This is a genomic window from Lacinutrix cladophorae (genome assembly GCF_053604645.1).
On record NZ_JBSHNR010000119.1, the window covers coordinates 1 to 115,343 of the forward strand.

107 protein-coding genes and 1 pseudogene (1 of these 108 running past the window's edge) are annotated in these 115,343 nt (G+C 30.2%); 28 read left to right on the forward strand and 80 right to left on the reverse strand.

Annotation, left to right across the window (positions count from 1 at the left end; all coding sequences use genetic code 11):
- Positions 1-368 precede the first annotated feature (368 nt).
- The 16 genes from ACVC3Y_RS10255 to ACVC3Y_RS10330 form a co-directional block, all read right to left on the reverse strand.
- The gene (locus ACVC3Y_RS10255) at positions 369-1,217 is read right to left on the reverse strand and encodes a hypothetical protein (RefSeq protein WP_452226819.1); all 849 of its coding nucleotides are present in this window, start codon (positions 1,215-1,217) and stop codon (positions 369-371) included.
- Between the two features lie 5 nt (positions 1,218-1,222).
- Positions 1,223-1,888, reverse strand: a complete 666-nt coding sequence (locus tag ACVC3Y_RS10260; protein ID WP_452226820.1) for a hypothetical protein — start codon at positions 1,886-1,888, stop codon at positions 1,223-1,225.
- Positions 1,889-1,912: 24 nt separating this feature from the next.
- A complete protein-coding gene (locus ACVC3Y_RS10265; RefSeq protein ID WP_452226821.1) occupies positions 1,913-2,182 on the reverse strand; it encodes a hypothetical protein in 270 nt (89 codons plus the stop codon).
- Positions 2,183-2,205: 23 nt separating this feature from the next.
- Positions 2,206-2,766: a hypothetical protein gene (locus ACVC3Y_RS10270; protein WP_452226822.1), complete on the reverse strand. Its 561-nt coding sequence runs from the start codon at positions 2,764-2,766 to the stop codon at positions 2,206-2,208.
- Between the two features lie 597 nt (positions 2,767-3,363).
- Positions 3,364-3,924, reverse strand: a complete 561-nt coding sequence (locus tag ACVC3Y_RS10275; RefSeq protein ID WP_452226823.1) for a helix-turn-helix domain-containing protein — start codon at positions 3,922-3,924, stop codon at positions 3,364-3,366.
- A 520-nt stretch (positions 3,925-4,444) separates the two neighbouring features.
- Positions 4,445-5,554, reverse strand: coding sequence for a type 1 glutamine amidotransferase domain-containing protein (locus tag ACVC3Y_RS10280; RefSeq protein WP_452226824.1), 1,110 nt, complete (start codon positions 5,552-5,554; stop codon positions 4,445-4,447).
- A 186-nt stretch (positions 5,555-5,740) separates the two neighbouring features.
- Complete coding sequence (locus tag ACVC3Y_RS10285) at positions 5,741-7,957, reverse strand: CocE/NonD family hydrolase (protein ID WP_452226825.1); 2,217 nt, start codon at positions 7,955-7,957, stop codon at positions 5,741-5,743.
- Between the two features lie 32 nt (positions 7,958-7,989).
- Positions 7,990-8,724 carry a CPBP family intramembrane glutamic endopeptidase gene (locus ACVC3Y_RS10290; RefSeq protein WP_303423236.1) on the reverse strand — a complete coding sequence of 245 codons (735 nt, stop codon included), beginning with the start codon at positions 8,722-8,724 and terminating at the stop codon, positions 7,990-7,992.
- A gap of 37 nt (positions 8,725-8,761) precedes the next feature.
- Complete coding sequence (locus ACVC3Y_RS10295) at positions 8,762-9,382, reverse strand: hypothetical protein (RefSeq protein ID WP_452226826.1); 621 nt, start codon at positions 9,380-9,382, stop codon at positions 8,762-8,764.
- A gap of 325 nt (positions 9,383-9,707) precedes the next feature.
- Complete coding sequence (locus tag ACVC3Y_RS10300; protein ID WP_452226827.1) at positions 9,708-10,682, reverse strand: NAD(P)-dependent alcohol dehydrogenase; 975 nt, start codon at positions 10,680-10,682, stop codon at positions 9,708-9,710.
- 84 nt (positions 10,683-10,766) lie between these two features.
- Positions 10,767-11,279 (reverse strand): DUF6624 domain-containing protein, encoded by a 513-nt coding sequence (locus tag ACVC3Y_RS10305; protein ID WP_452226828.1) that lies wholly within the window; start codon positions 11,277-11,279, stop codon positions 10,767-10,769.
- A 237-nt stretch (positions 11,280-11,516) separates the two neighbouring features.
- Positions 11,517-12,119, reverse strand: coding sequence for a hypothetical protein (locus ACVC3Y_RS10310; RefSeq protein WP_452226829.1), 603 nt, complete (start codon positions 12,117-12,119; stop codon positions 11,517-11,519).
- 173 nt (positions 12,120-12,292) lie between these two features.
- On the reverse strand, positions 12,293-12,760 hold the full coding sequence (locus ACVC3Y_RS10315; protein ID WP_452226830.1) for a thioredoxin family protein: 468 nt from the start codon (positions 12,758-12,760) through the stop codon (positions 12,293-12,295).
- A gap of 21 nt (positions 12,761-12,781) precedes the next feature.
- A complete protein-coding gene (locus ACVC3Y_RS10320) occupies positions 12,782-13,510 on the reverse strand; it encodes a hypothetical protein (RefSeq protein WP_452226831.1) in 729 nt (242 codons plus the stop codon).
- 46 nt (positions 13,511-13,556) lie between these two features.
- Positions 13,557-14,642 carry an acyltransferase family protein gene (locus tag ACVC3Y_RS10325; protein WP_452226832.1) on the reverse strand — a complete coding sequence of 362 codons (1,086 nt, stop codon included), beginning with the start codon at positions 14,640-14,642 and terminating at the stop codon, positions 13,557-13,559.
- 12 nt (positions 14,643-14,654) lie between these two features.
- A complete protein-coding gene (locus ACVC3Y_RS10330; RefSeq protein WP_452226833.1) occupies positions 14,655-15,239 on the reverse strand; it encodes an ankyrin repeat domain-containing protein in 585 nt (194 codons plus the stop codon).
- Positions 15,240-15,464: 225 nt separating this feature from the next.
- On the opposite strand from ACVC3Y_RS10330, the gene ACVC3Y_RS10335 reads away from it, so the two are divergent.
- Positions 15,465-17,534, forward strand: coding sequence for a helix-turn-helix domain-containing protein (locus ACVC3Y_RS10335; RefSeq protein ID WP_452226834.1), 2,070 nt, complete (start codon positions 15,465-15,467; stop codon positions 17,532-17,534).
- Positions 17,535-17,607: 73 nt separating this feature from the next.
- Here the strand turns inward: ACVC3Y_RS10335 and ACVC3Y_RS10340 are convergent, their stop codons facing one another.
- From ACVC3Y_RS10340 to ACVC3Y_RS10350, 3 genes are all read right to left on the reverse strand, one after another.
- Entirely contained in the window at positions 17,608-18,168 is a 561-nt protein-coding gene (locus tag ACVC3Y_RS10340; protein WP_452226835.1) for a hypothetical protein, read from the reverse strand.
- 915 nt (positions 18,169-19,083) lie between these two features.
- A complete protein-coding gene (locus tag ACVC3Y_RS10345; RefSeq protein WP_452226836.1) occupies positions 19,084-19,773 on the reverse strand; it encodes a CPBP family intramembrane glutamic endopeptidase in 690 nt (229 codons plus the stop codon).
- Between the two features lie 11 nt (positions 19,774-19,784).
- Positions 19,785-20,957 (reverse strand): metallophosphoesterase, encoded by a 1,173-nt coding sequence (locus tag ACVC3Y_RS10350; RefSeq protein ID WP_452226837.1) that lies wholly within the window; start codon positions 20,955-20,957, stop codon positions 19,785-19,787.
- A 222-nt stretch (positions 20,958-21,179) separates the two neighbouring features.
- Between ACVC3Y_RS10350 and ACVC3Y_RS10355 the strand changes: the two genes are divergently transcribed.
- Both ACVC3Y_RS10355 and ACVC3Y_RS10360 read left to right on the forward strand, forming a co-directional pair.
- On the forward strand, positions 21,180-22,007 hold the full coding sequence (locus ACVC3Y_RS10355; protein WP_452226838.1) for a sensor histidine kinase: 828 nt from the start codon (positions 21,180-21,182) through the stop codon (positions 22,005-22,007).
- Positions 22,004-22,702, forward strand: coding sequence for a LytR/AlgR family response regulator transcription factor (locus ACVC3Y_RS10360; protein ID WP_303423259.1), 699 nt, complete (start codon positions 22,004-22,006; stop codon positions 22,700-22,702). The genes ACVC3Y_RS10355 and ACVC3Y_RS10360 overlap by 4 nt, the downstream gene beginning before the upstream one ends.
- Before the next feature lie 110 nt (positions 22,703-22,812).
- Here the strand turns inward: ACVC3Y_RS10360 and ACVC3Y_RS10365 are convergent, their stop codons facing one another.
- From ACVC3Y_RS10365 to ACVC3Y_RS10420, 12 genes are all read right to left on the reverse strand, one after another.
- Positions 22,813-23,670, reverse strand: a complete 858-nt coding sequence (locus ACVC3Y_RS10365; protein WP_452226839.1) for an alpha/beta fold hydrolase — start codon at positions 23,668-23,670, stop codon at positions 22,813-22,815.
- Positions 23,671-23,957: 287 nt separating this feature from the next.
- Positions 23,958-24,410 carry a hypothetical protein gene (locus tag ACVC3Y_RS10370; protein ID WP_452226840.1) on the reverse strand — a complete coding sequence of 151 codons (453 nt, stop codon included), beginning with the start codon at positions 24,408-24,410 and terminating at the stop codon, positions 23,958-23,960.
- A gap of 103 nt (positions 24,411-24,513) precedes the next feature.
- On the reverse strand, positions 24,514-25,170 hold the full coding sequence (locus ACVC3Y_RS10375) for a hypothetical protein (protein WP_452226841.1): 657 nt from the start codon (positions 25,168-25,170) through the stop codon (positions 24,514-24,516).
- Positions 25,154-25,645 carry an RNA polymerase sigma factor gene (locus ACVC3Y_RS10380; RefSeq protein WP_303423267.1) on the reverse strand — a complete coding sequence of 164 codons (492 nt, stop codon included), beginning with the start codon at positions 25,643-25,645 and terminating at the stop codon, positions 25,154-25,156. The genes ACVC3Y_RS10375 and ACVC3Y_RS10380 overlap by 17 nt, the downstream gene beginning before the upstream one ends.
- A 405-nt stretch (positions 25,646-26,050) precedes the next feature.
- A complete protein-coding gene (locus tag ACVC3Y_RS10385; protein ID WP_452226842.1) occupies positions 26,051-27,301 on the reverse strand; it encodes a S41 family peptidase in 1,251 nt (416 codons plus the stop codon).
- Position 27,302: 1 nt separating this feature from the next.
- A complete protein-coding gene (locus tag ACVC3Y_RS10390; RefSeq protein WP_452226843.1) occupies positions 27,303-28,415 on the reverse strand; it encodes a serine hydrolase domain-containing protein in 1,113 nt (370 codons plus the stop codon).
- A 29-nt stretch (positions 28,416-28,444) separates the two neighbouring features.
- Entirely contained in the window at positions 28,445-29,317 is an 873-nt protein-coding gene (locus tag ACVC3Y_RS10395; protein ID WP_452226844.1) for an SDR family oxidoreductase, read from the reverse strand.
- Positions 29,318-29,336: 19 nt separating this feature from the next.
- The gene (locus tag ACVC3Y_RS10400; protein ID WP_452226845.1) at positions 29,337-29,939 is read right to left on the reverse strand and encodes a hypothetical protein; all 603 of its coding nucleotides are present in this window, start codon (positions 29,937-29,939) and stop codon (positions 29,337-29,339) included.
- Positions 29,940-29,997: 58 nt separating this feature from the next.
- Positions 29,998-30,642, reverse strand: coding sequence for a hypothetical protein (locus ACVC3Y_RS10405; protein WP_303423277.1), 645 nt, complete (start codon positions 30,640-30,642; stop codon positions 29,998-30,000).
- A gap of 88 nt (positions 30,643-30,730) precedes the next feature.
- Positions 30,731-31,987 carry a serine hydrolase domain-containing protein gene (locus ACVC3Y_RS10410; protein ID WP_452226846.1) on the reverse strand — a complete coding sequence of 419 codons (1,257 nt, stop codon included), beginning with the start codon at positions 31,985-31,987 and terminating at the stop codon, positions 30,731-30,733.
- Between the two features lie 471 nt (positions 31,988-32,458).
- Positions 32,459-34,210: a helix-turn-helix domain-containing protein gene (locus tag ACVC3Y_RS10415; RefSeq protein WP_452226847.1), complete on the reverse strand. Its 1,752-nt coding sequence runs from the start codon at positions 34,208-34,210 to the stop codon at positions 32,459-32,461.
- Between the two features lie 255 nt (positions 34,211-34,465).
- A complete protein-coding gene (locus tag ACVC3Y_RS10420) occupies positions 34,466-35,515 on the reverse strand; it encodes a serine hydrolase domain-containing protein (protein WP_452226848.1) in 1,050 nt (349 codons plus the stop codon).
- A 356-nt stretch (positions 35,516-35,871) separates the two neighbouring features.
- Between ACVC3Y_RS10420 and ACVC3Y_RS10425 the strand changes: the two genes are divergently transcribed.
- Positions 35,872-38,325, forward strand: a complete 2,454-nt coding sequence (locus tag ACVC3Y_RS10425) for a Plug domain-containing protein (RefSeq protein ID WP_452226849.1) — start codon at positions 35,872-35,874, stop codon at positions 38,323-38,325.
- 151 nt (positions 38,326-38,476) lie between these two features.
- Positions 38,477-40,852, forward strand: coding sequence for a TonB-dependent receptor domain-containing protein (locus tag ACVC3Y_RS10430; protein WP_303423289.1), 2,376 nt, complete (start codon positions 38,477-38,479; stop codon positions 40,850-40,852).
- A gap of 6 nt (positions 40,853-40,858) precedes the next feature.
- On the opposite strand, the gene ACVC3Y_RS10435 is transcribed toward ACVC3Y_RS10430, so the two are convergent.
- Together ACVC3Y_RS10435 and ACVC3Y_RS10440 are read right to left on the reverse strand one after the other, a co-directional pair.
- Positions 40,859-42,094: a hypothetical protein gene (locus ACVC3Y_RS10435; RefSeq protein ID WP_452226850.1), complete on the reverse strand. Its 1,236-nt coding sequence runs from the start codon at positions 42,092-42,094 to the stop codon at positions 40,859-40,861.
- Positions 42,087-43,394 (reverse strand): DUF4270 family protein, encoded by a 1,308-nt coding sequence (locus ACVC3Y_RS10440; RefSeq protein ID WP_452226851.1) that lies wholly within the window; start codon positions 43,392-43,394, stop codon positions 42,087-42,089. The genes ACVC3Y_RS10435 and ACVC3Y_RS10440 overlap by 8 nt, the downstream gene beginning before the upstream one ends.
- A 237-nt stretch (positions 43,395-43,631) precedes the next feature.
- On the opposite strand from ACVC3Y_RS10440, the gene ACVC3Y_RS10445 reads away from it, so the two are divergent.
- The 5 genes from ACVC3Y_RS10445 (at position 43,632) to ACVC3Y_RS10465 (ending at position 47,747) form a co-directional block, all read left to right on the forward strand.
- Complete coding sequence (locus ACVC3Y_RS10445; protein ID WP_452226852.1) at positions 43,632-44,531, forward strand: hypothetical protein; 900 nt, start codon at positions 43,632-43,634, stop codon at positions 44,529-44,531.
- 1 nt (position 44,532) lies between these two features.
- Entirely contained in the window at positions 44,533-45,537 is a 1,005-nt protein-coding gene (locus ACVC3Y_RS10450; protein ID WP_303423297.1) for a Kelch repeat-containing protein, read from the forward strand.
- A gap of 88 nt (positions 45,538-45,625) precedes the next feature.
- Positions 45,626-45,976: a DUF4907 domain-containing protein gene (locus ACVC3Y_RS10455; protein WP_452226853.1), complete on the forward strand. Its 351-nt coding sequence runs from the start codon at positions 45,626-45,628 to the stop codon at positions 45,974-45,976.
- 21 nt (positions 45,977-45,997) lie between these two features.
- Positions 45,998-47,038: a sensor histidine kinase gene (locus ACVC3Y_RS10460; protein WP_303423300.1), complete on the forward strand. Its 1,041-nt coding sequence runs from the start codon at positions 45,998-46,000 to the stop codon at positions 47,036-47,038.
- Entirely contained in the window at positions 47,019-47,747 is a 729-nt protein-coding gene (locus ACVC3Y_RS10465) for a LytR/AlgR family response regulator transcription factor (protein WP_303423302.1), read from the forward strand. The genes ACVC3Y_RS10460 and ACVC3Y_RS10465 overlap by 20 nt, the downstream gene beginning before the upstream one ends.
- Before the next feature lie 86 nt (positions 47,748-47,833).
- Here the strand turns inward: ACVC3Y_RS10465 and ACVC3Y_RS10470 are convergent, their stop codons facing one another.
- From ACVC3Y_RS10470 to ACVC3Y_RS10515, 10 genes are all read right to left on the reverse strand, one after another.
- Complete coding sequence (locus tag ACVC3Y_RS10470; protein ID WP_452226854.1) at positions 47,834-48,448, reverse strand: DUF6515 family protein; 615 nt, start codon at positions 48,446-48,448, stop codon at positions 47,834-47,836.
- A gap of 229 nt (positions 48,449-48,677) precedes the next feature.
- Positions 48,678-48,977, reverse strand: coding sequence for a hypothetical protein (locus tag ACVC3Y_RS10475; RefSeq protein WP_303423306.1), 300 nt, complete (start codon positions 48,975-48,977; stop codon positions 48,678-48,680).
- Between the two features lie 133 nt (positions 48,978-49,110).
- Positions 49,111-49,839: a LytR/AlgR family response regulator transcription factor gene (locus tag ACVC3Y_RS10480; protein ID WP_452226855.1), complete on the reverse strand. Its 729-nt coding sequence runs from the start codon at positions 49,837-49,839 to the stop codon at positions 49,111-49,113.
- Between the two features lie 3 nt (positions 49,840-49,842).
- Positions 49,843-50,877, reverse strand: coding sequence for a sensor histidine kinase (locus ACVC3Y_RS10485; RefSeq protein WP_303423310.1), 1,035 nt, complete (start codon positions 50,875-50,877; stop codon positions 49,843-49,845).
- A gap of 16 nt (positions 50,878-50,893) precedes the next feature.
- A complete protein-coding gene (locus tag ACVC3Y_RS10490; protein ID WP_452226856.1) occupies positions 50,894-51,292 on the reverse strand; it encodes a DoxX family protein in 399 nt (132 codons plus the stop codon).
- Between the two features lie 294 nt (positions 51,293-51,586).
- Positions 51,587-52,780, reverse strand: coding sequence for an Lcl C-terminal domain-containing protein (locus ACVC3Y_RS10495; protein WP_452226857.1), 1,194 nt, complete (start codon positions 52,778-52,780; stop codon positions 51,587-51,589).
- Positions 52,781-52,804: 24 nt separating this feature from the next.
- On the reverse strand, positions 52,805-54,025 hold the full coding sequence (locus tag ACVC3Y_RS10500; RefSeq protein WP_303423316.1) for an ABC transporter permease: 1,221 nt from the start codon (positions 54,023-54,025) through the stop codon (positions 52,805-52,807).
- Positions 54,026-54,027: 2 nt separating this feature from the next.
- Entirely contained in the window at positions 54,028-54,771 is a 744-nt protein-coding gene (locus tag ACVC3Y_RS10505; protein ID WP_452226858.1) for an ABC transporter ATP-binding protein, read from the reverse strand.
- A gap of 5 nt (positions 54,772-54,776) precedes the next feature.
- Positions 54,777-55,988 (reverse strand): efflux RND transporter periplasmic adaptor subunit, encoded by a 1,212-nt coding sequence (locus ACVC3Y_RS10510; RefSeq protein ID WP_452226859.1) that lies wholly within the window; start codon positions 55,986-55,988, stop codon positions 54,777-54,779.
- Positions 55,989-55,999: 11 nt separating this feature from the next.
- A complete protein-coding gene (locus tag ACVC3Y_RS10515) occupies positions 56,000-57,331 on the reverse strand; it encodes a TolC family protein (protein ID WP_452226860.1) in 1,332 nt (443 codons plus the stop codon).
- Between the two features lie 424 nt (positions 57,332-57,755).
- On the opposite strand from ACVC3Y_RS10515, the gene ACVC3Y_RS10520 reads away from it, so the two are divergent.
- Entirely contained in the window at positions 57,756-58,724 is a 969-nt protein-coding gene (locus ACVC3Y_RS10520) for a sugar phosphate isomerase/epimerase family protein (protein ID WP_303423324.1), read from the forward strand.
- A 30-nt stretch (positions 58,725-58,754) separates the two neighbouring features.
- Here ACVC3Y_RS10520 and ACVC3Y_RS10525 read toward each other — a convergent pair whose 3' ends face one another.
- Positions 58,755-60,080, reverse strand: coding sequence for a GAF domain-containing sensor histidine kinase (locus ACVC3Y_RS10525; protein ID WP_303423326.1), 1,326 nt, complete (start codon positions 60,078-60,080; stop codon positions 58,755-58,757).
- A 113-nt stretch (positions 60,081-60,193) separates the two neighbouring features.
- Positions 60,194-61,006 (reverse strand): RDD family protein, encoded by an 813-nt coding sequence (locus ACVC3Y_RS10530; protein ID WP_303423328.1) that lies wholly within the window; start codon positions 61,004-61,006, stop codon positions 60,194-60,196.
- Positions 61,007-61,027: 21 nt separating this feature from the next.
- Here ACVC3Y_RS10530 and ACVC3Y_RS10535 point away from each other — a divergent pair, with 21 nt between their 5' ends.
- Genes ACVC3Y_RS10535 through ACVC3Y_RS10565 form a run of 7 tightly spaced genes read left to right on the forward strand, consistent with a single transcriptional unit; the run spans position 61,028 to position 67,429 of the window.
- Complete coding sequence (locus ACVC3Y_RS10535; protein ID WP_452227131.1) at positions 61,028-61,993, forward strand: stage II sporulation protein M; 966 nt, start codon at positions 61,028-61,030, stop codon at positions 61,991-61,993.
- The gene (locus tag ACVC3Y_RS10540) at positions 61,993-62,718 is read left to right on the forward strand and encodes a DUF4129 domain-containing protein (protein ID WP_452226861.1); all 726 of its coding nucleotides are present in this window, start codon (positions 61,993-61,995) and stop codon (positions 62,716-62,718) included. The genes ACVC3Y_RS10535 and ACVC3Y_RS10540 overlap by 1 nt, the downstream gene beginning before the upstream one ends.
- Positions 62,715-63,923 carry a hypothetical protein gene (locus ACVC3Y_RS10545; protein ID WP_303423334.1) on the forward strand — a complete coding sequence of 403 codons (1,209 nt, stop codon included), beginning with the start codon at positions 62,715-62,717 and terminating at the stop codon, positions 63,921-63,923. Before ACVC3Y_RS10540 ends, ACVC3Y_RS10545 begins: the two co-directional genes overlap by 4 nt.
- A gap of 4 nt (positions 63,924-63,927) precedes the next feature.
- A complete protein-coding gene (locus tag ACVC3Y_RS10550; RefSeq protein ID WP_303423336.1) occupies positions 63,928-64,932 on the forward strand; it encodes an AAA family ATPase in 1,005 nt (334 codons plus the stop codon).
- A gap of 4 nt (positions 64,933-64,936) precedes the next feature.
- A complete protein-coding gene (locus ACVC3Y_RS10555; protein ID WP_303423338.1) occupies positions 64,937-66,271 on the forward strand; it encodes a DUF58 domain-containing protein in 1,335 nt (444 codons plus the stop codon).
- Positions 66,272-66,313: 42 nt separating this feature from the next.
- Complete coding sequence (locus ACVC3Y_RS10560; RefSeq protein WP_303423340.1) at positions 66,314-66,745, forward strand: TlpA family protein disulfide reductase; 432 nt, start codon at positions 66,314-66,316, stop codon at positions 66,743-66,745.
- A gap of 39 nt (positions 66,746-66,784) precedes the next feature.
- Positions 66,785-67,429 carry a thiamine phosphate synthase gene (locus tag ACVC3Y_RS10565; protein ID WP_452226862.1) on the forward strand — a complete coding sequence of 215 codons (645 nt, stop codon included), beginning with the start codon at positions 66,785-66,787 and terminating at the stop codon, positions 67,427-67,429.
- Between the two features lie 92 nt (positions 67,430-67,521).
- On the opposite strand, the gene ACVC3Y_RS10570 is transcribed toward ACVC3Y_RS10565, so the two are convergent.
- Together ACVC3Y_RS10570 and ACVC3Y_RS10575 are read right to left on the reverse strand one after the other, a co-directional pair.
- Entirely contained in the window at positions 67,522-67,713 is a 192-nt protein-coding gene (locus tag ACVC3Y_RS10570; protein ID WP_303423344.1) for a cold-shock protein, read from the reverse strand.
- A gap of 105 nt (positions 67,714-67,818) precedes the next feature.
- Positions 67,819-69,081, reverse strand: coding sequence for a DUF2130 domain-containing protein (locus ACVC3Y_RS10575; protein ID WP_452226863.1), 1,263 nt, complete (start codon positions 69,079-69,081; stop codon positions 67,819-67,821).
- Positions 69,082-69,380: 299 nt separating this feature from the next.
- Between ACVC3Y_RS10575 and ACVC3Y_RS10580 the strand changes: the two genes are divergently transcribed.
- On the forward strand, positions 69,381-70,286 hold the full coding sequence (locus ACVC3Y_RS10580) for an EamA family transporter (RefSeq protein WP_452226864.1): 906 nt from the start codon (positions 69,381-69,383) through the stop codon (positions 70,284-70,286).
- A gap of 9 nt (positions 70,287-70,295) precedes the next feature.
- Here the strand turns inward: ACVC3Y_RS10580 and ACVC3Y_RS10585 are convergent, their stop codons facing one another.
- Positions 70,296-71,999 (reverse strand): patatin-like phospholipase family protein, encoded by a 1,704-nt coding sequence (locus ACVC3Y_RS10585; RefSeq protein WP_452226865.1) that lies wholly within the window; start codon positions 71,997-71,999, stop codon positions 70,296-70,298.
- 741 nt (positions 72,000-72,740) lie between these two features.
- Here ACVC3Y_RS10585 and ACVC3Y_RS10590 point away from each other — a divergent pair.
- The 8 genes from ACVC3Y_RS10590 to ACVC3Y_RS10625 all read left to right on the forward strand — a co-directional run bounded on the left by ACVC3Y_RS10590 (position 72,741) and on the right by ACVC3Y_RS10625 (position 83,609).
- On the forward strand, positions 72,741-72,959 hold the full coding sequence (locus tag ACVC3Y_RS10590) for a hypothetical protein (protein ID WP_452226866.1): 219 nt from the start codon (positions 72,741-72,743) through the stop codon (positions 72,957-72,959).
- Between the two features lie 131 nt (positions 72,960-73,090).
- Positions 73,091-73,675, forward strand: a complete 585-nt coding sequence (locus ACVC3Y_RS10595; RefSeq protein WP_303423353.1) for a TetR/AcrR family transcriptional regulator — start codon at positions 73,091-73,093, stop codon at positions 73,673-73,675.
- 72 nt (positions 73,676-73,747) lie between these two features.
- On the forward strand, positions 73,748-74,380 hold the full coding sequence (locus ACVC3Y_RS10600) for a nitroreductase family protein (RefSeq protein WP_452226867.1): 633 nt from the start codon (positions 73,748-73,750) through the stop codon (positions 74,378-74,380).
- A gap of 44 nt (positions 74,381-74,424) precedes the next feature.
- Entirely contained in the window at positions 74,425-75,585 is a 1,161-nt protein-coding gene (locus ACVC3Y_RS10605) for an iron-containing alcohol dehydrogenase (RefSeq protein ID WP_303423357.1), read from the forward strand.
- A gap of 6 nt (positions 75,586-75,591) precedes the next feature.
- Complete coding sequence (locus tag ACVC3Y_RS10610) at positions 75,592-76,398, forward strand: type 1 glutamine amidotransferase domain-containing protein (protein ID WP_303423359.1); 807 nt, start codon at positions 75,592-75,594, stop codon at positions 76,396-76,398.
- A gap of 356 nt (positions 76,399-76,754) precedes the next feature.
- The gene (locus tag ACVC3Y_RS10615) at positions 76,755-80,087 is read left to right on the forward strand and encodes a transglutaminase family protein (protein WP_452226868.1); all 3,333 of its coding nucleotides are present in this window, start codon (positions 76,755-76,757) and stop codon (positions 80,085-80,087) included.
- A 20-nt stretch (positions 80,088-80,107) separates the two neighbouring features.
- On the forward strand, positions 80,108-82,663 hold the full coding sequence (locus ACVC3Y_RS10620; protein WP_452226869.1) for a circularly permuted type 2 ATP-grasp protein: 2,556 nt from the start codon (positions 80,108-80,110) through the stop codon (positions 82,661-82,663).
- Between the two features lies 1 nt (position 82,664).
- Positions 82,665-83,609 carry a transglutaminase family protein gene (locus ACVC3Y_RS10625; protein ID WP_303423365.1) on the forward strand — a complete coding sequence of 315 codons (945 nt, stop codon included), beginning with the start codon at positions 82,665-82,667 and terminating at the stop codon, positions 83,607-83,609.
- A 7-nt stretch (positions 83,610-83,616) separates the two neighbouring features.
- On the opposite strand, the gene ACVC3Y_RS10630 is transcribed toward ACVC3Y_RS10625, so the two are convergent.
- The 8 genes from ACVC3Y_RS10630 to ACVC3Y_RS10665 all read right to left on the reverse strand — a co-directional run bounded on the left by ACVC3Y_RS10630 (position 83,617) and on the right by ACVC3Y_RS10665 (position 93,347).
- Complete coding sequence (locus ACVC3Y_RS10630) at positions 83,617-84,660, reverse strand: alpha-E domain-containing protein (RefSeq protein WP_452226870.1); 1,044 nt, start codon at positions 84,658-84,660, stop codon at positions 83,617-83,619.
- Between the two features lie 7 nt (positions 84,661-84,667).
- A complete protein-coding gene (locus tag ACVC3Y_RS10635) occupies positions 84,668-86,134 on the reverse strand; it encodes a circularly permuted type 2 ATP-grasp protein (RefSeq protein WP_303423369.1) in 1,467 nt (488 codons plus the stop codon).
- A gap of 285 nt (positions 86,135-86,419) precedes the next feature.
- Complete coding sequence (locus ACVC3Y_RS10640) at positions 86,420-87,322, reverse strand: carbohydrate kinase family protein (protein ID WP_452226871.1); 903 nt, start codon at positions 87,320-87,322, stop codon at positions 86,420-86,422.
- 12 nt (positions 87,323-87,334) lie between these two features.
- The gene (locus ACVC3Y_RS10645; RefSeq protein WP_452226872.1) at positions 87,335-88,819 is read right to left on the reverse strand and encodes a mannitol dehydrogenase family protein; all 1,485 of its coding nucleotides are present in this window, start codon (positions 88,817-88,819) and stop codon (positions 87,335-87,337) included.
- 12 nt (positions 88,820-88,831) lie between these two features.
- On the reverse strand, positions 88,832-89,800 hold the full coding sequence (locus ACVC3Y_RS10650; protein WP_452226873.1) for an ABC transporter permease: 969 nt from the start codon (positions 89,798-89,800) through the stop codon (positions 88,832-88,834).
- Positions 89,801-89,820: 20 nt separating this feature from the next.
- Positions 89,821-91,344 (reverse strand): sugar ABC transporter ATP-binding protein, encoded by a 1,524-nt coding sequence (locus ACVC3Y_RS10655; protein ID WP_452226874.1) that lies wholly within the window; start codon positions 91,342-91,344, stop codon positions 89,821-89,823.
- A gap of 15 nt (positions 91,345-91,359) precedes the next feature.
- On the reverse strand, positions 91,360-92,424 hold the full coding sequence (locus ACVC3Y_RS10660; RefSeq protein ID WP_303423379.1) for a substrate-binding domain-containing protein: 1,065 nt from the start codon (positions 92,422-92,424) through the stop codon (positions 91,360-91,362).
- Positions 92,425-92,474: 50 nt separating this feature from the next.
- Positions 92,475-93,347: a hypothetical protein gene (locus ACVC3Y_RS10665; protein WP_452226875.1), complete on the reverse strand. Its 873-nt coding sequence runs from the start codon at positions 93,345-93,347 to the stop codon at positions 92,475-92,477.
- Positions 93,348-93,610: 263 nt separating this feature from the next.
- Between ACVC3Y_RS10665 and ACVC3Y_RS10670 the strand changes: the two genes are divergently transcribed.
- On the forward strand, positions 93,611-94,342 hold the full coding sequence (locus ACVC3Y_RS10670) for an NUDIX hydrolase (protein WP_303423383.1): 732 nt from the start codon (positions 93,611-93,613) through the stop codon (positions 94,340-94,342).
- A gap of 1 nt (position 94,343) precedes the next feature.
- On the opposite strand, the gene ACVC3Y_RS10675 is transcribed toward ACVC3Y_RS10670, so the two are convergent.
- The 24 genes and pseudogenes from ACVC3Y_RS10675 to ACVC3Y_RS10790 all read right to left on the reverse strand — a co-directional run.
- Positions 94,344-95,654, reverse strand: a complete 1,311-nt coding sequence (locus tag ACVC3Y_RS10675) for a DEAD/DEAH box helicase (RefSeq protein ID WP_452226876.1) — start codon at positions 95,652-95,654, stop codon at positions 94,344-94,346.
- 3 nt (positions 95,655-95,657) lie between these two features.
- Positions 95,658-96,998 (reverse strand): DEAD/DEAH box helicase, encoded by a 1,341-nt coding sequence (locus ACVC3Y_RS10680; RefSeq protein WP_452226877.1) that lies wholly within the window; start codon positions 96,996-96,998, stop codon positions 95,658-95,660.
- Positions 96,999-97,118: 120 nt separating this feature from the next.
- Positions 97,119-97,604 (reverse strand): Mpo1 family 2-hydroxy fatty acid dioxygenase, encoded by a 486-nt coding sequence (locus ACVC3Y_RS10685; protein ID WP_303423388.1) that lies wholly within the window; start codon positions 97,602-97,604, stop codon positions 97,119-97,121.
- Between the two features lie 3 nt (positions 97,605-97,607).
- Positions 97,608-98,234 carry a TetR/AcrR family transcriptional regulator gene (locus tag ACVC3Y_RS10690; protein WP_303423390.1) on the reverse strand — a complete coding sequence of 209 codons (627 nt, stop codon included), beginning with the start codon at positions 98,232-98,234 and terminating at the stop codon, positions 97,608-97,610.
- Positions 98,235-98,854: 620 nt separating this feature from the next.
- Positions 98,855-99,556 (reverse strand): annotated as a pseudogene (locus tag ACVC3Y_RS10695) (NAD(P)H-binding protein); the annotation flags it as partial.
- Between the two features lie 12 nt (positions 99,557-99,568).
- Positions 99,569-99,715 (reverse strand): hypothetical protein, encoded by a 147-nt coding sequence (locus ACVC3Y_RS10700; protein ID WP_452226878.1) that lies wholly within the window; start codon positions 99,713-99,715, stop codon positions 99,569-99,571.
- 103 nt (positions 99,716-99,818) lie between these two features.
- Positions 99,819-100,487 (reverse strand): aspartate/glutamate racemase family protein, encoded by a 669-nt coding sequence (locus ACVC3Y_RS10705; protein ID WP_303423394.1) that lies wholly within the window; start codon positions 100,485-100,487, stop codon positions 99,819-99,821.
- A gap of 3 nt (positions 100,488-100,490) precedes the next feature.
- On the reverse strand, positions 100,491-101,486 hold the full coding sequence (locus tag ACVC3Y_RS10710; protein ID WP_452226879.1) for an L-histidine N(alpha)-methyltransferase: 996 nt from the start codon (positions 101,484-101,486) through the stop codon (positions 100,491-100,493).
- Entirely contained in the window at positions 101,487-102,641 is a 1,155-nt protein-coding gene (gene egtB, locus ACVC3Y_RS10715) for an ergothioneine biosynthesis protein EgtB (protein WP_452226880.1), read from the reverse strand.
- Between the two features lie 9 nt (positions 102,642-102,650).
- Positions 102,651-103,391 carry a hypothetical protein gene (locus ACVC3Y_RS10720; protein WP_452226881.1) on the reverse strand — a complete coding sequence of 247 codons (741 nt, stop codon included), beginning with the start codon at positions 103,389-103,391 and terminating at the stop codon, positions 102,651-102,653.
- Positions 103,392-103,397: 6 nt separating this feature from the next.
- On the reverse strand, positions 103,398-105,008 hold the full coding sequence (locus tag ACVC3Y_RS10725; RefSeq protein ID WP_452226882.1) for a glutamate synthase-related protein: 1,611 nt from the start codon (positions 105,006-105,008) through the stop codon (positions 103,398-103,400).
- 105 nt (positions 105,009-105,113) lie between these two features.
- The gene (locus tag ACVC3Y_RS10730) at positions 105,114-105,743 is read right to left on the reverse strand and encodes a ferric reductase-like transmembrane domain-containing protein (RefSeq protein ID WP_452226883.1); all 630 of its coding nucleotides are present in this window, start codon (positions 105,741-105,743) and stop codon (positions 105,114-105,116) included.
- A gap of 8 nt (positions 105,744-105,751) precedes the next feature.
- The gene (locus ACVC3Y_RS10735) at positions 105,752-106,129 is read right to left on the reverse strand and encodes a nuclear transport factor 2 family protein (protein ID WP_452226884.1); all 378 of its coding nucleotides are present in this window, start codon (positions 106,127-106,129) and stop codon (positions 105,752-105,754) included.
- Positions 106,130-106,131: 2 nt separating this feature from the next.
- Positions 106,132-106,329, reverse strand: a complete 198-nt coding sequence (locus ACVC3Y_RS10740) for a hypothetical protein (RefSeq protein WP_303423410.1) — start codon at positions 106,327-106,329, stop codon at positions 106,132-106,134.
- Positions 106,330-106,433: 104 nt separating this feature from the next.
- Positions 106,434-106,799, reverse strand: coding sequence for a hypothetical protein (locus ACVC3Y_RS10745; protein ID WP_452226885.1), 366 nt, complete (start codon positions 106,797-106,799; stop codon positions 106,434-106,436).
- A 120-nt stretch (positions 106,800-106,919) separates the two neighbouring features.
- Positions 106,920-107,801, reverse strand: a complete 882-nt coding sequence (locus ACVC3Y_RS10750) for a helix-turn-helix domain-containing protein (RefSeq protein WP_303423414.1) — start codon at positions 107,799-107,801, stop codon at positions 106,920-106,922.
- Positions 107,801-109,693, reverse strand: a complete 1,893-nt coding sequence (locus tag ACVC3Y_RS10755) for a monovalent cation:proton antiporter-2 (CPA2) family protein (RefSeq protein WP_303423416.1) — start codon at positions 109,691-109,693, stop codon at positions 107,801-107,803. Before ACVC3Y_RS10755 ends, ACVC3Y_RS10750 begins: the two co-directional genes overlap by 1 nt.
- A gap of 4 nt (positions 109,694-109,697) precedes the next feature.
- Positions 109,698-110,294, reverse strand: a complete 597-nt coding sequence (locus tag ACVC3Y_RS10760; RefSeq protein ID WP_303423418.1) for an NAD(P)H-dependent oxidoreductase — start codon at positions 110,292-110,294, stop codon at positions 109,698-109,700.
- Positions 110,295-110,338: 44 nt separating this feature from the next.
- Complete coding sequence (locus tag ACVC3Y_RS10765; RefSeq protein WP_303423420.1) at positions 110,339-110,959, reverse strand: MarC family protein; 621 nt, start codon at positions 110,957-110,959, stop codon at positions 110,339-110,341.
- Between the two features lie 219 nt (positions 110,960-111,178).
- Complete coding sequence (locus ACVC3Y_RS10770; RefSeq protein ID WP_452226886.1) at positions 111,179-111,379, reverse strand: CsbD family protein; 201 nt, start codon at positions 111,377-111,379, stop codon at positions 111,179-111,181.
- 130 nt (positions 111,380-111,509) lie between these two features.
- Positions 111,510-112,301, reverse strand: a complete 792-nt coding sequence (locus ACVC3Y_RS10775) for an SDR family NAD(P)-dependent oxidoreductase (protein WP_452226887.1) — start codon at positions 112,299-112,301, stop codon at positions 111,510-111,512.
- A 134-nt stretch (positions 112,302-112,435) separates the two neighbouring features.
- Positions 112,436-113,398 carry a 2OG-Fe(II) oxygenase gene (locus ACVC3Y_RS10780; RefSeq protein ID WP_452226888.1) on the reverse strand — a complete coding sequence of 321 codons (963 nt, stop codon included), beginning with the start codon at positions 113,396-113,398 and terminating at the stop codon, positions 112,436-112,438.
- Between the two features lie 204 nt (positions 113,399-113,602).
- On the reverse strand, positions 113,603-114,586 hold the full coding sequence (locus ACVC3Y_RS10785; RefSeq protein ID WP_452226889.1) for a zinc-dependent alcohol dehydrogenase family protein: 984 nt from the start codon (positions 114,584-114,586) through the stop codon (positions 113,603-113,605).
- A 38-nt stretch (positions 114,587-114,624) separates the two neighbouring features.
- Positions 114,625-115,343: the 3' portion of an enoyl-CoA hydratase/isomerase family protein gene (locus ACVC3Y_RS10790; RefSeq protein WP_452226890.1), read on the reverse strand. Its footprint extends 127 nt past the window's final position; 719 of the gene's 846 nt are visible here — the last part of the coding sequence; the start codon falls outside the window, past its right edge; it ends in the stop codon at positions 114,625-114,627.

The following is a 115,343-nucleotide window of genomic DNA, read 5'->3' on the forward strand; positions in this document are numbered from 1 at the left end:
TAGAACTTCTCGTAAATTTCAATACCTGCCTGCCGTCAGGTAGGTTCTATACAAGGATCAAGAAATTATTTTTTAAGAGATTCTCAGCGATTAATAAATAGCCACTGCCAAACGCTCGTCCCGAAAGCTTTCGGGATATCCGACGCTTGCCAACGCCAAAATAAAAGCTAACTTTTTTGGGCTGTATTAAAAATCGCGTATTCGATAAAATGTACGTTATTAAAAACTTTACGAGATTCTCGTGGATTGTTACAAGAGCATAAAATTTTCCCAAGCTATTTGTAGGTAATGTTCTATTAACACTGTAGAAGAAACTTTTTAAAGAAACTGTAGTTTCAACTTTCGCTTTTAATCAAAACACAAGTTACTTAAAGTTTGAATGCCTTTAATTTTTTTCCAATAAGGTTGAACTGATTATTTATTGTATTATCTGTAGCTAATAAAAGAGTATCATTATTTAATTCTATCGTATTAGGATATATTTTATCAAAAGTTTGTGAGAAAATTGTCCAAGTTTTTATGTCGATTTCTGAATTTTGCTTAATAATATCTGGAAAATCATCTTTTGGTGAATTTAAATTATTATAATTTCCAGCTTTTAATATTGAATTAAAGAACCCATTAATATAGGCGGCCTTTCTTTTATTACCAATTTCTGTTAAGTCTATTTCATTTGAAATTTCAATATAGTCTTTTATAGCATCTTTGTATGACTTCATTTGAAATTGCAAGTCAGCCTTACTCCTTACAGTTTCAAACTTTTGGTTTTCGGTTGAATATAAATTATTGTCTAATATATAGTCATAGGTTTCTAAAGCTATGGAGTCTGAGTTAGCTTCCTTACTTTTCTCGGCTTTCTGTTTAAGCTTAAAATAAGCATCATTTAATTTTCTTAGTTTTATGGTCCGATTAAAAGTATTATACTTTATTGGATTTTCTACAACTGCCCAGCCATCTGGACTCAATATATTTACCTCGAAAAAAATCTCTTGATTATTCGGGTTTGGAATTGACTGTATTATTGATGAGGCATTTGATAATATATTCGCTTCAGAAATCTTTTGACTGTCCACTAAAATATTAATTATAATATCAATATTTTCTGCCTCAGATTGCTCAATACCAGGGTGAAAGATTACCCTTACATTTAAATTCGTTTCTTGGCAGTATCCTATAATAGAAGTTAATAATAGAATGTGTATAAATAAATTCCTCATAATTATCAATTTAAATCGATTAGAATTATTTTTTTAGTTAACGATTTGAGTGCAGATATGTTTCCAAACTGTTCGCTATAATTTTTATATCCATTTTTAATTACTTCAAGCTTATTAAAATCATTAGCAATCTCTTTTGGAATGACAAGTGAATATTTCCCATCTAGATTAGTCATTGTTCTAACATCATATTGGCTGTCATTTTTATACAGTAATGTTATTATCGACTTCTCTATTAATTCTTCTTTATTGTTAACTACAATGCCTTTAACAACATAATGGTCTTTATAAGTTTTAAGTAAACCAAATCCCGTAGTTAGACAAGAAAATATCAATATATATGTTATAAAGTTTAGAATTATTGGCCATTTTGATTTATTCGAATTAACATCACTCATTCTATAAATTAGGACAACAAAATAGGAAATCATTAAGATGAATCCTATACCTATAAATAACTTCCAATCTGGCCAATAAATAAAGTCGTAAACATCTAATCTATTCATATAAAGGAATATGGAAAGGCTGAATAAACTGGCAAAAAAATTAAAAATTGATTTCAAATTAAAACTGGGTATTTTAAAATGAATATCTAAACCTCTTAATTGTGAGATCCAAGGAAATGCACCAACTAAAAAGGATTCTATTATTGTTGTGAAATCTTCAAACATATTAAACTATTATTGTGTAAAAAATCATACAAAACCAATAAACTTCTTTCCAATCTTTAAGATTGCACCGCTTATTTTATTAATGTTTTCTACTAATTTTTGTTTCTTAATCTTATCCTCAATATCAGCATTTATAATTTCCAAAAGTTCTTCAAGTTCATCTCTATCAGCCTTTTCTGGAAAAAGTGTTTGAATCTCTTCAGAGGTTAAGATTGTTAGGCTTGATATTTTATCTGCAAAAATTTCATTGGCTTTTTTACTTGCAGCTTTGCCTATAGTACTCAGTTTTGCCATAATCTTAGTATTAAATTTAATTATTAATTCCCAATCTGTATTTTATCTTTTACTTTGTCAATTGCACCTACAATTGCCTTGTCTATTGAGTTAATTGAGAACCCTGGCTTAATATTATCTAACAAAGAATCAATTGTTTTACGCTGGGAATCATTTAAATCTTCTAAGTTATTAATCCAATTCCCAGTAGTTTTATGTAATTCTTTTACATTTGAATATTCTGTGATTATTGATGTTTTTAATTGAAATCTTATATTTTCAATTGGTAAAATCTGTTCTTGGTACACTGCTACTAAATCATTGTATAATTTTGGGAAATCATTTTCTTGCTGATAATCTCTTCCATTTATTTCTTTGAATGAGTCAATCCAATTACTTCGAAAGACAGGACCGTACTCATTAAAAAAGAAGTTTTCAAAAGCTAAAATTTTTTGTTCAACATAAGAATCTACCATAGCTAAGTGAGAAACTTTTAGAGCTTCAATTATTTCCAATTCCTTTGAATGTGACTTTGTTATTTCTGGAGGAATTGTTACACAACTAATTATAGTTATGATTAAAAATAGGAACAATAGCTTTTTCATGATCGTTTTTATTAAAAATTTTTATACGTGAATCATTACTAATTAAAAACATAGAATATACCATATACTGGTATTCATAAAATATGTGCTATTGTAATTCTTAAACAGGGAAAGTTTAATCGCTATATATTAAGCGGTTACGTAAATATAGAAAAAAATATTTTAATATAAACCATTCCACACACATTCCACTTCTCTCCTATCGTCGCTTCGTAAAAAGCGTGTTTATTCGTAAGGTTTTTATTGTTTTAGAAGAACGCATGCATCTCGTACCTCGATGTCATTAACATTGTAGAGAAACATTTTAGAATAAATTTTTAAAGAAACTGTAGTTTGCCAAGGCGCACCTGGCTCATTCGCTAAAAAGGTCTACTAGACCTTTTCTTAATGCTCTGCCCTGCTTTTGCCAAAGCAAAGTTATCCCGTTTCAAGAACGGGACAGGCGCCATGCAGCACCTTATAATACACTTTTAATATTGGATTATCCAGTGGATGATTCCATATTAAAACAATATTTAGTTATAAATTCGATGCGTCAATTTGAAACGAGCTTTTACCAAAATTTTATGAGGCCAAATAAAATGCCGAAATTATATTTTACATAATATTTATCTTTTTATACGCAGAAGGTGTTATTCCAACAAACTTTTTAAAAGCTCCATTAAATGATGATAAACTGCTAAAACCAGCATCAAAAGCTATGGAAGAAATAGTAAGGTTTCTATTGTTTTCATTTAATAAAAGTTTTTTTGATTCTTCAATTCTGAAATAATTAATAAAATCGTTAAAATTATTCTTTCCATATTGATTAATTATTTCAGAAGTTTTTTGAGTGGTTTCTCCAACCAATTTACTTATACAAGAAAGTGAAATACTGGAATCAAGATACAATTTTCTTTCAGTAACTATTGAGTATATTTGATTAAATAGTAAGGCATTATTGTTTGTTTTAAATACTTTTCCATCAATATCTAAAACTTTTAAATTATATGCTTTATAACTTAAAAAATAAATAACTATAGAATACATTATTGGTCCTACTATATATGGTACTGTATCTTCAATGATATTTAAAAAGAACGATATCCATATTATAACAAAACCAATAATTAATATGCGTAACCAGTCGAATATTGTTTTTTGAAATTTAGTCTTCAAAGTGTTTTTATACTCTTTTTTTATTTTTTGTAATGATATCGCTGAAACACAAATATAAAATGCCAAGTGTAAGTATATAAAGATAAGAATACTTCCAAATAGAATAATCGCATTATTATTTTTATAAACAAACCAATCTTTATTTATAAAAAAACTCATAATAAACACTAATAAAAAAGGGATTAGTTCTAAAAAATAACGCTTTAATATTTTAAAGTTGGGATGTGTCATAGTAAACAAATAATACTTCAATAAAGGTCCTATTATTAATAAAAATGATAATCCAATAAAAATAAAAAGAGGTTCTAAATCAGTACTAAAATTTAACAGGATAGATTTCCCTATTCTAAAAGCCATAAAAACTAAAATAAGCCCAAGTAAATAGTTAGATACAGTCTTTTTCTTTTTGAAAAAACAAAGGTAGAATGCAAATAAAACGCCATGTAAGAGTCCTGCACTACTTATAATTACAAGAAATATATCTGAAATTTTCAATTGAATATTTTACTTACAAATTTAATTAAATTTTCTCTCTTATAGATTCCATTTTCTTTGTATAAGAGACCAAACCTAATATGTTAAAAAAACCACCAACTTCTCCTTTCATTACAGCGACCATGGTATGTTGTGCTAATAATACTCTATCAATAGGTTTGTTTTCATTTATCAACATTTTTTTAATCATATTTTTTGCTTTTTGTGTTCCTTGGGTTTTATATATTGACAAAATTTTTATGGCATTTTCTTCCGCAGTAATTGTCCTGTGTTTGGGTGTATATCCTAATTCTTTAATCATGTTTTCTGCTAAAACCCATGTTGACCATGGATTTTGACCTGTAATTAAATTTTTATCGTGACTAACTTTTTCTAAATACATTTCTCCTTCATTAAAGTTTGCACCTTGCTCTATTATTTTTTCCTGTAGGAGAAAAGGAAAAATTGATTTTGCATCAGGAATTAAAAGTAGTTCTTCTTCATTGGTAAATCCGCTAATCGTTTTATTTTCTATTAATGGACGTCCATTATCTAATGTAACATTAACTAAAGCTGATGGTCCATGACAAACTGCACCAATTACCTTATTTGATGCATGAAAACTTTTCACAATGGATTGAATGGTCTTATTGTTTGGAAAATCAAACATTGCTCCTTTACCTCCAACAAAATAAATAGCTTGATAGTTCTCTGAAATAACATCTTTTATAGGAATTGTATTTTTTGTTTTATTCTGTGCTATAGAGTCGTTTAGAAACGCAAAGTCAAAAGCTCCCATATCATCATCATCAATTACTACTGGTGATTTACCTCCTAACGGACTTGCTACATCTACCTCAAAACCATTCGCTTTAAATACATAATAAGCGCGAGATAATTCTGTTAATTCATAACCTGTATACTTACCACTATTCCCCATAGTTTGCGTACTTGTTACTACAGCTAATATTTTACCTTTTATAGGTGTTTTATTTATTGATAAATAGGATAAATCATTTACTTCAGTTTTCTCTAATTCTATGTTCTTTTCTGGTATTAAACTCATAAACCAGAATCCAAATAAAACAACGACAACTATCAAGGTTACCAAAGTAATTCCTGTCCATTTAAGAATTTTTCTATATTTTTTAAGCATAACATTTCATTTATAATTATTTGGCTAAATAACATACTATGAAACAGAAAGACTGTTTAAATGATAATTTCGTCAGAGTAAAAAGTTATTTTGGGATTAAAATATTTGATTTAAGAAGCCATTCTACACACATTATACTTCTCTCCTACGTCGTCGCATAAAAAGAGTGTTAAATCAGATTTAAAACTAATCTTTCCAAACTGGTAAAGAAATACTGCTTTTGCCTGTAAAAGTAATTTGTAAAGGAATTTCAGCATCATTAATATTTTCTATATTCACGTCTTTTCCTGTACCATAATTAATCTGTGCATTATTATTTTTATTGACGTTAACAACAACAACTATCCTACTCCCTTTTTCTAACTTTTTGCTGATTAGTTTTGAATTATCGAAAGACACTAGCGTTTTTCGATTTGGTATAAGTAAATTTCTTTGCTCTCTATCTTTGGCATAACTAGCTCTACCAATAAAATAACTTAAATGGAAATACGTTCCTTCAGGAGTCAGTTGATTTACAATTACTGAATAATCAACATCTTTTTTATTGATTGATAACTCAAGCTTTCCAAAAAAGGATCCGTTTATAATAACATCTTCTTTTAATTCTTCAGATATAAAGACCAGTCCATCGTTTAAATTGATATTTTCTTTTTCTAATGGCCAAGGATAATACGCTGTGTTAGTCATATTTTCCCTATCTCTAAAATCAATAGACATTTTTATCTCTGAATTATTTTCTTTCGATTTCAAAGCATAAAAATCATTGTATTTATTAGAACTTAAATGAAACTTTAACGTATCATTTGTCATTGCCTTTAAAGTTGGTTTGTGCATCCAAGAATTGGTGCCCATGACCTGAAAACTCACTTTATCTTTTAAAATGCCAGGTTTTTCTTTTCCGTTTAAAATGTAATCAAACCATTGATAAATTAAATCCTCTTCAATGTTTATCAAAGCAGCGTTATCTAATTTATAATTCCTTAGATTTTCTTGTGGTTTTGTTTGTGAAGTCCAATGATCATAAGGCCCAACTAACAAATAGTGATTCGGGTTTTTGGTGTATTTATAATGCTCATTAAAATAGTACATGGCTCCTCTTTGTGAGTCATCATAATAACCAGTAATGGTTAAAATTGGAATATCAATTTTAGCAAACTCTTGTTTGTATGGAATCATTTTTTTCCAATAATCATCATAACTAGGATGTTGCATATAAGTATTCCATAATGTATTTACCTGACCATCTAAACTATCTAATTTGTTAAATGCAACTCCTGTTTTGTACCATTTGTTTTTTAAAGAGTTCCATCGATTAAAATCATTTGAAGCTTCAAAATCTAAAAACTTGTTATTGGCCACATAGAAATTCCAAGAATACGAATAATTATGTAGTACATTATTTTCCATCGGATAATCAATTCCTGGAGCGACTGCTACCATAGGCACAATTGTTTTTAATGCAGGATGCACTTTGTGCTTCATAGATGCCCATTGTGTAAACCCATTGTAACTGCCTCCAAACATGGCTACTTTTTGATTAGACCATGGTTGTTTACTAATCCAATCAATCACTTCATAAACATCTGTGTGTTCATATTCAAGCGGTTTAATATCACTTTTACTTAATCGTTTTCCTCTTGTATTTGAAATAACTCCATTATAGCCTTTAGATGCTGCTAACATCGCACTGGTTTCATTGGTTCCTGCGTAAACAGAAGCTACTAATATGGTTGATTTTTTAGCTGTTGTATGTCCTTTTCGCTGTATTAAAACTATGGAAACTTCGGCACCATCTTTCATAGGAATTACAATACTATCATTTACGACATATCTACGATTATGATCTTGTTTAATTTCATCAAAGTATATTGCCCTAGTTTCTGAAAATACCCTTTTTAAAAAGTACTTTTTTACTAAATCTATTGCTACAGACTGTGAAATCTTTTCAGTTTTAATACTATTATAAGTGGTATTAAAATTATTAACGTAATAATCAGTAGGGTCTCTAACGATCAGGAATTTATCTAAATTAATAACTTGTAAGTCATTAGAATTCGCTACGTATTTGCTGTAAGCTTTTGTAAATGTCTCTTTGAAGTTCGTAGATAACTTTGCCTCTACATAATACTTGTAGACATCTAAATACTGACTTTGATCTATTGGTGTTTCTTCTATTCTTTTTTTTATTGAAATTAAAGCGTCTTCATAATAACCTCTTATTAACTGGAATTTAAACTGATCGATTGCTGATAAGTTTTGAGTGTCACATCGTGTTGCAAATTGCTGCATTTGATTTGCAAGTGCTACTGAATCAGATAATTTGATCTTCTTAAAGGGTAATTCTTGTGTAAAAGAAGTAAAACTAATTACGAATAAAAGTAGTAAGAGAAATGATTTTTTCATTGTTTATTTTTTAAAAGTGCAAATAGATTAATTTAAGCCAGAATATCCCAACCAGCAAAACCAATAACAGTATAAAATAAGTTGTTTAAGACATGTATTAGAATGGCCATTTTTAAAGATCCTGTTCTTAAATATATCCATCCCCAAGTTATGCTAAAGAGAAAATACATTGGCCATAAAATCATGGGGCTATGACCAGCAGTAAAAACAACAGAAGTTATTAATATTGCTGCCCAAGCAGGTATCCGCTTTGTTAATGACGATTGCAAATATCCTCTAAAAACAACCTCCTCCATTAAAGGCCCTACAATAAGTGCCAAAAGTAGAAAGCCACTCATTTCAAGTACTCCTCCGTTGGCCTGAATAAAACTAAACATTTTAGAGCCACCACCTATAATCCCTCCTTGGTCAAAGCTTGGCAAAATAACCGACCTATATATCCAGGCTAAAAAATGTGTCGATACTAATGCCGCTATCACTAACAAAACTGCTTTGTTATTTTTAATCTTACTAGCTTGCAGTCCTATTTGTGGATATAAGGATTTGCCAGACCTATTTAGATCCCACCAGAATAGAAACAATATCATAATACCACCTAACACGGCAGAAGATACTCCAATAATCTCCATAGGAACAACCTTTGACGGCACAAAGAATTTAAATGCATAAGAGGTTATTATTGCTGCTAAAAGCTGACATGCGTACATACCAACAATGGCAAGAATTCCCCTTTTTATTGTTAATTGTGTATTTTTTTCTTCACTCATATTGATGAATTTGAAAAGTTAGAAGTAATACTATATTTTAATTATTATTTGGGTTTGTGTACTGGATTAATTCTTCATTATATACAAAGCCGTCTTGATTTTGGGTCATTTTAATGAAGTTTTTTATTTCTGGAGCATACAACCAAACTTCATCCGTTTGTGCGTTGTAACCTCTAGAATTTGAAACGGTTCCCTTGTATTCGATGGTGTACGCCATAAATGTTCCTGCTTCTACTGTTTCTTCTTTATAAGATAATACTTTTACATCTTGGCTTTGTTTTCCAGTAGTACCATCTTGACTGGTCCAGTCTTTTTCATATTTCCACGTCTCACCAACTTTTAAAGGCCATTTGTATCTTGGGGTTTCGCTTTCTTCAGGCTTTGTAATGTCTGATAGTGGAATTGTATCGTTTCCTACTGTTATCCCTAAAACACCATCTGTATTAACGATTTCTCTTGTGTCTTCTCCTTCTGAGCGTATTTCACCTTCCGTGGTTACGCCTTTATATTTCCAAGTCCATTTTTCTCCAACTGCATAGTCGGTAATTATTGGTTGAGTTGCTTCTTCTGTGTTGTTTTCACTACAGGAAGCTAACAATGAAATCATAACTAAATATATGATTTTTACAATTTTAAATACTCTTTTTAAATAATTCATAATATTGCTTTTAAATTAATTATAGTACAAAGTAAAGATGTCTGTTTCTATCAAAAAAGTAAAGTACACGAGCGTAAATAAAGGCTAATGAACGTTAGAAAACCTAGCGATTTAAAATACATGATTCTCAGGAATTAGCTATTTTAAAAATGCGATATGCGATAATAATATTACACAATCTAGGTAATGCTACAAAGAGCTCCTTCGGATGTCCCCCGGATATGCGTCGGGTATACCTCGGATATGCTTCGGGTAACGAGTGGATTAAGTTTTCGATTATAAAGCTTTAATATCCTTTCTTTTCCTTCTTTTGATTTGAAATTAATTAACTGTTTGTTTTTGGATTGATGATAACGATATTGCCTATTTTACGGTCGGTTTCAAGATAATAATGCGCTTCTATAATTTCTGATAGCTTGTAACTTTTATCTATAACCGTTTTAAGTCTTTTTTGCTTAAAAAAATCGGCTATTTCTAAAAATAACCTTTTTAATTCCTCGGTTTTTTTTAGACCTGTAGCCGCAAACTTCACTCTTTTTGGTTTAAATATTGAATACCACAAGGCATTTAAACTTAAAACAGGTGTAATAAAAACTCCATTTAACTTTAAAGCATTTTTCGACTTACTAAAATTGTTTTTACCCACTGCATCATATATAACATCGTAAGTATTCGTTTTATGTGTAAAGTCTTCCTTTTTATAGTCGATCACAAAATCTGCTCCTAAGGATTTAACTAAATCCATATTCCTTGTACTACAAACACCTGTGACGGTAGCTCCCATAATTTTAGCCAATTGAACTGCAGCAGTTCCTAAACTGCCAGAAGCACCATTTATAAGAATGTGCTGTCCTTCTTTCAAGTCACCAATATCTTTTAAAAAATTATATGAAGTTAGAAAACCATCACAAACAGGTGCAGCTTCCTCGTGTGATAAGGTTGTTGGCTTTAACGCTATTATAGAGGTTTCTGAAATGCATAAATATTCTGCATTAGTTCCATTACGAAATAACTTCTCTCCAAAAATTTCATCTCCAATTTTAAATATAGAAACATCACTGCCAACTGCTTCAACCGTACCTGAAAAACCAGTACCTAATGAAGTGTTTTTGGGCTTAAACAGGCCTAAAAACAATCTGCCAAATTTTGGCATTCCAGCTCTCATCATTGTATCTGCGCGAGTAGCGGACGATGCTTTAATATTTACTAAAACCTCATTAGGCTTAGGTGAAGGGGTCTCTTTATTAACGACCTCTATAACTTCTGGGGAACCATAGGATGTATAAATTGCTGTTTTCATAAGTACTATAATTTATTAATAAAGTTGTGAATTGTTCGGTTTTTAAAATTTCGAGTTTGGAAATTAGAACCTATTAATGAAGCATCAGTTATTCTGTTTTCTTTTTGTAAACTCTTTTGTTCTTCTTATCTGCTCTTCGAGATTCCATTCAAAATCAAATCTATTCTTTAGGAATATAGCGATGGAATCAAGACCAATTTCTGTTCTTCTTTTATCAATATTTTCTGGATCAAATATTGGCCACACATTAAAACTCTTGGTTTCTGGGTAATATTTCATTTGCCCTCCATAAATCTGTAAATCTTCTCTCTCTGTTGCAATTCTGTCTTCTGCTCTTACCAAGAATCGAGGTTCTAATTTCTTGTCTTTTACAGCCTGTCGCATCATAGGAAGGTATTGTATCCTAACTTCATTATCTGAGTGTTGAATAACATTACAAATGGTCCAATTACCACGTTCACCAGACATTTCTTTTGTTGGCCAACCATATTTATCAAGAATAGCCGCTACTTTTTTTTCATTAATTACATGATTCGTATCAATAATTAATTGTTGCTCTTTTACCAACTTAGAATCGACTCCAAATTTAGAAATCAATGAATCTCTTAATCTAATTGGGGTTTGTTCCGTTGTCCAAATCGTATCAAGTACTTCAATTAGACTTTCTTCTTTTTCTAAAACTATCGATATAGCTTTCGAATTGGTCTTATTGGAACAATTGAGCAGAAATAGTAAACAGGATAAAAAAATATATTTCATCTTAGGCTGTTTTTAATTTGACAATAAATCATTTGACTTATAAATGCCAAATGATTTATTTCGTATTGTTGATACTTATAACCAGCTAAATCCTAATCCTACATTAAAGATTACTGCATCTCTATCCACATCTCCATCTAAAAACGCACGACCAAGAACTAATTTAGACTGCACATTAAGCGCGAATTTTTTCTTTTTGTAAATTTCATAACCTGTACTTGCCATAACAGCACAACCAAAGTTCCAATCGTCATTTACATCGTCTTTAATATCATATAGTGCTGGAGAGTCTATGGCTAAACCAATACCACCATGAATCCACCAACGATCTTTTGCCCAATATTGTACAGATGGAATAAAACCTCCAAAGTTTCTGTCATTATCTTGAAATTCGTATATACTTCCTGGCATAGAAACGGTAATGGCAAGCCTTTCATTTAACATATAGCCTAACTTTAAATCTGGAAAAACGAATGTTCCTTGCGATTTATCGAAAGTTTGAATACCTGCACTATCTTCTATACTAATAATGCCCCCACCAACTACGAATTCGACGATGAAGCCGTCTCTTTGTGTTGTTGATTCTTCTTTTGTGTTTTGTGCGTATGTTGTACTAGATACTAATGCAAAGGCTACACAAGCCATTTTTAATAAAAATTGTTTTTTGATAGTTTTCATTTTAATTGATTTCATAATTGTTCGTTTTTTGATGGATGATTGATGATTGATGTTCTGGATTAATTTTATGTCAATAGACAAAGTTATACGGTTTAATGTTTTGTAAATAATATAAAAGGCCGATAACCTATTTATTGCAGGATTTAACAAGTATATTTGGGTATACTGCTTTTTCACTTTTCTGAAACCCTTTTTTGCTTTTCAAGCATTTCAATGAATTTTATTTTCTCAACTTTTCCAACAGCGTAATCAATGACTTTTCCTTCAGGATCAATAAAAATTATTGTTGGTGTAACTTCAATATTATATTGTTTTACAAGCGCTTCAAAATTTGGGTCATCTACATTAATTTCTAGTGATACAACGCTAGCATCCATAGCTATCTTAACCTCATGACTAGCAAAAATTTTACGTTTCATAATTTGACAAGGTGAGCACCATTCAGCAGTAAAAAACACCATAATATTTTTGTTAGAAATGTTTGCAAGCTTTTGAGCAGATTCAAGGTTATTAGTCCAAGTAATATCATTTGAAGGCGCATAAAAAGAGTACCATGCATACCAAAGAGAAACGACTAGGAATGTTAGCCAAAAGAACTTCCAAAACGGATGCGTTTTCTTTTTTGATTTAAATTTATTCATGATCCTGTAGTTTTAGATTGTTTAATTTTTATTTTGAAGTTCTGTATAAGTGTTTTTTAGGTTTTTTAACGATTCAATTGCATCATCATAAGCCTCCCGATTTTGTGCAATCGTAGTCATTCTAGTTAGAACCATATTTTCAAAATAAATATCTTTTCCGTAAGTATCTGAAGACCTGCCCATTTCTCTGAATTTAACGTTTCGCATCAAAAAATTTTCATAATAAGCCTCGATTGCTTGTTGTTCTGAAGCTTCCAGTTTTTCTATGGGGTTGAATGTCTCGTATGTTTCTGAAATTGCGTTACGTAAGTTTAAATCGTTGAATAATTTTAAATCCCCAGAAAATTTTAAATTTTCATAGGTAATGCTTACTGGGTAAAACTTTTTAGACATGATTAGAAAAAATGATTTTGAGGATAATTTTGGGTTATCAAAATCCTTAAATAATAATATTTTGAATACGGTATCTAATTCTTGGAGCATTTGAGCTGCTTCATCATCAAGAAACGTTAACTTTTTAAGGTTACGATCTGCCTCATCATGTAACTGAATAAGGTATGAATTCCGCAACTTTAATTTCTTTAAACTATTTGAATGTTCATTAATAGCCAATGCGATAAGGATTCCTACAATCACTAGAATAATTTCTCCCGCTGCATAAACAAAATAGTTAGCAAACTTACCTGCACGTCCGGCTGGCGCGTTTTTAGCTAATATTTTTCGTCTTTTATTTCTAAAGATTTTTATCATGGCTTAATGGTTTTATTAATTAAAATACAACGTCTTGAATAATACTCTAAATCCTTTTTAATTGGTTCTTTACGACACTTTTAAATTTCCATTTCAACCCAAATAATGGTCTTAAAATTGTGACTCTTTTTAGGATGAATTCATAGATAAGAAAACAGACGATAAACGTAAATACTGTAATACCTATAAATTTTAGCATGGGATGAAGTTCTAAAGGCAGAATGAGTAATGCACCTGCATATAGGACAAACATGTGAATAATATAAACAGGGTAAACGGCTGCACTCAAATAGTTTAGCAATGCACTTGGTTTATTAAGGTAACTATATCCCATTCCGAATACGCCCAATATCCAAGCATTAGACTCTACAGTAGTGATATACATATTTGATATGGACTCAAACCCTGTGAAACGAATCACGAAGAGTATGGTTGCCAAAGCAATATATAACCATTTCCACTTTGAAACGGTTTTCCAGAATGTTGTACCGCTATACACAAAAAGAAAACCAAAAAAGAAAGCCAGAAAGCCTATAAAAAATCCATGCCAAGTTTTAGCGTACATTTCAAATAGTTGTGGTTTCACAACACTAATTTCTATGATAAAAAATGCTGAAATAGATAATGGTCCTATAGCATAGGCCATCACTTTTGAAATTACATTCTTGAATTTACCATTTTCATTTTTCTTCAAATAGAAAAAAACAGGCGACAACACTACGACATAGACAAAGATGTTTCCTAAAAACCATAAATGTCCCATATGTGGAAAATAACTCAATGGTATATTATAGTGCTCCTGAAAAAGTAAAAAATGTATTGGTGTTATTGCTAAAATCCCGAAGACAAAAGGTAATAGAATTCGCTTAGAGCGCTCGATTAATAATTGCTTCCAATTTCTTTTTTTCATTGCAAAATATAACCCCATACCAGACACAAAAAATAGTAAAGGTATTCGCCAAACATTGAGCATAATCATTGGTTTCCAAAGTCCTTCTAAAACATTTTCGCTTCTTATAAATCCAATAAACATTGCCCAAGGTTGAAATATAATAGCTATATGATAGATTAATAATAAACCTATAGCAATGACTCTTAGCCAATCAATATCGTATCTTCTTTCTGTTGTCATTTTATTATATGTTTATTGTAACATCATTGCTACAACAGGACGTGCTTTTTGTAATTCATTAAGGTCTAATTTAAAACCCATTGGTTGTAATTGCAGAATTAACATGTCGTAAATAGGTTTCATTTCTGCAAAATCACTAGTTACTATTTCTCTTGGTGTTGCACCATAATTATTGCGTACAGTTTTATCTGCTTGTGCATCAATAAGTAATTTTACAATTTCTATACGTCCAAAGAATGCTGCTGTGTGTAGGGCTGTTCCGCCATCATTATTTTTTACAGATAAATCTGCATTTGCATTGATCAATACTTCAGCTATTTCTGGTTTATTGAAAGTAGCTGCAGACATTAAAGGTGTAGACCCAGACATGGCTTCTTTTTGATCAATATCAGTCCCAGCTTCAATATGCTGCTTAACTGCTTCCATATCTCCAGTTAATACAGCACCATGAATATCTATACTTGGTTTAGCAATTTCCTTTTTTGAAATGGCTGTTGTATCTTTGGTTTTACTTTTTTTTGAACAAGATGTTAATGACATTGCCATTATACTTATTATAGCCAAGCACATTACTTGAATTTTAATTGATTTTTTCATGATTTAAAGTTTTAAGAATTATTGTTTCTATTTGTTGACACAAAGATGCGATGAACTTTGAAGCAACAGTAAACAGCTATGATTCAAGAATTATGAAGTTTAACGCAAGACTATAAATTATGAAGCAAGACTATAAATTATGGCGCATTTTATAATATTAAAAAAATACCCTTAGATAAAATCTGTTTTTAAATTTTACTTATATTCGTTTCAGTTAATAAAAAAATGACTTCAAATCACACTTCAAATTCATTCTTGGCAGAAGCTAAATCAGCGGTTTTAGATCATATTTCTAATGAGCAATTTGGCGTTTCTGAATTGGCAAATGAAATGAATATGAGCCGTTCTAGTTTGCTTAGAAAAATAAAAAAGCAAACTAATTTATCTGCTAGTCAGTTTATTCGAGAAATCCGTTTACAGAAAGCGTCGAAAATGCTACAAGACACTGCACTTACAGCTTCAGAAATTTCGTTTGAAGTTGGCTTTAGTAATCCCTCCTATTTCACAAAATGTTATCGTGAATATTATGGGTATCCTCCTGGAGAAACCAAAACCCAAATTGAACAAGAAGAACAAGAAACTGTTCAAGAAACCCAAGTACCCGTCACAAGAAACAGAACTAGCAATAGATATATTATAGCAATCGTAACCCTATCTATAGTTACTGTTATCTACTTTTTTAAAGACCAGTTCACTTCTAATAAATCGATAGCAAATACGGATAAGTCGGTTGCGTTTTTGCCTTTTAAAAATCTAAGTGAAGACAATTCTAATCTATATTTTATTAACGGTGTAATGGAATCTTCCCTCAATAATCTTCAAAAAATTAAGGATTTACGAGTGATTAGTAGAACTTCTACAGAAAAGTATAGAAATAATCCTAAAACCGTTTCAGAAATTGCAGAAGAATTACAAGTTAACTATTTGATTGAAGGAAGTGGGCAAAAAATAGGAAGCGAAGTACTTCTAAGCATTCAATTGATAGATGTTAATGCCGATAGTCCTATTTGGTCTGAACAATACAAATACCAACTTGATAATGTTTTTGAGCTTCAAAACACCATTGCAAAAAAGATTGCCTTTGCTATAGAAGCGAATGTGACACCGAAAGAATTAGCGCTTATTGAAAAAAAACCAACAGACAACATTATTGCCTATGATTATTATTTAAAGGGTCTAGAATATCAAAAAGGACATAATGCGAACTTAAATGAAGCTATTTCTTATTTTGAAAAAGCTATAGAACAAGATGTAAAATATGCTAACGCTTATGCTCAGATTGCCATTTGTTATTATTATTTAGATTTAAATAAAATTGAAAAAAAATATTTAGACAAATTAAATGCATATGCAGACAATGCCTTGTTGTATGATTCGACTTCTGAATTACCTCTAATTGCAAAAGCACTATATTATATTAATGCAAACGAATTTAAGTTAGCGATACCTTACTTGGAAAAAGCACTAGATTACAACCCTAATGCTTCTTCTGTAGTATTAATTTTATCTGATTTGTATGCTCGAGTAGTTCCAGATACACATAAATATCTCACTTATGCATTAAAAGGAATTAAATTGAATATAGAAGCTAACGATAGTATATCTAAAAGTTTTATTTACCTTAACTTGAGTAATGCTTTAGTACAAAATGGGTTTACTAAAGAAGCTTCACAATTCATTGAAGAATCTTTGAAATATAACCCTAGCAATCCTTACGCTCCCTACCTAAAAAACTTTATAGATTATGCAAATAACAAAGATTTAAAATCCTTAACAAGTAAAATGCTGATAGAATGGAAAAAAGATACTACACGTGCTGATATTACTCAAGAATTGGCCAAGTTGCATTATTTTCAAGAAGATTATGAGAATGCCTTATTTTATTATGAAAAATATATTAACATACTTGTTACCAATAAAATTGATTTGTATCCTGCAGAGAACATAAAAATTGCGCACACTTTCAATAAAATGGGGTTTTCTAAGAAAGCTGAACAATACCTAAGTAAATATAAAGACTACTTGGAAAAAGAGGAGTCAATTTACAAAGATGCGAGTTTAGCTATGCTTTATCTTTATGAAAATATGCCAGATAAAGCTATAGAAGCCTACAATAAATTTAGCTTGCAAGATGGTTTCCAATATTGGGTGCTTTTGTTTATAAAAGAAGACCCTCTATTTAAACAATTGGAAAATCATGTGAAATACGAAGAAACTATTGAGAAAGTAGAAATGCAATTTTGGGAAAAGCATAAAAAACTTAAAGAAACTTTAGAAAAAGAAAAGCTACTTTAAATCTTTGATGTATAAATATTAACTAAGTAAAATTTGGAAACAATTAACGGCTCATTCGCTGAATAATTTGATCTTAAACCCTATTAATTGATTTCTTAAAAAATTTAATACCAACTAGTATTAAGATTATAAACAAAGTAATAAAAAACACACTAGTAGAAATACTTTTTGTAACGGAAAAAATACTGGTTATCTTAACTGTAGTTTGTGTAAAATCAGGATAATTGTTCAACATTATTATAAACCCGATATTTTCTAAATAATCTGCAATTCCTGCTATAATGGGTAAAAGGCATAGATAAATTAATGATGTATTAAGTTTGTTTAATTTCTTAAGAAAATATGCCATTACTAAACAGTAAGAAACCCCAAAGAGTAATGGATACAGCATGTCTACAGGTATTTGACTGGTTAGATATGTTTCACGTCCATTGTTTCCAAGAGCACGGAACAATTTGTTTACATAATCGAAATCATATCCAGTTGGCATCATATCTAATAACTTCATTCCATTCGAAAACACCATTGTATTAGGAATTGTAACCATTAGCATAAAAGTATAGACTAGATTGGTTAGAATGAAAAGCACTAAAACTTTCTTTCCAGATAGGTGTTTCTCAATAATTTTATTCAAAGCTTCCGACTATAAGATTTACTATTCGTTTAATATCTCTATTATTTTGAACATGTTTAGATTGTTCTAATAATATATTCTGCTTTAATCAAATTTTATGATTATAGGTCTACGACATAATATTTAAGAAAAAATATAACACCGTAAAACAAAGTTAAATTAATTGTAACAAAAAGAAAACGAATTGATTTATTTAACTCAAATGTTCTTGAATTCCAAATCATAATTAGCAAATGAAATGGTATTAAAAAAAATTCTGCAATACTATTATAGTTTGTTACTAAACTCAATATTATTGATATAGGAACAAATATAATGGTCCATAAACTTACATTATAAATATTTAATATTAAATGCTCAAAAATGTTTTTCTTAAACTTTATGTATAGTAAAAAACTAAACATAGTGAGCAAGATTATATTCAATAATAAAACTGCAAAATGAGAAGAAACATTACTATTAACCGTTAGTCCCAAAAAATCATTGGTGAAAAAATGATTTATTATAAGAAATAAAGATGCAATAGTAAAGAATTGAAAAGGACTAAAATAATATTTCCTAAACCCATTCCAGTAGTTTGTGACTATTGTTTTGGGTTGACTTAATCTTATTTTCATATTCATAAAAAAAGATTTTTCTATTGAAAAAAAACTATCAAACAAACCCCAAAAAATGGTAAAACTAGTAACTCTATTCTCTTTAAAATATTGACCACAATTGGAGCAATATTTTTCTTTTATTTCATTAAAGCAAACTGAGCATTTCATATTAAATTACCTGTTTTAATTAATACTTTGTTTAAAGCAAACTCTTGTATTTACTCTTACAATTCTAAGGTTTCAATTTTCTCAAACAAGTCTGTTATAAGTTCCCTAGCAAAGCGAATAGAAAATTATATTGTTTTTTTCATTAGTACTACCCATTTAAAAATAGCAACTGTTGAAACCATTCATTTACTAAACTGTCTTTATTCAAATAAATTAAAGTAATCCAAATAGAATCATAAATACCATGTATTAAAACTAATAGTAATAAGTTCGTTTTGTTTTTATAATATAATGCAGCAAAAAATAAGCTACCAATCCCTACTCCTATTATTCCTGACAATCCTTGGTACCCATGAGAAATTCCAAAATAAATCGCAATTAATACTCCAGATAGTATCCATGCCTTGTTAGTATCTCCAAAGAGTTTTGCAAATTGTTTCATATAATACCCATGAAAAAGAAGTTCTTCACCAAACGCTGCAAAAACCCACATCATAGCCATCATTCCTAAATAGCTACCAAAGTTACCTCGAATATCATCTAATGAACTTAAATTATGGGCTCCTAAATAATATTGAATAATCGTATCGATTAAACCAGTAGCAAAAAAGAATATAACTGATATCCAAACACTATTTATTATGGTCTTCATATTTAATTTTTGCCCAATTCCTGCAAATGACCAATCCCATTTCTTTTGCCAAATAATAAATAGTGTAATACCTAATCCAAAAAAGTACCCCAAGTTTCTATCGACTAAAGATAAAAATGTTGCAAGTAGCATGACAATTACTACAGCATAAGGCTTTGCTAAATAATTAAATAATTTCGTTTTCATTTTTTATATTTTTATAATTGTTTTTTTTCTCCATTTGCGAATACCTGATAGTATTCTCCATTTTTTATTAGCAGGCCTTCCGATTTTTTAAAAGGCCAATTTTTATTATAATCTTTTGGGTGTTTAACATCGATAGCAAATACTTTTCCGTTGTATAATTTGGTGACGTTCCATTGCAATGTATGACCAACCACAACTGCTTTAGCATTAAATTGGTTAATTCCCTTTTCAACATCTTCTTGTGATAGATCATCTTTAAAATAACCTCTATACCAACATATTCCTTTTTTACTAGAGGTGATTAGTTGTTCAACGGTTTCTTCTGGTTTAGGAAAAAAAGCTTTGCGATAGTTGTTTCTATTAATACGATTGACCTCGTCTATACTAATATCATAATTTGCAAAATCTGGATGTATGCCTCCATGAGCAAAAAGATGCCCATTAATTAATTCTAAAGTATTTTTAGATGTCATCCATTTTCCTAAAAATGCGTTATCATCGTATAGGTTATGTTGCTGTTTTTCTAAAATTGACGCTACGCCATTATATTTATAAGCAGCAGATTTAAATTTCCCTTGTAAATTGTAGAGTTCATGATTTCCAATAATAAAATGGACATGTCCTCCTTGTTTTTTAGCGTCTTGCTCTAGTTTATAAATAAACCAAAGTACTTGAGTGGTAGAGAATCCTCTGTCCATAAAGTCACCAACCAATACAAGATGTCCTTTACCAAATGTCCAATTTAAATTGGTGTCAATTACTTTATTGCTCATAAGAAAGTCTCTAAATGCCTTATAACCACTCTCCATATCGGAAACAGCAAGAATAGGTTCCTCGTCAGAAAATGTAGCATTAGGGATTTCAAAATTAGAATTTAAGGTAAAATTGAAGGTGGAACCATCTAAAGGAAAATAACAGCTGGAAGGGATTTCTTGATTTATGGCAAATTCCTTTTGGTCGAGATAAAATCCATCTGTTTTATTTCCTTTAATGTAATTAACATGTAGAGTGCTGTCTGTTTCATAAAAAACATAAGGTCCTTCATTTTCTAAATGGATATTTAATGGATTGGTTCCATATTCGAAACTTCCGTTTAATGAAACTAAAGTAATAACTCCAATTATTAATAGAACAATTATGGTTCCTAAAATGTGTTTTAAATAACGTAAGATTCTTTTTTTCATTTTGATTAATTTTATGATGATGTTCGTTTTTTGATTGGAGCAAAAATATGTGCAAACCCTCCATGGCAAAAACATTTGGGATAGACACTGGCCGATGAGGGATATAAAACATTTCAAAATATATTAAAGTACTTTATCACTCTTAGAGGGCTTTATGTATTAAAAAAGAGGACGTTTATCCCTATTACTTAGTTATTTAATAGATTCTCCTAACTTTGCTGTATGATATATAGGATAGAAAAAAATAAAAATGCTCTAGTTATAATTGGTGTGATATCTATACTAATCCCACTATTATATGTAAGCTATAAAGTCTTTACTGCAGAAGGAAGCTCTGTAGCAATTTCATTAGATTTCAACCCAATTCTGGGATATACCTTGATTGCATATTATACGTTACTCATTGGAGTAATAATTGGATGTGTTATTTATTGGATTATAAGGAACATCAAATCCATTATTCGATTAAAGAATGAAAAATCAAAAACAGAATTGATGCATTTAAAAAGTCAGGTGAATCCACATTTCTTTTTTAATATGCTTAATAACCTTTATGGTTTAGTAGGTAAAGATTCTAAAAAAGCACAAAAACTTATTTTAAAACTATCAGATATGATGCGTTACAGTATCTATGATGGCGAAAAAGATACTGTTCTACTTTCTGAAGAAGTAACCTATTTAGAAAACTATATAGAACTTCATAAAATGCGTTATCATAAGGCAATTGATATACAATTCCATATTGAAATGAAGGATAGTAATTATGAAATCCACCCACTTCTTTTTATTATTCTTTTAGAAAATGCATTTAAACATGGTGTTGAAAATTTAAGAGAACATGCTTTTGTTCGAATACATTTAGAAGTCCATAACAATATCGTTAATTTTGAAATAGAAAATAATTTTGAAGCTAGTGAAGAAAATCATGAATCAGGAATAGGTTTAAATAATCTAAAACGAAGATTAGAGTTAGTATATCCCAAAAAGCATACGTTAACGATCTCTAAAGCAAATAATATTTATAATGCAAAATTGAATATAACACTATGATTAAATATTTAATAATAGATGACGAGCATATTGCTCACGACATTATAAAAGGATATTGTGATATGCTGCCAAATTTAGAATTTAAAGCAAATTGCTATGATGCTATTGAAGCTATTGACTATTTAAATAAACATGATGTAGATCTGATTTTTTTAGATTTAAACATGCCCAAACTAAAAGGTTTTGATTTTTTAAAGACACTATCGTCTCCACCTAAAGTAATTGTAACTACTGCATATAGTGAGTTTGCTATAGAAGGATATGAATTAAATGTTGTGGATTATTTATTGAAGCCTTTTAGTTTTGAACGTTTTTTAAGTGCTTTAAATAAAGTCACATCTTCTAATACAATAGTAAAAAAGGAAGCTAAAGGAAGCTTAAAACCGGAGGAAAAATATATTTTTTTGAAACAAAACAATAGTCATATTCAAGTAGATCTAGATACTATTTTGTTTATAGAAGCTTCTGGGAATTACACCAAAGTTTTTACTACTAAAGACGTTATAATTATCCGAGAAAAAATAACAGATACCATACAACTACTTTCAGATCATGATGTTATTCAAGTTCATAAATCATTTGCAGTTTCAAAAAAACACATTCAAAGAATTGAAGGAAATAGAATTTTTATTCAAGAGCACATGGTACCCATAGGAAAGCTTTATAAAGTAAATATCAATCAGCTTTTAAAATAAACTAGGTTAGTAACCAATAACCCCACTTCCCTACTACATCTGCAAATACCAAAGCTCCAGTTACCCGTAAATTGTGCTCTGCATCAACGCCAAGCTAGAACATCATTGGTCTATTGGATGCTTTTTAGAATGTAACTTTCAATCGCCTTGAAATCTTGTTGATTTGGCACATGCTTAGACTCATGCAGTAATACTGTTTCCTTGATGTTTGGAAATATAGCATTAGCTCTTTTTAGCAATTTCTTACCTGGAAACATGATGTCTTTTTCGGCTGCAAAAATGGTAATGGATGTTTTTATGTTTTGAGCACTTTGTTTAGGTATAGTTGGTAAAGGCGAAAAGTCCATGTTGCAATTCTGAAAAGTAGCAGACATAAATGTTAATGCAAAATCATCGTACTCCGTAAAAAGGACATCCAATACTTTTTTAATATAATCTTGATTATTGGTTCTTATGAACTTTTTTAACGGCATGAACATTTTAAAAAGACCTTTAAGAGGATTTCCATTAACGATATATACTGGTGCAATTAAGAAAATTTCTTTAATTAAGGTTTCACTAAACTCTAGCATTTTTAGACTAATGAAGCCACCAAACGAAAAACCAACTAGCGTGACTTGCTCTAGACCTAACTTTATAATGACTTCTGTAAGCCATTTGCCATATGCCATGGACTTCATGTCTGGTCTGTTTTCTGCACTTTTATTAGGTTGCGCAAGCACATCTATTGCATACACACAATACTTTAAAGAAAGGTTTGGAAAGGACTCTAAGAATTGAGGCGCGCAACCACCAGTACCATGAATGAGTACTAAAGGTGGAAGCTTGATATCTCCAGTAACAATGACATTTGTATTACCGAAAGCGGTTTCTATTAGCTTTTCAGTGTATGAAATATGGAGTTCTTTTAATTTTTGATTGTAGAGAGTTAAAATTTCCTCTTTTCCTTGTTGTGATTTGAAAAACATTTGCTGTTCTTTTTTTGATGGATTTCGTAAAGCCTATAGGCCTTGTTATTTTGTTACACTAAGCACTCAATTAGAGATTATTTTAAAGGTTGTAGACAACCTTATTTCAGAAACTCCAATCGCATGAAATATAAGGACCATATGCGCTTATTAGGCATACAACGATTGCAATGATAATTCCTATTATGGTTCTCATTTTTGACAGTTTTTTTGGTTGTCCGAAATTTATTCGGCATGGATTTTTTTTAAAAAAATACTTTAATTTTATGAATTGCTGTTGCAGTAAATTACAGGATATTTCCTGCTGCTTGTGCTTGAGCATCCTTTCGACGACCAATGAATGCGCCAATGAATAATCCCATACAAATTCCGAAGGAAATCCCTAACGACTTTTCGAAATGCTGACCTAAAAGAACGCCACCTACTACACCAAATAATAATCCGAAACTTACACTTAAATTAGTGTAATAGCCTTTGGTTATTAAGGAAAAATTTTCCTTTAAATACTTTTCAAATTTAGATAGTGCTTTGTTGAAAAACCTTTTCCTGTTCTTAGGATTTGATTTTATATTTAAATTCGCAAGTTCTGTTTCTATAGCATGCATTTCGTTTTCCGCGAGTGTTCTATCTTTCAATGCTTTTAGAATATGAAGGAACTTTTCATATACTTTCATTTCCGACTTCGTAGTTGCTTCTGTTTTTAAATTTTCAAAAGCGTTTTGTGCTTCTTGTAGTGTCATAATTTCTATTGTTTTCTTGGTTAGTGGCTAAAGACAAAAAATATTACATGTGACATCTGCTTTTTTTTTTAAATATTGTGAAAAACTCTATACATAAAGGCTTTTAGCTTCTTAAACTTTCAATATCTTTCATTAATTCTTCTAGTTTTTTGAATACTCGTCCGTAAACCATGTTTAAATCCCATTTATAAATCCGATCTCCAAAAAATGCTAGTAGCCCTAAAATTAGTACTACGATACTGATTCCTATTACTGGTATTCCAAATAATAAATAGGTGTCTGGAAATCCAAGAAGAATTTCATCGACAAGTCTTTCACCTAAAGGAACACCTTCTGCATCTTTAAACCAAAAGCCTAAAATCATAGATAGAAATATAATAGGATAGAAAACTCTTGATATTTTTATATTGACAGTTATCTGTTTATTTTTCCATTGATTAAATGCCTTTAAATATTGATAACTACTGGCTCCCAAATCTATTTTTTCTAAATCATTTAATAACCTCTTATTAATCACAACAAGTACTGAAAGTGTCACAAAAAAGATAATACCAGTAATTGGTATGCCTATAAAGAACGAGATTACTAAAAAGATAAATGAGAAGGCTACAATAGCAATCAAATTTATTTTAAACATGCGTTTAAACTTAGCAATGATATGAATGGATTTTTGGTTGTAAAGGTCATTTATTTTTGGTGCTACTAATGCATTACTTTTCAGAAACCCTTGTTTCCATATAGTTTCAATTGATCTTTCCATCTAATATTTTTTTAAGTCTCACTTTTATTCTTTTCACACGTACACCAATATTATTTGGGTTTGTTCCTATGATTTCGGCAATTTCCTTTTGCGATTTTTCTTCTAAATACAGCATGATAATGGCTCTATCTATTTCCGATAGTTTTCGAATGGCATCGTATAAAAGATTTAAAGATTCGTCTGAAAACGCGTAATTGTCTTCCGTTTCTTCAACGGTTATAGAATCTGACACAAAATGTTGTACGTTATTTTTCTTTTTCTTTAATAAAGTTAAACACACGTTTAATGAAATGCGATACACCCAAGTACTCCATTGTGATTCTTCCCGGAAGTTGTCTTTACTTCTCCAGATTTGCAAGCATACTTCTTGATAATAATCTTCAAAATCTTGTTGCGAGTTGGTATACGCGCGACATAACTTGATGATTATTCCTGCGAATGGCAAAATGGATGTTTTATAAAAATCGCTACTCAATAGTGCTGTTTTTATTGGTTAGTGGCTCGTTTTACTATTTATTACACTTTTATAAAAATAGTTATATTTTTTTGAAAAATTTCTAGGTGGTACCATATTACAATTGGATGGACATATTTCACTGCACTAGTAACTTCTAAGAACACTTCTTCTGCCTGTTTTAAAAGGCTTTCATTTTGTAAATGAAGCCCCTAAAGGTATCGCCTAAATTTTAAAAATTACCCAGCTTTTTATGTAGATTAAACGATTTCATTCCACATACTTTACTCCAGTAACTCTATTGTTGGAAGAAGTAGGGATTTATTTTTCGATTTACGCTTCTCTCCTATCGTTGTATATTCACTACTTTAATATTGTTAAGAGGAGTTCTAGCGTCTTGTTATATTATTGTATAATTTTAAAGAACTAATTTAAATTAGAAATATCTTTTACTACCCAATTTAAAATTTCATCCATTCCATTTTTATAGTTTTCCCATTTAGGAGTAATGTATATATCTGGTTGTACTCCATTACTTTTGGTATCTTGAAGTCGAAATAAGCGTTTAGAATATGTGATTAGCAACTTGGAATTTGGAAGATTAAATTGTCCCATATCCTGATATCCATTTGGGTTAGCTCCAGTTGGCTCACCTACTAATTTAGCATTTAATAATTGTTTAAATTGTATGGCATTTACCATCGCTGCCGAATATGTTTTTCTATTAATTAGCACATATACATTGGACTCCCAATTAATGGATTCACAAGCATTTAAATAGCTAGATAGAAGCAAGCCTTTAAAAAAATCGCCACCATAATTATCTCGTAAATCTATAATTAGATGTTCCGACTTATTTTCTTGAATAAATTGGTACACTTTCTTTGAAAAATTATTCATTTCCTCCTCCGAAGGATATGCTTTACACTTAATATAAACGGTTTTTGTGTTATTGAATGAAGAAAACCAAAGGTTTTTAAATTTTGAATCTTTTGGTTGCGTGATACTTGGATGCGTGTATTTTATTTTTTCATAATGGATACTATCTAATGCTTCAGATGTATATGCTTTCAATATAGTGGATTTGCTTACTCCTTTTGCATCTATAAATGTAAATTTTGTTTGTGCTGTATCTGTTGTAATGTTTAATGCATTTAATATTTCAGAAATAAGAATGTAGCTACACGTTCTATCTTTTAAAGAATATTGATTTTCAGTAAATGGGGTTAGTTTGGAAACTTTTTTATAAATGTATTCTACAGGAATATTATTAATGCTTTGCAATCTATTCCCTAGAAATTGTTCGTGCGATTTAGCAATATTCACTACTCTAAGATTGCCATTAAAATTAGAAAGAGTGATAGGATATTTAGTAAGGTTTTTATTCCATAATGGCACAGAAGTATGCCCATCTCCTTTACCACCACCAACTTTTTGCGTTATTCGCATGAGCGCGGTAATAATTTGAAAATCTGTTAAAAGCGGTAAGTTGTTCTTTAAGTTTTCAATTTCTGTTTCGAATTCCTTTTTTGAAATAGTATGGTATAAATTTATATGTTTTTCTTCTAATGTTTTATGATAAAAATCGATATCCGCTTTCCATTTATTGTTGTTTTGCGCATTACAAATGAATCCAAAAAGAAATATACACAATATTGATATCCAATTATTTTTCATTTTAGTTTGCTAATTTTAGTATTTGACTTAAAAATGCATAGGAGTTAAAACCTGGATTAGTTTGACTAATACTATATGAAAGCGTTGTTTTTGTTGTAGGGCAATATCCAACAAATGTGTTATAGAAGCCAAAATGGCCATAATATACGTTGTCATTCAAATGAAACTCATAAACACCTAATCCGTAACGGTTTTCATTCTTTTTTGTGAATTTAACATCGATCATCTTTGCTAAAGATTCTTTATTTATCAACTCGTAATTAAATAGTGATTTTATAAATATTGCTAAATCTGTATTTGTAGATACGAGCCCACCTCCAGCCCAATCGAATGAAGTATTACGTTTAGAAAAATTTGTGTTTTCAATATATTGATTGATTTGTCTAGACTGTGTTTTTGGCTCTTCATAAAATTCAAAAAAGGTGTTCTTCATCTCCATTGGTTCTAATATTCGATTTCTTATGGATTGTGCTAGTTTCGTTTTATCTAATTTTTCAATAATTAACCCTAACAAAACATAATTAATATCTGAATAATGCCAACCTGTATTAGGTGTAAAATGTGGTTCTTGATTTAGGTTAAATTGATTGTATAATGCTACAATAGATTTTGGTGTATATTGCTTATTTGGGTTTTGCATTATCATTTCAAAAAAAGCCTCTTCTTTATCGGTAAAAAGATCTGCTAAACCAGACCTATGCGATAATAAGTGTTCGATTGTAATGTCTTGTGCATATTTTATACCCTTTAGATTATGAAAGTTTTTAAAATTAAGGTATTCTATATCCTTTAAATAAGGAAACACTTTGTCATTTATACTGAGTTTCCCCTCTTCTTCCAGTTGAAGGATAATTGTTGACACAAAGAGTTTCGTACTACTTGCAATTTTAAAGGAACTATTCTTTGTTACCGGTTTTCCGTTATCCGTTTCTAATCCAAAACCCTCATTATATTTAAACCCTTTGCTTTCATTTTCTATATATAATAAAATACTATGTACAGGATTTTTGGAGTGATGGTTGATTCGATTTTTAATGCTTTCATTAATGGAATCCGTTTGTGCAAAAACCATATTTGATAAAAAGATTAAGCTTATTATTACAAGTGTTCTCATTATTCTCTATTTATTTTGTTCTATATTTTTTAAACATCATTTTCTATATTCTCTCTAAAGAAGTAGTATAATCGTTTTGTACCAAAACGTGGCGCAATATTATCTTCTGCCATTAGGGTTAAAAAGAACTCAATGGGTCCATAGGTTTTAGGCGATGTAAATGTGCGTAAAGTCCAAATTATAAATCGCCTTATCCAATCTGGTAAATGAATTATTTTTATAGGCTTTAGTAATGCATCTGAGGCCAACTCTGCGATTTCATTTAATGTGAAAATATCTGGGCCACCAACACTAATTTCATTACTATTGGTATGTATTGCTTGCAAACATATGGTTGCTAAATCCTCCCCATGAATGGGATTAAATTTCTGTTCTCCATTTCCAAAAAGATACACTTTTCCATTTTTAGCCATGTCTAAAAAATCTTTCATATCGGAAAAGAAACCATTTGGACGTATTACAGTAAAGTCTAGTCCTGAATTTTTTAACGCATCTACAAATTTTTCTTTAGCTTCAAAAATTTTAAGGTGCCTGTATTTATTTCCATTAATTGCTGAAACATAAATAAACTTTTTTACACCTGCCCTTTTTGCTTCATTTAATAAGTTCAAGTTCGCTTGATAATCAACATCCATATAGGTTAAACCATCTTTTTGTCGTGTAATACCTACTGCTGAAATTACTGTGGTTACACCTTTACAAACACCATGTAATGTATTTGGTTTTGTAACTTCAGCATTGATTATTTGAACGGTTTTATTTTCTAGTGCTTTTAGCTTATGAGGAGATCTTGCCACTAATTTAGTTGTCACTTGCTCTTGCGATAGCGACTTTGCTATATAACCACCTAAGTAGCCAGTAGCTCCTGCAAGTAAAACGGTATGTGAATTAGAACTATTCATTTTTTTACATTAAAAATTATTACCAACTAAATCCTAGCCCTACATTGAAGGTGACAGCGTCTCTTTCTACATCATTTTCTAAAAAGGCACGACCTAGTACTAATTTGGATTGCATATTCAGTGCGAAATTTTTCTTTTTATAAATTTCGTAACCCGAACTAGCCATTACTGCACATCCAAAATTCCAGTCATCATTAACATTGTCTTCTATATCGTAAAGCGCTGGTGCGTCTATGGCTAATCCAATCCCCCCATGAATCCACCAACGGTCTTTCACCCAATATTGTACTGATGGAATAAGCGCACCAAAGTGTCTGTCGTTGTCTTGAAATTCGTATATCATTCCTGGCATAGAGGCAGTAATGGCTAATTTATCATTTAGCATATATCCAAATTTAAATTCAGGGAAGCTTATGGCTCCTTGTGCTTTATCGAAAGTTTGCAAACCTTCACTATCTTCTATACTTATAATGCCTCCTCCGAGCGCAAATTCAAAAATAAAACCACTGCGTTGGAATAGCGTTTCATTATTGGAATTGTTTTGAGCAAATGCCATATTGGACATGAATAATAAGGTAAGAGCTATTCTTTTTAATAGCACTTGTTTTTTGATTGATCTCATAATTATTTATTTTTTGATTGTTTTATAATTTGATGCTGTACTAGTTATTGTGTTTTACTTAAAAAGTAAATCCTATATAAATGTTAGGTTCCAAGAGAAAATAGGTTTTCCACTGATTATCTATTCGTTTAAATTCTGCTGGTGTATTGGTGTCTATCATCCAATTTTGAAAATGAAATTGAGGTTCTATAAAGAATCGCTTTTTTTTACCAAAAGCAATGTGATACCCAACATGGTACGATGTGTAGAGCTTAAATCCATTTGCAATTTTTGTATTGTTTTCGTCTAGATACGTTTTGTATTGTGGTAAAACTTCGACTGTAGCAAATAACCCTTTCCAAAGCATTCGCTGATACGTAATTCCTATTCCAGTTTCTCTTACATATCCGGGATAAAATTCACTTTTAGAATCTATTTTGTCTTTTAATCCATCCCACCATTGTATTCCCATAGGTTGAAATAACCTCCAGGTAGCAAATTTTACACCAATACTATTTTTAGCATCTAATTTTCGCTTTACATGAAATTCAATGTGTTTCGTATTTGTTCTTTTTCCTCCTTTACCAATATTCCCTAGAATTATAGCAGGGAAGCTAAAGTTGTAATTATAATCGCTATGATCTGCTTTTGATAGTTCATTTTTACTTTGTGCGAAAATATTTATGGTACAAAAGCATAAAATAATTAATATACATTTTTTCATTTTTTGCTGTTATTTTATTGATTGAGATTTAATACATTAAAAAAGTTGATGCTAATTGTTGAATGGTATTAACACCAACTTATCGCTATTAATTATTTGAAATATATTGTTCAATAGCACTAGAAATAAGTGCTTTTACTTCTTCCCATTTGGATTCGTTGCCAGTAAACGTACCATCCATATTAGAGATAATAAAGTAACCTGAAGAACCATCTTTTTTTAATTGTATATGCGTGGAAACACCTAAACTATTACCACCGTGTACTAGGCTTCCATTTTTCATATACCAAAATAAGCCATGGTTTTCAGCAAAATCGGAAGGTACTAAGCCAGTTTCTAATTGCTCATGAAATAGCAAATCATAATATTCTTGAGAAAATAAAATAGAACCTTCTCCTCTAGCTCCTTTCATCATATCTAATAAATAGTTACTCATATCATCACTAGTACTATATAAGCCACCTTCCACATAGCCATGGTTTCCATATCTTGGAAATGGTGAGTTGGTGTTATAATATAGAGTTGCCATAGTTTGAAAATCAACAGCTTCAATATCAAAAGTTGTATTCGTCATTTGTAATGGATTGAGGATGTTATTTGCCACATAATCATCAAAAGATTCCCCGGATACATATTCAATAATATAACCTAACAATGAAGTAGCATCATTTGAGTAGGCCCAAACTTCACCTGGCATAGCATCTAAATAATTATCTAGATTATATAAATCGCCATCTGCATCAAAGATTTCTAATAAATAATCATCTAAATCGACTTGTTCCATTTGTTGCATACCTAGATTATTTACTAGAATGTTCCCAATATTAGTTGTTGTATCTTCTCCAAGGCGGATATAATAATTTGTTGCTATATATGTTTCGGGAACATCTACAATACCAGATGTATGCGTTACGAGATGCTTAATTTTAATCTTTCCAGTTGGTTGTTTTGGGTTATTAATGGTTATTGGTAGAAGATCATTTATATGCGTTTCTAATGTAAAAAGACCTTGTTCTATCGCTTTAGCAGCAGCAGCAGCAACAAAAGTTTTACTTACTGATGCCAAGTTATTTACGGTTTGATTGGTATAAGGAATTTGATTGGCTAGATTGGCATAACCAAAAGATTGATTAAAGGCTACACTATTACCTATATTTACATTTACTGAAAACCCAGGAACATCACTAGTAGTTGTTAAATTTTCTAAATATGTTGTTAACTGCTCAGAAGTTTCAATACCAGTTGGTGTTAGATCTTGAACAGTATCATCGTCATTAGTACATGAAGTAATAAAAGTGATAATTAATCCTATTATTATAATTGATACGTGATTTATTGTTTTCATAATTGCTTTTTTTTGATTGTTTTAGTTGATTAATAAGTTTTGTAGCATTATATTAAATTCAATGTTTTATTGATTTATAACATATTTACAGTGCAAATTTGAGGTATTACTAGTTTCTAATCGTCCTAGATTATAATTCAGGACGTTCGGAATCATGTTCTTAACTGTTTTATTTACATAGCAATACAGCTTGCATTTAAGGGGAAATGGTTTGGGCTTTACACTTAAAACGAAAAGTTTTGATGTCCTTATTTAGATCTTTTTTTGAAAATATTCAATAGTCTTCAGAATATGTTTTTTTCTTTTTTTTCTATACTATGAATTAGCTTGTTATTCTATTAATCGTTTTATGTGAAAAGCATCACATTTATCTATAAATTATTTCAAACTTAGAAATAATGAGTACGTAAATCATTCTGAGATATAATTCAGTAAGAAATAAGACGAAGAAAATAAATTATTAATAAACAGTTAGTTTCCTTTAGATTTAACCCAGTGACTAGGTGTAACTCCTTCTGTTTTTTTAAAAAAAGTATTAAAAACACTCTTGGAATTAAAACCACTATCATAAGCTAATCCTAAAATAGTAATGTGTTTAAATTTTGGATCTAGAGCAATCCTTTTAAAATGGTTAAGACGATATTGATTAATAAAATCGTTGAAGTTTTTTTTAAAACTAAAGTTAAGTAACCAAGACATTTGATTAGCATTAATATTTAATTTTTGAGCCATTATACGCAACGATAAATCTGAGTTTAAAAACAATTGATCCTCTTCCATTATCTTCAATAACAATGCTTTACATTGTTTTTCTTGCGTTTTAGAAAAGAGTTGTTTAACAATAACTTCTTCTTTTACTAATTGCTCGTTAGAAAGTGCAAAAATAGTTTGTAAATATGAATTATACCTATCCAATTTGTGTAATGGTAATAATAAAGGATCTACTTTTAGTAGTGTCATTAACGGCTCTTTATGCATAATCCCAATTTCCATCATATCTAGCGCTGCATCGTACTTACCAATTAATGTATAAATGTAAATTAAAAAAAATCGTACTCTTTCACGACTATCAGATTCCAACAAGAGTAATAAAGCTTTAATATTAGCTTTTTGTTTTTCCTTTTTATCTTGTAAACAAAATGCAATAGTAGTCATTATTAAACGCTCTACTTTAGCGCCTTCAATTTCTGGCAAACGATTCGCTACGTTAATTATTTCTTGAGGTTTATTTTGTAAGGCTAGAGCAAGTGCGTAAATACCATAACCAACAATAAATCGATTATTTATTTCAAAACAACGATTAAAATAGATGTTAACACCTTGAAAGTCTTTATTTACATAGGCATTATAAGCCATAAAATAATTGTTTAAATCATTTAATGGGTCCAAACTATATGCTTTGTTTATGTGGTAATTTGCATCCGTAAAATTACCTTCTAAAATTAAAGTAATAAAAAGTTTTTGATGCGCATCTGAATATCCTGGTTTTAATTTTAATGCTTTTTGTAAATGTAAGTTTGCGGTTTTAAAATCCCAATTTTTATTTAAAGCATTCCAACCAAAAGAATGATGTACTTCTGGCAGATTTACATTTAATTCGTGAGATTTTTTAAGGTAAACTTCACCTATATTAAATGCATCTTTTACGGGCATCAATCCACCAGCTGCCATACTATTATACGCATAATGTATGTATACATGCGCTAAAGCAAAATTAGGAAATTTTTCTATAATTCCTTTTAAAATAGAAATTCCTTTTAAAATTGCATGTTTATTAAATTGGCTTGTTAATTTTTTTGCTTTCAAAAAATTTTGATACGCATGTGTGGATATATTTGGGTGTTCTACTAATTGCTCATTAACTTCAAAATGCCCAAAATTCTCTCTTATTTTATCTGCAATTAAAAGACTAATTTCATCTTGAAGCTCAAAAATATCAGAAAGTTCTCTGTCAAAATTACTAGACCAAAAATGTCCGCCATCTATAGTATTAATTAATTGCGCAGTAATTCTAATTCTTTTTTGAAAAACTCGTATACTGCCTTCTAAGACTGTTGCCACTCCTAATTGATTACCAATATGTCGAACATCAATATTTTTATTTTTAAATGCAAATGAAGAGGTTCTTGCTATAACTTTTAGTCCATTTACAGTAGTTAATGCATTAATTATTTCTTCGGTAATACCATCACAGAAATAATCATTATCAATATTATTACTCATATTGACAAAAGGTAATACTGCTATGGATTTTTGGTTAATCAAAGTATTATTTTATTAAAGCAAATGTATAAAAGAATGAAAACATAAAAAAGCTAAAGAAAATTTTATTAAGTAACTATATAACAAACAATTACACACGAACAGTCTTTTTCAATTCTGCTTATTGTTAAAAAAAGTGATTCCACCTAAAGTTACTATTATTTTAAAGAGGAGTCCTTGATTCTTGCTCCTCAATGTCATTTTAAATAAACTTAATTACTTAGATTTTCGTAAGATTTTAACAACTCGCGAATGTGTTATTTGCAACAAATTCCATTGGTATCCATTAAAATCAGTGGTATTCATAAATTGAATAACAACCGCATCAATATCTTTATGATATTCAGCCATACTTTGGTAACCTGGTGCCAACCCTCCATGATTAAACTCATAAAGTGAGGTGTAGATTTCCATCTCTTTTTTATTAAGTAAAGTGCCATTATTTAAAGCTCTTAAAAAGATTCCAACATCTTCAGCTGTAGCTATCATCATTCCTTGATTCTCATTTTTAAAGTCCTTTTCAATTCCCACATAGTAACCGCTCATAACATCCTCTATATTTACATCATCAAGAGAACCAAAAGTATTTTTCAATCCTAATGGTATTAAAATTTCTTCTTCGAAATATTGCTGACGACTATAACCTACCACTTTCTCAAGGATTCGAGAAAGTAACAAATAATTGGTGTTGGAGTAACCATAATCTTTGTTAGGTTCAAAGTTTGCTGGCAAATCAAGTGCATATTCAAGTACATCTATATTTTTGTTAGGTTGATTTTTCCAAAAGGCAGCACTGTCTGTAAAATTTGGGATGCCACTTCTGTGTTGCACCATCATTCTAAGTGTGATTTTATCTGCATTTTCAATTCTCCCAATGAGTTCAGGAAAATACTCTGAGAGCGTTTTATCTAAATATATACGATTTTCGTTTGCCAATTTTGTGATAGCAACTGCTACATATAGCTTGCTGATACTAGCTATTTTGAATAAAGCCTTTGGGTTTGCAGGTATTTTAAGATCTCGATTATGATAACCAGCTGCATAAAACGCTGGTGACTTACCGCCTTCATCTACGTATACAATAACACCATCAAAACCATAACTTAAGGACTCATCTACTTGCTCCTGAATCGTATTTGGCAGTGGTAATATCCATGCCTTTACTAAAACCCAAGGTACAAACCATAAGGAAATTAAAGTACCAGTAAACAATATGATTCTAAATATTTGCTTGACTTTAGTTGGTTTTCGAGTTGACTTATTCATATTTATAAAATATAACTATTTTTTGTTGTTACTAATTTATGGTATAAATATATTTTAGATTATACTAGTAATAGTATTTAAACTACCGAATTGTAGTATACTATGGATGAACTGATAATTGCTTATTTTTTAAATACATTTGAATTGAAAAACTTTGTTTCTAAATATTTTCTTTTCTAGAATTTTATTCAAAATCTCCATGAATTAGGTTTATAATTTATTTGTTGTTTGAATCGACCCATTAAACCAAAATTCATTTTATAAGTCTAATAATAAATACTTTTTACAAAACCCTATAATATATTGATTTATATTACTTTTGAAAGAATAAACTTATAAAGAAACACACTAGAAGCATGTTAAAAAAAATCACCATTTTCGCTAGCATAATGCTACTTTTATCTTTTACCATACCTAATAATTTTAGTGCGCTAGTATTAAAAAAATTAGAAGCGTACTCTAGTGATTATCCTGAAAAAATTTATGTAAAAACAGACAAACCATATTATACTATTGGTGATGATATTTGGTATGCTGCATATCTAGTAAATGGTATTAATCATAAAGCATCTAGTAAAAGTAATGTTATTTATGTAGAATTAGTTAACGACAAAGATTCAATTGTGTCTCAAAAAAAACTATATACTAATGATTTGAGTGTTGCTGGTGATTTTGAAATCAATAAAGAATGGAAAGCTGGTACTTATGTTTTAAGAGCGTATACAAACTATATGCGAAATAGTGATGCTTCTTTTTTCTTTAAAAAAGAAATTCCTATTTGGGATGTCAAAGCTTTTAGCGAAAATGAAACACTAGAAATTGCTACAAATACAACAACTCCCAAAGAAGAAACTATTACCCAAAGACCAGACCTACATTTTTACCCAGAAGGTGGGTATTTAGTTCAAGGGCTTCCTTCAAAAGTTGGAATAAAAGTAAAAGACATAAAAAATAAAACAATACTTCTTGAAGGTGTAATTAAAGACCAAGAGAACAATACCATTACTCAATTTAAAACTTTTGAATTTGGTTTAGGCTTTTTTGCACTAACACCTGAACCTAATAAAACCTATTACGCAAGTATGCTTATTAATGGTAAGGAAGAAAAATACGAACTTCCAAAACCATTACCACAAGGATTTAATTTAAATTTATTAAATAATGGTCAAGAAATAATACTAAAAGTAAACGCTAATAATTCTATCGGATTATTAAATTCTTTTTTAGTAGTGCACCAACGTGGAAAAATCATTTTTCAAAAACTAGAAACAACAGGAACAAATTCGTATACCGTAAAACTAAATACTTCTAAATTAAACGCTGGTGTTACTAGCTTTACGTTATTTAATAATGAAGGAAAACCGGTATGCGAACGTTTAGCTTTTGTGGATAATCCAGATAAAAATGTTACGCTTTCTCTAAATGCAGATACTAAAACACCTCAAGTAAGAGAAAAAGTAACACTTCAATTAGACTTAAAAGATACCAATGGAAATCCAGTATCTGGAAATGTATCTTTAACTATCAATGATTTAGATGCTGTAGAAAAAAGTTCTAGAAGCGAAAATATTAAAACTTATTTATTATTAAATTCAGACCTAAGAGGTGCTATAGAAGACCCAGGCTATTTCTTTGAAAAAGAAAACGATTCTAAACGTCGATTTTTACTAGACTTGGTAATGTTTACACATGGTTGGAATAGATTTACTTGGAATGCGCTTTTATACCAACAAAAAAATAAAATGCAATATTCAATAGAAAATGGTATTTCTATTGCTGGACAAACACGAGCTTTAAAAGAAAAAAACACACGAATTTCGGCAGCTACTAGATTAACTTTTATGGGAGCTTTACCACATCAAGAGTTAACACAATCGAATGCAAACGGACAATTTAATTTTGGCCCTTTTGTATTTTACGATTCTATTCCTACACTTGTAGAAGCCCGTGTAAAGCAATTTAAAAGTGATTATAAAAAAAATAGAGATGTCGGTATTTTTTTGAACAATAGTACCTACCGTAGCCCCTTATTTTCGAATACTAATGTTATAAAACCAAATACTCTTAATACTTCTATAATTACCAACTTTATGAAGCAAGCACAGAATATTTCAGAAATCGATACTAAATATTTACAAGGTACCCAGCTATTAGATGAAGTGATTATTAATGCACAAAAGGAAACAGCTGAAGAACTTCGTGAAGAAGCACTAAATAATAGAGCTGGTAATAGTTTTCCAACACATCGAATAGACATGAATGATTATCCTAATTCGGAAACATTAAGTATCTATGATTTACTTAATAGATTGCCAGGTGTGACAGCTTATAATAATACTATATCTATACGAAATGGCGGGCAACCTGTTATATTATTAGATGGTATTCGTGTAGAAATAGAAGACATCACTTTTTTGAGAGGAATGGATATCGAATTTATTGATATTAATACAAGTACATCTATAATTAGTAATAGTTCTAATGGTGTAATTTCAATATTTACAAAACTTGGAAATGGTATTTTATTAAATGTTAAACGCGAACCAGGAATTATCGATTTTTACTATCCTGGTTTTTATACCGCTAGAGAATTTTACTCTCCAGATTATGCCGATAGCTTTTATGATAGTTCCAAACAAGACGTACGAACCACTTTATACTGGCAGCCTAAAATAGTAATAAACAAAAATGCTGAGGCAGAAATTTCTTTTTTTACCAGTGATTCTAATAGTAAATATGCTATAGAAATAGAAGGTATTAGTACGGAAGGTATTCCTGTGTACCATTTATCTACTTTCGAGGTAGAGTAAACAAACATTCTGTATAGTTGTATTAAACTTAGCACCTTTTTTAAGAAAAGGGTAAATGTTATGCAAACAATTGAAAATTTCAAAAAAATATATTTTCAATTCAAACCACGAAAAGGTATCTTCGCTAGTATATTTTACAACAGCTAATGTTATGATTTTCAATAGGCTTTATTTTTTATGTATTCTTTTATTCTGTCTTTGCTTCTCTCCTATTTATGCACAAAACACTGTAACCCTTGTTGGTGAAGTTTTAGAAGAACATACAAATACGCCTATAATTTTTGCAAACGTTACTTTACTCGATACCAATTCTAATGCTGCTATAACTGGCGCTATTACATTGGAAGATGGTTCGTTTGTATTAAAAACACAAGCTACCAATTTTTATATACAAATAAGTTATATTGGTTATGCAACTACTACCATTAGGAACTACAAAACTGTAAATAACCAAATTGATCTAAATACCATATATTTAGAACAAACTCTTGAAGGCTTAGATGAAGTTATAGTTCGTGCCGAAACCTCTCAAACCGAATTTAAACTAGACAAACGTATCTTTAATGTGGGTAAAGATTTAAGTGCTACAGGTGCTAGTGCTTTAGAAGTTTTAAATAATGTGCCTTCGGTAAATGTGAATATTGAAGGTGTAATTAGTTTACGTGGTGGTCAAGGAGTTCAAATACTGATTAATGGAAAACCTTCGGTTATTGCAGCAGATGATGGTAATGTACTGGGTACTATTACTGCAGATATGATTGAGAAAATTGAAGTTATTACTAATCCTTCTGCAAAATATGACGCACAAGGAACTTCCGGAATTATTAATATCATTATTAAAAAATCGGAAAAGAAAGGTTTAAACGGTTCTGCATCTTTAAATGTTGGTGTACCAAATAGCAATAGCTTTGGCTTAAGTGTTAATAAACGTACCGAAAAATTCAATTTGTTTAGTCAGCTGGGATTCGGGATTAGAACTTATCCAGATACACGCGAATCTATAAATAAAGATCTCGTTAACAACACTTCTATAACCAGTATTGGAGAAAGTGAGTTTGATGAAAAATTTACTAATATTCTTATTGGTACCGATTATCATTTAAACGATAGAAATGTAATTACGCTTTCTGGTTCGTATGCTTACGAAGTAGAAGACCAATGGGCCAAAACTGATTATGATGCATTAGATGCTTCTAATTCGATAACCGATCGATGGCTTCGAGATGAAAAAACAGAAGCCACAAACCCAAAAGTACGTTATGAATTGGTTTATAAGAGCGACTTTAAAAGACACGAAAATCAGAGTCTCTTGTTTAGTGCTTTAGGTCGATATTTTAGAAAAGACCAATCTTCTATATTTGAGGATAGTACTAGTTTTGGTGATTTAGAAGATGCGCAACAAGAATCGAGAACCGACTATAAATTAGAAGAATATACTTTCAAACTAGATTATACACATCCTTTTTTAGAAAAATACACTTTAGAAACTGGTGCACAATTTGCTATTAACAATGTGTCTAACGATTTTGCTGTAAGTGATTTAGTAGATGGGAATTGGGTAAATAACTTAGATGTAACTAATGTATTTGATTTAGATCAAAACGTTTTTGCTATGTACGCTACAGGAGCATATGAAGGCGAAAAATGGGGCATTAAATTAGGGCTTCGAATGGAAAACACACTTATTAATACGGTATTACAAACCACCAACGAATCGGATACTCAAAATTATACCAATGTATTTCCAAGTGCGCATACTTCATATAAAGTATCCGATAATTTTTCGTTACAAGCTGGATATTCTAAACGTATTAACAGACCTAATTTGCGACAGTTAAATCCGTTTTCTAACATTAGGAATAACTTTAGCATATCAGAAGGAAACCCAGATTTACAACCAGAATTTACAGATTCTTATGAGGTTACCAGTATTCATAAATTTGATAAAGCATCTTTAAACTTCAGCCTATATAATAGATACACAAAAGATGCTGTAGAATACATCACTGTTTTTGAAGATAATGTAAGTATTTCTCGTCCAGAAAATATTGGAACAGACAACACCACAGGTTTTGAAATGAATGGAAAATATAGTCCTTTAGACTGGTTAACCATAAATGGTGATTTTAATATTAATTATTATGATAGAAAAGGAGTTTATGCATCAGAATCCTTTGATTTTAAAGGAAGAATTTGGTCAACTAGTTTAACTTCTAAATTCAAACTTCCTGCAAAATTTGATTTTGAAATATCTGGAAATTATATCTCCAATTATGAAACCTTACAACAAGAAGTTTCCGAAAATAAATATGTAGATATCGGCTTAAGAAAAAAAATAGTGAAAGGCAAAATCATTCTTAACTTAAGTGTTCGCGATGTATTCGCATCTCGATTAGATGAAACGACTACATCGCAACCAGACTTTTATTTATATACTACGCGCCAACGAGGACGCTTTATAACTTTTGGTGTAAGTTATGGTTTTGGTAAAGGAGAAGCTATGGAATTCTCTGGACAACGAAGATAATACGGCTTATTCATACTTTGTTTTTTGAAACCATTTATCGGATAATGAGATATTAATATTTAATGTATTGATATATTCTTCTACCAAAATACTTTCTGTAGTTCCTTTTTTACTTAAGGAATATGAAATATTTAAAAGCGATCTTCTACCAATTGGTAATCCGATACCTAATGAAGCTGCATAGGTATCTATTTTTTTATCGTCGACTTTTAGATATCCAGAATTATAATTTAATCCCAATCTATAATCTACAAGGTCCCAATATTTATTTCCGTTAGGGTTTCTAGTGTAAGCAGCTCCTAAAGCAAAAATATTTTGATCGGTAAAAGTACCAATAGCATCCGATTGATTGGTAGAAGACCAAAAACTTCGATTATAATCTGCCGTTACTAAAATGTTTTTAAATGAAGTACTATAACCAATTCCTACTTTTAAAGGAAGGTTAAAATTATCAATGCCTTCTCCATCGGTATCTTCTAATAAGATATAAGTGTCATTAGAGTACTTACTAATTCTTACATCTTTACTTCCTTTTAAAATAGTTGGAAAATCTACAGTTAAACCAAAATTATGTGTATCTAAATATTTATATTGAAAACCTAATCCTAACTGTGCACCATTATAATAATTATTTTCGGTAATAGCCAAATAACTTTCGTCTGTAGCAATGGTTTCGGTTTCTTCAATTTTCCCAAATAAATATGATATTTTAGCACCTACATTTAGGTTTTTAAATAGGTATCTTCCATAGTCTAATCGTAATTCATTTAATCCACCAGAACCTTCCACATTAGTGGTAAAGGTTTCATTACTACCTTCAATATTACTTTGTAAACCTATTAAAGAGTAGCCAACAGAGGTAGCAGGTTTTAACGTTAATCCCATACCATACTTCCCTTTACTATTAAATCCTAAAGAAATATTTGTAAATTGACTAGTGATGCTTTGTTCTTTTATGTCATCGGCAAAAACATTGATAATTTCTGCTGAACCTCCAAAATCAAATACAAATTCATCCTCTGGTATGGTAGCAAAAGAAGCCGAGTTTGTTAAGTTAATTCCCTTACTAGCATCTAAAGAAATTCCTGTCTTACCTAAACCACTATTTCTTCCTGTATTCGAATTATTCTCTACTCCTAACCCAAAAAGTGAATACGGTGAACTGGTAAGATTATTGGTTTGCGAATAACCATGCATCGATAAGAGTATGATTAAAACAATGCTATAATTAGATTTATTCATATACTGCATAGGTTACAATTAATTTTGTTTGATAATCAGATTTCTGACTGTCATTAAATATTATTTTATTTATAGAAGAATTATAATCCTCTGGAATTACAATTAGTGCATCTTCTGTCTCTGGGCTTTCGCTTAATTTTTGATCTATAAAATCAATCACAGGAACCGAATAAACAAGTTGATTAAATTCTGAATTATCGGAACTTAATGTTGCAGTTACTTCAATTTCATTATTAGAAATTAGTGTTGCTAAATCGTTGTTTTGATCAATAGTATATAGTAGTAAGGATTCACTTAGTGGTTGAATTTCGGAATACGAATCTAGATTTGGTTCTATATAAAGTGTTGCTTCCAATATGGTGCCTTCGTTACCAATATCGTAGATGTTTTTTATAGTAGGGAATTCAATTTTTGTAACATAACCTGTACCCGCTTGATTGTAACTTATATTATTACTTGCAGAGGACGAAAGATTATATTCTTGGTCTGTTATCCATTCTAAAGGCAAACCACTAACATCACTTTCTATATGATTAAAATACGTGTTTAAAGTTATATCATAAGAATATGTGTCACTTTCAAACTCACCAGGAATGCTATAATAAAATCGAATATAGGTATCTTCGCTATTTGTTGAAAAGCCAATTACAGAACCATTATTATTTGGATCTGGATGTATGGTTAGTCCTTTTAATTGTTGGTAAAAAGTTTCTGCATCTGTAATAATATTGTCTCTAATACCGTCAAATATCGATGCTCCAAAATCGTAAGGAAGTGAAACAACCAAGGAATCTTTATTTGGAGTTGGATAATACTCTTTAGTTACCAAAGGAGAAGCTTCGTAACCAAATTCGGTGGTATTATAAAAGAAGGAATCCTCTGTAGTTAATTTATCGGTAAGTTTATGAATGTTTAATGTTGCAACTTGAGTAGTGTCGTTATAGTAATAGCTATCATAACCAAGTACTAAATCAACACTATCTAATACAGCATCATTATCTAAGTAATAATTATATGTATTTAGTTGAAAATAAGAAGATGCATTTATTGTTCCCATTTCTTCATCTCTATATTGCCCAACCAAGAGTCTATCATTTGCAGAACTAATAATAGAATCAAACTTAATAGTAGATAATGCCACAGTAAAAGTATCTATCGAATACACCTTTATATTTGTACTTGTAAAATCTTCGCCAGCTAAAAGACTAGCATCTTCTGTTTCTGATGAACAAGAAATTATAGATAATAATATAGCTATAACAGTTATTAAGGGTATTAATTTTTGATGTGATGTAAACATATGATTTTTAGTATTTGTACAAATCAACCACCCTTTACATCTAATAAAAAGTCAAATATACAGACCGCTTTAATGTATCTACAAACGCCAAAATTTATACTACTAAACACGGCTACTGTGTTTGTAGATTAAAAAGCATTGCTTGTCTACAAAAAAAGAGGATAGGTATATTTTGTAATTAATCTAAAGGTATAGGTAGTATGTTAGCACTCGATCTGTAAAAAAATATTACACTTAATGAGTAAAAGAGCGATACATTATATAACCTTTAGTTTGTTTTCTTTGGTGTCTTTTGGACAAGAAGTCTTAACGACTACTAATCCAGAAGATTTAATTAATGTAGATTATGAAATCTACCCAAACGTAAATGATGTTCAAATAAAAAATAAAACAGTTGCAATTAACTTCGCTTCCTTACTAGATACCTCAAAATTTAATTTTGGATTAAACTATACCTACAATACTATTGATTTTAATGATCATGATACGCATAATGATTTTAATGCTTTTGAAGAGTTACACACCATACAAGCCTTTGCGCAATATAAAAAAGCACTTATAAATACATGGGATGCAGAGTTCACCATTGCTCCTTATATCTATTCTACATTAAATGAAAAAATTACAAAAGAGGATTTTGTATTAAGCTACAAAGCAAATTTTATTAAAACTTGGGATAAAAACGGACTTAAATCCTATTTAAAATTAGGAGCTGGTTATGGTTCCTTATTTGGTAAGCCAAACTTTTATCCTATAATTTCATATGCTAGTACTATAAATGAAAAGTTTAAATACGAAATAGGAATTCCTGTAACCGGAGCTTATTATAAAATAAATAATCATAATACGCTTCAAATTACAGCAAAACCAGAATCTATATATGCTAATAATGCATCTAATTTTATGTTAGATACTAATGAAATGATTTCGGATTCGAAATTAGAATTCAAAGCCATAAAATTAGCACTTGGTTACTCCTATCGATTAGATAAAAATTGGACAACAAAATGTAATGTAGGCTATTTAACAAATAGTGAACTTACCATAAAAGAGAATGACAATAAAATATATGATTTTGATTCCACAGAATCACTATCTATAAACGTAGGTCTTAGTTTTAATTTAAATAAAAAGTGAAATGAAAAAAACGATTAACAAAACAACATTAAAATTTATTTATTTATGCACACTAAGTGTGCTATTTTTAAATTGTAGTAACGATGACGACAGTGATGATACTGTAGGAAACTGGGTGAAAAAATCCACATTTAATGAAGATGCAAGAAGTAGTTCAACCGCATTTACCATTGGTAATATTGGCTATATGGGAACAGGTTATGATGGTGATGATTATTATAGTGATTTTTGGAGCTATAATATGGATACCAACTCTTGGCAACAATTATCCGATTTTCCTGGTTTAGAAAGAAGTTCTGCGGTATCCTTTGTAATTAATGGTGAAGGGTATATAGGAACTGGTTATAATGGCGATTCTGCAGACGAATTATCCGATTTCTATAAGTATAATAGCAATACGAATAGCTGGACCCAAATAGCAGATTTTGCTGGATCGGCACGTTATGGTGCTGTTGGATTTGGATCTGACACCTATGGCTATATTGGTACCGGATATGATGGTAGTGATAAAAAAGACTTCTGGAAATACGACCCAATAGCAGATACTTGGGAAGAAACTTTTGGATTTGGTGGAGATAAAAGAAGAGATGCAGTAACATTTACCATTGGTGATGATGTATATATGACAACCGGAATTAGTAATGGTGTTTACGAAGAAGATTTTTGGGTATTTAATCTAAATACTGAAGAATGGACAGAACTAGAAGATATTGACGAAGACTACGATTATATTACTAGATCTAATGCTGTTGCTTTTACAATAAATGGTTTAGGCTATATCGCTTGTGGAGATTTTGGAACCAGTATTAGCTCGGTTTATGAATATGATCCTTCCGATCAAGAATGGGAAGAAAGAACAGAGTTTGAATTATACGCAAGAAGAGATGCTGTATCTTTTAGTAATGGCGAACGTGCTTTTGTAGCTCTTGGTAGAAATGGTACATTATATCTTGATGATAATATGGAATTTTTTCCAAATGAAGAACAAGATGATGATGATAATTAAACCATACAACTTTTAGATTAATAGCTAAATTTGAGTCAGAATAATATAGTAATTCTGTATGGTTCTGACTCTTTTTAAATTAAATACAATGAAAAAGATATATAACTATATTGCAGTTTTTTCAACAATTTCGGTGCTAACTATTTTGTTTTTCTATTTACAATCGGTAAATTCAGTATCGAATATAGTAGAAGAATCTCCATATACTTTAAAGGTTTTATCAAAAGAAGATTTTTGGATATATGAAGTATATAACAAGGATAATTTGTTTATTCGCCAAGAATATATTCCTGCAGCAAATGGGAAACAAGTTTTTCAATCGAAAGAAGATGCAGAAAAAATGGGGAAAGTTGTAATAGCAAAACTTGCTCATGATAGGTTTCCAGTAATTAATTTAAGAGATCTTCAAAACAATAATATTAATTTTAAGAAAATATAAAAGGTAATTAATTATTCCAATTTGAAAAAGAAAATATCCTATAAAGAAATTATAATACACACCATCGTTTGGATATGTATAAGTATTTTTCCGTTGCTAACGGCTTATATAGATTTGGGAGAAGTACCATCTGATATGTACTTAAGGCAAGCTATGCGCCCTATTCTTTTTTATGTTAATTACTCCATTTTTGTACCTTACTTATTACTAAGACGTAAACTCTTTTTATATATAATAATTTCTATTGTTTTTCTATTTCTATATAATTATATCTCTGAGGAAATAATTTTTAGTGAGTTTAGAAATAACATGCCAAAACCTCCTAATAATCGTGGTGGTCCTTTTGGTTTAAGACACGCTATACCTATAGTATTTTCATTATCTATCTTTTTATTAGGTGGGATTTTCAGCTTAGTAGTAGACTTTTATAAAAGAGATCGATTATCTAAAGAACTACAAAATGAACAAAAAGATATTAAGCTTCAGTTTTTAAGAAATCAATTAAATCCGCACTTTTTATTTAATTCCTTAAATAGTATTTATTCTTTAGTTAGAAGTAAATCGGATGATGCTCCAGAAGCAGTAATTACACTATCTGAATTAATGCGTTACATGCTTTATGAAGTTGGTGACAAACAAGTTCTGTTAGAAAAAGAAATCAATTATATTACAAATTATATCGCTTTACAACGATTGCGACTTAAAAATACGGAAGCTGTTAAAGTGAATATTAATGGCGAAACAAGAAATTTAAAAATATATCCTTTATTATTAATTTCTTTCATTGAAAATGCCTTTAAATATGGCACAGATTACAAAGGAAACACGCAAATTGATATAAAGATTAAAGTAACGAATAACAAACTAATTTTTAAAGTAGAAAATATAATTGGACTTTATAAACGGGATATAAAAAATTCTGGTGTTGGATTAAAGAATATTGAAAATCAGCTCAATTATTTGTATAAAAACAATCATGAATTGATTATAAATGAAGACAAAACACATTATAAAGTACATTTAACCTTAAACCTGAATGATGATGAAGTGTATAATAATTGATGACGAACCTTTAGCGATTGATATTATTGAATCGTATTGCCAAGCAATTGGTGGTATTGAAGTAATAAGTACATTTACGAATGCCATTGAAGCGCTAGACTTTATAAATAATAATACTATTGATCTGGTTTTTTCGGATATTGAAATGCCAAACATTTCTGGAATAGAGCTTATAAAATCTTTAGAAGGAAAAATACCTTATTTTATTTTTACTACTGCTTACCCGCAATACGCTTTAGAAGGTTTTGATTTAAATGCTGTAGATTATTTAGTGAAGCCTATCCCCTTTCCTCGCTTTATTAAAGCGGTGAATAGAGTTAAAGAAATGATTAAATTAAATGATAATAACACTTCAATAAATTTTTCATCTGCTGGTGGAGAAACTAAAACGCATGAAGACGATTTTATATTTGTTAAATCGGAATATGAAAATCTAAAAATCGATATTAATAGCATCAAACACATTCAAGGTTTAAAAGATTATTTAAAAATTCATTCAGAAGATGCTAGACCTATTTTAACATTAATGAGCTTTAAAGAAATTCAGTCTAAATTACCTGAAAATACCTTTATAAGAGTACACCGATCGTATATTGTTAATGTAAATAAAATCACATCCATTCAAAAAAATAGAATTGTAATAAAAGAAGAAAAAATCCCTATAGGAGAAAGCTATAAATCTATGGTATATAGCAGATTGAATATTTAATTCTAAAATAAACACATCAAAAAGGAGAATAGTAATACAACTATTCTCCTTTTTTGCTATTCATCAATTAATCACTATATTTTCATTTATTCTATATCAATAATACCAACAACTTCGTAAGCTCTAGTACCATCTATTTGTACTTTTTCGTATAAAATATTAGCATACTCATAATACGTTTGACCATCTATTATTACTTTTTCATAATCATTAGGTAATTCGTAAACTACTGTACCTACCATTGGTTCTACAACTTCATATTCATTATTTATATTGATGTAAAAAATACCATCTACATTATAATAATAATCGTTGTTAAAATGTACCCTTCTATAGTTTGTTGGTAGTGTTTTAATTCTAAATCCAACTTTTGGAGCAATAACTACATAATGGCCTCTAGATTGTGTATAGAATTTATTATTAGAATAATAATAATTTTGACCTTTATGGTTAACGACTGTTCTATTTGGTACATTTCTAACCGAAACCACTTTCTTTTTTGGTGTTTTATAGGTTACTTGATTGCTAGATACTCTTCTGCTTGTAGTCGTATTATTTTTAACAGGTGTTGTTCTAGTTGTTTTTTCTGTTTTATTTGTTGTAGTAGTAGTTGTGTTTCTACGTGTTTGCGCTGTAACTTGTGTGGTTATAGCTACCATAAATAAAGATGGTAATACGAATGTTTTTATAAAAGATTTCATAATTTTTAATTTTTAAGGTTATACATTTTCTGTTACTAGTAAGACTCTTTTTCTTAATCTTAGTTTAAAGATATTTACAATGTACCTACTAAAAAAGAGAAATAGATAGTTGCTTAAATTGTATCGACCAAAAAGGATTTTTTATAGATTTCATTGGTACGCTACGCTTTAAAATAGAAGAGGTATGCTATAAAGCATACCTCTTCTATTTTGTAATGCAAAGAAAATATTATTTCAATAAACTTAATAAACCTGTTAATTCTGTTAGGTTTAAGCTTGAATTACTATCTGTATCTAAAACATTAAAGTTATCTGCAACAGATCCAATTGCTTCTGTGGTGCTTATTGCCTCATCTTTATTAGTGTCTAATAAACTAAATAGACTTGTAATTTGTTGTACTGTAGAATTAGAACTCAATGAGCTTAATAATGTTGCAGCATTTGCAACTGAAGATGTGTCTACATTTTTTACAGTATTACAACTAAATACTGTAGATACTAGAGCCAATGACAATATAATTTTTTTCATAATATACATTTGATTTATTAATTATGATGCAAAAGTATTTTATGTGCATAACATAGAAAAAGACAATCTACAAACACTTGTTATTTCTATACCATTGAAGCGGAATTATAGACGAAACCCAAACAACTAGGTTTTAAAGGGAATTACTATTAATAAATTCTAAAAATTTAGATTTGTATTGTTCTGAAACAGTAATACGTTGTTGATTGATAATAATTTGACTACGCTCAATAACATCTATATTTTTTAAAGCCACAATAAACGAACGATGTACACGCATAAACTGCGTGTCTGGTAGTTCTGCTTCTAACGACTTTAAACTCAAGAGTGTTAAAATAGGTTTCGGATTATCTTTCAACCAAATCTTTATATAATCTTTTAATCCTTCAAAATACAATACATCAGCAAGCTTAATGCGAAGTTGTTTGTATTCCGATTTTACAAAAAGAAATTCTTTTTCTTCAGAGACTATACTTTTTTGTTTTCCTTTTACCAATTCAAACCAAGTATTTGCTTTGTTTGCTGCAGCTAGAAATTCGGCGTAATCAAAAGGTTTTAAAAGGTAATCTAATGCTTCTACTTTAAAACCTTCTAAGGCATATTGATCGAATGCTGTGGTAAAAATAACGCGTGTTTCTTTTGGTAACATTTTTGAAAACTCAATACCTGTTAAATCTGGCATTTGTATATCTAAAAACAGTACATCTACGGGTTCCGTTTTTATGAACTCCATAGCTTCAATAGCACTACTACACTTTTTTTTTAAAACTAAAAAAGGTGTTTTTTCCACATAGCTTTCTACTAAATTAAGTGCCATTGGTTCATCATCTACTACAACACAGGTAATTTTTATATTGCTCATAACTTAATTCGTATCAATTTCTAAATGTCCAATAAAACGATTGTCTTTAACAAAAGTTTTAAAATCGTTTTTATTTGGATAAAGTAATTCTATTCGTTTTTCAATATTTTGAATTCCAATTCCAGATCCGCTTTTATCGTCTGTCTTTTTAGGAAAATTATCATTTTCAATCGTAAATAAAACCGTCTTTTCATCACAAGTCATAGTAATATCTATGGTGCTTTCTTTAGAAGCAGAAACACCATGTTTAAAAGCATTTTCTATTAATGAGATGAATAATAAAGGAGCAATTTTAACTCCAGTTCCTTCTTTTGGAAAATTATAATTTACTACCGTTTTATCTGAAACTCTAAGTTTCATCAAATCGATATATCTTTTCATGAAATCAATTTCTTTTGATAATGGAATAGTCTCTACATTCGTTTCATACAGCATATAACGCATTAATTTACTTAAACTGTGAATTGATGTTTTCGCTTGATCTGGTGAAATATCGACCATCGCATAAATATTATTTAACGAATTAAAAAAGAAATGTGGTTGTAGCTGATAATGTAAATGTTGCAGCTCAGATTTAAGCTTAAAGTTAATTGCTTCCTTTCGTTCTGCTTCTGTTTTCACCCAACGTTTCGTAGTTTTTATGGCAATTGAAAACAGTAATGGCACCATGTAAAATAACATTTGTATGTAAACAAACATTTTAAATGGTGGCCCTTCACCATCCGTTTTATCTGATTTTTTAATAAGTTCTTCAAAAAAAGTGACTTCAATTTGCTCTTTAAAAAATATGAATAAAGCAATAAATACAACATTTATTAAAATGAATTGCGCTGTTTTTTTTACAAATAAAAAATGATCGATAAATAAAAAATAATTGATATAAAAAATGCAAGCATAAAATATTATTGGAATCCAGAAATGAGCAATAATTCTATTAATTTCCTGCTCTTGTCCGTAAGACAAAAGATAAGGTAAACTAAATAACACAAGCCAAACTAGAATGTGTGAAAGGATATTGATTTTTTTATTTTTATGCATTTTATAATATTAATTGTTAATCCCACTTATTAGTAGTAGATACTGCATAGCTTCCAGAACCTGTAAAATAGAATACTAAACTACCAAAGGCATACAGCAAAAGTAACTCAATTTCTAGACCTCCTGTTTTTGAAATGGCAAATATATGATCTGAATGAACTAAAACAAGTGCGGCAATCATTCCAAAGAAAAAAACCAACGATGCAATTCGTGTTCTAAATCCAATAATAATTAGTATTGGTGCAACCAATTCAGTAATATATACGCCGTAAGCCATAAAGGTTGGAAAACCAGCTTCAGTAAGCATATTTTCAATACCCGCTAAACTTTTCAATTTAGCAATGCCATGAAATAGCATTAATCCAGCAATTATTATTCTTAACAAGAATAACCCGAAGTTTATATCTTTTTTCATTTTTTATATTTTTTTCAATGTCTTTCAAAGATAAATTTTATCAATATACATTTTTAATGTAATAGATGGTTTGGGGTATTTAATATACCAAAACCTTTATTTTATAGATGAGATTTTAACGTAAATAATAAAAAAATGTCTTAATTGATTTTAAGACATTTTTTTATTCCTAGTTTTCCCATCCCTTCAATACTAGCTGGGAATTCTCTATAAAAATTCGCCATTTATGGGCTAACTGTTAGCAATAAGATGCTTAAAAAAGCTAATTCAAATAAATATTTTTTCTTAGAGAATTTAATTAATTTCTCTAACCAAGCGTATGTGATTTTTAATTCTAAGAGAATCTGCAGCATTTACAGACTCCATTAAATAGTCTTCTATATTTCCAGCTTTAGGATCTGAACGTTGTGCTCCTGCTCCATGCCAATCATAGTATTCAGTCGCACTACTATTATCTTTACTATATGCTTTCCCAAATGCTACATAACACGCTGTGTATTTAAAATCGCCTTGTGTTGTGCTTGACCAGAACCAACTATCATCAGTACATTCAAAAAAGTTTTCATCAATTGCAGGAAAAGTTTCTTTGTCGTAATCCACAATACTCTGTAATTCTTTGGTATTAGGTAACCTCCAGTCTATATAACCTGCTATTTTACTGTTTTTAGCTACTTGTAATGCTTCAGCCCAATTGTAAGTATTGCCATCGTCTGCTTTTTGCCACATTAATCCGGTTGCTTTATCGGTAACTGTTCCGTTTTTATTATCCACAAAATCATTTACACCATACACATTTTCTGTTCCTCTAACTGCTCTTACATAGTTTCCTGGATCATGAACACCTTCGCTACCATCAAAATACAAACCCGTTTCATAAGCTTTAATATGTCCATCAGCAAAATTAAATCCGAAGGCACCTTCCATTTTTATGTTCTGTAATGGTCCTTTTACATATTTTGTACTCGACCAATATTGTCCGGCATACGGCATGCGTTTATCGTATTCAAAATCGAAATAATCTGTGTTTAAGTAAGGCTGTGATTTTTCTAAATCTTGGGGGTATAATTCGCCATTAGAATTAAGAAGTGAATACAATTCTTTAATGGTAGGCATTCTCCAATCTGAATAACCACCAATTTCAAGACTATCCACATAATTGAAAGCATCGTAAAAATTATGATGTTTAAAATCTGGTGTTTTTTGCCACATTAAACCTGTGTTATTGTCGGTTATAGTACCATTTCCATTATCAGTATATGAAGATTGCATACCTGTAAACTGTGCATCTTGACCGTAAAATTTATTGTCTATACTAGGTTTATCTATTTGATTTCCTTCGTTATCATAAAATTTATTTTGTCCTGTATCTGTCAATACAAAATGAATGTCATTATCGGTGTATTTTACCGTTTTCTTTTCTTCATTTTTACAACTTAAAAAAAGCAGAATAGAACAAAGCATACTTGTTGCATTTGGATATGATTTCATAGGAAGTATGATTTTAAGAATTAATTATTCGTAACGTAATGCGGTAATAGGATCTAAAGCCGAAGCTTTCCTCGCAGGATACCATCCGAAGAAAATACCTGTTACAGCACAAACAGCAAATGAAATGACAATAGAATATAAAGCAACACTTGTAGGCCAATTTAAGAATTTTTCTATAAACACTGTGGCTCCAAGCCCTAATAAAACACCTAAAACACCACCTGTAATACTTATTAAAATAGCCTCGATAAGAAATTGCATTAATATATCGGAGCCCTTTCCTCCTACAGCCATACGAAGGCCAATTTCTTTGGTACGTTCTTTTACCGAAACATACATAATATTCATAATTCCGATTCCTCCAATTAACAAGGAAATACTTGCTACTGCGACCAAAAGAATAGTTAACATTTCACTGGTAGAACTGAAGGTCGATATTAATTCTTCCATAGAACGAACAGTAAAGTCATCGTCTTCATAATCCAGAAGCTTATGTTCTGTTCGTAAAATATCTGTTACTTGCGTTACAGCCTCAGGAGCATCGTCTTCACTAATTGCTGATGCCATAATTTGATTTAAGTAATCTATAGCCAGAATACGTTTTTGTACCGTAGTGTATGGTGCAATAACCACATCATCTTGATCTTGACCAAAAGTGTTTTCGCCTTTTTCTTCTAAAACTCCAATAACTTTAAATGGAATATTATTAAAACGAATCATTTGTCCAACAGGCTCTTGCCCATCAGGAAATACATTATCGACAACAGTTTGCCCAATTACAGCAACTTTTGAAGCCGATTGTACTTCTGCATCTGTAAACATACTTCCACTTTGTAAATCCACCACTTTTATATTAAGATATTCCGGGTTTACTCCATAAATAGTACTTGGCCAGTTGTTAGAACCGTTAATAACCTGTCCGCTTCCATTTACAACCGGTGTCATATAACTTAACAAAGTTGCTTGTTCTTTAATAGTTTCGAAATTTTTAAGCGTTAAAGTTTGTACCTCTCCACCACTTCCTCTAGCAGGACCTCTATCGTCTGCTCCAGGTCTAATAGTAATCATATTAGAACCCATTGCCGAGATTGTAGTACGAATACTTTCTTTAGAGCCTTCACCAATAGCTAACATAGCTATTACAGAAGCTACACCAATGATGATACCTAACATGGTAAGCAATGTTCTTGTTTTATTAAGAATGATAGCTTTTGTTGCGATTTTAAATAAATTGAATAGTCTCATAATTAATCCTCTTGTTTAGGTAATTTTGCTAATTCTGCGGATGCAGATTGCACATTATGATTTTGATAATCTTGCATGATTTCGCCATCTTTTAAAATCACTGTTCTACTACTAAAAGTTGCTATATCAGGTTCGTGCGTTACAAATGTGATTGTAATACCTTGTTTGTTTAATTCTTGAAACAGGGACATAATTTCGTAAGAAGTTCGTGTATCTAAATTTCCTGTAGCTTCATCTGCAAGAATCATTACTGGATTATTAACTAGCGATCTTGCAATAGCGACACGCTGTTGTTGTCCTCCCGAAAGCTGCGAAGGTGTATGCTGTAATCTTTCCCCTAAACCAACCATTTCTAAAGCTTTTATAGCGCGTTCTCTTCGTTCTTCTGTAGATACCTTACTGTTATATAATAATGGTAACTCTACATTTTCAATCGCAGATGTTCTAGCTAATAAATTATACGATTGAAATATGAATCCTATTTTTTCGTTTCTGATAGTTGCTAATTGATTTCTACTTAAATCTTTTACACTAACACCATCAATTTCATACACTCCAGATGTAGGCTGATCTAAACATCCCAAAATATTAAGCATGGTACTTTTACCAGATCCACTAGATCCCATGATGGTAACAAATTCCCCTTCTTTTATAGTGAACGAAATACCTCGTAATGCATGAACTGTTTCGGTTCCCATGGTAAACTCCCGTTTTAAATCTTCTATTTTTATGATTTCTTTACTCATGGTTTTTATTTTTTCTTGTTTTCTCCTGGACGTTGTGGCATAAAAGGGCTTTCGTTTGTTCCGGATGGTGGACCTACTGCTACCGATTTGGATACACTTTTTAGGCTATACACTAATTCATCTCCTTTAGAAATCCCACTTAAAACCTGTACGTTTACACCATCACTTGCTCCTAATGTTATTGTTTTTGGAGTAATACTTCGGTCGTTACCTAATACCCAAAGTGTCTTTTCATTTTCAGAAGTACTTATTGAAGTATTTGGTAAGTTATGATCTAAATTATAGCTTGCTAATATTGCAGCTTCTGGTTTAAAATTTATCGCTTTTGCTTCTGCTGTTAATACATCGTTTAATTCTAAAGTGTAAATCGAAATGGTTGCAGTTAAGCCTGGTTTCAATTTTAGATCTTCATTCTCTGCTTTAATTACCACGGTGTATGTTACTACATTTGAGGTTATTGTAGGATCTAAACGAACCTGTGTCACTATTCCATTAAAAGTTTCCCCTATATAGGCATCTACTGTAAACTCTACACGTTGTCCTTCAGTTACTTGTCCTATATCTGCTTCATCTACATCTGCTTCTACTTGCATTTCTTTTAAATCTTGCGCAATAGTAAATAAAGTTGGTGTGCTATAACTTGCAGCAACGGTTTGTCCTTCGTCTATATCTCTAGATAAAACAACACCATCAATTGGCGAATAAATATTAGCATATCCTAAATTAGTTCTTGCCGATTGTAAGTCGGAATAACGCTGTGTAACAGTACCTTTTGCTGTTTCGTAATTGTATGCAGCATCATCGAAATCGGATTTACTAATTACCTGACTATCGTATAACGTTTTTTGTCTGTCGTAAATCGTTTTGGTGTAATTTCTTTGACTTACTGCATTATCATAAGCAGCTTGTGCTTGTGTTTTAGATGCATTAAGATTCGTTTTATCTAATTCTGCTATTAGTTGCCCTTCTTTTACGATACTATTATAATCGACATAAACTTTCTCTACAACTCCAGAAACTTGTGTACCAACATCAACTTGATTTATTGGTTCTATAGTACCTGTTGCTGTAACCATTGTAGTTACATTCGCTGTTTTTGCTGTAACCGTTTTAGGCTCTATAATTATAGTATCGTCTCCTTTAAAAAAACTATAGCCTACTATAGCTAATACAACTAGTATCATGCTACTTATTATGATTTTCTTTTGATTTTTCATTGTTTTGTTGATTAAATTTTAATATCGTTTCCTTGGTAAAATTGTAATAATTGGTGGTATAAAATATTTAAGTACTTAGCTTGTAAATAGTTTTGTTGCGCATTGGTAAATGTGTTCTGACTAATCACTAAATCGGTAGTACTTAAAGCACCTAACTCATATTTTTTTTGAGCTAATTCATAACTTTTTTCTGCTGCAAATTTCGAAGCTTCGGAAGCAATTACTTGCTCTTGAGCAGATACTGCATTTTGAAAAGCAGTTTCTACTTTTTTATATACTTCTTTTTCTGTAGATTGCTTTTGAAGTTCGGCTTTTTCTATATTTAGAGTTGCCGTTTTTACAGCTGCTTTTGTTTGATTTCTATTAAAAATTGGAATACTTAAAGACAAGCCTAATTTTTGATTAAAATTAACATCAAACTGATCGGAAAAAGTATTGTCATTAATACTAGTATACCCAGAACCTATACTACCTGTTAAGGATAATGTTGGTAAAAAAGCACCTTTAGCAATATCTAATTCTTTTTCATTTGCTTTCACATTTAGAATGCTGGACTGGATTTCTGGTAAAAAACTAATCGCATTATTATAGACTTTCATTTTGTCTAATTCTAGATTTACTAAGTCCGTGTTATCATCAATAGTTTCAATTTGCATGTCTTCTAATGGCGATAACTCTAATAATTGTTTTAACGCAATGATATATTGTTGATACTCATTTTTAGCCGCAATAACATTGTATTTATTTGTAGCAGCTTGGCTTTGCGCTTCCGTATAATCACTTAGTGCAATGGTTCCTGCATCTAAACGTGCTTTTGCTCTTTGTTCTTCTTTTAAAGAAGCGGTTACATTGTTTTCCGCAATAGCGATATTTTCTTTACTGTAAAGCGTTTGTAAATAGACTTCTAGAATATTTAAAACAATGTTGTTTTTTTCGACTTCCTCTTCAAAAATACTTTGCTCTAAAAACAATTTATTTTGTTGGATTTGATTTGTAATTTGATTTCCTTGAAACAAGGTCACCGAACTATTTATTCCAACATTTGTACTATTTATCTGGTCTGTTACATAATTACTTGTAATAGGGTCTATCGTATTTCCGCTTGAAAAATTTTGGGAAGCACTACCAAATAGGTTTGGTAATCTTGAAGATTTTGCCTTTTTATAATCTACTTCTGCTATACTTTTATCTAGAGTTGCATCTTTTATAGTAATGTTATTTTCAATTGCATAATCAATACAATCTTCTAAAGACCATATTTTTGAAGTAATATTTGTAGAAGCTTCCTGAGCAAAAGTGAGCTGCACCAATAATAAGCTTACAAGGATTAGATATAATTTCATTTTTTTGTGTTTTTATTTAACACTGTAAAGGTGAAATTATATAGAGACCTATTAAACTGAAATAGATGTTTGCAGATATTGTCTATACAAAAAGGGGAATTTTATCGATGGCTTTTTTTGGTATAAATACAGAAAGAAGAAAAAGTACTATTTAATAAACCATAAAAGCTTCAGAAACCTCTGAAGCTTTTAAATATTATGGCGTATACAATGTTTCTTTTTAGTGATTTAAAAAATCAATTACTTTATGTTTCATTCTATACAGTTAGGGTTTTCAATATAAGACTAGAATACAATATGCAAAACAACCATATTATCACAATACTATACTATTTTAACATTAATATTAGTTTTATACCTTTTAATTAAAGTAATCCTTACATTTATAATCGTAAAAGAAGGAGATTATTAAAAAAGAAAAAATATGACTAAGCATTTAAACAAGTATTCTAGAAGAGAGTTTACAAAACTTTCTTCTATAGCATTAGCAAGTATTCCTTTACTATCTTTTTCAAATAAACTACCTATACTTACTACTAAATCACCAAAACAATTAGAAGTACATTTGTTTTCTAAGCATTTACAGTTTCTAAATTATAAGGATATGTCTGCAGCAGCAGCAGCAATGGGTTTTAATGGTTTAGATTTAACAGTAAGAAGAAAAGGACATGTGCTGCCTGAAAACGTAATTGAAGATTTACCAAAAGCGGTTGAAGCGATGCAAAAACATGGTCTTTCTTCAAAAATGTTTTCTTCAAATGTTTGGAATACCAAAAGCGTATTAAATCAAAACGTTTTACAAACTGCTAGTAAACTGGGGTTTTCTCATTATCGAACCGATTGGTTAAAGTATCCTGAAGAAAAATCAATTATTGAAAGTCAGGAGCTTTATGGTAAACAAGCACAAGATTTAGAAAAACTTAATGAAAAACTAGACCTTATTGGTGGTTACCAGAATCATGCAGGGAACCATGTTGGTGCACCTGTTTGGGATTTACTTCCAATTTTGGAGGTTACTAATGGTAAGTTTATAGGTTGCCAATACGATATTAGACATGCTGTTGTAGAAGGAGGAGAAAGTTGGGAACTTGGTTTAAAACGTATACACCCTTTTATAAACTCTATAGTATTAAAAGATTTTAAATGGGGAAAAGTGGATGGGAAATGGAAACCAATTAATGTACCTATGGGAGAAGGTATGATTGATTTTAATCGATATTTTTCACTACTTAAAAAGTATCAAATTGATGTTCCAGTATCGCTTCATGCAGAATATGATTTAGGTGGAGCCGAAAAAGGAAAAACAAGCTTAACAATAGCTAAGAAAGAAGTTTTAAAACGAATTGAAAAGGATTTAGTTTTTATAAATGAAACTTGGACAAATGCTGAATAACATTTAAATTTTAAAACCATGACGTTTCTTTTATTTTAAAAAAGTAAAATAAAAGGTAGAACCAATCCCCTTTTGGCTTTCTAGCCAAATAGAACCATTATAATAATTAATAATTTTTTTAACAATAGAAAGCCCAATTCCTGAAGAAGAACCGGTACTTTCTAATTTGGTAAATACTTTAAATATTTTATCAAAATAATCCGATTTAATCCCCATGCCGTTGTCTTTTACAAAAAACTCATAGTGTGTATCTTTTTCAATGCATCCAATTTCTACTAATCCGTTTTGCTTATCACAATATTTTATAGCATTTTGAATTAAGTTTTGAAAAACTTGTTTAAACCTCCAGGTATTTCCAAATATGCTTGGTAAATCTTCTTGAATACGAATTTGTATATGCTCTGGTATTAATAAGGTTTGTAATACCTCTTTAATGATTAAATTAAAATTTACGAGTTTATCTTCTGCTTCTATTTTATCTATAGTAGAATAGTCTAAAATTCCTTTAATTAAAAAATCCATTTTTTCTACATTAAATAATACTTGGTGTAAAGGTTTAAAGGCATTTAGATCTATTGCATCCTTATTATCCTCCATAAACCAACTAACTAAAGTGTGAATATTTATTAGAGGAGCTTTTAAATCATGCGAAACCACATGTGCATATTCATTTAGTTCCTCATTTTGAATAGATAAACTTTTTAATAATTCTTCCTTTTTCTTTTCCTGTTCTTTTATACGTTCTTCATATTCCTTCTTTTGAATAACATTAACAAGCATATTGGCATAAACAAAAAGGATTTCTTGTTCGTTTTTAGAATAACTATTTAATTTTTTAACCGAATCAAAACCTATAAAACCAATTAATTCGTTGTTTTTAATTTTTGGTATTGTTATTAAGCTTTTTATACCTTGAGGTTCTAAAATAGCACGTAAACCAAACTCTCCATCTTCTTCTAAAAGGCTAACATCTTCTACATAAAAAGCTTCTCCTTTTTTATGAGCTTCTAACCAATGCGTAATATAATCTAAAGGTATATTTTGTAAGTTATCTATTTCTGGTTCTATTCCTTTAGAACACCACTCATAGGTATTAGCGCAGGTATTACTAACAAAATCATATGAAAAAATATAGCTTCTATCTGATGCTACGAATTCACCTATTTGTTTCAATGATTCCTTTATTAATTTATCAATATCCGATAAGTCAGAATTAATATATTTTGTAGAAATGCTAATCAATAAGTCTTGAAAACGTAAATGCCTTTCTATAATACGATCTTTTTCAAGTTGTTTAGCGTCTAAATTATTGTTACTTATTGTTGTATTGGATGAATTTAGGTTTTCTTTTTGCATTCAATTTTCGATATTAGAATAAACGTAGCCTCTTTACTTTTAACGAATATAATGTTTACTTTTTTCATTAGAAAATGAATTGAAAATCAGTTTCTTAAACTTTTCCACAATTTTCACATATTCTGTGTATAATAATTATAATCTTTTAAAACCGTATCAATAAATTCTCTGTCACTAGTATTTGTAGATTTAATTTCGGTTACTTCTAATATTTTATTGCGTAACTTAATTAGGGTTTTATAGTCATTTAATTTAGATGCATTTATAAATGTTTCTTTAATAATTCTGGCATCATTATCCGATAATTTAATCACAGCAGGATATACAGGTTTATAGGTCTCTGCAATTTTTTCTAAGATAGTATCTGAAAACTTTACTTCATCTTTTAAATAAATAACAACAGTATTTGCCATAATATCACCTAAACGTTGACTTTTATTTGTGAATAGTATCATTAAAAAGCCAATAAGTTTTCCAATTATAAAGATAGTAACTAATAAAAACTCATTACTATCTAAGTTTAACGAAGCGATATAAATAAATACCAAAGAGAAAAAATTAAAATCAATAACTCTTAAAAACCATCTAATTAAATAATCTGTAATCGAAGGTTTAAAGCCATCCTCATTAATTACTTTAATTTTAAGTAGCTTCTTCCCTATGGTTTGTCCATTTAATAAAATTTCAGAATATAAAGAGTAAAAAGTAATTGGCAAAAAAAGCAAAACGTCTATAGCTTTTATAGTCCATTGGTCATTATCAAAAGTATTTTCTATTAAACTAAAGTCAAAAAAAGAGATGACAAAATATAGGTATGCAAATTTTATAATGTTATCTATTACAAAGGCTAACAAACGTTGGCCTACATTTGCCATGGTAAAATGGATGTTTACATTTTGTGCAGTTTTTATTTGGAGTCTTTTCATGCAATGTTTAAATTCGCCTTAATGAGAGAAGTCGCTTTTATAAAGCAAAATAAAGAAAAATGGCTTGAATTTGAGCAAATAAGTTTAAATAAAGAAAAAAAAAGCCCAGACGATATAGCAAATCTGCACATTAAAATCATGAATGATTTAGTGTATGCGCAAACCTATTATCCCAAAAGTAAGGTTACTGTATATTTAAATAAATTAGCAAAAACTAGTTTCGATAAGGTATACCATACAAAAAGAAAGGATAAAAATATTTTAGTGAATTTCTTTTTTGATCGAGTACCTCTTGTTGCATACCAGCACAGAAAATATATTTATATTTCTTTTATCTTTTTCTTTATCTGTTTTTTTATAGGATTGCTTTCTACTTTTAATGATGCTTCTTTTGCTAGACAAATTTTAGGTAATGAATATGTAAACCAAACACTAGAAAATATTGAAAATGGAGATGCCATGGCTATTTATAAAGGTGGTAGTAATTGGGGAACTTTTATTGGCATATACGATAATAACCAACGTGTAGGATTAAACATGTTTCTTTCGGGATTATTTTTTGGAATTGGCACTGGTTTTTACATCGTTTATAATGCCATTATGGTGGCTGTGTTTCAAGCTTTTTTTTACCAACATAATAGTTTATTGGATAGCTTAAAAGGGATTTGGATTCATGGAACGTATGAAATTTTCGGAATGATTATAGAAGCTGCTGCTGGTTACATTATTGGAGCAAGCATGCTATTTCCAGGAACTTTAAAAAGATTCGAATCTTTTAAAAAAGGGGTTCGAGAAGCATTTTACATCTTTATTAGCACCATTCCGTTTACCATTATTGCTGCTTTTTTAGAAGGATATATTACTAGATACTCCAATACAATGCCTGTCGTTTTTTGTTTCGCAATTATTCTATTCAGTTTAGTTACTATTAGCTATTATTATCTAATTCTACCTTTTCAAGTAGCAAAAAAACATGGTTTAAGATAATGAAAAAACACGTACTTTTTTTCATGTTATTAATATCTATTATTGGATACTCTCAAGAGTATGATGAAGATTATACGCAAGTTGAAAACGATCCTATTGTGCAAAATAAAAGTACAAATTTTGAAGAAAAAAGGGTGTTTAAATCGGATTTAAAAGAAAAATATAACGATAAAGATTTTATTTATATTGATGATTTAAAAAAACCGAAACCTAAAGTAATACCAGAAAATTCTACATCTAATAATTTTGGGTTTTTAGCAGCTTTTGGAAGTTTTATGAGCTATATTTTTCCGTTTCTTTTAGGGTTAGTTATTGTGCTAATTGTTTTAAAAACTTTTTTTGGAACAGATATAGCTTTTTGGAATTTTAATAAAAAATCAAATAAAACAGCAGAAAAACTAGTGTATGAAGAAGAAAATATACACGAAGCAGATTTTAGTAAACTTCTGGAAAAGGCGATCTTAAATTCCGATTTCAGACTAGCAACAAGATATTATTATTTATCCTTATTAAAACGCTTAACCGATAATAATGCTATTGATTATCATAAAGATAAAACCAATACAGAATATGTATTCGAAATAGAAAACAAGCAGATTAGAAAACAATTTGCAGATGTATCATACATATATAATTATGTTTGGTATGGCGAATTTCCTATAGATGCACTTACGTTTAAAACCGTAGAAAAAAAATATAAATCCATTTTTAATTCCATGCATTGATTTTCTTTAAAAACATAAAAAAGTATCTCGTACTCCTTATTTTATTCAGCATTCTAAGCTGCAATAAAACCAATTGGTACGAAAATTTTAAAGAGAAAAAGAAAAGTCCTTTTGGTACTTATATTGTTTATAATGAAGCGGAAGAATTGTTTTCAGAAAACAAAATACATTACTTAAAAGAAAACATTTACGACTATCTTTTTCACAATGGAAAAGACAATGATTTTGGCAACTATATTTGTATTAAGTCTAGTGCTTATAAAATAGATGCAGATGGCTTAGATTATTTATTAGGCGCTGTAAAACAAGGTAGTAATGCTTTTTTCTCCCTTCATCATTTTTCTGATCATATTCAAGATTCATTAAAATTTACCATAAACAATCTTGACAAAGACATTTATGCTCCAGAAGCATTAAAGCAATTAAGCGGAAAGTTATTTTTAGAAAATGAAACTTTTAAAGATCAACCATTTTTTTTCGACAGAAATATTAGAAGAAACTACTTTGAAACCTATAATAAAAACAACACTATCGTATTAGGAAGCCTAGAAGTAAATGGCGAAAAAAAACCAAATTTTATTAAAATTTATTATGGTAAAGGAGCAGTATATTTGCATACAAACCCTATAGTTTTCACCAATTACTACATGCTAAATGGCAATGAAAATTATGTAGAAAACCTTTTTTCTTATTTGCCTTCTAAAACCATTTTGTGGGATCCACAAATTAAATCTAGTAAATATGCTAATACGAGAAATGAAAAACAGGATTCTGTTTTTAAATTCTTTTTTAAACATCCAACATTAAAATGGTTTTTAATAGTTTCCTTTTTCGGATTGCTATTATTTATGGTATTTAACGCCAGAAGAAAACAAAGAGCTATCCCAATTATAAAACCATTAGAAAACTCAACTATAGAGTTTGCGCAAACTATTGCAAATTTGTATTTAGAAGAAGAAGATCATAAAAACCTTGTAGATAAAAAAATAAGTTACTTTTTAGAAAAAATTAGAGAGAAATATTTAATTAATACCAGTAACTTAAATAGTGAGTTTATTGAAAAATTAGCTTTAAAATCGAATAACGAAATCAGTAGTACTAAATATTTAATAAACACCATTATTGCTTTAAATAGTAAATCGGAATGCACAGAAGTAGACCTGATTGTATTAAACAAAATGATAGAAAATTTCTTTAAAAAATAACCTTATGGAAGAACAGAATCACTTAGAAGCTTCAGATAATTTAGAATTTAAAAACAGAATAGATGTATCCGAATTACAGGAAGCTGTTTTTAAAATAAAGAAACAATTAAAGAAAGTAATTGTTGGTCAAAAAGATATGATGGACCTTCTAATGGTATCCCTTTTAGCAAACGGACATGTATTAATAGAAGGTGTCCCTGGAGTTGCAAAAACAATTACAGCTAAATTACTTTCTAAAACAATAGATGTAGATTTTAGTCGCATTCAATTTACGCCAGATTTAATGCCTTCCGATATTTTAGGAACCTCTGTTTTTAATGCAAAAACTTCCGATTTCGAATTTAAAAAAGGCCCAATTTTTTCCAGTATGATTTTAATAGATGAAATTAATAGAGCGCCAGCAAAAACGCAAGCAGCACTCTTTGAAGTTATGGAAGAAAAACAAGTTACTATAGATGGGCAAACCTATAAAATGAAAGAACCTTTTATTGTTTTGGCGACACAAAACCCGATAGAACAAGAAGGAACCTATAGATTACCTGAAGCACAATTAGATAGGTTTTTATTTAAAATTAATGTAGAATACCCAAATGCTGAAGAAGAACTAGAAATTATAACCAGAGAGCAGGCTTTAGAGAACATCAAAAAAACTGAAAAAATAGAAACTATAATTTCTGGTGAAAAAATCGAGAAATATAGAGCCATTGTTAATCAAATAAATCTGGAAGAAAATTTATTAAAATACATTGCCAATATTGTGGTGAATACGAGATCAAATTCCTTTTTGTATTTAGGTGCTTCACCAAGAGCAAGTATAGCAATTTTAAAAGCTTCGAAAGCATTTGCAGCTATTGATGGTAGAGATTTTGTTACACCAGAAGATATAAAAAGAGCTTCTATTCCTGTATTACAACACCGCGTAATAGTAACTCCAGAAAGAGAAATGGAAGGAGTAACCAGCAAACAAATTATTGAGCAAATTATTGAAGCTGTAGAAATTCCTAGATAAATACATGAAAAAATTATACAGCACATTATTTTTAAACAATAGATTATTCTACATTTTAGCAGGTATTTGTTTCTTATTTGTAGTTGGTTTTTTTGTGCCTGTTTTTTTCTATATCTCTAAAATATTACTAGGTATTTTATCCCTTTTAGTATTTGTAGATGTTTATGCCCTTTTTGTTATTGAAAAAGGTGTGGAAGTCTCACGTTTTTTACCCGAAAGATTATCGAATGGAGACAACAATAAAATTACACTTCAAATAAAAAACAACTATTCGTTTTTAAGTAATTTATCGGTTATTGAAGAACTTCCTTTTCAATTTCAAAAACGAGATTTTATTTTTAATATCAAGTTAGCTTCAAAAAAAGAAAAAACAATTCATTACGATGTAAAACCTACACAAAGAGGTGTTTATCATTTTGGAAATGTAAATATTTATGCTTCTACTCCACTTCAGTTAGCGACAAAAAAATATATTTTAGGAGATACAAAAGAACTAAAATGTTATCCTTCGTTTTTAAAGTTAAGAGATTTTAATTTTAAAGCATTTACTGATGCAACTATTTCTTACGGATCTAAAAAAGTAAGAAGAATTGGACATTCATTAGAGTTTGAACAAATTAAAGAATATGTTTCTGGAGACGACATACGAACGCTAAATTGGAAAGCTACTGCAAAGAGAAATCAATTAATGATTAATCAATATGTAGAAGAAAAATCGCAACCAGTTTATTCTATAATTGATAAAGGGCGTGCTATGCAATTGCACTTTAATAATATTAGTTTATTAGATTATGCCGTAAATGCAACCTTAGCCATTAGTAATGTTATTTTAAGAAAACAAGATAAGGCAGGCATGTTATCGTTTTCAAGAAAATTAGAAGATATTATTGTTGCAGAACAAAGAAACTCGCAAATGCAGTTAATTTCGGAAGCCTTATATAATATAAAAACAGATTTTTCGGAATCGGATTTTAGTAGTTTATATGCTGCAGTAAAAAGAAAAATAACCAACAGAAGTTTACTTATTTTATATACCAATTTTGAAACTATGGATGGATTAAATAGACAACTCTCCTATTTACGTGCATTGGCAAAAAACCATTTACTATTGGTTGTATTTTTTAAAAACACCGAATTAAATACTGTAGTACATTCGAAGTCTGAAAACATACAGGATGTTTACGACACTATTATTGCAGAGAAGTTTATGCATGAAAAAAAGAGAATTGTAAAAGCATTAAAAAAATATGGTATTCCATCTGTATTAACAGAACCTGAAAATTTAACAGGAGATACCATTAATAAATATCTGGAATTAAAATCTAGAGGGCTTTTTTAAAAACTGGAACAAAACTTTTAAACTAACTTATATAAATATAAAATGAATACAATCATAAAATCCATTCCTGTTTTAGATTTAGATGGTGTTGCTACAGACTTAATGGTATTGTATAAAAACAAAGTACAATTACTTCTTATTTACAATAATGATTGTTTAGGTTGCACAGGACGAGCAATACCTTTAGCTTATAAGTTGCAACAACAATACCCAAACATTCAAGTTGCAGGTATTCATGCCGATTTTATGCATAGAGAAGGAACAAAAGAAAATATTAAAAGTATTTTTACTAGTGGTGAAAATCCATTTCCTATTTATATGGATAAATCGCATAAAGTTTACGACCAATTTCAGGCAGAAGGAACGCCACAATGGTTAATAATTTCAAAAAACGGAGAACTTTTTCGGTCTGTTTTTGGCTCGCAAGATAATGCACAAAATCGAATTTTTTATGCCTTAGAAAGCCTTGTGTGAAAACGCAAAAGAATACTTAATTACACAGATAAATAAAATATGATTATACCAAAGTTACACTATATATCACAGGGAGAATCACCAAAAGAGCTTTTAGAGAACATACAAAAAGCATGCACTTCGGGAGCAGAATTAGTACAATTACGTATAGAAAATGCTTCCGAAAAAAAAGTATTAAAAATAGCTAAAGAAGCTATAAAAATCACTTCTCATTTTCAAACTAGATTAATAATATTCGAATATTTTAAAGTAGCTAAAGAAATTAAAGCTGATGGAATTCATATAGAAAAAATCGACTCCTTCACTTCTATTGCTCGTAAACAATTATATCCTTGGCAAATTATTGGAGCAACAGCAAATACATTACAAGATTGTGAAAAATTAATTGCTAAAGAAGTAGATTATATTACTTTAAGTACTTTTAAAGCAGTAGAAATGCAAAGTAAACATAGTTCTGCTTTAGGTTTAAATGGTTTTTTAGCAATTACGGAAGCTTTAAAAACCGAAACTCCGATCCTTGGTTTTGGAGAAATAACGACTAATGATGTTGCAGATATATTAAAAACAGGGATATCTGGTATTGCTGTTTCTAATGCTATTACGCAAAATTTTGATTCGATTAAAACTTTTCATCAACTATTAAATGCCTCTGCAACACAAGAACAACGTCACACTTTTAAATAAGCATTTTAGATTGTGCCATTTATTTTGATTTTAAGACATAAAAAAAGCCTATCCAAATTTGGATAGGCTTTTATAAAACTTAAGTATATGTCTTAGATAACTTTTACGTTAACTGCATTTAATCCTTTGTTTCCTTCTTTTAAGTCAAACTCTACTACATCACCTTCTCTAATCTCATCGATTAATCCAGAAATGTGTACGAAGTGATCTTTATCAACTCCTTCTTCAGTGATGAATCCAAAACCTTTAGTGTCGTTGAAAAATTTTACTGTTCCTTTATTCATTGTAATTTAATTTATTATTATTTAATACTTTGCAAAGATGGTGCCATTAATTGTAAGTTGCAAGATATTAATTGACTAATTTTCAATTTATTATAAATTAGGCATTTACAAATTTAATTCTTCATCACCTTCTGGTAATTCTAATGCTTTAACCGATTGAATAGCATTTCCAGCAATTCCTTTTATAGAACCATACATATCGATGGTATTGGTCACCACTTTTTCAATTTGCTTTTCTCTTTGTTTCCATATTCTTTGCATGGAACGTTTTTCACTATCTAGATCCGATTTCATTTGGGTAAACCCTTCTACAATAGCTTCAATTTGCATTCGAAAAGTAGTACTCGTAAGATAATCATAAAGTAAATCCATTTTATCTCCTTTGTTTTCTTGGGTAATAATAGCGTTATTTACTTGCAAAATCCCTTCTCTTAAAACAGTACAGAGGCCTTTAAATTCTTCATAATTACAAATCCAAATACCATCTTTCAATCCCATTCTATCCATATCGGAAGGCATCACTTCTGTTACCAACACACCAATATTTGCTCCTCGATCTCTTATATCTGCTTTAAACTTTTCAATCCAACTAGGCTGAAAATCCTTTGTTCGTTTACTTTCATAATAAATAGACCCACAATTTTGCTCTGTTCTAGTATGCACTATTTGAATACAATCTCCTCCTCTAGCCCCTTTTTTAATTTCTTCAATAGTATCTAATGGAAATTTTGAAGCTAGCCATTCTTCTATTGCTAATTCTTGAACTTCTCCTTGCAATTGCATAGATCCTTGTTCTTGCTTACGTTTCATTTCTTCGGTAAGCTTTTTTTGGTCTTCTAATTGTTTTTGCATTTCTTTAAAACGCAATTCGTTTTTGTCTTCTTCCGATTTTTTTATCTTTTCTTTTTCTGCTATTAAAATTTCATTTAATTTTTTTTGTGCTTCCGCTTCTGCTGCTTCCTTTAATTCTCCTTTTTCTCTTTTGAGTTTTTCTATTTCTGCTTTAGATCGATTTAACTCTTTAACTTGTTCCGACTTTTCATTTAGTTCTTTTTGTAAAGCATCAAATTGGTCAGACTGCTCTTCTTTTAATTTTCGTTTAAGATTTACTTCTATTTCTTTTTTGTCTTGTTTTAATTGATTTTCTAAACGCTCTTGAAAAAGTTCGTTTTCTTTCTTTTTCTTTTGCTCAAAATCAAACTTTTCTTGTTTCAATTTTTCTTGCTGAGTGGCATATTTCTTTTTTTCCTCTGCAATTTGTGACTGATATTTTTGTTTTATCTCTTCTTCTAATTGATGAGATAAAATATCTTGAACATCTATAGATGTACCACAATTAGGGCATTTTATTTGAGTTTCGTTTTTCATATGTTTTATTCTAAAGGCTTCAAATTACTTAAAATAGTTTATGTATTACTATAACAAAAATTAATGTTAGGTCTTTTTTTACAATCATTTTTTATGATTCAATACTATATATCTACTATTCAAACAGTTAATTAGGAAGTGTTTAAAATTACAAATTATTGTAAGAATACTGTAGCATAAAAATGTAAATATTGAAGTTCTTTTTTACTTATTACTTAACCGTTTTTGTTTCTGATTAATATTTTAAAAATCGCTATACTTTCTAATCACAAAATTGACGAATTAACTATATTCGCGACATGTGGATGTATCTAGGTTTATTGGCTGCACTTTTTTTGGGATTACATAATCTTTGTAAAAAACATGCTGTGCAAGGTAATGAAGTATTTCCTGTTCTTTTAGGTACAGTTTCTAGTGGATTTATTTTTGTAGCGCTATTTTATATGCTATCCATCTTCTATCCAGAATATGCTATAAATAATGGTTATAATTTTCAAAAAATTAATTGGCAAACACATGGTTTTATATGCATTAAATCTGCTATTATGGCTAGTTCTTGGGTTTTAGCTTATCAAGCATTAAAACATTTACCTATAACTATTGTAACACCAATACGTTCTGCTGGTCCATTTTTTACATTTATTGGAGCTATTTTGATTTATAAAGAGAGTCCCAGTTTCTTACAGTGGATTGGTTTTTTTGTTATTATTTTCTCCGTAATTCTTTATTCTAAAATAGGAAAAAAAGAAGGTATAAATTTTAAAAAAAACAAATGGATATTTGCGATTATTGGTGCCACTTTTTTAGGTGCTTCTAGTGGTTTATATGATAAGTTTTTAATTCAGAGACTAACTCTAAACCCACAAACGCTTCAGTTTTGGTTTTGCTTATATACGATTCTAATTTTACTAGTCATTTTATCTATAACTTGGTTTCCTTTTCCAAAAAAAAGAAAGGCCTTTACTTTTAGATGGTCTATTATAGCTGTTGGTGTTTTATTGCAAGCAGCAGATTACTTCTACTTTAAAGCTTTACAAGATCCTGATGCTTTAATTATGTTACTATCTGCTATAAAAAGAAGCCAAATACTTATTGCAGTTGTAGTTGGAGGCTTGATTTTTAAAGAAAAAAACAAACGCAAGAAACTAATCCCTTTAGCTGGAATAATGGTTGGTGTATTTTTAATATTATATTCAAATAGATAGAAGTAATACTCAACTTTTTAAATCATCTACCAACCATAAAGGCTGTTTATTAAATGTATTCCAATCGTTTTCTAGTGCTTGATATAAAGCATCGATTTCGGTAAAGTCTGCTATTTTATTATCTGGATCTGCTTTTAGCTTTAAAATGTAATCCATTAGTTCATAACATACTGTAAATTGCCCACAAGCGATTAGGGTTTCCATTCGGTTTTTTGCAATATCCTTTTTGTCCCACCACAAAGTTGTTGGTGTTTCTGAAGCTGTTAAACAAACATTCTCTAAATTTTTACTTGGTGCTGGTTTTATATCTTTATTATATCCTGTACCATTGTTATATGTTGATTTTTTTCCATTCAATTTATACACAGTAGCAGTAATTCTTTTATTTTTCAATTCACTTTTAGAATAAAACAAATCGTAATTTATACGTCGCATTTGTTTTAAAAAAACATCATTTATCATGGTTAAAGCAGAGGATAACCTGTTGGTTAGCATTACTTGTATTAAACTAATTTCTAGTTTCTTAAAGGATAATATGTCATCTATTAAAGGTGCTGGAACATTTTTTTTAAAGATTCCTTTTAGTTTAGATAAAACGGATGCTTTAAGTATAGAAGCTACCAAACCAAAAATGGTTAATAATAAACCAATACCAAAAAGCACTCCACCCAAAATATACAAGCCTGTATATGCTTGTTTACCAAAAACTTGCATATTGTTTAAAAGTAAGATTAGTGATCCTATAATAAATATTATCCAGTACAAAGGCTTTATAGTAAAGTATTGTAGTATTTTATTAATGGCACGTTTTAATGTCGAACTTTTCTCAATTTTGGTAGTGTCTTGTTGCCAAGGTTTCATTTTATAACTTCCTACATCGTTAACAATAATTAGATCTAAGCCTTTTTTTGCTCTTTCCATTCTTTCATTAATAAGCATCATGCTACCAATACCCTGATTGTCTGCAATGCCACCATCCATAATACCTACACCATTAATAAAGTCATCTAATTCTTTTATGTTTTTGTATGCTGGACTTTTATGATTATCAAAATAATCATCTGGAAAAATAAGAGGCTCAAACCCTACAGGAAAACAAGAAGAAGAAGCAATAACATCGCCTAAGATTATTTCATCTCTTAAAGCATTCATTTCTTTTTGGTTATTTTTATATAATGGATTATTACCAAAATACCCTTTGTTTTGAAATCGATAGGTTAACCCAAATGAAAAATCGGTAGCATTAAAACAAACTTGTTCTAATTGTTTTATTTTATTGCCTTTAAATTGTTCGAAAGCGCCTTCAAACAAAGGCATTTCTGCATAAGTTAAAGCAAATGCATTAATTAGAGATCTATTTTTATACTCATTTGTTTTCCAAACAGAATCATCTTCTAATTTCGATATTGCCGTTTTTAAAAGTTTATCATTTTTTGGCGTAAAGGTTGTATAGAAATTTTTAAAAAAATCTTTAAAATTATAATCTTTACTTTGTACAGCTTTAGCAAAACCAACTCCTGCAAGTGTACCTCCACTTACTGTACTTAATGCTTTAACAGATTGTAATAACGATGTATCTTTATACCTAATCTGATCTAAATAAGATAATACTCCTAAAGCAAAAAAAGTTGCACGATAACCACCTCCACTAAAGCAAAGTCCAATGTTTTCAAAGGGTTTAAAATTGTTGTTGTGTATATTTTCGTTCGTCATTAAATAATATAAGTTTAGTCTTTTTAAATATAGTTATTAATTAAGAATTGATTATAAGTATAAGTACCTGATTATTTAAATAAGCAACTCCTCAAAATATTAGTATGCTTATTAACATATCAACTTGAAGTTTTCGACATAGTCCTCTTAATTATAGAATCAATCTAAATACTTTTTCGAAACTAATTAATTATATTTATAGTTTAATTGTATTATAAATAGACGTTTTTAATGGTTAAAAAATTTTTAAATCGATTGGCTTTTTTTAAACAAAATACTTTATTTGATGTTTTATTTTATATCTCATTCTTCGCTTCAGTAGCTGTTGGTATTTCATCAAACAAAAGGGATTTAATTTATGTAGTTCCTTTTGTTTTTATTTCTATACTTTTAAAATATATTAGTTTTGTAAAGGAAAAAGTAAATCTTTTTTTTGTTTTTTCTATATTTTTTGGTCTAATTTCTAACGTTTTATCTTTCTACAATTTTATAGACTACTATTTTTGGATTGTTTTAGCGACCTCTGTTTATTTAATTTTATTTACGCTAATTATTAAATCCTATTCAAATAAAGTAAATTTAAAATCTATACGCTCCATTTCGGTATTGTTAGGGATTTTTATATTTAGTTACACTATTTTTGCTGTTCTAGAATTGATATTTGATTTCATTCCTAAAAACATGCTTTTTATCACTTTATTATGTGTTTTATGCTTGATAATTTATACCCTAACATTTGCAATGATTTATATAAAAGATAAATACAATAATGCAATTATCTTATTAACCTCAGGAATATTTACTTTTTTTCAAGTTTGCTTGTCTTCTATTAACGAGCTTTTTCTTTATAATAAAACCTTTACTGTTTTAATTGTTATCTGTAATGTTATGTCTTTTTATCTTTTTATGGTTTTTATTTCTGAAAATAAAGTAACAGATAATAGAATTAAATATTTTTAAAATATTTCCACTTACAAGCAAGCTTAGCTACCTTGTCTTATATTATGCAGGAATCTATTAATTATAAGTTTTTGTTAAAAAAGAATGAACATTCATTTTTTTATATACCTTTGTAGTCTGATAATTAGAACATGGCAAAACTTCAAAAAAGTATTGATAAGAAAAATGCATTAATAAAAGCAACTATTGAGTTAGTAAACAATAATGGTTTTCATGCTACACCTATGAGTAAAATAGCTAAGATGGCTAATGTTTCACCTGCTACTATCTATCTATATTTTGAAAATAAACAAGACTTAGTAAATCAGACATATATAGAAGTAAAAGCTGCATATACTAAATATGCATTTGCAACTTACAATAAAAACATGTCTATAGAAGATGGTTTTAAATTAATATGGAAACGTATTGCAGATTTTAAACTTAAAGAATGTGAAAACGCAATGTTTTTAGCACAATGTGACAATACACCAATGATTGATGAGCCGAGTAGAAAAGAAGGTATCAAACATTTACAACCTTTACTTGATCTTTGGTCTCGTGGTAAAAACGAAGGTGTTATTAAACCTTTATCGGATTATTTATTATATGCTTACTCCATTAATCCTTTGTCTTTTTTAATGATTACTCAAAAACGTGGAGATTTTCAATTAAATAAAACACATTTAGAAGAAGCTTATCAATCTGCTTGGAACAGTATAAAAGTACATTCCTAACATAAAAAAACAGCTATTTAGTTCAACTAAAACGGATATACTAAAAACATAAAACTAGAACAAAAAAATAAAATGGAATTATTAAACAAATTAAATTGGAGATATGCTGCAAAAGCAATGAATGGTAAAAAAGTTACTGAAGAAAAGATAGAAAGAATTTTAGAGGCTGCTCGACTTGCTCCAACGTCTAGTGGTTTACAACCTTTTGAAATATTTGTAATAAAAAGCCAACAAATAAAAGAAAAAATTAAACCTGTTGCATGGAACCAATCGGTAATTACAGACTGCTCTCACCTACTCGTCTTTGCAGCTTGGGATCATTATACCGAAGACCGAATTAACTATATGTTCGATTTAACTAACGAAATTCGAGGCTTTAAAAATGAAGGTTGGGAAAACTATCGTCAAATGTTATTAAAGGCATATCCACAAAAAGAAAAAGAAGAAAACTTTAATCATGCTGCCAAACAAGCATACATCTCTTTTGCTCATGCAATTATTGCTGCTGCTTTCGAAGGTGTAGATGCCACTCCTATAGAAGGATTCGATCCTGCTGCTGTAGATAAAATTTTAGGATTACGTGAAAAAGGCTTAAGAAGCACTGTTTTGTTACCTATTGGTTATAGGCAAGAAAGTGAAGATTGGTTAGTAAACTTAGTAAAGGTTAGAAAACCAATGACAGATTTAGTTACTGTTATTGAATAAATAACACTTTAAAACATATTAAAAATTAAAAAAAGAAAAAGAAGATGAACAATTTTGAATTTAAAAATCCTACCAAAATTATTTTTGGAAAGAATACCATAGAAAAATTAAAAACAGAAATCCCTCAAGATGCTAAAGTATTGTTGCTATATGGAGGTGGAAGTATAAAGAAAAACGGAATTTACGACCAAGTAAAAACTGCTTTAACTAATGTAAATGTTATTGAATTTGGAGGCATCCCAGCAAATCCAGAATATGCAACCTTAATGGAAGCTTTAAAAGTTATTAAAGACCAAAACATCAACTATTTACTAGCTGTTGGTGGAGGTTCTGTTATCGATGGCACTAAATTTTTATCTGCAGCTGCAGTATACAATGGCGATACACCATGGGATATTTTAACAAAAAATATAAGAACCAATAAAGGCATGCCTTTTGGAACCGTTTTAACTTTACCAGCTACTGGATCTGAAATGAATTCTGGTGCTGTAATTACAAGGGCAGAAACTAAAGAAAAACTTGCAATGGGTGGGCCTGGATTATTCCCAGAGTTTTCCATTTTAGACCCACAAGTAATTACTTCTATTCCTAGACGTCAATTAGCAAATGGCTTAACAGATGCTTTTACACACGTTTTAGAGCAATACATGACCTATCCAATTGGAGCATTATTACAAGATCGTTTTGCCGAAAGTATATTACAAACTTTAGTAGAAGTTGCACCATCCGTTTTAAAAGATCCAACCGATTATCAAGCTGCTTCTAATTTTATGTGGAGTTGTACGATGGCTTTAAACGGATTAATTCAAAAAGGAGTACCAACAGATTGGGCAGTTCATGCAATGGGCCACGAGTTAACTGCTTTATTCGGAATCGATCACGCACGTACCTTAGCTGTAATTGCTCCAAGCCATTACAAGTTTAATTTTGAATCTAAAAAAGAAAAATTAGCACAATACGGAGAACGCATTTGGAATATTACGGAAGGTAATACGGAAGATAAAGCATATGAAGCTATAGCGAAAACAGAAGCTTTTTTCCACGAATTAGGAATCGACACTAAATTATCCAACTATACTAAAGAATATGAAGGTACTGCTGAAAAAATCTCAAAACGATTTACAGACCGTGGTTGGACAGCTTTGGGAGAACATCAAACATTAACTCCAGAGAAAGTGGAGAAAATAATAAAAATGGCATATTAAATTAAGATGAAAATATTAAAAACAATAGCCGTTACACTAACTATCATTACTGCTTCAAGTTGTAAAGATTCCAAAAACGAAACTCTTTCCGAAAACGTTTCGGAAGCAAAAAAAGCATTAAAAAAAGAAAAAAAAATGAAAATATTATTTGTATTAACCTCTCACGATAAACTAGGAAACACAGAAGAAAAAACAGGTTTCTGGATAGAAGAATTTGCAAGCCCATATTATGCTTTGCTAGATAAAGGTGCTAATATCACTATTGCTACACCTAAAGGAGGAGCTGCTCCAATAGACCCAAAAAGTAATACTCCCGATGCAGCTACTGAATATACCGAACGTTTTAATGTAGATGAAACCGCACAAAATAAAATTGCAAATACTAATAAATTAATCGATATAAATACAGACGACTTTGATGCTGTATTCTATCCTGGAGGTCATGGACCATTATGGGATTTAGCGATAGATAAAACGTCTATTGCTATAATTGAAAAATTTAACGAGCAAGAAAAACCAATTGCATTTGTATGCCATGCTCCTGCTGCTTTAAAAAATGTTAAAAATATAGATGGAACTCCTTTAGTAAAAGGTAAAAAAGTAACAGGTTTTACTAATTCTGAAGAAGCTGCTGTTGGCTTAACAGACGTTGTACCATTTCTAGTGGAAGATATGTTAAATCAAAATGGAGCAATCTATTCTAAAAAAGAAGATTGGGCTGCATATGCTATTCAAGATGGTAATTTAATAACAGGCCAAAATCCAGCATCCTCCGAATTAGTTGCTGAAAAATTATTACAAAATTTAAACTAATGTATATATTAATTTTGTAAAAAAAGGTTGTCTAATTTGGACAACCTTTTTTATATTCCAATTTTATAATTTTCTATTAATTACGATACAAAATAGTGTTTTTTACATTTTCAAAAGAAAGAAATTCTATAAAAAAGAATAAGATACAATTCATTATTTATCCAAAAATGGCAATTCTATTTTATAAAGCCACATAAATTTTTAATTCCTTAAAAATTAAACCAAATAATAGATTATTATTACTTATCTCTTTATTTAAGATTATATGTTTTTAGCATATAAAATTACTTAAATTTGCATTTATTTTCAGTAGCTTTATAAATCACATTTAATTACTGATTTCTTATAATTAACCTATGGCTTTAAAAATTGTAATTTCCCACAAGACAACCTATAAATATGATCGAAAAGTATCTTTATCTCCACATATTTTTAGACTAAGGCCTGCTCCGCATTCGAGAACTCCAATAGAATCTTATTCTATTAAAATAACTCCAGAAAATCAGTTTTTTAATTGGCAACAAGATCCTTTTGGAAATTATGTAGCACGCTTGGTTTTTCCAGATAAAACAGATGAGCTTTCTGTAGATGTAGAAATTATAGCAGATTTAAAAACCATCAATCCTTTTGATTTTTTTATTGAAGAATATGCAGAGGAATTTCCTTTTACATATACCGATATAATTAAAAAGGAATTACAACCTTATTTGGAGGTAACCGATAATGGGGAACTTTTAAAAGCGTTTATTAAAACATTAGATTATACACCAAGAAAAACCATTTATTTTTTAATTGATATTAATCAAAAAATCTACGAATATTTAAATTATAATATTCGTATGGATCCTGGTGTACAAACCTGCGAAGAAACATTATCACAAAAAAATGGTTCCTGTAGAGATTATGCATGGCTATTTGTGCAAACCTTACGTCACTTAGGTTTTGGTGCACGATTTGTTTCTGGATATTTAGTACAACTAAAATCGGATGAAAAATCCCTAGATGGTCCTTCTGGTCCTGAAGAAGATTTTACCGACTTACATGCATGGGCAGAAGTATATTTACCAGGTGCTGGTTGGATTGGTTTTGATGCTACTTCTGGTTTATTAGCTGGCGAAGGACACATACCTCTTGCTTGTACGCCTTCCTTTGAAAGTGCTGCACCTGTTTCTGGTATGACCGATGTGTGTGAAACCGAGTTCTTTTTTGAAAATTCTGTTAAACGTATTTTTGAATCGCCTAGAGTTACCAAACCTTATACAGATGAACAATGGAAAGCTATTGATAAACTAGGAAATAAAGTAGAAAAACAACTTCAAAAAAATGATGTTCGTTTAACCATGGGTGGTGAACCTACTTTTATTTCTATTGATGATTTAGAATCTCCAGAATGGAATACAGCTGCCGATGGTCCGCACAAACAAAAACTTGCAAAAGATTTATCGCAAAGACTTTATGACAAGTTTGGTAATGGTGCTGTTCTACATCATGCACAAGGAAAATGGTATCCTGGCGAACCTTTACCTAGATGGCAAATAGAAATTTGTTGGCGTAAAGATGGTAGACCCATTTGGTTTAATAAAAAATACTTAGCCACATTTGCCGATGATTTTGTGGTACCTGCCAATACAGATAAACTGTTTCTAGAAACCTTAACGAAATATTTAGGTGTTTCTTCGCAACATATAATTCCTGGTTTTGAAGATGCTTTCTACTTTTTATGGGAACAAGGAAACTTACCAATAGACATAGATCCTACTAAAGATAAAGACAATGCTTTAGTAAAAAATAAGCTGAAAGAAATACTAGAAAATGGAACCTCTACTCCTATTGGCCATTTACTACCTTTAAATTATACGCAAGGAAAATGGTTTACTAGTGCATGGACATTTAGAAGACAACATTTATTCTTAACTCCAGGAAATTCTCCTATGGGATTAAGATTACCACTAAATGCATTGATGGAAAAACCAGAACATGAAGTTTTTCCTGTATACGAACCAGATTTGTTTTCTAAAAAGAAACGCTTCCCTAGTTTTAGAAATATTGTAAAGAAAAGATATCAAGAATTTTTAGACTTCGGATTAGACACTAACCAACCTAATTATTTTGTTAGAACTGCTTTATGTGCAGAAATAAGAGAAGGTAAATTGTATTTGTTTTTACCACCTTTAGAATCTGCTGAAAACTTTTTAGATTTAATTGCTGCCATCGAGTTTACAGCAAAAGAACTAAACGTACCTGTTATTATGGAAGGTTACGATCCTCCAAAAGACAACAGACTAGAATCGTTAAAAATCACTCCAGATCCTGGAGTTATAGAAGTAAATGTACAACCTGTTACTAATTGGAAAGACTTATGTAACAATACTTTTACTTTTTACGAGCAAGCAAAACTGTCTAGATTAGGTACCGAAAAATTTATGCTAGACGGAAAACATACAGGAACCGGTGGCGGAAATCATGTTACTTTAGGAGGAACTAGTCCCGCAGATAGTCCTTTATTACGTAAACCAAGCTTGTTGCGAAGTTTATTAACCTTTTGGCAACACCATCCAGGATTAACTTATTTATTTTCGGGTTCTTTTGTTGGCCCTACTAGTCAAGCTCCTAGAATAGACGAAGCTCGTTTAGAAAACTTATATGAATTAGAAATTGCCTTTAGTCAAATTCCTAAAGATGGCGAAGTTCCTTTTTGGTTAACAGATAGACTTTTTAGACACCTTTTAACCGATTTAACAGGAAATACACACAGAGCAGAGTTTTGTATCGATAAATTATATTCACCAGATTCTTCAACAGGAAGATTAGGTATTTTAGAACTTCGTGGTTTTGATATGCCACCACATCCTAAAATGAGTTTGGTGCAAATGTTATTGGTTAGAACCTTAGTTTCTTGGTTCTGGAAAAAACCATACGAACATAATTTAGTACGTTGGGGAACCGAATTACATGATAAATTTTTAATAGAACATTATGTAAGAGAAGATATAAAAGATATTGTTTCGCAATTAAATAGAGCTGGTTATAAATTTGAAGAAGATTGGTTTAATCCGTTTTTTGAATTTAGATTTCCCTTACACGGCATGGTTGAAATTAACAATATTCATTTAGAATTACGAGCAGGAATAGAGCCTTGGAATGTTTTAGGAGAAGAAATGACTGGTGGCGGAACGGCAAGATATGTTGATTCTTCATTAGAAAGACTACAAGTAAAAGTTGCTAACTTTACCGAAGAAAGATTTGTATTAACTTGTAATGGTGTAAAAGTTCAATTGCAAAGTACCGGAGTAAAAGGCGAATATGTTGCAGGAATTCGTTATAAAGCTTGGGATCCATATTCTGCTTTACACCCAACTATTCCTGTAGATACGCCTTTAGTTTTTGATATTGTAGATACCTGGAATAAGCGTTCTATTGGTGGTTGTACTTATTTTGTAGCACATCCTGGAGGAAGATCTTATGATGCATATCCTGTAAATAGTTATGAAGCAGAATCGAGAAGAATTAATCGTTTTTGGGAGTTTGGCCATACACAAGGCGAAATTGATCCAGTAGAAGAAATCCATCCAGACTCAGAAGATGTAACAAGAAATGTAGAAGAAAAAGGGAGTTCTAAAAAATTCTCTTATAAGGAATTACCAATTAATTTTGAATTTCCTTACACGTTAGATTTACGTAAAAAATAAAAAGTACCATTGTTTCCTATATGATTACAAAAACAAAAACATTATTTGAAAAATATTTTTCAGAAACACCTAGTTATGATGAATTGCTCTCTTCTAAATTGAGCATTAAAGACAATTGGAAAAAATTGTCTCAAAATTTAAATAAAATTGGTGTTAAAAAACTTGCTCTAAAACAAGAAGAAATTAATTGGCTTCTAGCAGAAAACGGGGTTACTTATAATGTTTATAATGACCCAAAAGGGTTAAATAGACCTTGGGATTTAAATATTGTACCGTATATTATTCACAAAAAAGAATGGGATCTTGTTGAAAAAGGAATACAGCAAAGGTCTGAGATTCTAAACCTTATTTTAAAAGATTTATACGGAAAAAGAGAGCTCTTTAAAAATGGAATTTTACCTCCTGAAGTTATTTATGCACATAGTGGTTTTTTACGTTCTTGTGATCAAATTCAATATAAAAACACTAAACAACTCTTAATTTATGCGGCAGATTTAGCGAGAGGACCTGATGGGCAAATGTGGGTTGTAAACGATAGAACACAAGCACCTTCAGGAATGGGTTATGCATTAGAAAACCGATTTTCTACAAGTAAAGTTATACCAGAATTATATACCGATATTCATGTAGAGCAACCTTCGCAATTTTTTAATGACTTTAACGAGCTATTATTAAATGCAGCACCTACAAATACTGAAAATCCTATGGTGGTTATTTTAACCCCAGGACCGCATAACGAAACCTATTTTGAACATTCTTATTTATCCTCTTTTCTAGGATATCCACTTGTAAAAGGAAATGATCTAGTAGTAAGAAATGGCAAAGTTTGGTTAAAATCTTTAAAAGGATTAAAACAAGTGGATGTTATTTTAAGAAGAATTGATGATAGTTTTGTTGATCCTTTAGAGTTACGAGAAGATTCGTATTTAGGTGTTGCTGGCTTATTAGAAGTCGTACGCTTACAAAATGTTGCCATTGTAAACCCTATAGGTAGTGGTGTATTAGAAAATCCTGCATTAGTTCCATTTATGGAAAATATTTGCAAGTATTTTTTAGATGAAGAATTAATCTTACCGCAAATTGCATCTTGGTGGTGCGGACAAGAAAAAGAGAGAAAACACGTGTTAGCAGATTTACCTTCTTTTGTTGTAAAAAGAATAGATAGGTCGCATAGAGAGCATATATACTTCTGTGAATTTTTGGATAAAAAAGCACTAGAAGCACTTAAAAAAGAAATCATTGAAAACCCTTATAAATTTGTTGCTCAAGAAAAAATTTCTTTTTCTACAGCTCCCAATTTTGTAGATGATAAATTAGAACCTCGTAAAATATTATGCCGTACTTTTTCTATAGCAAAAAAAGATGGTTATAGCGTCATGCCTGGAGGATTAGTTCGTGTAGCTGCAGAAAGAGAAGAATTATTTGTTTCTAATCAACGTGGTGGAACGAGTAAAGATTTTTGGGTTATTAATGACAATCCGCAACCCAACTTACAAAATTATTCTTGGAATAAAACAAATGCTACTCCATCTATAGACATTAATGATGTACCAAGTAATACTGCCGAAAATTTATTTTGGTCTGGACGTTATTTAGGAAGAACTTTAGTTACTGCTAGATATTTACGTATGGTATTAAATCAAATGGCACAAGTACAATATAATAGTAGGAAATCGGATTCTGAAAACTTAAAAAATCTATTTAAATCTATTACTAAAATCACATCTACATTTCCAGGTTTTACTGGCGAAAATGAAGAAGAAGCTTTAAAAAATCCGTTAAAAGAAATAGAAAGCCTCATTTTAAATGAAACCAGAATAGGAAGTTTTGCACAATCTATGCAAAGCTTTAATAATTCTTATTTTTCCTTACGTAATTTATGGTCTAAAGATATGTGGCGTGTTTTTGATGGTATTCAAAAACATGTTAAAAAATTAAAAAAAGAAGAAACACATTCTATATATTCACTAACTACTTTTTTCGATAAAATCATTACAAGGCTTATTGCTTTTATGGCACTAACAGAAGAAAGTATTTTAGTAAGACAAGGACTTCTACTCTACTTTATTGGTTTAGAATTAGAAATTAGCGCCATGTCTATTGAAAAATTTAGAGCTTTACTTATTGTAAATCATAATGAAGAACTAACCTATGAAGTTTTAGAATCTTTATTAAATAGCCATGAAAGCTTAAATATTTACAGATATAGTTACAAATCGTATTTAAGCATTGAAAACGTAGTAAACCTATTGATCTTAGATACCGAATATTCTAGATCTTTAACGTATAGAATGCGACGTTTAAAAAAGGATATTAATAAATTACCAAATACAAATAAGAATAAAGAAAAGACGATTTGTCAAGAAAATATTGATGCGGTTATTTCTAAAATTGAAAGCTTAAATTTACAAGAAATGTTACATATTGATCCAGCATCTAATATGCGAAAAAACCTTGATGACATGCTTTCCGATTTAAGCAATTTATTACATATTACCTCTTTATCTATTTCAGACACTTATTTTAATCATTCACAACCACAAAAACAGTTGGTGAATAGAAACATCTCTAATTAATATGGTTTTTGATCTTTGGCATAAAACAAAATACTCTTACGAAAATGGCGCATCTTTTTGCCATAATCTAACAACTTTAAAACCGAAAAATTTTCCTGGGCAAACCCTTTTAGAGTATCGATTAGAAATAAGTCCTACCCCAACAGATGTAACAGAAAGACTAGACTTTTTTGGAAATGCTGTAACTCGTTTTTCTATTCAGCAAAATCATGACGAACTCCTTGTAATTGCACACAGTAAAGTATCTAGAGATTACGCATTACAAATAGATGAAGCAAAATTTTTAGAAGGAAAAAAAGTAACTATAGAAGCAAGTTTAAAGCATCTAAAAAAAACAGATTCTGAAATTATTAATGTACGCCAATTTGTATTAGCGTCGCCACTTATATCTAATAATAGTGAAGAAATTAAAGCCTATGCAGCACTTTCTTTTACACCAAATCGTTCTTTATATGAAGCTTCATACGAATTAATGCAACGAATTTTCACCGATTTTGATTTTGTTCCAGGCTTTACAAATATTGCAACACCACTTCATGAAGTTATGAAAGAAAAAAAAGGTGTTTGTCAAGATTTTGCGCAAATTGCAATTGCCTGTGTTCGTGCTATGGGTTTACCAGCAAGATATGTTAGTGGTTATATTGAAACTATTGCACCAGAAGGAAAAGAAAAATTAATAGGAACAGATGCCTCTCATGCATGGTTTTCGGTTTATATACCAACCTATGGATGGGTAGATTTTGATCCAACGAACAATCAAATCCCAAAAAACCAACATATTGTTGTTGCACACGGAAGAGATTATTATGATGTACCACCGTTAAAAGGTGTAATTTATAGTATGGGAAAAAATGAAATGAGTGTTGCTGTAGATTTAAGACCTTCCGTATCTCAGGAATTACCAAATACATCCAACAGTCTTTCGCAATCGCAATCGCAAAACTAGTATTTATTTATTGTGTTTGATTTTGAGTCTCTTTTTTAGTATCTTTTTTTTCTTCAACTTTAACTTCTGCCTTTTCTTCATCTTTGGCTACAGCTACTGTATCAGTAATATTGAAGTAATTATCCTCTAATTTTACTGCGATTAAAACTAATTTTTCAATTAAATCAGCAATAAATTCTTCTAAATTATCATTAATATCTGAAATTAATTTGTATTCAAATTCCGCTTTCATTTTACCTATTAAAAATGCTGCAGAATCATTGGCTATTTCTTTGTTTTTAGAAATAATACAGATATACTTATATATTTGAGATAGACAATTTTTAATGGATCTTGGACATTTTTCGTTTAATATTATAAACTCTAAAGTAGTTTCTCTAGATGGTGTTTTTTTATAATAACGACGCATCATATCGTAAGTAGAGACACATTTTAAAAGTGTGGACCATTGGTAACTTCCTGCTGTGGAGTCGCCATTCAATTCTTTAGAAGCTGCAACATCACTCATTTTAGAGTTTATAATTCTAGATACTTGAATTGCTCTTTCTAAATTTACACCTAACATAATAATAGCATATACTTCGTCATGTAAAAGTGTGCTTTTTATTTTACTTCTTGCTTCTGATGTAGATTGTGTAACAATTGTTGTAAAATCATACAAGCCACTTTTTACAAATTGTTCTATAGGATATGCTTTAATAGTATGGTTAATTCTATTAATACATTCAAATAATTCTGTTGAAATTAGATCTCTAGAACTTCTGGCATTTTCGTGTGCATTTATAAATGTACTTAATATAGAATACGGTTTTTCTTGATTTAAACCAACATTAAATAAAACAGATTCTTCTTCTAATGTAATGTCTGCATCAATAATTTCGTTTGCAGACATATACATTACAGATCGTAAAACAAATTGTCTAGATTGTGATAATTCGTCTGGTGCATCTAATGACGAAAAATAATTGACGCTTAAAAACCTTGCTAAGTGTTCTGAACGCTCAATATATCGTCCCATCCAAAAAAGGTTATTGGCTACTCTTGCTAACATATATTCTTTATTTTTTTAAAACCCAAGTGTCTTTTGATCCGCCACCTTGAGATGAGTTTACTACTAAATTTCCTTTTTTAAGTGCTACTCTTGTTAAACCTCCTTTTAACACAAAATCGACATCTTTACCTAATAGTGTAAACGTTCTTAAATCTACATGTCTAGATTCAAAAGATTCATTTTCATCGATATACGTTGGATGAGTAGATAAGGACATAATTGGCTGTGCTATGTATTTTCTAGGTTCAGCTAAAATGGTCTTTTTAACTTTTTCTATCTCTTCTTTTGTAAGCTTATTTCCAATAGAAATACCATAACCTCCAGATTCGTCGACTGGTTTAATTACCAATTTATCAATGTTTTCTATAACGTATTTTAGTTCGTCTTTTCTACTGCAATGATAGGTATGTACATTACTTAAAATAGGTTCTTCATCTAAATAATATTTAATAATTTCTGGCATGTAAGTATATACAGCTTTGTCATCTGCAACACCAGTTCCCGGAGCATTTACTAAAGTTACATTTCCTTTTTGATATACAGAAAACAAACCAGGAACACCTAAAAGGGAATCCTTTTTAAAGACCAGAGGATCTATAAACAAATCATCTACTCGTCTGTAAATAACATCTACTTTTTCTGGGCCGTAAATAGTTCGCATGTATACAAAACCATTTTCAACAAATAAGTCTCTACCTTCTACTAAAACAACTCCCATTTGTTTTGCAAGAAAAGAATGCTCATAATATGCCGAATTATAAACTCCAGGAGTAATAATAACACAAACAGGAGCATCTACTCCATTTGGTTTTACAGACTCTATAGTTTCTAATAATCTAGCTCCATAATCTACAACCGTATGCGTATTGTATTGATTAAAAACACCAAATAATGCATGTTTAACTGCATTTCTATTACCAACGACATAACTCACACCAGAAGGACATCTAATATTATCTTCTAATACATAATAATTCCCATCCGAATGTTTGATTAAATCGGTACCTGAAATATGGTTGTAAATTCCTCCAGGAGGATCTAAACCTATCATTTGAGGTAAAAAATTAATAGAAGATTTAATTAAATCTATAGGAACAATTCCTTGTTTTATTATTTTTTGGTCATGATATAAATCCCAAAGAAAAAGGTTTAAAGCTTTACTTCTTTGTAATACTCCTTTCTCAATAGTACACCATTCTTTATTATTAATAATTCTTGGAAATAAATCGAAAGGAAATATTTGTTCTTTCACCTCTTTTTCTCCATATACCTGAAAAGTAATCCCTAAATTAAAAAAGGAATCTTTTGCTTGTTTATTTAGACGATCGAACTCATTTACAGAGTATTTTCCAAAGATTTCAAATAAGGTTTTATAAATGCTTCTTATTTCTTCATTCTTATTAAAAAGCTCGTCATAAAATCTAGAATCTAAATCGTAAGTTGAAAATAGCGGAAGTGTTTTGGTTTTTTTCAAATCTTATATTTTAGTAAATGTGAATTACATTCTCTAAAATAGTAAGATTATATTAATATATACTAACTTTTAGCTAAACATTTATTGATCGTTTACAATTTTATTACATTTATAATATTGGAGACTATTTTTGTTGTTTTAATAAAATAGATATCTAATTTATAGTTTTTTGCATCGGTTAATGAAAAAGAACTCTACCTATTTAATAAGGGGTATTTATTTAAACGAAAAAAGCTTTATGAAAAAAATCATAAAGCTTTACATAATTGAGTTGCTATTAATCAATTATTGGTCACAAAAGATATTTTTAGGGTTAATAAACTTTGTGATTTGTTCGTTACTTATTTTTGGATTTGCTCCTTCACTTCCTGCTACTAAAGCACCAACTGCACAAGCATAATCTATTGCTTCTTGCGGATTATCTTTATCTAATAGTTTATTTATTAGTGTAGCTAAAAACGAGTCGCCAGCACCTACGGTATCCACCACTTTAATTGTATAGCCTTCATTATTATAAAATGTATCATTATAATATAAAACAGCACCTTTACTACCTTTAGTAACACAAATAGATGTTGTGTTTGTTTGTTCAGCTATGAATTTTATGTTTTCTTCTATAACATTAGAATCAAACTTTAGACTTTGGCAAATTTCATAGATTTCATCATCATTAAATTTAATAAAATCAGCTTCTTGCATCAACAATTTTAAGATTTCAGTAGTATAAAAAGGAGCTCTAAGATTAACATCAAAAATTTTATGTTTTGCTAATTTTAAAAGCTTATATAAGGTTTTTTCTGATGTAATATCTCTAGTTACTAAACTTCCATAAATAAAAGCATCTGCTTGTATTGTAGCTTCTTCAGCGGTTTTAGTATACTGAATATTATCCCATGCTCTAGGATGTTTAATTTCGTAAGTTGCAACGCCATCATTATCTAAGCTTACTTGAACTTCTCCAGTTTTAAGCGTCTCATCTATTTGCAAATTTTCTGTATTAATACCTTGACTTATACTATAAGATTCAATTAATTTTCCTTCAGAATCTTTTCCAATTCGAGTAATAATTGAGACATTATTTTCTAAAGATTGTAAACGTAGAGCAACATTTAAAGGAGCTCCTCCTATTTTTTTATTCGAAGGAAAAACATCCCATAATACCTCTCCAAAACAAACTATATTTTTCATACTAATTACTTTTTAATAAGCACTATTAATACTTTTTAAATTATCTTCAATGTTCTTATTTGTAATATCTTGATACGCTTTTACAAATACTTCAGTAAACACAGTATTCTGTTTTAAAGCTCCAAAAACCGACTCCAATTCTAAAAAGGCAATCGGATTTTGTTTTGCTTCTTTTGCTTTTTCGTTTAATTCCAATTTTTGAGCATCTTTTATGTTTAAAGTATCTCCATTTTCGTTAGTACCTAAACTATAAATTGCCCAAGCTGCTGTTACAAATGCTGCCAATTGAATTGAATTATTTTTTTCTAATTGGGTTTGAATCGTTGGTAGAATAAAAATGGGAAATTTTGCAGAAGTTTCGGAACAGATACGATCAATTTGATCTTTAATATTTATATTTCCGAAGCGCTCCAACAACGATTTTTTATAGGCTTCTAAATCAACACCTTCTAAATCTCCTAAAGTTGGTGTCACTTCTTCATTCATATAATGCTTTAAAAAGACTCTAATATTTGGATTATTAACTGCTTCGTCAATAGTGTTATACCCCATTAATGCACCTAAAATCCCTAATACGGAATGTCCTGCATTTAATAAACTTAGCTTCATTTTTTCATAAGGCACAACATCTTCAACAAACTGTGCTCCTACTTTTTCCCAAGCTGGTCTTCCTGCAATAAAATGATCTTCAATAACCCATTGTTTAAAAGGTTCGCAAACTACTGGCCAAGCATCATCAATACCAGACGTTTCTTTTAGATGTTTAATATCCTCTGCTGCAGTTACAGGTGTAATTCTGTCTACCATTGCATTTGGAAAAGAAACGTTTTCGTTAATCCAACCTACCAATTCTGGCTCTGCTTTAGACACGTAGCTTAATAGCATATTTTGCGTCATGTGACCATTACCTTGAATATTATCGCAAGATTGAATAGTAATTCCTTTTAATCCTTGTTCTTGTCTTAATTTTAAAGCTTGTGTTAGGTAACCAAATATGGTTTTTGGTATGTTTGGATTTTCTAAATCGTGAATAATTAACGGGTTTGCAAAATCGAATTTTTTAGTCGCTTCATTATAATTATAACCACCTTCTGTAATGGTTAAAGTGATAATTTTAACCTCTGGGCTAGCCATTTTTTCAATGACTTTTAATGGATTTTCTGGAGCAAACAGACATTCTGTTATCGCACCAATAACACGTTTGGTATGTGTACCATCTAATTCTTTAACAATTAAAGTATACAAGCCATCTTGTTCCTTTAAAGTGTTGTATATTTTAGTGTCAAAATCTAATAAAGCCACACCACAAATCCCCCAATCTTTTACAGCTTCATTTTGCAACAATTGGTCTGTATAGAAGGCTTCATGCGCTCTATGAAATCCGCCAATACCAACATGTACAATACCCGTTTTAATCGTTTCTCTATTGTATTTTGGTACAGCAATTCTTTCTGAAATCTCAGAAAGGTTTTTATTATTTAATTTTAAGTTTTCCATTACAGAATATATTTATTTGCTTTCGAATCTTTGTAATAACACTGCAAAAATGATGATAGCGCCTTTAACCACTTGTTGCGGATACGAAGGAACATTTAGTAAGTTTAAAATGTTTCCTATTAATCCTAAAATAAGCACCCCCATTAAAGTATTTATTGCAGTTCCTTTTCCTCCATTTAAACTTGCACCACCAATAACTACAGCTGCAATAGCATCCAGCTCCCAAGCCATTCCCATGTTTGGAGAACCTAAATTAGTTCTAGAAGCCACAATAATAGCAGCAGTTGCAGCTAAAGCACCAGAAATAGCATAGACTAAAAACTTGTATTTATTAACTTTTATTCCAGATAAACGAGACGCTTCTTCGTTACTACCAATAGCGATAATTAATCTTCCAAAAACGTTGTATCGTAGCATTACCATAGTACAGATAACTATGATAAAAAAGACTATAGCGATATTAGGAATACCCAAAGTAGCGTTGTTTGCGAAGTCTGACATGAATTTTCCACCAACGGTTGTAAATGTAACAGGAGAACCTTTAGAGTAGATAAAACTTAAACCTCTGGCAATAGTCATTAATGCTAATGTAGCTACAAATGGAGCCATTTTTTGATAAGCAACGAGATAACCAGAAACACTTCCTAATCCGAAACCAATAACTATAGTCATTAAAATAGCCAGTGGTAAAGCAAAAATATTAACCAAAATGGCAAAAGTGACCGCTAATAATGCTACCATTGAACCTACAGACAAATCAATACCACCTGTTAGAATAACTATGAGCATACCAATACTGATAATACCAATACCAGACACTTGTTTTAATAAGTTAGAAAGGTTTACGGAAGTAAAAAACACATCGGAAATTAATGCCGAAAAAATCACTAATAATATAAAAATGAATATCGTATTATACTTGACTAAAAACTTAAGTATTCCTCCAGGAGTACTAAGTTGTTGTTTTATTATTAAAGCCATAACGTGAATGTTTAGTTAGTTTAATTATATTGTTTTAATGCTTCTCCAATGGAGTAACGTAAAATGTTTTCTTCTGAAAATTGTTGTCTTTGCAATTCGCCATAAATGGTACCTTCATGCATTACGAGAATACGATCTGAAATCCCCATAATTTCTGGCATGTCTGAAGATATTACAACGACACCAACTCCTTTTTTTGCAACCTCATTAATAAGGTTGTAGATTTCAATCTTTGCACCTACATCTACGCCTCTAGTTGGTTCATCAATAAAAATGACTTTACTATCAATACTTAACCATTTCGCTAAAGCTACTTTTTGTTGATTTCCACCACTAAGATTTTTCACATTAACCTCAGAGTTAGGTGTTTTGATGTTTAATTTTTCAATTAAACCTAATACCTTTTTGTATTCGTTTTCTACATTTATAAAACCTAGTTTACTAGAAATAGATTTAAAACTAGTCACACTAATATTTCTTCTTATAGATAGTGGTAAGAAAACACCTTCCTCTTTTCTATCTTCGGAAACAAAGCCAATTTGATATCCTGCAGCATCTACTGGAGAATTGGTTTTAATCTCTTTGCCTTCTAGAATTAAGGTTCCAGATTTCTTTTTATCTGCACCAAAAATCAATTTAGCAGTTTCTGTTCTTCCACTTCCACCTAAACCAGCAATACCAAGTACTTCACCTGGTTTTACATGAAAAGAAACATCATTTACCATAGTTTCCTTAGCGGTTAAGTTTTTTACTTGAAAGATTGGCACCTCTCCAATTTTAATATCCCTTTTTGGATATAAATCTTTTAATTCACGACCAATCATTAAATGTATCACGCCATCTTTATCTGTATCTGCAATAGGCATACTACCAGTATCAACGCCATCTCTAAGCACTGTAACGGTATCAGCTATTTTGAAAACTTCATCTAAATGATGTGATATATAAATTATAGAAATACCTTGTTCTTTTAATTTGAAAAGAATTTGAAACAGTTTTTTAACATCTTTTGGATCGAAAACTGTTGTAGGCTCATCAAGTACAAGAATTTTGGTGTCTTCTGAAATAGCTTTAGCAATTTCAACCACTTGTTTTTGCACAATACTTAAGTTTTTCACTTTAGCGGAAGCATCAATTTTAAAGTCTAAAGAATCTAATAATTCTTGAGCATCTTTAATTAAACCTTTCCAATTCATCCAAGATTTACTTGCACCTAATTTGTGTAAATAAATGTTTTCTGCAACGGATAAATCGTTCACTAAAGACAATTCTTGATAGACCACATTAATACCTAAAACCTGACCTTCATGTGTATTTTTAGGGTTAATCACTTCACCATCTAAAACTACAGTACCTGTATCTTTTTGGTGTACACCACTTAAAATTTTAATTAAAGTAGATTTACCTGCACCATTTTCACCTAATAAAGCATGAATTTCTCCAGACTTTACTTTTAAGTTCACATCTTTAAGTACAGAAACAACACCAAAACTTTTGGAAATTCCTGACATTTCTAGACGATATTCACTTGCTGAGTTTTTCATATCTATTAGATTAAATTAAAATATCGCGTTTGGATTGTAGTACTTAGCAGCATTCTCTTTAGTAATTAATAAAGGTGCTGTGTATGATTTTTTATCAAAATCGGTTCTACCATTCATATATTCTACAGCATATTGTACTGCATTTTTACCAATTTGCACAGGACTATTCATTGCAGTACAACCATAAAAATCGGTTTCCATGATGTATTTAATCGCTTCTTTTTGTCCATCTGCACCAGCAACAATTAAAATATCATCGGTTTTACCAGCTTGTGCAATTGCTTTAATAGCACCTAACACACAAACATCCGATTCTGTAATGACTACATTAACATCTGGATGCGCTACTAAAATATCTTCCATAGCTTTAAGTCCTCCTGCATAAGACCATTCGGTATAGGCTTGTGTTTTTACATTCAAGTTAATCTTACCAAGCGTACGCAATTGTTCTTCGGTAATCCCTTGTAATAAACCTTGTTTACGTGTACGACCAACTGGGTTTCCTGCATTTCCACTTAATAAAGCGATGTTCATAGGTTTGTTTCCAAATTTTTTAGCTAACCATTCTCCAGCTAACTCACCATTAGCTAAATTGTTAGATTGTATAGTCGTTACAAATTCTGCTTCAGGACTTATAGAACTATCAATTATAAAAACAGGGATACCAGCAGCTTCTGCTAATTTAGTAACACCAACTAAAGCATCGGGATCTTTAGGGTTAAGAAGTAATGCATCTACACCTTTAGTAATTAAATCTTCTACAGCAGCAATTTGCTTATTAATATCATCTTGGCCATCCGCAGATAAAAATTGCATGCCATTTTTTTCTGTAGTAGACTTTATACTTTGCCATAAAGCTTGATAATAAGGTGCATTTAATGAAGGAGAACAATAGCCTATTTTTTTACTACTAAGATCTATTTTACTTTCAAAAACATCTCCTATTTCTTCAGTATCATCATTCGTGGACTCAGAATTATTTAACTGTTCTGCACAACTATTAAGATTAAAAATCCATACAATTAGTAATACTGGAAGTATTCTATTCTTTATACAGAGTGTTATCGTTTTTGTTTTCATAATCTTTAATTTATTTATTCTACAAAAAGGTTTGTTATATAGCTATACAATTAAAACAAAGTAACATCTAATTGCACTACCGTTTTTTCTTGTTCAGGATTCCACATAAGTGTAACATCTACAGGTATATTGTGTTTAAAAACTGCAAATTGTTTATTAAAAGTGGCGCCAACATTAATAATATTTCCTGCTCCTTCTGTATAAAATGTTTTATCTGTTATAAAAGACCAAGCACCTCCTGCAAATAGTGACAAACTTGAGTTTTTGTTCTGCCAAACTTTACTACTCACTTCAAAATAATGTGTCCAAGAATTTTCTAAATCCCCATTATCTTGCACTTCATAATCACCAGAACCACCTCCAATAATGGTTGCAAAATACAATAAGGTATTAGGTGTTATATTGTAACCAAAATTAAGATCAACAAAGTTATACCCCTGTGTTTTATCATAGCTCCAATATTCTAATTTATCTCCTCTTTCCTCAACTCCTGTATAGTTATTATGTGAAACAGCTTCAATAAAGAATTTATCTGAAAATCGATATTTAGTATAAATAGACACTTCTTTATAGTATGCACTTTCATTTACTCCCGTATTAATATTTTTTACATCTACTGTAGAAAAACTTGCTCCTCCCCAAAAACCAAAAGTGAATTTTTTATTTTTTGAATTGAATTCTATGTTTGTAGCAATCATCGCCCCAGGATGCACAACAAAACCATGCCAAGTATGCATGTTTTTTAAATGCGCACCAATACTAAATGGAACATATTTGTTTTCTTCCTCCACTTCCATTTTGTCTTCCTGAGAAAATGTTACATAGGATGAAAGAAATAGCAAAGCACATAAAGTTATAAAAATAGTTTTTCTTTTTTTTCCTTTATTAAAACTTAAAATACTGAAGGTGAATAGTTTTTCCATTTTACAATAGGTTAAATAATGAATAAATTATAAAACGTCATTTTTACGTTTATTTTTCAAATGTATTACAAAAAAACTTTAAAAACCTAATTATTCTAAAAAAATATATGTTAAATTATCATTTATATATGTAAAATTGATAAAAAATTAAGGTTTTATCAATAAAAAGCACTATTATTGCTAATGTACAATTGACGTTTAATACCAATATTAATTGTTTTATAAAATTCTATTAGGAATTAATATTGAAAATTGAAAGACTTATGAAGCCCGAAAAAATATTAAATATATCTGTAGATTGCGTTGTTTTTGGATATGATGTAAATACTAAATCATTAAATATTTTATTAATAAAGCGATATTTAGAATCTAAAAATGAAGTTTTAGTAGATGACTATGTATTAACTGGTTATCATGTTTATACACATGAAACCTTAGATGATACCGCAACAAGAGTTCTAAAAGAATTAACAGGATTAACCAATCAATACAAAAAGCAATTTAAAGCCTTTGGAAATCCGAATCGTTTAACTAATGCAAAAGATGTATTATGGATAAAAAATGAAGAATTTAATTCTAGAACCATTACGGTTGCTTACTACTTTTTGTTAAAAACAGAAGATGTTGATTTAACAAACAATAAGAATAATGCGACGTGGTTTCCTGTAAATGATTTACCAGAATTGGGGTTTGATCATGAGAAAATCATAAAAGAAGCATATGCAGATTTAAAAGTAAAGTGTTTATCTGAACCTATTATATTTAAGTTACTTCCGGATAAATTTACCATCAATGATGTACAAGATTTATATGAATCTATTCTAGGAATAGAAATAGACAATAGAAATTTTAGAAGAAAACTAATCAATAAAAAATATATTATCGCATTAGATGAAAAGCAAGTTGGTGTTTCAAAAAGACCAGCACAATTATATATGTTTAGTAAAGATATATATGATAAAATGTTTCAAAAAAACTATTTGATAAGTATCTAGATTAAACCAAAGTTACACGAACTTTCTTTTTCTTTAAACGTACATTATTAACTGTATCTATTATGGAAAGTATTTTCGTTTTAGGTACAGCAACAAATGCGCAATCTTGTTTCAGTTCAATAATACCAATTTCAGATTTCTCTAGATTACATTGTTTAAAAAGTAACCCTGCAATATCGCCTTTCGATATTTTATCTTTTCTTCCTCCTGAAATGAATAAAGTAGCCCATTGGGTTTCTATTGTGGAAATTTTACCATTTGGTTTGTAAACACTTTTCGTTTCAATAAACGCTGGTAAAGTTTCATTTTCCCACTGTAAAACATAAGCTGTACCTTCGGCATTCATACGGGCTGTTCTTCCATTTCTATGTGTAAACTCTTCCGCTTTTATAGGCAATTGGTAATGAATAATATAATTTAACTCCGGAATATCTAATCCTCGAGCTGCTAAATCTGTTGCAATTATTATTTGATGTGTACCGTTTCTAAATTTTATTAAAGCTCGTTCTCTATCAATTTGTTCCATTCCTCCTTGAAAACAACCATGAGCAATATTGTTTTCGTTTAAAAAATCACTCACATATTGAATAGTATCTTTAAAATTACAGAAAACGATTCCTGGTTTATTACCAATATCCTGTAATAAATCTACTAAAGTTTGAAGCTTATTTTTAGCTGGAGAAATTACTTTTTTAATTTCTAAATTAGAGGTAACAGTATCTAAATAATCAATAATTAATTCATTTTTCAATCCTACAAAACGAGGAATTTCCATGTCTTGTGTTGCAGATGTTAAAATGCGTTTTTTAATAAAAGGTAGACTACTTATAATTTCTTTCATTTCTTTTTCGAAACCTACTTCTAGCGATTTATCAAATTCATCTAAAACAAAAGTGTTAATATCTTCAACACTAAAAGTTTCTCGACGTAAATGATCTGCAACTCTTCCAGGAGTACCAATTAAAATTGCTGGTGTATGTGCTAAATCCAATTTATCTTTACTAAAAGGTCTTCCTCCATAAACTGCATTAGCTTTAAAACCGGAGCCCATAGTGCGAATTACTTGTTCTATTTGAATCGCCAATTCGCGAGAAGGCACTAAAATTAATAACTGTACATTTTTATTATTGGTATTTAATGCCGCAATAGTTGGTAATAAGAAAGCAACTGTTTTTCCTGTTCCTGTAGGAGATAATAAAACAGTATTTGCTGTACTTGTAATGGATAATAATGCTTCTTCCTGCATAGGATTTAGCGCTTTTATTTTTAGTTTATCTAAAATATCTTGCTGTGCTTTTAAATAATGTGCCATTGCTTATTTTTTCTTTTTCTTCTTTACTACTTCTTGTTTTTCAACAATGGTATTATTATCTGCGATATAATTAGATAGTATTTTATCTACCAATTCTTCTTTAGTTAAATGATGAAAGATGGTTTTTACTTTTGCTTTAAAATCTTCAGGAATATCTCGATTTATTTTCGTTTTAAAAATTTTTCTTGCCCAAAGTAATCCATTATTTTCCTCAATGCTTTTGGTATCTGCTTTTTGATATTCTTTAAAAACGATGCCTAATTCGTCTTCAAACTCAGGAATGTCTTGTACTTCATCTTGCTGTATAACGCTCAAAGACAAGCCCTTCGCTCCTGCTCTTGCTGTACGACCACTTCGGTGTACATATGCATCGTAGGTATCTGGTAAATGATAATTAACAACAAATGCTAAATCTTTTACATCAATACCACGAGCAGCCAAATCGGTAGCCACTAAAATATGAATGTGACCTTCTCGAAATTGCCCCATAATACGATCACGAATGCCTTGAGAAAGGCTTCCGTGAATAGCTCCAGAAGAGAATTTATTTATTGCTAATTTTTTTGCTAATTTATTTACTGCTGCTTTAGTTTTACAAAAAATGATTCCGCGTTTACCTTCATTGGAATTCAAAAAATGCATTAAAACATTTAATTTTTCTATAGGTTCAACAATTACATATTGATGGTCTATACCTTGATGACCAATAGTTTGCATATCTGCTTCAATAGTAATTACATTTTTAGATAAGCTATTTTGCACCAATTGCTTGATGGTTCCAGGCATAGTTGCTGTAAACAAAAGTGTTCTTCTGTCTTTTGGCAATGCTTTAATTATAGTATCCACACCTTCTTTGTGTGCGCTAACCATTTCGTCTGCTTCATCTAAAACAAAATAGGAAACAGCTTTAATGTCTATTGCATTTCTTTCCATTAAATCTGCAAGACGTCCTGGTGTAGCAACTACAATATGTGTAGTATCTTTAAGTCTTTCTATTTGTGGTTTTATAGGAATTCCCCCAAAAACACCTGCTATAGAAATCTGTAATTCTTCAGAATTAAAAGTCGATAGGCTTTTATGAATTTGTTGTCCTAGCTCTCGTGTTGGAGCTAAGATTACAACTTGAATATTCTCTTTATTTGTGTCTATTAATTGTAATAAAGGCAAACCGAAGGCTGCGGTTTTACCCGTTCCTGTTTTTGCTATTGCGACAACATCTTCTGTATTATTAAGAATTACTGGAATTGCTTTTACTTGAATATCTGTTGGAACAGTAATATTTAAGTCTGCTAAATTACTCTCTAATACATTGTTAATACCTAAACTAGAAAATGTTTTTGACATAATTTTTATTTTGTGCAAAGATAGTAGAGTTTTATTGGTTTTAACACTTTATAACTGAAGTATTAAAACATAAAAAAAACAGACGTTTCCATCTGTTTCTAAATGCTAAGATATATCTGTTTAAAATTTAATCTTTAAGGCTTCGAACACATGACTCATCGTCCAAGCTGGACCAATCATTAAAAACTGAAGATCTTTTAAAAAGGAAGGTTTTTTTCCTTCGTGATTATGACCTATAAATTGCCCAATCCAAGCTACTACAAAAAGGATAAGCATCATGATCCAAAGTGGTGCTATATTAAGTTGTGCAATTTGATGAATCCCAAAAAGTACTAAAGCAGAAAATAGCAGCATTCCAATAAAAAGAACTACAGATAAACGTAAATAATAGAATAGTCCAAATAGAATGATTAAAGTTCCAAAATGCGCATACGATGTTAAAGTCGTTGGTAAACTATTCGTGATTATTTCTGGCATCGGAATACTAGCTAATAACCCAATTAAACTAAAGAAAATTAATGGCACACAAACATAGTGTATGGCAATGTTCATTTTTGTTTGGTGGCTTTCTGCATATTCGGTTAAAAGGGAATCTATTTTTCTCATATATTATTTATTAGATATTTTTACAAATTTTCGTAATTGTTGATATTCTTCTAACCCTTTTGGGGTTAAATAAGGTAAAAATAAGGTCCAAAGCATTTCTATTGCAGAACACTTATTTACAGTATAATCTGTAGTTTGAATTGCTAATTTTTGCGATTGCCAAAAAGTACTAGTCATCCAAACGGTATAAATGGTTTTGTTGTAATCTATATATTGATTTTCTGCTTGCATTCTACCCGTTTCTATATAATAATCTATTAATTTTCTAGCTTCTTTAAAGCGAATTAAATTAGATGCTTCATACTGTTTCGCTATTTTGGGGTAGGTTTTAATAATATGTACTATATCATTAAAAAAGAAAGCATAGCGATATTGCAAATTGTCAAACTTTAACAGCATCTCTTGAAAATGAAATAAAGTGATATAGGTATTTTGTGGCAATATATAATCTAATGTTTCTGCATACATTTCTTTATAAATAACCTCTAATAGATCTGCTTTTATTTTATAATGGTAGCTTAAATTTCCTGCACTTATGCTTAGAGCATCTGCAATTTGTTTCATAGAAACATTGGAAATACCGTAGCTATTATATAGAGAAATAGCTTTTTTTTTAATTTTAGTTTTCAAATCCATTTTAGTAATAAAAAACTAATATATTAAAAATATTAGTAAGTGCTTACTAATTTATTTAAAACTATATTTCCATAGGGAAATATAATAGTCGTATTTTTTGTAGCATATTCCATTTTAATAATACCAGAGATAGTAAAAACTAGTTATAATCATACCTAAATTACATTATATAGCTGCTGGAGATTTGAAAAAATAAATCTTAAAAACATTCTAAAAGCGTATACTTCTACACTAGAATCAGTGCGTTTAGACATGAAAATGCTTCCGAAAAAAGTATTAAAGGTCACAAAAGAAGCTACTAATAAAATCACGACACATTATCAAACCAGATTCATCATTAATGATTATTATAAAGTAGCTAAAGAAATTAAATAGTGTTTATTTAGAAAAAACAGATACTGCTCCTACTATTTATTTACAGAACAAGGTGTGCTTTTTCGTTGTGTTTTTGGATCACAAGACAATGCAAAAAAACAGATTGTATTATACCTTGTAAAATTTAGTAGAAAAAGACAACTAACTCTACAACAAACACTTATTTAGTAACGAATTCGAATTTTATTGCAAACACCTTTAAAATTTTGGTATTGCTAAAAATAATTTATTAATTAAATTTAGATGGAATTAGCAAAATTAATGTATGCTTTTATCATTTCGACTGTAGATTTGTGTGGTCTACCAGCAACAATTTCAAAATCGGAAGTAACAGCATTTGCTCCTTCTTTAATGCCTTCGTAAATTCCTGCTATAACTGTTCCCATAAAATCACCTAAAGCAGCTGTTCTTTCTTTCTTATATGCTTCAACAGAAACATTATTAAAAATTAAATGTGTACCAAACACAATGTTTAAATAGTCTGCAAGTTCTCCTTGCGTGATAGCATTTCCTACAAGATTGTAAATTTTGCCATTATGTTTCTCTTCAATAAGCATTTTAGCATAAGCATAACCAAGTTCTTCACGACTAGTATAGGTGCATTTTCCTTCAGCTGCACAATTTCTAATTTCACCTTCTTTTATATAGGTGTCTAGATATTCTAAATCTGGCTCAATGTAAATCCCATTTCTTCCAATACTCCATTCTAGACCAGAATTTTGTATGTCTTTTTCTGTTTGTCTGTTGGTTTGAACTATTGGACTAAAGGCGTTTCCTTTCTCTGCACCTACAATACTTGTATAAACTATTTTTTTTACGCCATTTAATTTAGCAGCTTCAATAACATTTCTATGCTGAACAATTCGTTTATCTGGTGCATCCATTCCAGAAACCAGTAAAACAGCATCTATTCCTTTTAATGCAGTATCAAAATCTTCACGACTATTATAATCTCATTTTCTAATTGCAACACCTAAATGCTCTGCTTTTTGAGGGGTTCTAGCAATTGCTATTATATTATTTTTACCAATTAATGGAATAAGATGCTTTACAATAGAAGCTCCTAATTTTCCACTTGCTGATGTTACTGCTATTTTCATAATACTTTTTGTATACATTTTGCCTTATACTATTTTACAAAGGTTATTTATATTCCCTTGATATGGAAGATACATTTGAGACTAAAAATGGTAAATGTCTGCTTTATTTTAAAATACATTGAATGGCTTGCTCTATCTGAACCGTTGCCATATCTAAAAGGTTCTTAGATGTTTTTGGTTTTAAAATAGATAATTCTGTACAAGCCAATACTACTGGGTGTTTTGCGGAATAAATATCGATAAGTGTATGGAATTTTTCAATATCTTCCATGGTTTCTGTTTCGTTATACACTTGTTTTCTAAACACATCAAGAAACTGCATATCTTCTTCTGAAGGTACTATCCATTCAATAGCATTTTCAGAAAATTTATTTTTTATGTAGGAAGCATGCATGCTGAATAAAGAACCAAACAAAACCACTTTTTTCCAATGGTTGGCTTTTATTTTTTTTATACTTAAAGAAATAGGATGATGCACCTTTTTATTGATATTTAATCTATCTATTGTTTCATGAAGCGTAATATTTGGAATTAAAACATGTTCTACTTGCAGTTTTTCTATTTCATCTGTATACTGTTTTACAACCATATCTAATTCTTTTGAAGTGTTTGGTAATAAAACATTAATAGTATTAAAATTAATGTTTAATAGTATAAAAGGACAGGTAGAATAATTTCCTTTTACAATATTATATAAACGATTTAATTCGCTTAGATAAAACAATGTGGAGCGACTACCAAGTCCTAAAACGGCTAGATTTGTTATTTCCATTTGCTAGTTTCTTGTCAATATATAATCTGCAAAATATGCTTTACTATCTAGTATTTTAGTTTGAAGAGTAAAGTCTGTATTTGCTATTATTTTTTCGATTAAAGCATCGTTATATTTTCTAGAAATTTCGGTGTGAATTTTTTCATCTGCTTCAAAAGTATAAGAAGTTTCTAATGCATTTATAGTTACTGTTTGTTGTTCTGTACTTACTATGTAACTTTTAGCAATACCTTCCTCTTTATTATATTCTGGCTGATGTTTAAAGTTTTTTAGATTAAAATCGGCACCTAATTCTTCATTTATTCTATGCAATAAATTAAGATTAAATTTAGCGGTAATTCCTTGCTTATCATTATAAGCAGGTAATACAATTTCTTTCGCCTTAATTAAATCTACACCTAATAACAGTTTGTCTCCAGGTTTTAAATTAGCACCTAAATTATAGATGAATTCAGCAGCTTTTTCATCATCCATATTTCCAATATTAGAACCTAAAAATAAAATAACTTTGGGTTTACTACTCTTTTTTAACGAAGCTAATATTTTAAAATAATCACCTTGTTGTGTTTTAACAGATACATTTGGTAATGTATTGGAAAGGTCTTTTTTTAATAATTGCAATGCATTTGATGAAATATCTATAGGTAAATAATCAAAGGTATAGTTTTGCTTATCTAAAGAACGCAACAATTTTTTAGTTTTTAAACCGTCACCAGCTCCTAACTCAATTAATTCAAAAGGTGTATTGGAATTTAATTGTAGAGCGTTTATTAAATCTTGTGTTTTATTTTGAAAAATATCTAATTCACTTCGAGTTAGATAGTATTCTGGAAGATTCATGATCTCTACAAAAAGTGCATCACCAATTTTATTATAGAAATATTTTGAAGATAAGGTTTTAGGATTGGAACTTAACCCCTGTTTTACATCCTTTTTAAATGTTTCTAGCATCTCTATATTTTGGCTATTATGATTTTTAGTTTTTGTTAGGTCTATCATCTATTTAGCTAGTCTAATTCCAGTAAATTGCCACCTTTCTGTTGGGTTAAAAAAATTACGATATGTTGGTCTGCTATGGTTTTTAGAAGTAGCTACAGAAGCACCACGAAGTACCATTTTATTACTCATAAATTTACCATTATACTCACCTACTGCTCCATTTGCGGTTTCAAAATTTGGATATGGCAAATAAGCACTGTTTGTCCATTCCCAACGTTTTCCCCAATGGAGTTCTTTGGATGCAATTTCCCATTCAAATTCGGTTGGTAAACGCATCCCTTTCCATGCAGCAAAGGCATTAGCTTCAAAAAAATTAATATGACTTAAAATAGCATCTTTAGCTACTTTTTGTAATCCTGCAAGGGTATAACTATGCCACTCACCATCTATTTTATGCCAATACATTGGTGCTTTTATTTCATTTTTATTTACCCAAGACCAACCTTCATCTAACCAAAGATTAAAATCGGAATATCCACCAGATTGCATAAATTCAAGATATTCACCATTAGTGACCAAGTGATTGTTGATTTCAAAATCGTCGACATATACTTTGTGTACACCTAATTCATTATCATAACAAAAACCATCTTCTTGATGACCAATTTGGTATACACCAGATTGAATTTTAACGCTATTTGCAGTTGTATTTTCGTCTTTAATTAAATTGAAATCTTTGTGATACTCCGGAAAAATAGGATTATGACCAAGCATGTATTTCACATCTGTAATTAACAATTCTTGGTGTTGCTGCTCGTGATTTAAACCAAGAATGACTAAATCGATTATGTTTTCGTCTGAAGTATTTTTCAGAAAATCTTGCATTTTAGCATCTACATATGTTCTGTATGCAAAAACTTTGTCTGTGCTTGGACGCGACATGTTGCCTCTGTTGTTTTGTAAAATTCTATCGCCAAGATTGTTGTAATAACTATTAAAGAGAAAATTAAAATCGGCATTAAATTCTTTATAATCTTTTACATAATTTTTAAGAATAAAAGTTTCAAAAAACCAAGTCGTATGTGCTAAATGCCATTTTGCAGGACTTGCAAATTGTACCACTTGAATAGAAAAATCTTCTATGTGCAAATGGCTGCAAAAATCTATAGTCGCTGTTCTTACGTCGTTATACTTTTTTATAATGTCTATTTTCAAACTGAATTTTTATCTATTAAATGGATTTATGGCTTCTTTAAAAAACAAAACTGCTTCTTTTTTTGAAACTTGTGTCGCTGGTAAAATGGCACCTTTAAAGTCTTTGTTAATCCATGTACCATTTTTTAAAGCATTAAAATTTGAAGGTTCTATTGCTTTTCCATCTTTATAACCACTAATATAAAGATAATGCACATCGCTTAAATTATCAGGAATTGCCAATCCAAGACCAAAGCTCATAGCACTGTCATCTAATTGTGTGTAGATACCAGTATCAAAATGATGTGGCCAAACCCTAATACTTGCAGTTTTATTAAAATCTGTATTGATTTGCTCTAAGCTTAATTGCGCTAATGTTCTTAATTGAATTAACTCTTTTAATTCTTCAATACTTTCTAATTGAAACGTATAAGAATTATCAATGCTATATGGTAAATCATAGTGTAAGTTATAGGTGTATGCTTTATCTAAATGATATTTAGAAGTGTCTGTTAACCAACTCAATACATCTTGATGCATTGCGCCATCTAAATCGAATGAAACTGTTTTGGCTTTTGATTTCCATTGTAATGAAAAGTCGTTATAATTTAAACATAACTGGTCTCCATTTTTTGAAAGTAAATGTGATTCTAAGGAAGCTTTGCTAACGTTAAAACCCATATTGGTGTGACTATCATCATCTTTTTTATCAAGAAAACTAATTCCAGCAGCAGATAAATATTGTGCTGCTATATGCATTTGTTCTTTCATAGTTTCTTAGTTTATTCCAGCGTAGTTTATTCCTGTTAGTTTATGAATATCAACATCAAAAGTAGACAAATCATCATGATTAAATTTATTGACATCATCATAACCACAAGCTCTTGCGACTACTTTAATTAAATCATTTGTAGCATCAAAAAAGTTATGTAATTGTTTTGCAGATGAGTCAATAATTATACGACTACGTAACGATTCTTTTTGAGTTGCAATACCCACAGGACAATTATTACTTCCACAAGCACGCATACCTAAACAACCGATAGCTTGTAAAGCTGAATTTGAAACTGCAATGGCATCTGCACCAAGCATTAATGCTTTTGCAAAATCTTCAGCAACTCTAAGTCCACCAGTAATTACTAAAGTAACATGGTTGGCTCCAACTTTATCTAAATATTTACGAGCTCTAGCTAATGCTGGAATCGTTGGAACATTAATATGGTCTCTTAAAATGGTTGGCGCAGAACCTGTTCCGCCTCCACGACCATCGAGTATGATGTAATCCACACCAACATCGAGTGCAAATTGTATGTCTTTTTCAATATGACTTGCCGCTATTTTAAATCCGATAGGAATTCCGCCAGTTCTCTCACGAACTTGTTTAGCAAAATCTTTGAAATCATCTACACCATGAAAATCAGGAAAAGTTGCTGGTGAGATAGCCGTTTCTCCTTCTTTTAATCCTCTTACTTCGGCAATTTCTTTACTTACTTTACTGCCTGGTAAATGTCCACCAGTACCTGTTTTTGCACCTTGACCACCTTTAAAGTGAAACGCTTGAACATTATCTAATTTATCCCAAGAAAATCCAAATTGAGCAGATGCTAATTCATAAAAATATCTCGAGTTATTAGCTTGTTCATCAGGAAGCATTCCGCCTTCACCAGAACAAATACCTGTTCCTGCAAGTTCTGCACCTTTAGATAATGAGATTTTAGCTTCTCTAGATAAAGCACCAAAACTCATGTCACTTACAAATAAAGGAATATCTAATTCTAATGGTTTTTTAGCATTTGGACCAATAACCACTTTAGTCGCCACAGATTCTTCATCCAATAAAGGACGTGTTGCTAATTGCGCTGGTAAAAACTGTATGTTATCCCATTTAGGTAATGTATTTCTATCAACACCCATGGAGGCAGAAAAGCCATGATGACCAAGGTTTTTAAGTCCGTTTTGAGCTAATTCTTTAATATAACCTGTGTAAGGTTCTGTATCTTCAGGATGTGTATCTGCATAAGCACCTAAGTAGGCATCACGATTAAAAGGTTGAGGATTATTAACTAAATAAGCATCGATTTCAAAGGCATCAACAAATAAATCATCACCTTCAATTTTTGTTGAAAATTTATGAAGTACCTCTTTATTATTATATTCTGAAACTCCTGAATCTACACGATAATCCCATCCGTGAACACCACAAATTAGGTTGTGTCCATCTACATGACCATCAGACATTAAAGCGCCTCGATGCAAACACCTTCCGTAAAGCACAGAAATATCGTCATCGAACTTTACAATGACTAAATCTAAACCATTGACCAAAGCGTGTTCTGGTACTTTATTTTTTAATTGACTTACTTTTAATACTTTGGTTGGTTGTTTCATTTTTTAGCTTTTTTGGTTTTTTGGTTTTTTATTATGTTTAGGTCGAACCAATTTTAAAAAAATTACAGAAACACAACATATAAAAGTTAAGACTGTACATCCTAATTAAGAATTCGCAATTTTTTTGTTTTTTCTAAAAATAACGAATTTATTTTTTACAACCGGAATTCTTATAATGAAACCTAAACCAATAATTACAGCATAGATTATCCAAGTTTTATCTAAAATAGCAACATGAATTAAGCTTAACAAAACGGCAACATATGCAAAGCTTTGAAGCTTTTTCCATCTCGCTTTTAGCTTTTTCATGGCTTTTCTATTTGAGGTAAGTAGCAACGGAATAAGAATTAAAACTGCTATAAACCCAGCAACATAATTAGTTTGTGTAAAGGTTTCTAAAAAACCTTCAGCAGCAATAAAAAAGATAAAATGTAATATACTCCAAACTGCGGTTGCAATTCCCATAGCTTGCCTAACAAAAAGGTTAGAAACACCGAAAATGATAAAGAAAGGTGTGCAAGTTAACACAGCAGTCATCCAACGAATTGCAAACTCACCTGTTACGTGATATAACATTTCTATAGTCGTTCTACCTTCACCAACAGCATTTTCAGCAAAAGACATAGATACCCCATTTGAAAAATCGATGTTTATCATTTTAAAAACCACCAATAATGGTAAACTAGCTAAAATAGTAACAATTATCCAACCGTAATTTTTTTTAATAATTTTCATATAACTAATTAATACATCGTATTATTATTAGCAGAAGTTTTTGGAATTTGTTGTATGCTATCCCAATGTTCTACAATTTTTCCGTTGGTATCAAACCTAAAAAAATCCATAGTTATATATTGATCGTTATCTGGCCAGATTTGATGTGTATGTAATGCAACTAAATCACCTTCAGCAACAGCTCTCACAAAATCCATAGTTTTAACAGGATATTCTTTTTGCATGCGATCAAAATAATCTATAAACGCTTGCGGACCATCGGCAACCATTGGGTTATGCTGAATGTATTCATCTCCAACATATAATGCTACTGCTTTTGTTGGATTACCTTCGTAAGCCATTTTGTAAAAAGCAATGGCGTTTTTTTTATTTTGCTGAATATCCATAATTATATTTTAGTTTTTAATATTTCTAACTCCTTTTCTAAAGCCTCTGCTTTATCCTTAAATTTTTGCATTGCTTTTTTAAGCTGACCTATTTTTTTGAAGGCTTCATCATCTTGTACAGCTTCAAAAGACTCAATAGTTCCTTTTACTTTATATTTTGCTTTAGCGCCACATTTTGGGCATGTTTTTATATCTGACATTAGTTTTTTTAATTTATTAAGAACTTTACTATATGCTATAAATAGAAAAGGCTACTATAGGGAAAGTAACCTTTTACTACTTGCTATTAATCAATGATTACTATTTAATTTACTAGATAGCGGGACATTTTCATAGTGCTTCCTTCAATCATGTTTGCAAAATCTGCTACAGATTCATCTTTCATAAATTTAGCCATTGAAGCTTCTGCATCTTCCATTGTTTTCCATTTGGCTACTACCAAAAAAGTTTTAGTGTCTTCGTTATAAGCACTTTCTCGACTTATATAACCTGGTTGTTTACTTGTGTAATTAGCATCTACTTTTGCGTCTTCAATCCAGTAATTCTCATTACTTACTGCTTCTTTAATTTTATATGTTGTTACTTCAATAACGTAAGTATTTATGGTTTTTTCTTTTTTTATGAAGCTTAATAAGGTGATACTCGTTAATAGAATTAATAAATATTTCATGATTTTATTGTTTATTAAATATTACTTGTTTACAAGTGTTTAGGTAAACAAATTTAAAATTTAAGAAAGTTTCTTTAGAGATAAATATGAGTGTAAAAATGGTTAATATCGAACCTATACTTACAAATAGTTCTTTTTGAAGTTGTTTGGGGTAAAACCCGTATGTTTCTTAAAATATTTTACAAAGTTTGTGGGTTCTTGAAAACCTAAATCATACGCAAGTTCTGAACTTTTAATATCCGAATTTATAAGCAATCTTTTGCCTTCAAGTATGATAAATCGATCTATATATTGTTTTGCAGTAATGGACACAGTGGCCTTACAAATGGTATTTAAATGTTTGTAAGTAATATGAAGTTTTTCAGCATAAAAATCTGCATTTCTGCTGGCTTTAAAATGAAGTTCTAGAAGTGCTTTAAAATCTAAAAATATATTTATTTGCTTAGATTGCTTTATATGAAAAGGCTGGAATTGCTTTAGGCCTTCTAACTTAGAAAAAATGATAGCGTATAATGATTTATAGGTGTTTTGCTGATTTAAATCTTCTGTTTGATTGTTATACTCCTCATAAAACAAATCAAAATAACGTGTCATATTAGAATCTTGTGGCACTTGAATACTTGGTGAAAATAAGTGCGTATTAAACAACCTTAAATATTCATTTTTTGGTAAATTATTTATCTGATTTTTTAAATAGGCTTCCGTAAATAATAAAATGTAGCCTTTTAATTTTTTGGTAAATTGAAAAGCATTTATTTGCCCTTTAGATAGATGGATAATGGTATTTTTCTTTACAGGATGCCATACAAAATCTACCAATTGCTTGCTTTCTCCCTGCGTGTAAAAAACAATCATGTGAAAAGCAACCTGATGTGCTTTTTCTGGATTATGGTCTATAATTTCGGTTTTACGAGAAGCAAGACTTTCAATGGTTAAAATTTCAATACCACTATTTTTTGGTTTTTTAGAATCGAAAACAATGTGCGGTACCTTTTTTTGCATTACATTTTTGTTTTAGAATTTTCTAAAGCTTTTCTAATATGCTCACTATCCCAATGATTATCGAAGTCTACAATACCACGTTTAAAATCTTCATTTAAGAATTTTTCTTGTTGTTCTAATTCTTTTCGAGCTTTAAAAATATAATTTTCCTTTCGTTCTGGTTCCGCAGCTAATCTTCTTAAACTATCCTCATCGTATTTAATAAAATTCTGAACTTGTCTATTTAGTGTATATTTTCTGAAACCCATTTTACTCAACACATCTTTGGCTAAAGTTAAAGAAGTTTCTAAAGATTCTCTATAAATATTTTCATGTCCAAGATTCAATAATTCATAAGCATCATATCTGTTTTTTGTACGAATCATAAGTTCTACATTAGGATATTTTTCTTTCACTATTTTACTAATAGCTTTGGAAACGCTAATTTTATTGGTAGCACAAATTATAATTTTAGCTTCGGAAATCCCAGCCGACTCGAGTAAATCTAGCCTTGTTGCATCTCCATAATAAACTTCAAATCCCATTTTTCTTAAAAAATCTACACGATTAGAGTCGTGATCTAAAATAGTAGCTTCTACACCATGCGAACGTAAAAACCTGCCTATAGTACTTCCAAAATGACCAAAACCAACTAATATTATTTTTTGTGATTTTGCAATATGATCCATTGGTCTTTTAATAGATTCTTTAGTTCCTGTTTTTGGCAGAATAAAACGCTCGTTAATAATACCGATTATTGGTGTTAAAGACATACTAAGTGCTGTAATTACGAGCATCATATCCATTTGTTCTTGAGACAAGATATGAAGCCCAAAAGCAAAAGATAACAGTACAAATGCAAATTCTCCAATTTGTGCTAAACTAAAAGTGAGCAGTAGTTTTTGGTCTAATTTTATTTTAAAGACATGTCCAGTAATGAATAAAACAAGCGCTTTTAAAACAACAATAGCTATTAATATCCCTCCAATAGTTAACGGGCTTTTTGCTATAACAATAAAATTAATAGACGCACCAACTGCCATGAAAAACAATCCTAAAAGTAAATTTTTAAAAGGTTCCAGTGTACTTTCTAGCTCGTGTTTAAATTCACTATTTGAGAGTACTACTCCACCTAGAAAGGCTCCCAAAGCAGGACTAATACCAACATATTCCATTAAAAAAGAAATTCCGAAAACAATTAATAATGCTGCAGCAATAAGTAATTCTCTAACCCCTGTTTTTGCTACTTTTCGTAACATAGGAACAATTAAATAACGGCCTGCAACAATAATTAAAACTACTGATAATATTATCGCCAACGTTTGAAATCCCATTGGTAAGCTTTCTAATAAATTGGTTTGTTCCGAATGGCTTTCCGCGGAAGCGTTATCCTCTGAATTAGATAATAATGGAATAAAACCTAACATAAAAATGACAATAATATCCTGGAACAATAAGATAGAAAATGACGAAGTACCAAAAGTAGTATCCATCAATCCTTTTTCTTTTATAGTTTGCATAGCAATTGCAGTAGACGATAAAGCAACTGCCATAGAAATCACTAAAGCGACTTCCCAATCGTATCCTAAAAAAGTAAATAATAAATAGGATAATAACATGGTTCCTCCTACTTGAAGACCTCCCATTCCTACAATAGTTTTCCGCATGTTCCAGAAATTTTTTGGTTCAATTTCTAATCCAATAAGAAATAACATCATTACTACTCCAAATTCTGCAAAATGAAGTATATCATCACCTTCTTCACCTATAAAACCTAATACATAAGGACCAATTAATACACCAGCTAATAGATATCCAATAACAGAACTTAACCCTAAACGTTTAGCAATAGATACACAAATTATAGCTCCTGCTAAAAATACTATGGCTTCAAAAAGTATACTTCCAGTCATATTTTTAAGTTGATTTTAGTTGCGCTATATCATTAATAAAAGAATTGTTTTCAACATCAGAAACCTTTAGATCTGCTTGTAGTATATCGATTAATTTTCCATAATCATTTCTATAATCTACTAAAACTTTCTCTGTTAAATTATGTGTTCCCATAACTGCAAATGGCGGATAATAAATCATTCCACATAAATTTGCAGTTTGCTCAAATGGTCTTAAAAATTGTTTAATGGTAAAACTATTATAGCCTTCAGAACAATACACTTCTTTTGAACCTCCAGTAGTAATAGCATTTAGGCATATTTTATTTTGTAATGCTTTACCCTCTGGACCATAAGCCCAATTAAACTCTAACACCATGTCAATCCATTGTTTCATTAATGGCGGACAACTATACCAGTAAAAGGGATGATGCCAAATAATAATATCATGCTCTTCTAATAATTGTTTTTCCTTTAAAACATCTATATGAAAATCTGGATATTGCTCATATAAATCATGAAAAGTAACATGTTCTTTATCTTTAATATGGTTTATTAAAACTGTATTTACTCGAGATTTTTCGAATTTAGGATGTGAAAATAAAACAAGAACTTTTTTCATATTATAAATGTAATTAAAAAACAAATAACTTTAAATAGTTCATTTTAAGTTATTAAATGAAATGAAATCTTAATTCCTTGAATAATCATACCGGTTCCAATTATTGCTATAATTAACCCCATTATTTTTCCAATTACAGAAATCACATTATGACCAACTATGCGAACGATTAGATCACTTAATCTAAAAGTCAAATATGTTAGTAAGCTCATGGAACCGAATATTAGAATTACCAAAATAATATGAATAGTTTCTACATTTGAAACAAAATTCATTGCAGTTACAATGGTTCCTGGCCCTGCTAAAATTGGTATAGCCAAAGGGGAAACAGCAATATTTTCATCAATATGAACATTATCCAGCGTTTTTACATTAGATTGTTTTGACTGAAGCATATCAAAACCTATAAAAAAGATTAAAATTCCACCAGTAATTTTAAAGGCTGGAATACTAATGTTAAATAATTCGAAAATATACTTTCCCAAAAGCACAAAAACGGCAACAATAATAAATGCTATAAGATTGGATCGTTTGTTTATATCATGCTTCGTTTTCTTATCTGCACCTTGTGTTAAAGATAGAAAAACAGTCATATTGGATATAGGATTAGTTATAGCAAAAAAGGCTGTAAATACTGTAATTGAAAATGTAATTAGATTATCCATTTTAATAAAAATTTAATCGTGCAATAACTTGAATATCTTCTATTTCACCAAAGGTTTTTAACTTTTTTTAAGATTATTTAAATTCTAAAAAAAAACAATCTTTGTTTACGCTTTATTATTTACAATTAAAACAAGAGTTTGAAGTATTTCATATAAGAAATGCTGAGATTAATAGTAATTATTCTCAGCATTTAATTTTTAAATTATTGTAGGATTGTATTAGAATTTTAAACTTTCTAAAAAAGCATTTACATTTTCTTTAGATTCTCCTGTTTTTTTCTGAATTCTTCCTACTAATTCATCTTCTTTTCCTTCTTGGTAGTTTAAATCATCATCGGTTAAATCTCCCCATTTTTGTTTTAATTTACCTTTAGCAATATTCCAGTTTCCTTTTAATTTGTCTTCTATCGCGTTCGTCATTTTATTTGCTTTTTTTAAGTTAAATAAACCACTATTGGCTTACACTTTCAAAAGTAACGCTAAACAAAAATAAACCTTGACGCTATCGATTTAAAAATTAGTTCATATCAAAATAAAAGAAATCTAATATTTAAATCAAATGCTTAGTTATCTCTAGTAAATTGTTCATTTTAGTTGCATCATAAGCATCTGGGTGTGCATTACTAAAGCCACCTTTATCATTATCAAAATACTTACCGGACTCGTTTTTATAAGCTTCAGATATTGCTAAGTCGTAAAGAATTTCTACACCTTTTTCTGCTGGAGACCAATGTTGTCCGTAAGCTTCTTTAGCCATTTTAGTATTTAATAAAGAACCTGGATTTACAGCAATAGTAGTGATATTAGGGTGCTGCTTAGCAAAATGAAAACTCCACATGGTTAATGCCAATTTACTTTGTGCATAAGCATCGCTTGCGTTAATAGTAACAACTCCTGTAAGAATACCTTTTTTAACGGTAGATTGTGCTGCAGAACTTAAATTAATAATTCTTGTATTTGCACCTTTTTCTAAAACAGGTACAATTGACTCCGTTAAAATATAAGGCGCTAAATAGTTAACAGCCATTCTAATATCTAATCCGTCTTTTGTTTTCTCCAAAGGTGCTTTAAAAATTCCTGCATTGTTTATTAAAATATCAATACTTGTAATATTATTTTTAATTTGTGCTGCCATTTGTTTTACAGCATTTAAATCTGAAAAATCGGCAACAAATCCTTTTATATTTTCGTTGTTTGAAGCGTTTTTAATTTCGGCAATAACACTGTCTACTTTAGCTTTGCTTCTTCCATGAACATATACTTCATGGCCTTCTTTAGCTAGTTTAAGAGCAGTAAGTTTTCCTATACCGTCTGTACTTCCTGTGATTAATATGGTTTTCATTTTTGTTGTGTTTTATTGAAATGTCAATTAGAGAGAAGTTCTCGATACTATTTTTCTTCAGAAATTCTTCTGAAGAAAAATCACTCGAACTGACATTCTGCTTTTATTGCAATGTATTCTATTTTTTATTCTTTTTAAAACGGTGCAGCTGCATCTTTTGGTCCATCTGGTAAGCTCCAACGTTGACGGGCTGTAACGTTTTCTAATGCAACATCTTTAATTGTATTACTACTGATATTTCCGTAGCTACTAGTGCTACCACGAGGAATTTGCATTTGATCTCCGTATAACCAAACTACCAAGTTACTACGTTGTCCGCTAGTAATTGGATGTGTAGCATGTGGTACATTACCTCTGTGAAGGATTGCTTTTCCTGGTTCAAAAATGGTTTGCACTGTTTTTCCTGAAGCTTTATCATAAAAATCAACTTCAGATCCTGTAAATACTTCATCAGGTAAGTTAATATTAATATTTAAAGTAGCTGCTGAAGCATCTGTGTGTGCATGTAAATCTTTATCCTTATCTGGATTATATTGAATTGAAAAACCAAAAGTTTGGTTATCGTAACCATAAGTACCAAGCAATAAACGTGCAATTGGACGCATAAAACGATCCATCATGTCGTTATAAAAGGCTTGGAAACTTGGCGCAGCTAAATGACCTTCAGAACGTTCATCTAACATCATTCCATAACGGTTTAATTGTATGCCATATGGTGCACGCTTAGGAATTTCAGAATTAACGACAGCTTCTAAATACTTACGGAATTCTGCTAAGCGTTCCACATCAAAAAACTGTGCAACATAAACACCAGGAATAATTTCTTCCCATAAATCGGCAACAGCATTTTCTTTTTCTGGGTTTTCCCAAGCATCATTTATTACTTTTCGTAATTCTGGATCAAGCAGCGATTCATCAGGAATTAGTAAATTGTCTTTGTTTTCCATTTCCCATGTTGCCCATGCTTCTTCCAGTAATTTTCTGTTGCTATTCCAAAAATGAGATACGGAAGGTTCACGTTTTAATGAAGCTTCGCGAGTTGGTTGCGTAAGTGCACGTGCTTGTTCTAGTGCATTTGTATTTGTTATTGTTTTCATGATTTATATATTTTAATTAATAACTACTGTTATTGTAATTGTTTTAAGCAAAATTAAGGCTAAAAGATAGATGGTGTTTGGTAGTAAAAATGGTAGTTTTAGTAAAAAACAAGGTTTGCAGTATGTAAATGAAAAATGCCCCTAAAAAAGAGGCATTTTAACTACTAATCAACTTAAAAGGATTTATAAAAAATCCATTTATTTTTAATGCTCTACCACTATTTTTCCAATAGCTTTTCCGCTTGCTAAATGTGCATAAGCATCTCCAACTTGTGCTAATGAAAATTGATTTTCATCAACAATTGGCGTTAAATGTCCTTCGTTTGAAATTTTAGCTAATGTTTCCAAAATGTTTCCGTGTTTATCTCTATTAAAATTATGCAACATTGGGATTAACATAAATACTACGTGTAAGGATGCACCTTTAAAATGTAATGGCGTTAAGTCTAACTCACATAATGAAACTGTAGTAGAAATATGTCCATTTAAAACAACTGCTTCCATAGAATTGGTAAGATTTGCACCACCAACCGTATCAAAAACTACATCAAAACCACCATTGGTATATTTTGCGGTATAATCTGCTACTTTTTCGGTTTTAAAATCGATAAAGGTTGCGCCAAACTTTTCTACAATAGCTTTTTGATTATCGCCTGTACCTGTAGCAAAAACTTCAGCACCAAAATATTTAGCCAATTGTACAGCTAAGTGTCCAACGCCTCCAGAACCACCATGTACAAGTACTTTTTGTCCAGCTTTAACTCCTGCTCTTGTTAAACCTTCGTAAGCTGTAATTGCTACTAGTGGTAAAGCTGCAGTTTCACGCATGGTTAAATCTTTTGGTTTGTGTGCCATTAAATTACTATCTGCAACAATATATTCGGTTAAAGTTCCTGGTAAATCTGCAAGTCCGCCAGCACAACCATAGACTTCATCTCCAACAGCGTAACCTGTTACACCTTCTCCAACTGCTTCTACAGTTCCTGAAAAATCCATACCTAATAATGCTGGAGCAGCTGGTGATAATGGTAAATCTGATCCCATATTTTTAATCATCGTATCAATAGTATTAACGCTTGATGCTGCTATTTTTACTAATACGTGATTCGCTTTTACTTCTGGTTTTTCTATTTCTGAAACTTCGAAATTTCCGTTTTCTCCGTATTCTTTAATTAACATTGCTTTCATTTCTATTTTCTTTTTTAATTTATAATTATTGTTTTTTATTAATTTACTGCTTGAATATCCATTACCATTTGCTCCCAATTCTTTTGATTGTTATGATCAAATTGAGCACCATTATCATCTGCATATTGAAAACGTTTTACTGCTGGTGTTTTACTGGTTGCCTGAAATAATTGATATGCCTCTTCTTTTAGAGCGTCTTTTATTGGTAAATCTATAGATGCATATACAGCGCGCTTTGATGCTGTAATAGAGTCTGCAGGAAATTTTGAAATACGTTCTGCCAAAGCATCCACATAAGGACCAATTTCATCTGCATCTAAAGCTTTGTTGATGGTTCCGAATTTTTCAGCTTCGTCTGCATCCCAATCTCTAGCACCTAAAATAATTTCTAATGCTTTTCCTAAACCTGCTTGTCTAGCCATACGTGATGCACCACCCCCACAAGGTAAAATGCCCATACCTACTTCCATTTGCATGAATTTGGCTTTTCCTCTAGCTGCAAAACGCATATCTAAAGCTAATGCCATTTCGTGTCCGCCACCACGAGCAAAACCTTCAATTTTTGCTATAGTTGCTTGTGGTACATTACTTAATCTTTCTAAAACAGCTTGTAAGTCTAATAGCTGAATTTCATTTCTTGGAACAGCTTCTGTAGATAAATCTTTTAATAAATCGGTATCATAATGGCAAACCCAATATCCTGGATTAGACGATTCAAAAACTATAACTTTTACACTTCTATCGCGTTCCAATCGTA

Coding starts and splice junctions, on each gene's coding strand:
- ACVC3Y_RS10255 (WP_452226819.1), bottom strand. CDS start 1,217: ATGAGGAATTTATTTATACACATTCTATTATTAACTTCTATTATAGGA.
- ACVC3Y_RS10260 (WP_452226820.1), bottom strand. CDS start 1,888: ATGTTTGAAGATTTCACAACAATAATAGAATCCTTTTTAGTTGGTGCA.
- ACVC3Y_RS10265 (WP_452226821.1), bottom strand. CDS start 2,182: ATGGCAAAACTGAGTACTATAGGCAAAGCTGCAAGTAAAAAAGCCAAT.
- ACVC3Y_RS10270 (WP_452226822.1), bottom strand. CDS start 2,766: ATGAAAAAGCTATTGTTCCTATTTTTAATCATAACTATAATTAGTTGT.
- ACVC3Y_RS10280 (WP_452226824.1), bottom strand. CDS start 5,554: ATGCTTAAAAAATATAGAAAAATTCTTAAATGGACAGGAATTACTTTG.
- ACVC3Y_RS10285 (WP_452226825.1), bottom strand. CDS start 7,957: ATGAAAAAATCATTTCTCTTACTACTTTTATTCGTAATTAGTTTTACT.
- ACVC3Y_RS10290 (WP_303423236.1), bottom strand. CDS start 8,724: ATGAGTGAAGAAAAAAATACACAATTAACAATAAAAAGGGGAATTCTT.
- ACVC3Y_RS10295 (WP_452226826.1), bottom strand. CDS start 9,382: ATGAATTATTTAAAAAGAGTATTTAAAATTGTAAAAATCATATATTTA.
- ACVC3Y_RS10300 (WP_452226827.1), bottom strand. CDS start 10,682: ATGAAAACAGCAATTTATACATCCTATGGTTCCCCAGAAGTTATAGAG.
- ACVC3Y_RS10310 (WP_452226829.1), bottom strand. CDS start 12,119: ATGAAAACTATCAAAAAACAATTTTTATTAAAAATGGCTTGTGTAGCC.
- ACVC3Y_RS10315 (WP_452226830.1), bottom strand. CDS start 12,760: ATGAATAAATTTAAATCAAAAAAGAAAACGCATCCGTTTTGGAAGTTC.
- ACVC3Y_RS10320 (WP_452226831.1), bottom strand. CDS start 13,510: ATGATAAAAATCTTTAGAAATAAAAGACGAAAAATATTAGCTAAAAAC.
- ACVC3Y_RS10325 (WP_452226832.1), bottom strand. CDS start 14,642: ATGACAACAGAAAGAAGATACGATATTGATTGGCTAAGAGTCATTGCT.
- ACVC3Y_RS10330 (WP_452226833.1), bottom strand. CDS start 15,239: ATGAAAAAATCAATTAAAATTCAAGTAATGTGCTTGGCTATAATAAGT.
- ACVC3Y_RS10335 (WP_452226834.1), top strand. CDS start 15,465: ATGACTTCAAATCACACTTCAAATTCATTCTTGGCAGAAGCTAAATCA.
- ACVC3Y_RS10345 (WP_452226836.1), bottom strand. CDS start 19,773: ATGAAAACGAAATTATTTAATTATTTAGCAAAGCCTTATGCTGTAGTA.
- ACVC3Y_RS10350 (WP_452226837.1), bottom strand. CDS start 20,957: ATGAAAAAAAGAATCTTACGTTATTTAAAACACATTTTAGGAACCATA.
- ACVC3Y_RS10355 (WP_452226838.1), top strand. CDS start 21,180: ATGATATATAGGATAGAAAAAAATAAAAATGCTCTAGTTATAATTGGT.
- ACVC3Y_RS10360 (WP_303423259.1), top strand. CDS start 22,004: ATGATTAAATATTTAATAATAGATGACGAGCATATTGCTCACGACATT.
- ACVC3Y_RS10365 (WP_452226839.1), bottom strand. CDS start 23,670: ATGTTTTTCAAATCACAACAAGGAAAAGAGGAAATTTTAACTCTCTAC.
- ACVC3Y_RS10370 (WP_452226840.1), bottom strand. CDS start 24,410: ATGACACTACAAGAAGCACAAAACGCTTTTGAAAATTTAAAAACAGAA.
- ACVC3Y_RS10375 (WP_452226841.1), bottom strand. CDS start 25,170: ATGGAAAGATCAATTGAAACTATATGGAAACAAGGGTTTCTGAAAAGT.
- ACVC3Y_RS10385 (WP_452226842.1), bottom strand. CDS start 27,301: ATGAAAAATAATTGGATATCAATATTGTGTATATTTCTTTTTGGATTC.
- ACVC3Y_RS10390 (WP_452226843.1), bottom strand. CDS start 28,415: ATGAGAACACTTGTAATAATAAGCTTAATCTTTTTATCAAATATGGTT.
- ACVC3Y_RS10395 (WP_452226844.1), bottom strand. CDS start 29,317: ATGAATAGTTCTAATTCACATACCGTTTTACTTGCAGGAGCTACTGGC.
- ACVC3Y_RS10400 (WP_452226845.1), bottom strand. CDS start 29,939: ATGAGATCAATCAAAAAACAAGTGCTATTAAAAAGAATAGCTCTTACC.
- ACVC3Y_RS10405 (WP_303423277.1), bottom strand. CDS start 30,642: ATGAAAAAATGTATATTAATTATTTTATGCTTTTGTACCATAAATATT.
- ACVC3Y_RS10410 (WP_452226846.1), bottom strand. CDS start 31,987: ATGAAAACAATAAATCACGTATCAATTATAATAATAGGATTAATTATC.
- ACVC3Y_RS10415 (WP_452226847.1), bottom strand. CDS start 34,210: ATGAGTAATAATATTGATAATGATTATTTCTGTGATGGTATTACCGAA.
- ACVC3Y_RS10420 (WP_452226848.1), bottom strand. CDS start 35,515: ATGAATAAGTCAACTCGAAAACCAACTAAAGTCAAGCAAATATTTAGA.
- ACVC3Y_RS10425 (WP_452226849.1), top strand. CDS start 35,872: ATGTTAAAAAAAATCACCATTTTCGCTAGCATAATGCTACTTTTATCT.
- ACVC3Y_RS10430 (WP_303423289.1), top strand. CDS start 38,477: ATGATTTTCAATAGGCTTTATTTTTTATGTATTCTTTTATTCTGTCTT.
- ACVC3Y_RS10435 (WP_452226850.1), bottom strand. CDS start 42,094: ATGAATAAATCTAATTATAGCATTGTTTTAATCATACTCTTATCGATG.
- ACVC3Y_RS10440 (WP_452226851.1), bottom strand. CDS start 43,394: ATGTTTACATCACATCAAAAATTAATACCCTTAATAACTGTTATAGCT.
- ACVC3Y_RS10445 (WP_452226852.1), top strand. CDS start 43,632: ATGAGTAAAAGAGCGATACATTATATAACCTTTAGTTTGTTTTCTTTG.
- ACVC3Y_RS10450 (WP_303423297.1), top strand. CDS start 44,533: ATGAAAAAAACGATTAACAAAACAACATTAAAATTTATTTATTTATGC.
- ACVC3Y_RS10455 (WP_452226853.1), top strand. CDS start 45,626: ATGAAAAAGATATATAACTATATTGCAGTTTTTTCAACAATTTCGGTG.
- ACVC3Y_RS10465 (WP_303423302.1), top strand. CDS start 47,019: ATGAAGTGTATAATAATTGATGACGAACCTTTAGCGATTGATATTATT.
- ACVC3Y_RS10470 (WP_452226854.1), bottom strand. CDS start 48,448: ATGAAATCTTTTATAAAAACATTCGTATTACCATCTTTATTTATGGTA.
- ACVC3Y_RS10475 (WP_303423306.1), bottom strand. CDS start 48,977: ATGAAAAAAATTATATTGTCATTGGCTCTAGTATCTACAGTATTTAGT.
- ACVC3Y_RS10480 (WP_452226855.1), bottom strand. CDS start 49,839: ATGAGCAATATAAAAATTACCTGTGTTGTAGTAGATGATGAACCAATG.
- ACVC3Y_RS10485 (WP_303423310.1), bottom strand. CDS start 50,877: ATGCATAAAAATAAAAAAATCAATATCCTTTCACACATTCTAGTTTGG.
- ACVC3Y_RS10490 (WP_452226856.1), bottom strand. CDS start 51,292: ATGAAAAAAGATATAAACTTCGGGTTATTCTTGTTAAGAATAATAATT.
- ACVC3Y_RS10495 (WP_452226857.1), bottom strand. CDS start 52,780: ATGAAATCATATCCAAATGCAACAAGTATGCTTTGTTCTATTCTGCTT.
- ACVC3Y_RS10500 (WP_303423316.1), bottom strand. CDS start 54,025: ATGAGACTATTCAATTTATTTAAAATCGCAACAAAAGCTATCATTCTT.
- ACVC3Y_RS10505 (WP_452226858.1), bottom strand. CDS start 54,771: ATGAGTAAAGAAATCATAAAAATAGAAGATTTAAAACGGGAGTTTACC.
- ACVC3Y_RS10510 (WP_452226859.1), bottom strand. CDS start 55,988: ATGAAAAATCAAAAGAAAATCATAATAAGTAGCATGATACTAGTTGTA.
- ACVC3Y_RS10515 (WP_452226860.1), bottom strand. CDS start 57,331: ATGAAATTATATCTAATCCTTGTAAGCTTATTATTGGTGCAGCTCACT.
- ACVC3Y_RS10520 (WP_303423324.1), top strand. CDS start 57,756: ATGACTAAGCATTTAAACAAGTATTCTAGAAGAGAGTTTACAAAACTT.
- ACVC3Y_RS10525 (WP_303423326.1), bottom strand. CDS start 60,080: ATGCAAAAAGAAAACCTAAATTCATCCAATACAACAATAAGTAACAAT.
- ACVC3Y_RS10530 (WP_303423328.1), bottom strand. CDS start 61,006: ATGAAAAGACTCCAAATAAAAACTGCACAAAATGTAAACATCCATTTT.
- ACVC3Y_RS10535 (WP_452227131.1), top strand. CDS start 61,028: ATGAGAGAAGTCGCTTTTATAAAGCAAAATAAAGAAAAATGGCTTGAA.
- ACVC3Y_RS10540 (WP_452226861.1), top strand. CDS start 61,993: ATGAAAAAACACGTACTTTTTTTCATGTTATTAATATCTATTATTGGA.
- ACVC3Y_RS10550 (WP_303423336.1), top strand. CDS start 63,928: ATGGAAGAACAGAATCACTTAGAAGCTTCAGATAATTTAGAATTTAAA.
- ACVC3Y_RS10555 (WP_303423338.1), top strand. CDS start 64,937: ATGAAAAAATTATACAGCACATTATTTTTAAACAATAGATTATTCTAC.
- ACVC3Y_RS10560 (WP_303423340.1), top strand. CDS start 66,314: ATGAATACAATCATAAAATCCATTCCTGTTTTAGATTTAGATGGTGTT.
- ACVC3Y_RS10565 (WP_452226862.1), top strand. CDS start 66,785: ATGATTATACCAAAGTTACACTATATATCACAGGGAGAATCACCAAAA.
- ACVC3Y_RS10570 (WP_303423344.1), bottom strand. CDS start 67,713: ATGAATAAAGGAACAGTAAAATTTTTCAACGACACTAAAGGTTTTGGA.
- ACVC3Y_RS10575 (WP_452226863.1), bottom strand. CDS start 69,081: ATGAAAAACGAAACTCAAATAAAATGCCCTAATTGTGGTACATCTATA.
- ACVC3Y_RS10580 (WP_452226864.1), top strand. CDS start 69,381: ATGTGGATGTATCTAGGTTTATTGGCTGCACTTTTTTTGGGATTACAT.
- ACVC3Y_RS10585 (WP_452226865.1), bottom strand. CDS start 71,999: ATGACGAACGAAAATATACACAACAACAATTTTAAACCCTTTGAAAAC.
- ACVC3Y_RS10590 (WP_452226866.1), top strand. CDS start 72,741: ATGATTTATATAAAAGATAAATACAATAATGCAATTATCTTATTAACC.
- ACVC3Y_RS10595 (WP_303423353.1), top strand. CDS start 73,091: ATGGCAAAACTTCAAAAAAGTATTGATAAGAAAAATGCATTAATAAAA.
- ACVC3Y_RS10600 (WP_452226867.1), top strand. CDS start 73,748: ATGGAATTATTAAACAAATTAAATTGGAGATATGCTGCAAAAGCAATG.
- ACVC3Y_RS10605 (WP_303423357.1), top strand. CDS start 74,425: ATGAACAATTTTGAATTTAAAAATCCTACCAAAATTATTTTTGGAAAG.
- ACVC3Y_RS10610 (WP_303423359.1), top strand. CDS start 75,592: ATGAAAATATTAAAAACAATAGCCGTTACACTAACTATCATTACTGCT.
- ACVC3Y_RS10615 (WP_452226868.1), top strand. CDS start 76,755: ATGGCTTTAAAAATTGTAATTTCCCACAAGACAACCTATAAATATGAT.
- ACVC3Y_RS10620 (WP_452226869.1), top strand. CDS start 80,108: ATGATTACAAAAACAAAAACATTATTTGAAAAATATTTTTCAGAAACA.
- ACVC3Y_RS10625 (WP_303423365.1), top strand. CDS start 82,665: ATGGTTTTTGATCTTTGGCATAAAACAAAATACTCTTACGAAAATGGC.
- ACVC3Y_RS10630 (WP_452226870.1), bottom strand. CDS start 84,660: ATGTTAGCAAGAGTAGCCAATAACCTTTTTTGGATGGGACGATATATT.
- ACVC3Y_RS10640 (WP_452226871.1), bottom strand. CDS start 87,322: ATGAAAAATATAGTTTGTTTTGGAGAGGTATTATGGGATGTTTTTCCT.
- ACVC3Y_RS10645 (WP_452226872.1), bottom strand. CDS start 88,819: ATGGAAAACTTAAAATTAAATAATAAAAACCTTTCTGAGATTTCAGAA.
- ACVC3Y_RS10650 (WP_452226873.1), bottom strand. CDS start 89,800: ATGGCTTTAATAATAAAACAACAACTTAGTACTCCTGGAGGAATACTT.
- ACVC3Y_RS10655 (WP_452226874.1), bottom strand. CDS start 91,344: ATGAAAAACTCAGCAAGTGAATATCGTCTAGAAATGTCAGGAATTTCC.
- ACVC3Y_RS10660 (WP_303423379.1), bottom strand. CDS start 92,424: ATGAAAACAAAAACGATAACACTCTGTATAAAGAATAGAATACTTCCA.
- ACVC3Y_RS10665 (WP_452226875.1), bottom strand. CDS start 93,347: ATGGAAAAACTATTCACCTTCAGTATTTTAAGTTTTAATAAAGGAAAA.
- ACVC3Y_RS10670 (WP_303423383.1), top strand. CDS start 93,611: ATGAAGCCCGAAAAAATATTAAATATATCTGTAGATTGCGTTGTTTTT.
- ACVC3Y_RS10675 (WP_452226876.1), bottom strand. CDS start 95,654: ATGGCACATTATTTAAAAGCACAGCAAGATATTTTAGATAAACTAAAA.
- ACVC3Y_RS10680 (WP_452226877.1), bottom strand. CDS start 96,998: ATGTCAAAAACATTTTCTAGTTTAGGTATTAACAATGTATTAGAGAGT.
- ACVC3Y_RS10685 (WP_303423388.1), bottom strand. CDS start 97,604: ATGAGAAAAATAGATTCCCTTTTAACCGAATATGCAGAAAGCCACCAA.
- ACVC3Y_RS10700 (WP_452226878.1), bottom strand. CDS start 99,715: ATGAAAATAGCAGTAACATCAGCAAGTGGAAAATTAGGAGCTTCTATT.
- ACVC3Y_RS10705 (WP_303423394.1), bottom strand. CDS start 100,487: ATGGAAATAACAAATCTAGCCGTTTTAGGACTTGGTAGTCGCTCCACA.
- ACVC3Y_RS10710 (WP_452226879.1), bottom strand. CDS start 101,486: ATGATAGACCTAACAAAAACTAAAAATCATAATAGCCAAAATATAGAG.
- ACVC3Y_RS10720 (WP_452226881.1), bottom strand. CDS start 103,391: ATGAAAGAACAAATGCATATAGCAGCACAATATTTATCTGCTGCTGGA.
- ACVC3Y_RS10725 (WP_452226882.1), bottom strand. CDS start 105,008: ATGAAACAACCAACCAAAGTATTAAAAGTAAGTCAATTAAAAAATAAA.
- ACVC3Y_RS10730 (WP_452226883.1), bottom strand. CDS start 105,743: ATGAAAATTATTAAAAAAAATTACGGTTGGATAATTGTTACTATTTTA.
- ACVC3Y_RS10735 (WP_452226884.1), bottom strand. CDS start 106,129: ATGGATATTCAGCAAAATAAAAAAAACGCCATTGCTTTTTACAAAATG.
- ACVC3Y_RS10740 (WP_303423410.1), bottom strand. CDS start 106,329: ATGTCAGATATAAAAACATGCCCAAAATGTGGCGCTAAAGCAAAATAT.
- ACVC3Y_RS10745 (WP_452226885.1), bottom strand. CDS start 106,799: ATGAAATATTTATTAATTCTATTAACGAGTATCACCTTATTAAGCTTC.
- ACVC3Y_RS10750 (WP_303423414.1), bottom strand. CDS start 107,801: ATGCAAAAAAAGGTACCGCACATTGTTTTCGATTCTAAAAAACCAAAA.
- ACVC3Y_RS10755 (WP_303423416.1), bottom strand. CDS start 109,693: ATGACTGGAAGTATACTTTTTGAAGCCATAGTATTTTTAGCAGGAGCT.
- ACVC3Y_RS10760 (WP_303423418.1), bottom strand. CDS start 110,294: ATGAAAAAAGTTCTTGTTTTATTTTCACATCCTAAATTCGAAAAATCT.
- ACVC3Y_RS10765 (WP_303423420.1), bottom strand. CDS start 110,959: ATGGATAATCTAATTACATTTTCAATTACAGTATTTACAGCCTTTTTT.
- ACVC3Y_RS10770 (WP_452226886.1), bottom strand. CDS start 111,379: ATGACGAACGCGATAGAAGACAAATTAAAAGGAAACTGGAATATTGCT.
- ACVC3Y_RS10775 (WP_452226887.1), bottom strand. CDS start 112,301: ATGAAAACCATATTAATCACAGGAAGTACAGACGGTATAGGAAAACTT.
- ACVC3Y_RS10780 (WP_452226888.1), bottom strand. CDS start 113,398: ATGAAAACAATAACAAATACAAATGCACTAGAACAAGCACGTGCACTT.
- ACVC3Y_RS10785 (WP_452226889.1), bottom strand. CDS start 114,586: ATGAAAGCAATGTTAATTAAAGAATACGGAGAAAACGGAAATTTCGAA.